This window comes from Burkholderia sp. 9120, assembly GCF_000745015.1.
Taxonomy (GTDB): domain Bacteria; phylum Pseudomonadota; class Gammaproteobacteria; order Burkholderiales; family Burkholderiaceae; genus Paraburkholderia.
Window position 1 is genome coordinate 5,282,178 of the sequence record NZ_JQNA01000002.1, and the last position, 115,343, is coordinate 5,397,520.

The 115,343-nt window shown below is 63.7% G+C and carries 103 protein-coding genes and 1 pseudogene (2 of these 104 cut by a window edge); 47 read left to right on the forward strand and 57 right to left on the reverse strand.

Features of this window, described 5'->3' with window-relative positions:
- Positions 1-382: the end of an FUSC family protein gene (locus tag FA94_RS31665; RefSeq protein WP_035558998.1), read on the forward strand. It extends 1,676 nt beyond the left edge of the window; 382 of the gene's 2,058 nt are visible here — the last part of the coding sequence; its start codon lies off the left edge, out of view; its stop codon occupies positions 380-382.
- Positions 369-1,970, forward strand: a complete 1,602-nt coding sequence (locus tag FA94_RS31670; protein WP_035559001.1) for a TolC family protein — start codon at positions 369-371, stop codon at positions 1,968-1,970. Before FA94_RS31665 ends, FA94_RS31670 begins: the two co-directional genes overlap by 14 nt.
- Positions 1,971-2,007: 37 nt before the next feature.
- Here the strand turns inward: FA94_RS31670 and FA94_RS31675 are convergent, their stop codons facing one another.
- Both FA94_RS31675 and FA94_RS31680 read right to left on the reverse strand, forming a co-directional pair.
- On the reverse strand, positions 2,008-2,877 hold the full coding sequence (locus FA94_RS31675; protein ID WP_051980973.1) for a DUF2182 domain-containing protein: 870 nt from the start codon (positions 2,875-2,877) through the stop codon (positions 2,008-2,010).
- Between the two features lie 8 nt (positions 2,878-2,885).
- The gene (locus FA94_RS31680) at positions 2,886-3,650 is read right to left on the reverse strand and encodes a DUF899 domain-containing protein (RefSeq protein WP_156126837.1); all 765 of its coding nucleotides are present in this window, start codon (positions 3,648-3,650) and stop codon (positions 2,886-2,888) included.
- Between the two features lie 142 nt (positions 3,651-3,792).
- Between FA94_RS31680 and FA94_RS31685 the strand changes: the two genes are divergently transcribed.
- Both FA94_RS31685 and FA94_RS31690 read left to right on the forward strand, forming a co-directional pair.
- The gene (locus FA94_RS31685) at positions 3,793-5,016 is read left to right on the forward strand and encodes a hypothetical protein (RefSeq protein ID WP_035559009.1); all 1,224 of its coding nucleotides are present in this window, start codon (positions 3,793-3,795) and stop codon (positions 5,014-5,016) included.
- 9 nt (positions 5,017-5,025) lie between these two features.
- A complete protein-coding gene (locus FA94_RS31690; protein ID WP_035559013.1) occupies positions 5,026-5,715 on the forward strand; it encodes a Vgb family protein in 690 nt (229 codons plus the stop codon).
- Positions 5,716-5,761: 46 nt separating this feature from the next.
- Here FA94_RS31690 and FA94_RS31695 read toward each other — a convergent pair whose 3' ends face one another.
- The 6 genes from FA94_RS31695 to FA94_RS31720 all read right to left on the reverse strand — a co-directional run bounded on the left by FA94_RS31695 (position 5,762) and on the right by FA94_RS31720 (position 11,984).
- Positions 5,762-7,126 carry a sensor histidine kinase gene (locus FA94_RS31695; protein WP_035559018.1) on the reverse strand — a complete coding sequence of 455 codons (1,365 nt, stop codon included), beginning with the start codon at positions 7,124-7,126 and terminating at the stop codon, positions 5,762-5,764.
- The gene (locus tag FA94_RS31700; protein WP_035559022.1) at positions 7,116-7,793 is read right to left on the reverse strand and encodes a response regulator transcription factor; all 678 of its coding nucleotides are present in this window, start codon (positions 7,791-7,793) and stop codon (positions 7,116-7,118) included. Before FA94_RS31700 ends, FA94_RS31695 begins: the two co-directional genes overlap by 11 nt.
- A 20-nt stretch (positions 7,794-7,813) precedes the next feature.
- Entirely contained in the window at positions 7,814-9,139 is a 1,326-nt protein-coding gene (locus tag FA94_RS31705) for an MFS transporter (RefSeq protein WP_051980975.1), read from the reverse strand.
- 126 nt (positions 9,140-9,265) lie between these two features.
- Complete coding sequence (locus FA94_RS31710; protein WP_035559025.1) at positions 9,266-10,255, reverse strand: quinone oxidoreductase family protein; 990 nt, start codon at positions 10,253-10,255, stop codon at positions 9,266-9,268.
- Positions 10,256-10,292: 37 nt separating this feature from the next.
- On the reverse strand, positions 10,293-11,312 hold the full coding sequence (locus FA94_RS31715) for an ABC transporter substrate-binding protein (RefSeq protein ID WP_035559029.1): 1,020 nt from the start codon (positions 11,310-11,312) through the stop codon (positions 10,293-10,295).
- 213 nt (positions 11,313-11,525) lie between these two features.
- Positions 11,526-11,984, reverse strand: a complete 459-nt coding sequence (locus FA94_RS31720) for an Rrf2 family transcriptional regulator (RefSeq protein ID WP_035559032.1) — start codon at positions 11,982-11,984, stop codon at positions 11,526-11,528.
- Between the two features lie 168 nt (positions 11,985-12,152).
- Between FA94_RS31720 and FA94_RS31725 the strand changes: the two genes are divergently transcribed.
- Complete coding sequence (locus FA94_RS31725; RefSeq protein ID WP_035559035.1) at positions 12,153-13,067, forward strand: NAD(P)/FAD-dependent oxidoreductase; 915 nt, start codon at positions 12,153-12,155, stop codon at positions 13,065-13,067.
- A 64-nt stretch (positions 13,068-13,131) separates the two neighbouring features.
- Here the strand turns inward: FA94_RS31725 and FA94_RS31730 are convergent, their stop codons facing one another.
- A complete protein-coding gene (locus FA94_RS31730; RefSeq protein ID WP_035559038.1) occupies positions 13,132-13,416 on the reverse strand; it encodes a hypothetical protein in 285 nt (94 codons plus the stop codon).
- Positions 13,417-13,467: 51 nt separating this feature from the next.
- Entirely contained in the window at positions 13,468-13,884 is a 417-nt protein-coding gene (locus FA94_RS31735) for a MarR family winged helix-turn-helix transcriptional regulator (protein WP_035563673.1), read from the reverse strand.
- A gap of 140 nt (positions 13,885-14,024) precedes the next feature.
- Between FA94_RS31735 and FA94_RS31740 the strand changes: the two genes are divergently transcribed.
- Positions 14,025-15,053 carry a MerR family transcriptional regulator gene (locus FA94_RS31740; RefSeq protein WP_035559040.1) on the forward strand — a complete coding sequence of 343 codons (1,029 nt, stop codon included), beginning with the start codon at positions 14,025-14,027 and terminating at the stop codon, positions 15,051-15,053.
- 192 nt (positions 15,054-15,245) lie between these two features.
- On the opposite strand, the gene FA94_RS31745 is transcribed toward FA94_RS31740, so the two are convergent.
- The 5 genes from FA94_RS31745 to FA94_RS31765 form a co-directional block, all read right to left on the reverse strand.
- A complete protein-coding gene (locus tag FA94_RS31745) occupies positions 15,246-17,171 on the reverse strand; it encodes a heavy metal translocating P-type ATPase (protein ID WP_231585077.1) in 1,926 nt (641 codons plus the stop codon).
- 209 nt (positions 17,172-17,380) lie between these two features.
- Entirely contained in the window at positions 17,381-18,559 is a 1,179-nt protein-coding gene (locus FA94_RS31750) for an SPFH domain-containing protein (protein WP_035559042.1), read from the reverse strand.
- Complete coding sequence (gene hflC, locus FA94_RS31755; RefSeq protein WP_035559045.1) at positions 18,556-19,599, reverse strand: protease modulator HflC; 1,044 nt, start codon at positions 19,597-19,599, stop codon at positions 18,556-18,558. Before hflC ends, FA94_RS31750 begins: the two co-directional genes overlap by 4 nt.
- Before the next feature lie 43 nt (positions 19,600-19,642).
- Positions 19,643-21,556 (reverse strand): protease modulator HflK, encoded by a 1,914-nt coding sequence (hflK, locus tag FA94_RS31760; protein WP_035559048.1) that lies wholly within the window; start codon positions 21,554-21,556, stop codon positions 19,643-19,645.
- 103 nt (positions 21,557-21,659) lie between these two features.
- The gene (locus tag FA94_RS31765) at positions 21,660-22,388 is read right to left on the reverse strand and encodes an ArsR/SmtB family transcription factor (RefSeq protein WP_035559051.1); all 729 of its coding nucleotides are present in this window, start codon (positions 22,386-22,388) and stop codon (positions 21,660-21,662) included.
- Positions 22,389-22,766: 378 nt separating this feature from the next.
- Between FA94_RS31765 and FA94_RS31770 the strand changes: the two genes are divergently transcribed.
- Together FA94_RS31770 and FA94_RS31775 are read left to right on the forward strand one after the other, a co-directional pair.
- Positions 22,767-23,927 carry a porin gene (locus tag FA94_RS31770; protein WP_035559054.1) on the forward strand — a complete coding sequence of 387 codons (1,161 nt, stop codon included), beginning with the start codon at positions 22,767-22,769 and terminating at the stop codon, positions 23,925-23,927.
- A 197-nt stretch (positions 23,928-24,124) separates the two neighbouring features.
- Positions 24,125-24,586, forward strand: a complete 462-nt coding sequence (locus FA94_RS31775) for a TerB family tellurite resistance protein (protein WP_035559057.1) — start codon at positions 24,125-24,127, stop codon at positions 24,584-24,586.
- Here the strand turns inward: FA94_RS31775 and FA94_RS31780 are convergent.
- A complete protein-coding gene (locus FA94_RS31780; RefSeq protein ID WP_035559060.1) occupies positions 24,559-25,440 on the reverse strand; it encodes a LysR family transcriptional regulator in 882 nt (293 codons plus the stop codon). The two genes, FA94_RS31775 and FA94_RS31780, sit on opposite strands and share 28 nt — an antisense overlap.
- A gap of 121 nt (positions 25,441-25,561) precedes the next feature.
- On the opposite strand from FA94_RS31780, the gene FA94_RS31785 reads away from it, so the two are divergent.
- Positions 25,562-26,314, forward strand: coding sequence for a TerC family protein (locus FA94_RS31785; RefSeq protein ID WP_035559063.1), 753 nt, complete (start codon positions 25,562-25,564; stop codon positions 26,312-26,314).
- A 54-nt stretch (positions 26,315-26,368) separates the two neighbouring features.
- Positions 26,369-26,668, forward strand: a complete 300-nt coding sequence (locus FA94_RS31790; protein ID WP_035559067.1) for a TFIIB-type zinc ribbon-containing protein — start codon at positions 26,369-26,371, stop codon at positions 26,666-26,668.
- A 77-nt stretch (positions 26,669-26,745) separates the two neighbouring features.
- Here FA94_RS31790 and FA94_RS31795 read toward each other — a convergent pair whose 3' ends face one another.
- From FA94_RS31795 to FA94_RS31815, 5 genes are all read right to left on the reverse strand, one after another.
- Positions 26,746-27,420: a DUF2894 domain-containing protein gene (locus tag FA94_RS31795; RefSeq protein ID WP_231585078.1), complete on the reverse strand. Its 675-nt coding sequence runs from the start codon at positions 27,418-27,420 to the stop codon at positions 26,746-26,748.
- The gene (locus FA94_RS31800; RefSeq protein ID WP_035559073.1) at positions 27,413-28,060 is read right to left on the reverse strand and encodes an OmpA family protein; all 648 of its coding nucleotides are present in this window, start codon (positions 28,058-28,060) and stop codon (positions 27,413-27,415) included. The genes FA94_RS31795 and FA94_RS31800 overlap by 8 nt, the downstream gene beginning before the upstream one ends.
- Positions 28,057-30,675: a DUF802 domain-containing protein gene (locus tag FA94_RS31805; protein WP_035559076.1), complete on the reverse strand. Its 2,619-nt coding sequence runs from the start codon at positions 30,673-30,675 to the stop codon at positions 28,057-28,059. Before FA94_RS31805 ends, FA94_RS31800 begins: the two co-directional genes overlap by 4 nt.
- Before the next feature lie 10 nt (positions 30,676-30,685).
- Positions 30,686-31,477 (reverse strand): DUF3348 domain-containing protein, encoded by a 792-nt coding sequence (locus FA94_RS31810; protein WP_035559078.1) that lies wholly within the window; start codon positions 31,475-31,477, stop codon positions 30,686-30,688.
- A 155-nt stretch (positions 31,478-31,632) separates the two neighbouring features.
- Complete coding sequence (locus FA94_RS31815) at positions 31,633-32,577, reverse strand: aromatic alcohol reductase (protein WP_035559081.1); 945 nt, start codon at positions 32,575-32,577, stop codon at positions 31,633-31,635.
- A gap of 325 nt (positions 32,578-32,902) precedes the next feature.
- Here FA94_RS31815 and FA94_RS31820 point away from each other — a divergent pair, with 325 nt between their 5' ends.
- The 6 genes from FA94_RS31820 to FA94_RS39290 all read left to right on the forward strand — a co-directional run bounded on the left by FA94_RS31820 (position 32,903) and on the right by FA94_RS39290 (position 39,734).
- Positions 32,903-33,814: a LysR family transcriptional regulator gene (locus tag FA94_RS31820; RefSeq protein WP_035559083.1), complete on the forward strand. Its 912-nt coding sequence runs from the start codon at positions 32,903-32,905 to the stop codon at positions 33,812-33,814.
- A gap of 5 nt (positions 33,815-33,819) precedes the next feature.
- Entirely contained in the window at positions 33,820-35,052 is a 1,233-nt protein-coding gene (locus FA94_RS31825) for an NAD(P)/FAD-dependent oxidoreductase (protein ID WP_035563679.1), read from the forward strand.
- A 304-nt stretch (positions 35,053-35,356) separates the two neighbouring features.
- Positions 35,357-37,606: a TonB-dependent receptor gene (locus tag FA94_RS31830; RefSeq protein ID WP_035559087.1), complete on the forward strand. Its 2,250-nt coding sequence runs from the start codon at positions 35,357-35,359 to the stop codon at positions 37,604-37,606.
- A gap of 11 nt (positions 37,607-37,617) precedes the next feature.
- Positions 37,618-38,418 (forward strand): tetratricopeptide repeat protein, encoded by an 801-nt coding sequence (locus tag FA94_RS31835; RefSeq protein WP_081936266.1) that lies wholly within the window; start codon positions 37,618-37,620, stop codon positions 38,416-38,418.
- Positions 38,415-39,098, forward strand: coding sequence for a Fe2+-dependent dioxygenase (locus tag FA94_RS31840; protein ID WP_035559090.1), 684 nt, complete (start codon positions 38,415-38,417; stop codon positions 39,096-39,098). The genes FA94_RS31835 and FA94_RS31840 overlap by 4 nt, the downstream gene beginning before the upstream one ends.
- 219 nt (positions 39,099-39,317) lie before the next feature.
- Positions 39,318-39,734, forward strand: coding sequence for a helix-turn-helix domain-containing protein (locus FA94_RS39290; protein WP_063771809.1), 417 nt, complete (start codon positions 39,318-39,320; stop codon positions 39,732-39,734).
- Between the two features lie 27 nt (positions 39,735-39,761).
- Here FA94_RS39290 and mctP read toward each other — a convergent pair whose 3' ends face one another.
- Both mctP and FA94_RS31855 read right to left on the reverse strand, forming a co-directional pair.
- A complete protein-coding gene (gene mctP, locus FA94_RS31850) occupies positions 39,762-41,243 on the reverse strand; it encodes a monocarboxylate uptake permease MctP (RefSeq protein WP_035559094.1) in 1,482 nt (493 codons plus the stop codon).
- Positions 41,240-41,437, reverse strand: coding sequence for a DUF3311 domain-containing protein (locus FA94_RS31855; protein WP_035559097.1), 198 nt, complete (start codon positions 41,435-41,437; stop codon positions 41,240-41,242). The genes mctP and FA94_RS31855 overlap by 4 nt, the downstream gene beginning before the upstream one ends.
- A 247-nt stretch (positions 41,438-41,684) precedes the next feature.
- On the opposite strand from FA94_RS31855, the gene FA94_RS31860 reads away from it, so the two are divergent.
- The 7 genes from FA94_RS31860 to FA94_RS31890 all read left to right on the forward strand — a co-directional run bounded on the left by FA94_RS31860 (position 41,685) and on the right by FA94_RS31890 (position 49,236).
- Complete coding sequence (locus FA94_RS31860) at positions 41,685-43,094, forward strand: cache domain-containing protein (RefSeq protein WP_035559099.1); 1,410 nt, start codon at positions 41,685-41,687, stop codon at positions 43,092-43,094.
- A gap of 7 nt (positions 43,095-43,101) precedes the next feature.
- Positions 43,102-43,749 carry a response regulator gene (locus FA94_RS31865; RefSeq protein WP_035559102.1) on the forward strand — a complete coding sequence of 216 codons (648 nt, stop codon included), beginning with the start codon at positions 43,102-43,104 and terminating at the stop codon, positions 43,747-43,749.
- 10 nt (positions 43,750-43,759) lie between these two features.
- On the forward strand, positions 43,760-44,302 hold the full coding sequence (locus FA94_RS31870) for a hypothetical protein (RefSeq protein ID WP_035559105.1): 543 nt from the start codon (positions 43,760-43,762) through the stop codon (positions 44,300-44,302).
- A 158-nt stretch (positions 44,303-44,460) separates the two neighbouring features.
- A complete protein-coding gene (locus tag FA94_RS31875; protein ID WP_197070264.1) occupies positions 44,461-46,407 on the forward strand; it encodes an arylsulfatase in 1,947 nt (648 codons plus the stop codon).
- Between the two features lie 14 nt (positions 46,408-46,421).
- Positions 46,422-47,504 (forward strand): formylglycine-generating enzyme family protein, encoded by a 1,083-nt coding sequence (locus FA94_RS31880; RefSeq protein WP_035559109.1) that lies wholly within the window; start codon positions 46,422-46,424, stop codon positions 47,502-47,504.
- Positions 47,501-48,295, forward strand: coding sequence for a MetQ/NlpA family lipoprotein (locus tag FA94_RS31885; protein WP_035559112.1), 795 nt, complete (start codon positions 47,501-47,503; stop codon positions 48,293-48,295). Before FA94_RS31880 ends, FA94_RS31885 begins: the two co-directional genes overlap by 4 nt.
- 56 nt (positions 48,296-48,351) lie before the next feature.
- Positions 48,352-49,236 (forward strand): hypothetical protein, encoded by an 885-nt coding sequence (locus tag FA94_RS31890; RefSeq protein WP_051980980.1) that lies wholly within the window; start codon positions 48,352-48,354, stop codon positions 49,234-49,236.
- Here the strand turns inward: FA94_RS31890 and FA94_RS31895 are convergent, their stop codons facing one another.
- The 11 genes and pseudogenes from FA94_RS31895 to FA94_RS31945 form a co-directional block, all read right to left on the reverse strand.
- The gene (locus FA94_RS31895; protein ID WP_494471395.1) at positions 49,237-50,409 is read right to left on the reverse strand and encodes an HlyD family secretion protein; all 1,173 of its coding nucleotides are present in this window, start codon (positions 50,407-50,409) and stop codon (positions 49,237-49,239) included.
- A 66-nt stretch (positions 50,410-50,475) separates the two neighbouring features.
- Positions 50,476-52,023, reverse strand: a complete 1,548-nt coding sequence (locus tag FA94_RS31900; protein WP_035563688.1) for an efflux transporter outer membrane subunit — start codon at positions 52,021-52,023, stop codon at positions 50,476-50,478.
- Positions 52,024-52,043: 20 nt separating this feature from the next.
- Positions 52,044-53,030, reverse strand: coding sequence for a glycosyltransferase family 2 protein (locus FA94_RS31905; RefSeq protein WP_051980982.1), 987 nt, complete (start codon positions 53,028-53,030; stop codon positions 52,044-52,046).
- A 10-nt stretch (positions 53,031-53,040) separates the two neighbouring features.
- On the reverse strand, positions 53,041-54,627 hold the full coding sequence (locus FA94_RS31910) for a DHA2 family efflux MFS transporter permease subunit (protein ID WP_035563694.1): 1,587 nt from the start codon (positions 54,625-54,627) through the stop codon (positions 53,041-53,043).
- 68 nt (positions 54,628-54,695) lie between these two features.
- Entirely contained in the window at positions 54,696-56,015 is a 1,320-nt protein-coding gene (locus FA94_RS31915; protein WP_035559118.1) for a glycosyltransferase, read from the reverse strand.
- Positions 56,016-56,024: 9 nt separating this feature from the next.
- On the reverse strand, positions 56,025-56,594 hold the full coding sequence (locus FA94_RS31920) for a methyltransferase family protein (protein WP_035559120.1): 570 nt from the start codon (positions 56,592-56,594) through the stop codon (positions 56,025-56,027).
- 86 nt (positions 56,595-56,680) lie between these two features.
- Positions 56,681-57,580: pseudogene (locus tag FA94_RS31925) on the reverse strand (alpha/beta fold hydrolase); the annotation flags it as partial.
- 387 nt (positions 57,581-57,967) lie between these two features.
- Entirely contained in the window at positions 57,968-59,230 is a 1,263-nt protein-coding gene (cls, locus tag FA94_RS31930; RefSeq protein WP_035559122.1) for a cardiolipin synthase, read from the reverse strand.
- A 149-nt stretch (positions 59,231-59,379) separates the two neighbouring features.
- Positions 59,380-59,865, reverse strand: a complete 486-nt coding sequence (locus tag FA94_RS31935; protein WP_035559125.1) for a hypothetical protein — start codon at positions 59,863-59,865, stop codon at positions 59,380-59,382.
- Positions 59,866-59,887: 22 nt separating this feature from the next.
- A complete protein-coding gene (locus tag FA94_RS31940) occupies positions 59,888-60,730 on the reverse strand; it encodes an H-NS family nucleoid-associated regulatory protein (RefSeq protein ID WP_035559128.1) in 843 nt (280 codons plus the stop codon).
- Positions 60,731-60,955: 225 nt separating this feature from the next.
- Positions 60,956-61,294, reverse strand: a complete 339-nt coding sequence (locus FA94_RS31945) for a hypothetical protein (RefSeq protein WP_035559131.1) — start codon at positions 61,292-61,294, stop codon at positions 60,956-60,958.
- 246 nt (positions 61,295-61,540) lie between these two features.
- Here FA94_RS31945 and FA94_RS31950 point away from each other — a divergent pair, with 246 nt between their 5' ends.
- Complete coding sequence (locus FA94_RS31950) at positions 61,541-61,777, forward strand: hypothetical protein (RefSeq protein ID WP_035559134.1); 237 nt, start codon at positions 61,541-61,543, stop codon at positions 61,775-61,777.
- 100 nt (positions 61,778-61,877) lie between these two features.
- Here the strand turns inward: FA94_RS31950 and FA94_RS31955 are convergent, their stop codons facing one another.
- The 3 genes from FA94_RS31955 to FA94_RS31965 all read right to left on the reverse strand — a co-directional run bounded on the left by FA94_RS31955 (position 61,878) and on the right by FA94_RS31965 (position 64,293).
- Entirely contained in the window at positions 61,878-62,951 is a 1,074-nt protein-coding gene (locus FA94_RS31955; RefSeq protein WP_035559137.1) for a DUF6765 family protein, read from the reverse strand.
- A 247-nt stretch (positions 62,952-63,198) separates the two neighbouring features.
- Positions 63,199-63,552, reverse strand: a complete 354-nt coding sequence (locus tag FA94_RS31960) for an FKBP-type peptidyl-prolyl cis-trans isomerase (RefSeq protein ID WP_176343126.1) — start codon at positions 63,550-63,552, stop codon at positions 63,199-63,201.
- Between the two features lie 204 nt (positions 63,553-63,756).
- Positions 63,757-64,293, reverse strand: coding sequence for a MarR family winged helix-turn-helix transcriptional regulator (locus FA94_RS31965; protein ID WP_231585079.1), 537 nt, complete (start codon positions 64,291-64,293; stop codon positions 63,757-63,759).
- Positions 64,294-64,493: 200 nt separating this feature from the next.
- On the opposite strand from FA94_RS31965, the gene FA94_RS31970 reads away from it, so the two are divergent.
- Together FA94_RS31970 and FA94_RS31975 are read left to right on the forward strand one after the other, a co-directional pair.
- A complete protein-coding gene (locus tag FA94_RS31970; RefSeq protein ID WP_035559150.1) occupies positions 64,494-66,065 on the forward strand; it encodes a sulfatase-like hydrolase/transferase in 1,572 nt (523 codons plus the stop codon).
- A gap of 103 nt (positions 66,066-66,168) precedes the next feature.
- Positions 66,169-67,503, forward strand: coding sequence for an MFS transporter (locus FA94_RS31975; protein WP_035559152.1), 1,335 nt, complete (start codon positions 66,169-66,171; stop codon positions 67,501-67,503).
- 47 nt (positions 67,504-67,550) lie between these two features.
- Here FA94_RS31975 and FA94_RS31980 read toward each other — a convergent pair whose 3' ends face one another.
- Positions 67,551-68,408 (reverse strand): carbon-nitrogen hydrolase family protein, encoded by an 858-nt coding sequence (locus FA94_RS31980; RefSeq protein WP_035559154.1) that lies wholly within the window; start codon positions 68,406-68,408, stop codon positions 67,551-67,553.
- 220 nt (positions 68,409-68,628) lie between these two features.
- On the opposite strand from FA94_RS31980, the gene FA94_RS31985 reads away from it, so the two are divergent.
- Positions 68,629-71,289, forward strand: a complete 2,661-nt coding sequence (locus FA94_RS31985; RefSeq protein ID WP_035559156.1) for a ligase-associated DNA damage response DEXH box helicase — start codon at positions 68,629-68,631, stop codon at positions 71,287-71,289.
- Positions 71,286-71,942, forward strand: a complete 657-nt coding sequence (gene pdeM / locus FA94_RS31990; RefSeq protein WP_035559159.1) for a ligase-associated DNA damage response endonuclease PdeM — start codon at positions 71,286-71,288, stop codon at positions 71,940-71,942. Before FA94_RS31985 ends, pdeM begins: the two co-directional genes overlap by 4 nt.
- Here the strand turns inward: pdeM and FA94_RS39825 are convergent.
- On the reverse strand, positions 71,939-73,516 hold the full coding sequence (locus FA94_RS39825) for a hypothetical protein (RefSeq protein WP_063771810.1): 1,578 nt from the start codon (positions 73,514-73,516) through the stop codon (positions 71,939-71,941). The genes pdeM and FA94_RS39825 overlap by 4 nt on opposite strands.
- A 967-nt stretch (positions 73,517-74,483) precedes the next feature.
- Here FA94_RS39825 and FA94_RS32005 point away from each other — a divergent pair.
- The 3 genes from FA94_RS32005 to FA94_RS32015 all read left to right on the forward strand — a co-directional run bounded on the left by FA94_RS32005 (position 74,484) and on the right by FA94_RS32015 (position 76,839).
- Positions 74,484-75,245 carry a 3-oxoacyl-ACP reductase gene (locus FA94_RS32005; protein ID WP_035559163.1) on the forward strand — a complete coding sequence of 254 codons (762 nt, stop codon included), beginning with the start codon at positions 74,484-74,486 and terminating at the stop codon, positions 75,243-75,245.
- 225 nt (positions 75,246-75,470) lie between these two features.
- Positions 75,471-76,061, forward strand: a complete 591-nt coding sequence (locus tag FA94_RS32010) for a BPSL1445 family SYLF domain-containing lipoprotein (protein WP_035559165.1) — start codon at positions 75,471-75,473, stop codon at positions 76,059-76,061.
- Between the two features lie 331 nt (positions 76,062-76,392).
- A complete protein-coding gene (locus FA94_RS32015; protein WP_035559167.1) occupies positions 76,393-76,839 on the forward strand; it encodes a response regulator in 447 nt (148 codons plus the stop codon).
- A gap of 37 nt (positions 76,840-76,876) precedes the next feature.
- On the opposite strand, the gene FA94_RS32020 is transcribed toward FA94_RS32015, so the two are convergent.
- Entirely contained in the window at positions 76,877-78,436 is a 1,560-nt protein-coding gene (locus FA94_RS32020; RefSeq protein WP_035559170.1) for a methyl-accepting chemotaxis protein, read from the reverse strand.
- Between the two features lie 223 nt (positions 78,437-78,659).
- On the reverse strand, positions 78,660-79,199 hold the full coding sequence (locus FA94_RS32025) for a YbaK/EbsC family protein (protein ID WP_035559176.1): 540 nt from the start codon (positions 79,197-79,199) through the stop codon (positions 78,660-78,662).
- A gap of 208 nt (positions 79,200-79,407) precedes the next feature.
- Between FA94_RS32025 and FA94_RS32030 the strand changes: the two genes are divergently transcribed.
- The gene (locus FA94_RS32030; RefSeq protein WP_035559178.1) at positions 79,408-80,772 is read left to right on the forward strand and encodes a YihY/virulence factor BrkB family protein; all 1,365 of its coding nucleotides are present in this window, start codon (positions 79,408-79,410) and stop codon (positions 80,770-80,772) included.
- 409 nt (positions 80,773-81,181) lie between these two features.
- Positions 81,182-82,357, forward strand: coding sequence for a porin (locus tag FA94_RS32035; protein ID WP_035559179.1), 1,176 nt, complete (start codon positions 81,182-81,184; stop codon positions 82,355-82,357).
- Positions 82,358-82,583: 226 nt separating this feature from the next.
- On the opposite strand, the gene FA94_RS32040 is transcribed toward FA94_RS32035, so the two are convergent.
- From FA94_RS32040 to FA94_RS38915, 10 genes are all read right to left on the reverse strand, one after another.
- Positions 82,584-83,456 (reverse strand): proteasome-type protease, encoded by an 873-nt coding sequence (locus tag FA94_RS32040; RefSeq protein WP_035559182.1) that lies wholly within the window; start codon positions 83,454-83,456, stop codon positions 82,584-82,586.
- A 188-nt stretch (positions 83,457-83,644) separates the two neighbouring features.
- Complete coding sequence (locus tag FA94_RS32045; protein ID WP_035559184.1) at positions 83,645-84,445, reverse strand: transglutaminase family protein; 801 nt, start codon at positions 84,443-84,445, stop codon at positions 83,645-83,647.
- Between the two features lie 12 nt (positions 84,446-84,457).
- On the reverse strand, positions 84,458-85,408 hold the full coding sequence (locus tag FA94_RS32050) for an alpha-E domain-containing protein (protein ID WP_035559186.1): 951 nt from the start codon (positions 85,406-85,408) through the stop codon (positions 84,458-84,460).
- Positions 85,409-85,622: 214 nt separating this feature from the next.
- A complete protein-coding gene (locus tag FA94_RS32055) occupies positions 85,623-87,032 on the reverse strand; it encodes a circularly permuted type 2 ATP-grasp protein (protein WP_035559187.1) in 1,410 nt (469 codons plus the stop codon).
- Positions 87,033-87,418: 386 nt separating this feature from the next.
- The gene (locus FA94_RS32060) at positions 87,419-87,871 is read right to left on the reverse strand and encodes an HU family DNA-binding protein (RefSeq protein ID WP_035559188.1); all 453 of its coding nucleotides are present in this window, start codon (positions 87,869-87,871) and stop codon (positions 87,419-87,421) included.
- A gap of 466 nt (positions 87,872-88,337) precedes the next feature.
- Positions 88,338-89,084: a tetratricopeptide repeat protein gene (locus FA94_RS32065; RefSeq protein WP_051980984.1), complete on the reverse strand. Its 747-nt coding sequence runs from the start codon at positions 89,082-89,084 to the stop codon at positions 88,338-88,340.
- Positions 89,081-91,117 carry a bifunctional 2',3'-cyclic-nucleotide 2'-phosphodiesterase/3'-nucleotidase gene (locus FA94_RS32070; protein WP_035563704.1) on the reverse strand — a complete coding sequence of 679 codons (2,037 nt, stop codon included), beginning with the start codon at positions 91,115-91,117 and terminating at the stop codon, positions 89,081-89,083. Before FA94_RS32070 ends, FA94_RS32065 begins: the two co-directional genes overlap by 4 nt.
- Positions 91,118-91,321: 204 nt before the next feature.
- Positions 91,322-92,800, reverse strand: coding sequence for a MocR-like pyridoxine biosynthesis transcription factor PdxR (pdxR, locus tag FA94_RS32075; RefSeq protein ID WP_035559189.1), 1,479 nt, complete (start codon positions 92,798-92,800; stop codon positions 91,322-91,324).
- Between the two features lie 235 nt (positions 92,801-93,035).
- Entirely contained in the window at positions 93,036-94,577 is a 1,542-nt protein-coding gene (locus FA94_RS32080) for a peptide MFS transporter (RefSeq protein ID WP_035559191.1), read from the reverse strand.
- A 133-nt stretch (positions 94,578-94,710) separates the two neighbouring features.
- A complete protein-coding gene (locus FA94_RS38915) occupies positions 94,711-94,935 on the reverse strand; it encodes a hypothetical protein (RefSeq protein ID WP_156126750.1) in 225 nt (74 codons plus the stop codon).
- A 433-nt stretch (positions 94,936-95,368) separates the two neighbouring features.
- Here FA94_RS38915 and FA94_RS32085 point away from each other — a divergent pair, with 433 nt between their 5' ends.
- From FA94_RS32085 to FA94_RS32115, 7 genes are all read left to right on the forward strand, one after another.
- Positions 95,369-95,941, forward strand: a complete 573-nt coding sequence (locus tag FA94_RS32085) for a cupin domain-containing protein (protein ID WP_035559194.1) — start codon at positions 95,369-95,371, stop codon at positions 95,939-95,941.
- Between the two features lie 173 nt (positions 95,942-96,114).
- Positions 96,115-97,731, forward strand: a complete 1,617-nt coding sequence (locus FA94_RS32090) for a peptide ABC transporter substrate-binding protein (protein WP_035559196.1) — start codon at positions 96,115-96,117, stop codon at positions 97,729-97,731.
- 16 nt (positions 97,732-97,747) lie between these two features.
- Positions 97,748-98,686 (forward strand): ABC transporter permease subunit, encoded by a 939-nt coding sequence (locus FA94_RS32095; protein ID WP_035559199.1) that lies wholly within the window; start codon positions 97,748-97,750, stop codon positions 98,684-98,686.
- Positions 98,687-98,689: 3 nt separating this feature from the next.
- Complete coding sequence (locus tag FA94_RS32100) at positions 98,690-99,604, forward strand: ABC transporter permease (RefSeq protein WP_051980987.1); 915 nt, start codon at positions 98,690-98,692, stop codon at positions 99,602-99,604.
- A gap of 1 nt (position 99,605) precedes the next feature.
- Positions 99,606-100,604, forward strand: coding sequence for an ABC transporter ATP-binding protein (locus FA94_RS32105; protein ID WP_035559204.1), 999 nt, complete (start codon positions 99,606-99,608; stop codon positions 100,602-100,604).
- On the forward strand, positions 100,601-101,626 hold the full coding sequence (locus tag FA94_RS32110; RefSeq protein ID WP_051980989.1) for an ABC transporter ATP-binding protein: 1,026 nt from the start codon (positions 100,601-100,603) through the stop codon (positions 101,624-101,626). Before FA94_RS32105 ends, FA94_RS32110 begins: the two co-directional genes overlap by 4 nt.
- Before the next feature lie 188 nt (positions 101,627-101,814).
- Positions 101,815-103,413 carry an OprD family outer membrane porin gene (locus FA94_RS32115; RefSeq protein ID WP_035559207.1) on the forward strand — a complete coding sequence of 533 codons (1,599 nt, stop codon included), beginning with the start codon at positions 101,815-101,817 and terminating at the stop codon, positions 103,411-103,413.
- Here FA94_RS32115 and FA94_RS32120 read toward each other — a convergent pair.
- Entirely contained in the window at positions 103,410-104,273 is an 864-nt protein-coding gene (locus FA94_RS32120) for an IclR family transcriptional regulator (protein ID WP_035559212.1), read from the reverse strand. The genes FA94_RS32115 and FA94_RS32120 overlap by 4 nt on opposite strands.
- Before the next feature lie 303 nt (positions 104,274-104,576).
- Here FA94_RS32120 and FA94_RS32125 point away from each other — a divergent pair, with 303 nt between their 5' ends.
- From FA94_RS32125 to FA94_RS32155, 7 genes are read left to right on the forward strand one after another with little or no spacing between them, the layout of a single operon-like run.
- The gene (locus FA94_RS32125) at positions 104,577-105,668 is read left to right on the forward strand and encodes an ABC transporter ATP-binding protein (RefSeq protein ID WP_035559216.1); all 1,092 of its coding nucleotides are present in this window, start codon (positions 104,577-104,579) and stop codon (positions 105,666-105,668) included.
- On the forward strand, positions 105,661-106,575 hold the full coding sequence (locus tag FA94_RS32130) for an ABC transporter permease (protein WP_035559219.1): 915 nt from the start codon (positions 105,661-105,663) through the stop codon (positions 106,573-106,575). The genes FA94_RS32125 and FA94_RS32130 overlap by 8 nt, the downstream gene beginning before the upstream one ends.
- Before the next feature lie 27 nt (positions 106,576-106,602).
- Entirely contained in the window at positions 106,603-107,397 is a 795-nt protein-coding gene (locus tag FA94_RS32135; RefSeq protein ID WP_035559222.1) for an ABC transporter permease, read from the forward strand.
- Positions 107,397-107,813 (forward strand): (2Fe-2S)-binding protein, encoded by a 417-nt coding sequence (locus FA94_RS32140; protein ID WP_051980991.1) that lies wholly within the window; start codon positions 107,397-107,399, stop codon positions 107,811-107,813. The genes FA94_RS32135 and FA94_RS32140 overlap by 1 nt, the downstream gene beginning before the upstream one ends.
- Positions 107,810-109,246: an FAD/NAD(P)-dependent oxidoreductase gene (locus FA94_RS32145; protein WP_035559229.1), complete on the forward strand. Its 1,437-nt coding sequence runs from the start codon at positions 107,810-107,812 to the stop codon at positions 109,244-109,246. Before FA94_RS32140 ends, FA94_RS32145 begins: the two co-directional genes overlap by 4 nt.
- Positions 109,239-110,402: an NAD(P)/FAD-dependent oxidoreductase gene (locus FA94_RS32150; RefSeq protein ID WP_035559232.1), complete on the forward strand. Its 1,164-nt coding sequence runs from the start codon at positions 109,239-109,241 to the stop codon at positions 110,400-110,402. Before FA94_RS32145 ends, FA94_RS32150 begins: the two co-directional genes overlap by 8 nt.
- 31 nt (positions 110,403-110,433) lie before the next feature.
- Complete coding sequence (locus FA94_RS32155; RefSeq protein ID WP_035559235.1) at positions 110,434-111,480, forward strand: ABC transporter substrate-binding protein; 1,047 nt, start codon at positions 110,434-110,436, stop codon at positions 111,478-111,480.
- Between the two features lie 46 nt (positions 111,481-111,526).
- Here the strand turns inward: FA94_RS32155 and FA94_RS32160 are convergent, their stop codons facing one another.
- The 5 genes from FA94_RS32160 to FA94_RS32180 form a co-directional block, all read right to left on the reverse strand.
- Positions 111,527-111,826 carry a hypothetical protein gene (locus FA94_RS32160; protein ID WP_035559239.1) on the reverse strand — a complete coding sequence of 100 codons (300 nt, stop codon included), beginning with the start codon at positions 111,824-111,826 and terminating at the stop codon, positions 111,527-111,529.
- Positions 111,827-111,897: 71 nt separating this feature from the next.
- Positions 111,898-112,833, reverse strand: a complete 936-nt coding sequence (gene panE, locus FA94_RS32165) for a 2-dehydropantoate 2-reductase (RefSeq protein WP_035559242.1) — start codon at positions 112,831-112,833, stop codon at positions 111,898-111,900.
- A 200-nt stretch (positions 112,834-113,033) separates the two neighbouring features.
- Positions 113,034-113,999, reverse strand: coding sequence for a nucleoside hydrolase (locus FA94_RS32170; protein WP_035559248.1), 966 nt, complete (start codon positions 113,997-113,999; stop codon positions 113,034-113,036).
- Complete coding sequence (locus tag FA94_RS32175) at positions 113,996-114,385, reverse strand: cytidine deaminase (protein WP_035559250.1); 390 nt, start codon at positions 114,383-114,385, stop codon at positions 113,996-113,998. The genes FA94_RS32170 and FA94_RS32175 overlap by 4 nt, the downstream gene beginning before the upstream one ends.
- A gap of 15 nt (positions 114,386-114,400) precedes the next feature.
- Positions 114,401-115,343: the 3' portion of a NupC/NupG family nucleoside CNT transporter gene (locus FA94_RS32180; RefSeq protein WP_035559252.1), read on the reverse strand. Its footprint extends 335 nt past the window's final position; only the last 943 of its 1,278 coding nucleotides appear in the window; its start codon lies off the right edge, out of view — the gene reads right to left on this strand; it ends in the stop codon at positions 114,401-114,403.

Sequence of the window (115,343 nt, forward strand, 5' to 3'; positions counted from 1 at the left end):
ATACGGCGCCTTGCAACAGGACCTCGCGCTGATGCATTACGAGCCGTCGTGGGTTCGGCCGGAACCCGAGTGGATCGCCGAACGGCGCGACGTGCTGGCCGGCTTCGGCGCGCTCGAAGGACCGATGTTCCTGCTCGCCGAACAGCGGCCGGGCGATGTCGCGATCGATAGCTGGCTTCGGCGGATCACGCGCGAAATGCCGCAGCGTCAGGCTGACGTTGCGAGCGGCGAAGCGAAGGCCGCTCACCCCACGCCGCCGGAACCCTCGCTCGACGACACGCGCACCGCGTTATTGAAACTCGGCGACGCACGTCTCACTCAACTCGAACACGCCGCGTCGGACGATGCAGCGAAAGGCCTTGCGACTCATGCGCCGGTTTAACGCACCATTCGCTCTGGCGATCCTGGCGACGGCGGGTCTGGCCGGCTGCGCGACGTCGTCGCTGGACATGGCGCCGGATAGTCCGGACCGTCCCTGGCAGCCACGCACGGACGCGTCCGGCGCGATCGTGCCGGGGCCGGCGGGCGCTTCAGGGACTTCAAGCGCTGCGGGTGCCTCGAATGCCTTAGGTGCTTCAGGCGTTTCAGCCACGTCTGCAGGCGGCTACACGTTGCCCGCGAATCCCGCGCTCGCCGCTGTACCGCCTCCGCCCGCGCTGGAGCAGGCGCACGACTACAACCTGCCGGAACTGATCGATCTCGCGGAATCGGCCAATCCGCTGACCCGCATCGCGTGGAACGACGCGCGCAACGCCGCGCTCGCGGCCGGCATCGCGAAGGCCGCCTACCTTCCGCAACTGTCGGCGGCAGCGATGGGCCTGTACGCCGACGCGCACGGCTCCTCCACATCGGCGCTCGGCGATTCGTCGGCGACCGCGTCGGGCCACGGCGAAACCTCGGTGCTCGCGTTGAACTGGCTGCTGTTCGATTTCGGCGGACGCGCTGCGCGCGTCGAAGCGGCATCGCAGGGCTCGGTGATCGCCAACATCGGTTTCACCGCCGTCCACCAGCAAGTGATCTTCGACGTCAGCGTCGCGTTCTACAGCTATCAGGCGGCACGTGCCCGCATCGACACGACGCGGCAAGGGCTCGACAACGCCGAGGCGATCCTCGCCGCCGCGCAGTCGCGCTACAAGCATGGCGTCGGCACCGTCATCGAAGTCGCGCAGGCCAATCAGAACCGCGCCCAGGCGAAGCTCGCGCTGGTCCAGGCCCAGGGCGCCGAAAGCAACAGCTATCTGATGCTGATCTCCGCGATGGGCATCTCGCCGCTGTCGAAACCACGAATCGCGACGCTGCCCACGCATGCGCTACCCGCCACGATGAACGACTCGATCGAACAGATCGTGTCGTCCGCGATTGCGCGACGCCCCGACGTGTTGAGCGCGTACGCGGCCGAGCGGGTCAATCTCGCGAGGGTGAAAGCCGCCGAATCGGAGTTCATGCCGAAAGTGTTCGTATCGGCGTCCGGCGCGTACCACACCGGCAGCTCGTCGATCTCGGCGGTGCCGGCCATCGGTCAGCAATTGCCAACCGTGAACCTGAGCGGCGGGCACTACGGCGGCAGTGTGATCGTCGGCGTGACGATTCCGATTTACGACGGCGGGTTGCGTTCGGCGGTGCTCGCGCAGGCGCGCAACGACGCGGACAGCGCGACCACCCGCCTCGCCCGCAGCCGCGAGGAAGCGGTCCGGCAGATCGTCGCCGCGCAGAACACGCTGCAGACGAGTTTGAGCGCGCAGGCTGCCGCGAAAGAATTGCTCGCCGCCGCGCAGACCACGTACGACGCCGCGTTCGACGCGTATCGCCACGGCGTCGGCTCGGTCACCGACGCGCTGCTCGCGCAGAATCAACTGCTGGCGGCGAAGAATGCCGATGCGGATAGTTATAGCGGCGCGTTGTCGGCGGCCGCGGCGCTTGCACTGGCGACGGGGTCGGTCGATTCGATTCCGTCGCAGGGAAGTTGGTGATCGAATACGCGCGCTAAGTGCGTTCAGATGTGACGTGTCATGCAAACCCAAGCGCTTGCGCGATCAGCAACATGCCGACACCAAGCACCACGACGCCGATGACGTGTGCAACGCGCACGCCATCAGGCGCGAGGCGTTCGGCGCTTGTGGCCGCCGTGACGGCCGCCATCACACGCAGGTCCATCACACCACTCACGAGCAGGATCGCCGTGAAGCCGGCGCAGCAATAGCTGCAATGCAGACCGATGCTCACGCCATGCCGCCACGCTGAACGGGCGTCGACCGGCCGAGTCTGTGCGCACGTCGGCGCTTTACGGCAACAGGCAAGACGACGTGCTTTCCATCGGCTGAACTGAAGCGCGCCGCCGCTCAGCACGATCAGGCCGATGGCGAGCGGAACGCCTCGCGCCAACATCGGCCAGCGCATTTCAAGCGCCGTCAGCGCAGCGCCGAGCGCAAAGGCCGCGCATCCGCAAACGGTCCACACGAAGAAGTAGCCGATGCCCATCAGCGCGCTCAATCCACCTGCCAGCATCTCGTCAGCGAGACCAGCGCGACCAGCACGACCCACGCCGCCGGCCTCGCCAGTACCACGCACGTTGCGCCAATAACGCCACAACACCGGCGCGAACGACGGCAGCATCATCGCCACCATCATCACGGCCCACATGCCGACAAACGACGCCGCGGCGCGCGCCCAGGTTTGTCCGCACATCGGCCGCCACGCCATCGACATCGTCCAGCCGCCGGGCATCGGCATCGCGCCCATCTTCGACATGGACGCGCACCAGACGATCGTCACAGCCACGCTAGCGGCAAATAGCGCGGCAATGACGACAACGAAGACCCGCTCGCCGACCCGGACTCGCGTCAAGTGCCCGCGGCCGGTTGCACTCGCATAAGCCATACCCCACCTCAGCGCGTAGCGTACTCGTCATGCCGCTTCCACCAGACGCCCGTTTCGTTGCGCCCCTTCGGCGCGCGATCGAGCCACTGGTACATCCCCCAGATGCCATCCACACCGCGCGCGTAGGTGGAATACGTGTGATACACGACGCCATCCTCCAGCACGAACGCGCTCAGCCCCGGCCGGTCCTGCGTATAGGTCGCCGGATCGGTCCCGCACGTGGCCGCGAATTGCGCGACCGGCGCGGGCACCTGAGCCGCGTCCATGGCGTGTCCGCCGCGCTGGTAGTTGTATTCGACGCGCCCTTCACGCTGCTCCGCGTCGGTGAACGCAATGTTGAAGTCGAAATTGAAATCGCTGCCGAACGACGAGGCCCACGGAAACGTCCAGCCCATTCGCTGCCGATACCCCAGCAGCTTCGCGAGTGGCGCCCGCGATATCGCGGACAAGGTCACGTCGTGGTTCGCGAGGTGGACCACGAGTCCATCGAACCCATCCGCGATCGACGAGCACGACGGGCATCCCGCCTTGTAGTCCGGTCCGAACATGAAGTGGTAAACGAGCAGTTGCGAGCGTCCGCGAAACAGCTCGGCGAGCGATACGCTGCCCTGCTCGGTGTCGAACCGGTACGCCTTGTCGATGCGGACCCACGGTAAGGCCTGGCGCTGCCGGACCAGTTCGTCGCCCTGCCGCGTGAAGGCCTTCTCGGCGTCGAGCAATTCGAGCCGCGCGGCCAGCCATTGTTCACGGGTTCCAGTCGGATGCGTCGTCATCATGTTTCACTCCGTTAGGTATCCTGCGCCGTGGGTTCGGTCGCTCGGCGGCCGGTACGGCGTAGGGGTTGTCGGTCGTGCTAGATTAGTCGCGAGCAATCGTTCGATGGGAGTGACAAGTGTGGCGTGATTCGGATCGGCAATGGACTCGCTAGTCACGGCTGCAGCGCGCGCGCTCGCGGCGGGCGATCCGCTCGGCGCGCTGAATCATGTTGCGTTGCGAGACGACGCGCCCGCGCTCGCGCTGCGCGGCATCGCGATGGCGCAACTCGGCGACTTGCCGCGCGCCAGGCTGCTGGTGCGCGGCGCGGCACGCGCGTTCGGCGCGAAGGCGCCGCTGGCCCGCGCGCGCTGTGTGGTCGCCGAGGCCGAAATCGCGCTGGCGTCGCGCGATCTGAACTGGCCCGTGAAAGCGCTCGACGCCGCGCGCGTTCTGCTCGACGCGCACGGCGACCGACTGAACGCCGCCCATGCGCGCTACCTGCAAGTGCGGCGCCTGCTGCTGATCGGTCAGCTCGACGAAGCCGAACGCGCGCTCGCCGGACTCGACCCCACGCCCTTCCCGCCTTCGACACGCGCCGCCCACGAACTGATGGTGGCCGGCATCGCGCTGCGCCGGGTGCGGACCGCAACGGCGCGCGCCGCCTTTGCGAGCGCCGAACGCGCCGCGCGTCAAGCCGGTATTCCCACGCTGATCGCGGAGGTCGACCACGCGGCCCTCGCACTGACCGCACCCGCGGCGCGTCTGATCGAACGCGGCGAAGAGCGGCTCCTTCTGCTCGACGAAGTCGAAGCGCTGCTGGCCGCGTCGAACGTGCTGGTGGTGGACGCTTGCCGTCACGTCATACAAAGCGCAAAGACGACGATCCCGCTCGCCAGCCGCCCGGTGCTGTTCACGCTAGTGCGCGTGCTGGCCGAAGCATGGCCCGCCGACGTGCCGCGCGACACGCTCGTCGCTCGCGCATTCCGGGCAAAGCACGCGGACGAATCGCACCGCGCGCGCCTGCGGGTCGAAGTCGGACGGCTTCGTGCATTGCTAGGCACGCTGGCCGACGTGAATGCGACCAAGCGTGGCTTCGCGTTGGCGCCGCGCGAAGCCGCCACGGCCGTGGTGCTCGCGCGACCCGTGGACGAAGCGCACGCGGCGCTGCTCGCGTGCCTCGCCGACGGCGAATCGTGGGCAAGCTCCGCGCTCGCATTGGCGCTCGGCGCCAGCCAGCGCACCGTGCAGCGCACGCTGGATTCACTGGCCGCGGCCGGCAAGGTGCAGTCGATCGGACTCGGCCGGGCCCGCCGCTGGATGATGCCGCCCATCCCGGGATTCGCGACGGCTTTGTTACTCCCCTCGCTTTTTTCCAACGATTAGGATGGAAGCATGAACCGATCAGCCGCCAGAATCCTGCGTGAATATGGACCCTTTCCGGGCGTCGAGAGTGTGGGCGGCGTCACGTACGACGGTCAGCACGTCTGGCTCGCCGCCGGCAGCAAACTGACTTCGCTCGACCCGTCGAGCGGCGACACGCTGCGCTCGATCGACGTTGCCGCGCACGCGGGCACCGCTTTCGACGGTCAGCATCTGTTCCAGATCGCCGCCGACCGCATCCAGAAGATCGATCCGCAAACCGGCCAGGTGCTCGGCACGATTCCCGCACCCGGCGGCGCCGGCGCCGATTCGGGACTGGCGTGGGCGGAAGGCTCGTTGTGGGTCGGCCAGTATCGGGACCGCAAGATCCATCAGATCGATCCGCAGACCGGCGCGATTCTGCGCACCATCGAATCGAATCGTTTCGTGACCGGCGTAACCTGGGTCGAGGGTGACCTGTGGCACGCCACGTGGGAAGACGACGCCAGCGAGTTGCGGCGTATCGATCCCAACACCGGAGAAGTACTGGAGAGTCTTGAGTTGCCGACGGGCGTCGGCGTGTCGGGGCTCGAATCCGACGGCGCCGATCGTTTCTTCTGCGGCGGCGGTAATAGCGGAAAAGTGCGAGCGGTGCAGCGGCCTGGACGAGCGTCCGAGGACGAGAGCGGTGCCGGGGTTCCCGTCGACTCGACGCGTGAGTGAGCGAAACGCGCGGCGCCTGAACGGTCGCGCGATCGCCCGCGTCACATCATGTCTGCACGGCGGGGAACATAACCGACACGCTCAACCCTCGTCCGTCGTGACCCGCTTCCAGCGTGACTTCGGCGAGATGCGCCCGCGCGATTTCGCGCACGATGGACAGTCCCAGCCCGCTGCCCTCCTCACTGGACGCACGAAAGAACGGCTCGAACACGCGCTCGCGCAGTTCGACGCTGATGCCCGGCCCTTCGTCGGTGATCGTGACGACCCAGCGCGCGTCTTTCGCGGCGAGATTGAGCGCGACATGACCGCCTGACGGCGTATAGCGAATCGCGTTGTCCAGCAGATTGAACAGCAGCACCGACAGCAACGGCTCGTTGCCCATCACCTCGGCAGCTTCGTCGAGTTGCGCCGACAATTCGACGCCGCGCCGCTGCGCGAGCAACGCCAATTGCTCGATCGTGCCGGTTGCCACCGCGCGCAGATCGACGGGCACGCCCTGAAAGTCGGCATAGTCCGCGGCTTCCGCTTGCGCGAGCAACAGCAACTGATTCGTGAGCGCCACCAGCGAGAGATTGCTGCGATGCATCGCCAGCAACGTCTCCTTGATTTGCGTGAGATCGTCCTGACGGCGCGCGTATTGCAACTGCGTACCGAGCAGCGTGAGCGGCGTGCGCAACTGGTGCGCCGCGTCCGCGATAAAACGCCGCTGCATCGCGGTCTTACGCTCGATGATATCGAGGCACTGATTGAACGCGCTGACGATAGGGCGCAGTTCGTTGCGCAGCGGATCGGCCCGCACCCGCACCGATGCATTCGGCGCGCGCGCGAGCATGTCGTTGGCGAGCCGCATCAGCGGACGCAGTTCGAACGTGAGACCGACGCACACCAGCACCACCGCAATCGCGACGATGCCGGCGAAATGCAGCATCTGCGGTTGCCATAGCGCAGCGGCGGTAGCGTCGCGCTGCAGCAGCGTGCGTCCGACCGACACCACCACGTGTTTGATAGTGCCCGCGTCGTACATCGGACGGATCAGCGACACCGCGCGGATCGGATGACCGCTCACCGTCGCGTCGTACCAGAGCGGCGATTCGTCCGGCACGCGCAGCGGGAAATCCGATGTGCCCGCAATCGTCGCGCCGCCCACTTCGCGAATGCTGAAATAGACATGGTCGCCGGCCGGCGAGCTCAGAATCTCGATCGCGCTGGGCGATATCTCCGCGTGCAAATAGCCGTTGGTCCACTCGATGTCGCCCGCCATCACGCGCGCGGACGACAGCAGCGCTTCGTCCTGCAACAGCCGCGCGGTGCGCGCGGCGTTGTCGTGGGCGATCAGGCCGGCGGCGATCACGTAGACGGTCATGGGCAGCAGCAGCCATAGCAGCAGCCTGAGCCGCAGGCTATTCGTCATCGGCGCCGTCTTCCAGCAGATAGCCGAGACCGCGCAACGTGATGATCGTCGCGGTGCTCTTTTCGAGCTTCTTGCGCAGCCGCGAAACGTAGATTTCGATCGCGTCTTCGCTGGTCATCGCGTCGCCTTTGCTGAGCGAATCCGCCAGCATGGTCTTCGCGACGGTCTTCTTGGCGCGCAGTATCAGCGCTTCGAGCACCGCGTGTTCGCGCGGCGTCAGCGCCAGCGGTTCACCTTCCACCGCGAACTGGCAGCGGTCCATGTCGTAGGTGAGATTGCCGCATTTGAGTTTGTTCGAGCGCGAAGGCGCCTGGCGACGCGCCAGCACCTTCACGCGCGCGACCAGTTCGCGCGCGTCGAACGGCTTGACGATGTAGTCGTCCGCGCCGGCGCCGAGCAGCACCACTTTTTCATCGACGGCGCCGGTGGCCGTGAGGATCAGCACCGGCGTCGTGTCCTCGCGCTCGCGCATGCGGCGCAATACGCTTTTGCCCGACAGGTGCGGCAGATTCAGATCGAGCAGCACCACGTCGTAGGGGACGGCGCGCAGCGCGCTTTCCGCTGCTTCGCCGTCGCTGACACGGTCGAGCATGAAGCCGTCGTCGAGCAGAATACGCGCGAGCCAGTGCGCGAGCTGGTCATTGTCTTCTACGAGCAGTAGCCTCATTCCTTCCATCCCCAAAGCGTTCATGCGGTCTTGTATTGCTCCCGCGCCGGCGCAGAACGGTACAGGATCAGCGTGGCGACCACGCCGCACACGGCGGCGAACGACATCCACGCGCCCGGCGAAGCCTTATCGCCGGTAGTATGAATCAGCCACGTCGAGATTGCCGGCGTGAATCCGCCGATCACCGTGGCAAGGCTGTACGCCATCGAAAAGCCGGTGGTACGCACATGAGCCGGCATCAATTCCGTCAGCGCGACGACCATCGCGCCGTTGTACCACGCGTACAGCACCGACAGCCAGAGTTCGACCATCAACAGACGCTCGAACGACGGTTGCACAACCAGCCATTGCATGACCGGATAGGCGGTCAGAATCGCCAGCACCGTGCAGGCCAGCAGCACCGGGCGACGGCCGATGCGATCCGACACGGCGCCCGCGATCGGCAGCCAGATGAAGTTCGACACGCCGACGCACACCGTCACCAGCAGCGCATCGAGCGAGGACAGCTTGAGCACGACCTTGCCGAAAGTCGGCGTGTACGCGGTGATCAGATAGAACGACGCGGTCGTCATGATCACGAGGCCCATGCCGGCGAGAATCAGACGCGAGTGCTGCACCATCGACTTCGCGATTTCGCCCATGCTCGGACGATGCCGGCGCGCGGCGAATTCCTCGGTTTCCTGCAGCGAACGGCGCACGTAGAACAGGAACGGCACGATCATGCAGCCGACAATGAACGGAATGCGCCAGCCCCATGCGTTCATTTCCGAAGCCGGAACCAGGCGGTTCAACAGCACGCCGAGCGACGCCGCGAACACCACGGCGACCTGCTGGCTTGCCGACTGCCACGAGCAATAGAAGCCGCGATTGCCCTTGGTCGCGATTTCGGACAGATAGACCGACACGCCACCCAGTTCGACGCCCGCGGAAAAGCCTTGCAGCAAGCGCCCGAACAGCACGATAGCCGGCGCCAGCAAACCGATCGCCGCGTAACTCGGCACGAACGCGACGCACGCGGTGCCGATCGCCATCAGCGTCAACGACAGAATCAAACCCTTGCGGCGGCCGTGATGATCGATGTACGCGCCGAGCACCAGCGCGCCGACCGGACGCATCAGGAAACCCGCGCCGAACACGGACAGCGCCAGCATCAGCGACGCGAATTCGTTGCCGGTCGGAAAGAACGTGGCGGCAATCGCGGCCGCGTAGTACCCGTACACGGTGAAGTCGTACATCTCGAGAAAATTGCCGCTGGTGACGCGGAACACCGCTTTGACGCGCGATTCCCTCGCCTTGGGCGGTGCGTCGGCGGACGCGGTGGCGTCGATCGTGGAGGGTGATGTCATAGTGACCTCGGTGGTTGAGCCCGGCGTCGATCGTCGGGTTGATCTCGGTAGTGAGGGACGAACACGTCCTCGGCGGTCAGCGTGGCCGCCGGGTCCGGCTTCATGATTCAGGGAAATGCGATGGGATCAGCCGATCGTCATCACGGCTTTGCCTAATTGACTGCGCGACTCGAGCGCTTCGTGCGCCGCTTCGACGTCGTCGAATGTGTAGCGGCCGCTGATCTCGACTTTCAGCGTGCCGTCCTGCAGCGCGGCGAATATTTCGTCCGCGCGGCGCTGTACGGTCGCGCCATCGGCGAGGTGATCGGCAAGACGCGGGCGAGTCAGGAACAGCGAGCCCGCTTCGCCCAGTTCGATCGGATCGAGATCGTTCAGCGAGCCGGAGACCGAGCCGTAATTCACCACGAGGCCACGCGTGCGGGTCGCGCGGAAACTGTCGCGCAGCGTCGCGCGTCCTACCGCATCGAACACCACGTCGACGCCGCGGCCCTGGGTTGCTTCGCGCACGCGGTCGGCGAAACCGCCGTCGTCGTACAGCATCACGTGGTCCGCGCCGTGTGCACGGGCCACCTCGGCTTTCGCTTCGCTGCTCGTCGTGGCGTACACCGTGACGCCGCGCCGCTTCGCGAGTTGCACCAGCAACTGGCCGATGCCGCCCGACGCCGCATGCACGAGACACGTGCTGCCCGCACCGAGTCGCGCGACGTCTTCGAGCAGATAGTGCGCGGTCGAACCCTGGAAGATCGCGGCAGCGGCCAGATCGAACGGGATCGCGTCAGGAATGCGCGCGACACGCGCCGCCGGCACGACCGCATAGTCGGCGTACGCGCCCCACGAAATACACCATGCAACGCGGTCGCCGCGCTCGCACGAGGTGACGTTCGAACCGGTCTGAACGACCTCGCCCGCGCCTTCCATGCCGAGCGTAATCGGCAAGCGGACCGGATAGGTGCGCGACTCGCGGTATTTGCCCTGCCGCGTATGGACGTCCATGAAATTGATGCCGGCGCAACCCACCCGGATCAGCACCTCGTCCGGTCCCGGCGACGGAATCCCGATATCGACGCGGCGCAGCACTTCGGGACCGCCGTATTGCTCGATGCGAATGGCCTTCATATCTCGTGTTCCGTGCTCTTGAAGAAGATGATGCGGCTCAATGCGCCGCGACGGCGTTGACTTCGTCGGCGAACCGGTTGGTATAGGTTCGGCTCAGTTCGACGTGACGCGGCACGATCTCCGGGTTCACCGCGGCGAGCGCGCCGAGCACGGTCTGCGGTGCGCCGTCGGGCATCCTGCCGTCACGCGAAAACGACGGCATCGTCGCGGCAAGCGCCTGCCGGTACAGCGATTCGTTCGCGCCGACGAAATCGCGCGGCAGCACCGCCATGATCTGATCGGCGCTGTGCGTGGCGATAAACGCGAGCGAGCGCACCATGGCGCGCACCAACCGGCGGCTTTCGTCCGGATGAGCGGCGACCCACTTGCGCTGCGCGTACAGACAGGAACTGGCGTAGGGGCCGCCCAGCGCGAGCCGCGTGCCTTCGATACTGCGCATGTCCACGAGCACCTGCGCCGTGCCGGCAGCGAGCAGTTTCGACGCGGTGGGTTCCTCGACCATGACGGCATCGATCGATCCGTTCTTCATGGCGTCGGCGAAACTGTTGTCGGAACCCAGCGGCACGACCGTATAGGCATTCGCGGGCAGACCCGCGCGTTGCGCCAGATAGCGGCTCAGGAAATCGGTGGAGGCGCCGAAACCGGTTACGCCGAGCCGCCGGCCGCGCGCGTCGGCCATGCTTTGCATCGGCTTCGCCACTTTCGTCGACGCGAGTTCGGCGAGTCCCGCGGAACGTGCGAGCACAACGATCGCTTCGACTTCGAGGCCGCGGCTTTGCAGGTCGATCGTATGGTCGTAGAAGCCCACCGCGCCTTGCACGGCGCCGGCAATCAGTTCGGTCGCGGTATCGACGCCGGCGGGTTCGGACAGAATGTCGACGTCGAGCCCTTCGTCGCGGAAGTAGCCCAGCCGCGAAGCCAGCGTAACCGGCAGGTAGACGATCTTGGTGGCACCGCCCGTCATCAGCGTCAGCTTTTCCGCCTGGGCATAGGGCGTCCAGAGCAGGATCGCGCAGGCGGTCGAGGCGAGCGCCGTGAAGCGGGCGAACGGTGGCATGTCAAACGGTCTCCATATGCGGGCACTTGTCCGATGTTGACGGATCGTCTCGTGCCGCGCTTGCCGTGGAGTATAAAAAACCAACGCCTTCTGGCTGCTTTCCGTCGCGGGGAAATGTTGTGGGTGTTTACCCTCTGCGGGCGGGCGCGAAGGCGTTTGCGTTGGGTTTGCGTTGGAACGGGACGACGCGGTGGCGGGTGGTTCGTCTACTGCTCAACCGCCCTGCTCGCCCTGCCCGCCTTGTTTGACGCGCGCGAAGCGTTCGTCGAAGTCACGCGCAAGCGCGCCCACCGTCAACTCGCCGAACCGTGCAAGCAGCGCGGTCTCGGCCTCCTGCATGGTCCTGGACAAGCCGGCGTTGACGGCCTGTTCGACCAGACATTGCGGGTCGTCGTCCGTCAGGAGTTCGGAGAAAAGCGGCGGTTCGCCCACCGCGCGATAGACGTCTAGCAACGTGAGTTTGTCGAGGTCTTCGGCCAGCACCCAGCCGCCTCCGTGGCCCTTTTCAGAGCGCACGTAACCCTGATCCCGCAGACCCGCCAGCATTCTGCGCACCACCACGGCGTGAGTGCGCAGCATCTGCGCGATCGTTTCGGACGTCAGCGGACCGTCGTGCCGATCCATGTGAATCAGCACGTGCAGCATCCGCGAGAGCCGGCTGTCGGTTCTCATTGCTCACCTCGTTATCGCACCGCATCGCGTGGCATCAACTCACGCAACATTAAAAGTTGCAAGAAGTATAGCATCGCCCTATCATGCAACTCGTGATGTTTCATGAGATGCGAACGGACGCTCGAACCGGCTGGCGGAGCGGCGCACGCGCAACACGGGAGAGAAAACATGCAGAGCGAGCACGATGTGATCGTTGTGGGAGGGAGTTTCGCGGGGTTGTCGGCAGCGATGCAGTTGGCGCGCGCCAGGCGCCGTGTGCTGGTGGTCGACGCCGGCTTGCCGCGCAACCGGTTTGCTGCGCACGCGCACGGCTTCCTTGGCCAGGACGGCAAACCGCCGGCCGAGATCATCCGCGAGGCCGCGGCGCAACTCGCGTTGTACCCGACGGTTCAGATAGTCAAAGGCGAAGCCGTTGCGGCTGAACGGGTCGCGGATGGGTTTGAGGTCACGCTCGCAGGTGGTCGTATCGAGGCGGCTTCACGCCTCATTCTCGCGACCGGCGTGAAAGACGAATTGCCCGCCGTTCCGGGACTTCAGGCACGTTGGGGAATGACGGTCGTCCATTGTCCGTACTGTCATGGCTATGAAGTGCGGGATCGGCGTCTCGGCGTGCTGGCTAGTCACGCGTTGTCGATTCATCAGGCGCTGCTCGTTCCGGAGTGGGGGCCGACGACCTATTTCACGCAAGGCCACTTCGAACCTGAAGCGGAACAGATCGCGCATCTGGCCGCGCGGGACGTTCGGATCGAACGCTCGCCGGTCGTCGAACTGCTCGGCGATGCGCCCCATCTCGACGCGCTGAGACTCGCCGACGGACGCGTGATCCCGATCGACACGCTATTCGTCGCGCCGAAAACGCACATGACGAGCCCGCTCGCCGAGCAACTCGGTTGTGCTTTCGACGACGCGCCGCTCGGCCGCATCATTCGAGTGGATGGATTCAAGCGAACCACCGTCGACGGCGTCTATGCCGCGGGCGACGCCACCAACGCGATGACCAACGCGACGTTCGCTTCGGCGGCGGGTGCGATGGCGGGTGTGAGTGCGCATCAGTCGCTGGCTATGCCGCAGCACGCTAGCTAGCAAATCAGGCCGCATGGCGACGGTTTTGAATCGCGCAGGCGGCGACTTCTGCAACGCTCAGCCTTCAGCGCGAGCAGATCGTCACGGCTTGCGCGAGCGCATCTTGCTGCGCCGGGTTCTGGAAGAAGGCTTCGAGACTCGTGTGTTCTTCGTTCGCGACCTGTTGCAGGCATAGCCGGGTATTGGCGCGCGTGCTGTCCGGCGCGTAAATGATCGCCACGACGACGAGGACCATGGCGACCAGCCAGATCGTCGCGCCCAAGGCCCAGCGCAAGCCGCTTTCCGTTATCCACGATGGCGACGGCGTGCGTGGGCGCGTCGTTGCACTATGTGCCGTGCTGGTTTTCATTCGGCCTTCCTTTTTGATTAGCAAGACAACTATCTGGAATAGAAAAACCCTTCAGGAGAGGGCTTTTCTCACGTCATGCATGCCTGACACGGTCGACTCGAACAATTCCCGCCCGATCTTCGAGCGCAAGGTCCTGGCAATCTGCGCACTGGCCTCGGTGATGGGTCGATCCAGCGCCTTCCCTGCCTGCGTCGGATAAACGCCCCACTCCCTGGCGTCGGCTTCGCCCTGGCGACGCTCGACGAGTTCCTTGTCGCACAGGTTGTCGATCAGCCTCGTTGCAGTAGGCCGCGCGATGCCCAACAGGCTCGCCACCTCGCTGCTGAGCGAACCTGGCGATGCCAACACCACGCGCAATACAAAACCCTGCGCCGGCGTCAATCCGAACGGCGCGTACGCAGTGGTCCACTCACGCTCGGTAAGCCGGGCGAGTGCCGAAGAGTTGAAGTAAAGGCAGTGATCGAACATGGCTACATTAAATCGCAAATTGGTTAGCAAGACAACCACAATTTGTTTTTTGCCTAAGCCTGAGTGCTCTGCTCATTCCTCTTGACCCTCACGTAGCGTAAGGTTCTAACCTCCATCGTGAACCCTGACCGGAGGCTCGAATGCTGTTGAAAGTGGGTGAACTTGCGAGACGCAGCGGACTGACCGTCCGCACGCTGCACCACTACGACGCAATCGGCCTGCTGACGCCGTCGGCGCGCGCCGACAACGGCTATCGGCTGTACGACCGTCACGACATTGCCCGGCTCCATCAGATCCAGGCCATGCGTCGTTTTGGACTCGCGCTCGCCGAGATTCAGACCTATCTGGCTCAGCCTGAAACCCCGCTCACCGTGATTGTCGAGCGTCAGATCGCAATGCTCGACGGCCAGATTCAACAGGCCGCGCGATTGCGCGAACGCCTCGCGAATCTGCACGGCATGCTGCTCGACGGCAAGGAACCTGAGCTGAGCGAATGGCTTACCACGTTGGAGATGATGACCATGTACGACAAGTATTTTTCCGCCGACGAACTCGCTCGCCTGCCGATGTATCGCAATACACAGGCGCCGGACCCGGAATGGACGGCGCTGATCGGCGAGATCCGCGCGTTGATGGACAGCGGCGTGCCGCCCGAAAGCGAAGCGGCGCGCGCGTTGTCGAATCGCTGGATGACGATGCTGGTGCGCGACACGGGCGGCGACCCGCGCCTCGTCGCGAAGCTGAATCTGATGCACGACAACGAACCGTCGATGCAGGCGCACATCGGCATTTCGACCCAGTTGCGCGACTACGTGCTGCGCGCGTTCAGCGAGACGAAGATGCTGATCTACGAAAAGTACCTGACGCCCGACGAGATTCGCTTCATGCGCGCAAACTACGGCAAGCGCGCAATGGAATGGCCGCAGTTAATGGCCGACGTGCGCGACGCGCTCGACGCCGGCGCGGCACCCGAATCGCCACCCGCGCGCGAACTCGCCCGACGTTGGCTCGATCTGTTCCGTAGCTATGCGGGCGACGATCCCGAGACGCATTCGAGGCTCCGTCACGCGCTGCAAACCGAGCCCGGGTTGATGCTGGGTTCATGGGCGAATGAATCGATGCTCACGTTCATGCGCGCGGCCATGAAATTCAGCATGCAGCCGCGGTAAAGGCTGTAACGAACGGTGCGCGCCGGCGGGTTAGCTGCCTCGCAGCCCACCTGCTGATGACCGCAAGGCTGCCATGCGGCCCTGGGAACCGCTGCGGCGATCTCCTCGCCGGCGGCAAGATCCCAGCGCGGGCCGCGGGCTTGCCCGATGTGCCACTTCATTTCAGGGCTGCATCGTTGAACCCGCCCGCACTCACGCGGAAACGCTTGTGCCGCCCGATTCTTGCGCGCCGCCGGAGCGTGCCACGCCGCTCGAATCGCTATCCTCATCCATGCGCAGCAGCCGCCCCGCATTTGCGATCACGATGAACGTGCCGAGGTTATGCAGCAGTGCGATCCACACGGCGCCCAACGTGCCGGTCGCCGCGAGCACGATTACCGCGACGGTCCACGCCAGACCGATCGCCGCGTTGATCGTCGCGGTATGCAAACAGCGCCGCCCGAGCCGCACGCAGGTCGCAATGCGACGCAGGTCGTCGGTCAACAGAACGACATCGGCCGAGGCGACCGCGATGTCGATTCCGCGCTCGCCCATCGCCACGCTCGTCGGCCCGGCCTTGATCGCGAGCACGTCGTTCAGGCCATCGCCAACCACGAGCGGGTGATAGCCCTGCGCCATTTCCTGCACCACGTAGTCGAGTTTGTCGTGCGGCAACGCCTCCGCGACGACAATCTCGATACCGGTCTGCGCCGCCACTTTACGAGCGACGGCCTCGCGGTCGCCGGTCAGCAGCGTCTGACGCGTGAGTCCGAGTGCGCGCAAATCGTCGAGCGCGTGCTTCGCCTCCGCACGCAGCGCGTCGGCGAAACCGAACCATGCAAGCAGTCGACCGTTCAATGCCAGGCCGACGCAAGGGCCGTCGATCTCGCGCGGCGGCTCCGGCAAATCCTGCACGTAATCGGAGAGCAAACCGTGGCGACCCAACACGGCGACGCCGTCGACCGTATCCGCCACCACGCCGAGCCCGCGCAATTCGCGTGTATGTTCCAGCGGCGTTTCTTCGACGCCGGCACCAACGCCGAAACCGACACCCACTCCCACGCCGCCCCGGCCGGCCTCCGTCGCATAGCGAACCAGCGCGCGGCTCACCGGATGCGCGCTGCTGCCCCCCAGGCGCGCCGCCAGTTCGTGCACCTGTGCCGTATCGACGCCCGCTTGCAGCAACACACGTTCAACGCGCAATTCACCGTAAGTCAGCGTGCCGGTCTTATCGATTACCAGCGAATCGATCTGCGCGAACTTGTCGAGAAACGCGGCGCTTCTGAACAGAATGCCGTGGCGTGCACCGACCGCGATGCCGGCGATCGCCGTCGACGGCGCGGCGAGCACCAGCGCGCACGGACACGCGGCGACGATCACGGCCAGCATCGCCGATGCATTCGCCGACGTGAACCACACGATCGCCGCGATCAGCAACACGAGGCACAGATAGCCGCCCATGTACCGTTCGAGCATCTGCGTGATCGGCGGCTTGGCCTGCTCGGCGCGCTGCATCAGTTCGATGATCTTGCCGAGCGTCGACTGTTTGCCCGCGTGCAGCACTTCGATTCGCAGCGGACCGTCGAGATTCATCGCGCCGCCGAACACCGCTGCACCCGTGTCGACATCGAGCGGCACCGACTCGCCGGTGATCGTCGCATTGTCGACGCTCGATTGCCCGTACAGCACCACGCCGTCGGCGGGGATACGCTCGCCGGCCGCGACTTCGATCCGGTCGCCGGCTTGCAACGCTTCATACGGCACTTCTTCGAGCGAGCCGTCCGCGCTAACGCGCCGCACCTTGCCCGACGTCAAGCGGCCGAGCGCGCGGATCGCTTCCTGCGAGCCGAGCACGCTGCGTTCTTCGAGCGCGTGGCCGAAGGTCATCACGATCGGCAGCAAAGCCGCGGTGGCCATGTCGCCGACTGCCCAGGCCGCCAGCATCGCGAGTGCGATCAGGCGGTCGGTCACGCCGTGCAGACTCGGCGACTTGAGGCTGTGCCACGCCCCCGCAAACACCGGACCGGCGACGATCAGCGACGCCAGTCCCGCGAGCACCTGGGACAGCGCTTCATCGGCGGGCGCGAACGCGTGCCAGGCGGTCGACAGTATCAGCAGGCCGCCGGCGAGAAGCGCCAAGGCGATTTGCCGCGTTACCGTGCGTTGCTCGGAGGCTGAGAGTGGAATGGACGGCGCGGAAGCTGGGCGATGTGGGGCGTGTGCCGCGTGCGAGTGCTCTGTGTGCGCGTGTTCTGTGTGCGAATGCTCTGTGTGCGAATGCTCCACGTCCGCATGTCCATCACGTCCGTCATGCCCCTCCCCGCCCCTCACAGGTCCAATACTCGCGCTCATTTCGCGTTCCCCGGCAGAATCAGGTTGGACGTGTTGTGCGGATCGACCGTCGTCACGCTGGCCGCTTTCGCGAGAATCGACTGCACGCGATCCCGATACACGCGCGCCAGCAGACCCGGATCGCTATTGCTGCGCACCGGCTCTTCCAGTTGCTGAATGGTCAAGGTTTTCGCCCGCGCCGTCGCCACCCGTTCGACCGCGCTCGCCTGCGCGTTCTGCACGATCCGGTCGGCGTCCTGCTCCGAATCCTGACGGATCTTCTCCGCGGCGGTGCGCGCTTCGGCCATGCTGCGCTCGGCCACCTGCAACGACGTCAGCACCGAATTGAACGCACCGACCGCTGCAGCGGGAAACGCCGCCTCGACGTCGACACGCGCCACTTCGACACCGAGCCCCGCATGCTGCGCATCGAGTTGCCGCAGACGCCGCTCCACCTCCTGCGCGAGATCGCCGCGCAAGCGTTCGCGCTTCACGGCGAGTTGCTGATCCGCCGACAACAACTCCGGCCGCGCGACCAGAATCGCATCCAGATTCCGCTTCGCCACGACGGCCGCAGCGGACGCCGACACGATCCGTTCGAGCGCGGCATCGAGCCGGTCTTTTTGCAGCACGTACGCGTACGCGTCGACGACGCGGTAGTAAAGCGTGGCGCGCAACTGCAAAACGCCGTTGTCGCCGGTGAGCAGATAACCCGAGCCGGCGAGCGCATCGGACAACAACGTGCCGGGCGCGGGCGCACCTTCCGGAGCGGCGTTCTCGTCCGACACAGCGGGTATGCCGCCGGGCGGCACATCCGTCGGGCCGGCCGCGCCGCTATCCGCATCGGGCAAACCTTGCGACAGGGACGACGCGTCCGGCAAGCGGGCATCCGCATCGCGCGCGCGCGGGTCGCGTTCGAGCGATTGAATGCGCTGCTCCAATACGCGCGCGCTGCCCGGCACCAGCAACGTGGTCTCGAACGGACGCGGCCACGCGATCAGCAAGCCCGCGTCCTGCGTGCGGACAAACGCGCCGAAGCGCAGCACAACCGCGCGGCTATCCGGCGGAATACGCTGGATGTTCGAGCTTGCCCACGCGCACGCGGCCAGCACCGCCACGGCCGCGACGAACCAGAACGACAGGCGGACCGCCTGTGCGCCGGGTCCGAGCGGCGGCAAGCCGGCGTCGGTGCTCATCGCGAGGCCCTGGTTTTTTTCGCCGACGGCGCGGCCGCCGCACCTGCGCCGCTCGAGTCCTGCGGCCCCTGCACCAACGCCTGGAACGGCGCGGCGTCGGTGCGCAAGATCAGGTTCGTGTTGGCGCTGACCACAGTGTCGAGCGTGTCGAGCGAGCGCAGCATCGTGTAAAGCCGGGGATTGCCCGCGTACGTGGCGCCATAGATCGCGGCGGCGTCCTGACGCGATTGCGCTTCGATCTGCGCGGCCTTCACGTTGGCATCGGCCACCGCGAGGCGGGCGTCGCGGTCGGCATCCGAACGGATTTGCGCGGCCTCGCGATTGCCGTCAGCGGTGCGCTGCGCGGCGACCGTCTCGCGCTCCGCGCTCATCCGGCTGACCGTGGCCGCGAGTGTCACGGCGGGCAACGTCAGCCGCTCAAGGCCCACTTGCACGACGTGTACGCCGTAGGCCGAGTAAAGCTGCGCGTCGATCTGCGTGCGCAACGCGTCTTCAAACGCGGCAACGCGAACCCGCGACGGATCGGTATTGACCAGCGACGCCAGGTCGAATCCCGCCGACGTGGTCTGCAACGACGAGCCGAGCAACGAGCGAATCTGTTGCGCGGCCTCGTCGGGCCGGTTGCCCACGGCGCGCACGAAACGGCGCACGTCGTTCGGATCGGCGGCGACGCGCCACGCCACGTAGGCCTGCACGATGATCCGCAAGCCGTCGCGCGTACCGACGTCCTGCAAACCGCTCGATGTCGTATGCAGGCGCAGGTCGACCGGCACGGCCGCTTCAATCGGCGCAGGCAGGCGCCACGCGAGTCCGGGTTCGAGCAGCACGCGCACCGGTTGCCCGAAACGCGTAATCACCGACGCCTCGCCCGCCCGCACGGAAATGAAGCTCGCCACCGCGATCGCAATCGCGACGCACAGCAACGCGAGCAGCACGCGCAGATAGAACGGGCCACCCCGTTTGCTTTGCGCGTCACCGTGATCGCCATGGTGGTGATGGTGATGCCCGTGACCATCCGCATGCGAATGCAACAAACTCATGAATTCACCTTGAAAACAGCCTCGCCGGCATGGGGCGCGTGCCTCAGTTGCCGCGAGGGAGGCCGGCGAGATCGCCGGCCGTGAAAGTGCGCAGATCGAGCGTCGCGCGATGATCGGCGACGAGCCGGTCGTCGATCACGGTAATGCGCGCGTTCTGCAAGCCCTGTTGCAATTTGGCCAGGTAGTACTCGAACGTGAAAGCCGGACCACCCAGGCGATACGCCACGGCTTCCGCCGAGAAATCGGTTTGTTGCACCCGCGCCGACGCCAGCGTGTCGCCTGCCCGCGCGCTCGCTTTCGCGACCTGGATCAGCGCCTGCTGCTGCGCGGTGCCGAGCACCTGCGCGGCAAATCCGTGTGCCTGCGCGACGCTGGCCTGCGCGCGGATCTGCGCGGCCTGCACGTCGTGATAGGCCGCAGCCGCGCCTGCCGGCGGATGGACACTTTCGATCACGACCGCGACCACATCGATGCCGCTGCCGAGCCGGTCGAGTTGCGACTGAACGGCGTTGCGCACCGTTTCCGCCATTACGGTCTGGCTGGTTTCGAGCAGCGACGCCAGCGTATGCGACGCGAGGTAATGCATCACCTCGCGATTGGCGATCGACCGTACGGTGCTCTCCGGATCGACCGAGCGATACAGCGCGGCGCGCGCGGCCGCGTCGCTCAAACCGATGCGGTAATCGAGCCGCACGTCGGCGTTGACGATCTGGAAGCTCTGCTGATCGCCGCTCGCGCCGGCGATCACCTGACTCGTTTCCCACGGGTGCTGCGCGTCCCAGAGACGATTCAATTGCTCGGGCGTAGGACCGTCAGCCGCGGCAGCGGGCGCCGCGACGCTGCTGTCGTCCGCGCCGCCGGACACGATCAGTTGATGCACGGCGCCGTTGTCGACCACGCGCGTCTTGCCGAACGGCCAGGGCAAGCCGGCATGCAAGCCCGGCGACCAGACCTCGACCGGTGCGCCGAATCGTTCATACACCGCGCGCTGAGCCGGGTTCAACACGACGACCGACGTCAGCAACCAGGCGCAAACCGCCATAGCCGCGATCGTGGCGGGCAGCAGGCGCACGAAACTGCGCAGTACCCAGTTCTGCCGCAGATCGATGCCGTAGCGGTCGTGCAATTCGGCGCCGAACGACGCCAGCGGCGAGCGGCCAAAACGCAATAGCCCGGCTAGCAGGCTGGCTGGCACATGCGTCGCGCGGTCGACCGCACGCGGCATGAAAAGCCACAGCAACAGCATGCGCAACGCCATCTCGACGGCAATCGCCGCGCACAGCACGGCGGCAGCCCGCACGACCAGATCGAGCGCCCTGTGCGCGTAAATAAACCATGCCGCCGACAACGCCGCCGCGAGCGCGCACAGCAGCAACACGCGCAACATGCCGGCCAGCGACACCGCGCGCGACGCGCCCGGCCGCTCGGCGGCATGCGCGTAAAAACGTTCGGCGACGAGGGTGAGAAACGCGAGCGCCAGCGCCGCCGCGCCGCTGACGATCACGAGCGACGGCGAGACCATCGCGTGAATCAGTATCGCGGGGGCGACGGGCTTCAACGCCGTCAGCGCGAGCGCCACGGCCAGACAGCAAGCGGCAAGAACGCACCACGGTTGCCAGCGAAGCTGACGCAGCATGCCGGTGAAAGAAGGCGTGTCGGCGTCGTGCCAGACGAATTGCCGGAGGTACCTGACGCCGCGCTTCCAGGCCGGTCCTTCGACGGGCGCCGCCGCTCGGCGTGGTGGCAGCAGCCGCCAGATCGCGACGACGACTACGTTGACAAAGGCGCTCGCCAGCACGGCACACCAGCGAGGATCGACCGGCAAGCGTTTCGTCAGGCTCAACGCACCGAGCACGGCAGCGAATGCCGCCGCGACCCAGCCGAGCAGCGCGACGTCGTTACGTTCGGCCAGCCGCGCACGCATGTCGCTGTCTTCGCGTCCAGCCTGATCCGACATCTGCAATCCTTACCAATGAGTTACAAACCGGATGACGTACTGCCTCTCCGAACCAGACCGCTCTGCACCGCGAGCCGCAATTTAACGTGCCGGTAGAGGAAACTCAAGGACGGTCCTCTACGGGCACGCAACGTTCGATCGACTCCGGCGTCAGCCCCAGATGGTCCCGCAACCCCACCCAGCCTTCCTGCGTGATCTGCACGGCCCGCGAGGTATTGGCACGCCGCAACCAGCCCTTCGCGCACAACAGATCGAGAAACCCCACGCCGAGCGGACCGGCCAAATGATGCTGGCGCTCCGACCAGTCGAGACATTGACGCGCAATGCCGTGCCGGCCCGGCTTCACTGTGGCGATATCGAGTCCCAGCTTGCCAAACCATGCCGCGCCGGCCGGCGTGACCTCGAACCGTTTGTCGTCCGCGGCGGAAAGAAAACCGCGCTGCATCAGATGCTGCGTAATCGCCACACCGGCCTGGCCCGCCAGATGGTCGTAGCAGCAGCGCGCAAAACGCAACTTGCCCGCTTCGCGGCCGAGCGATTTGCGACGTACAACCCGTTGCGTGCCGATCGACGCGAGACTTTCAAGCGCCACGGCGACATGCGGATTCGCGAGCCGGTAGTAACGGTGACGCCCTTGCTTTTCCACGGCGAGCAGGCCGCCGTCGAGCAGCTTCGCCAGATGGCTGCTGGCCGTCTGCGCCGTGACGCCGGCCGCATAAGCAAGTTCGCCGGCGGGAAGCGCGCGGCCGTCGACCAATGCCATCAGCATCGTGGCGCGCGCGGCGTCGGCGATCAGAAAAGCGGTGGCGGACAGATTGGGCTGGGCATGCATGACGGTCTCCGGTTGTCGGATCAAGCATAGCGCGACGACATAGTCGCACGTTTCGATGCGTATCGAAGCATCCGGCCAACAATAGCGGGGATATTAATAGAAGACGCCTGCGGCCGCGCTTTCGCTCGCCAATTAGAAAGTTATCCCTTCTCCGTTATGCCGTGCCGGGAATGATGGGTCGAATGCTATTGAGTACAAGCGAGTACGAGCAAGTACATGCGGCATTACATCGAGCTTTCTTCTGCGCCTTTCGCCAATGTTCTGAATCAGCCAATACGCTTCTTTCCCGCGCCGGAACCCGTTAAGCTTCACACCTCATTGCTTTTTGACGCCACACCGCCTTCTTTTCGACCCATCATTTATTTTCATTCCAACCGTATGAAAAAGTCTTTACTCGCCGTCGCACTGTCCAGCGTCTTCACGATGTCCGCGCATGCGCAAAGCAGCGTCACGCTATACGGGCTCATCGATACGGGCCTCGTCTATACGAACAATCAACTCGGTCATAGCAACTGGCAGCAAGTGACCGGTTCGACGCAGAACACGGTGTTCGGCCTCAAGGGCTCGGAAGATCTCGGCGGCGGCTTGCATGCGATCTTCAAACTGGAGCAAGGCTTCCTGCTGAACAACGGCGCCCAGGCTTTCTCCGGCGACGGCTTCGGCTCCCAGGCATGGGTTGGTCTGCAAAGCGATCCGTACGGCACGCTGACATTCGGCCGCCAGTTCGACGTGATGAACGACCTGGTGGGACCGCTCACGGCGGAGTTCAATACGTGGGGCGGCAGCATGGCCGGGCATCCGTTCGAGAACGACAACCTCGCGGCAAACTCGGTCGTCATCAACAATTCGGTCAAATACGCGAGCCCGACTTATCGCGGCGTCACGTTCGAAACCATGTACTCGTTCAGCAACAAGGCCGGCGACTTCGCGAACAACCGTTCGTACGGATTCGGCCTCTCGTATGCGATGGGTCCCGTGAATCTGGCCGCCGGCTACCTGCAATTCAATAATGCCGGCAACGGCAGCGGCGCGACGACCGCGAGCGATACGAGCGCGAACTTCCTCGCGCAACGGCAGCGCATCTGGTCGCTCGGCGGTAACTACACGTTCGGGCCGGCCACCGTCGGGCTGGTCTGGAGCCATACGCAGATCGACAACGCGTCGGGCGTGTTCTCGTTCGGCACCGGCAGCTATCTGGGCGCGAACGACGCCTCCGCCGGCAGCCTCGCCGGGTCGCTGCGCATGGACAACTATGAAGTGAACGCGAAATACGCGCTCACACCGGCGTTGACTGTGTCCGGCGAATACACCTACACGCGCGGCGCGTATAACGGCTCGTCGCCGGGCTGGAACACCGCCATGCTGCAGACCGATTACGCGCTCAGCAAGCGCACGGACTTCTATCTGGAGGGCGTCTACCAGAACGTGCATGGTGCGCCGGCCGACTCCGTGCTCTCGCACGCAATGATCAACACGCTGTCGCCGTCGTCGACGAACTCGCAGGTGGCGGTCACGGTCGGGATGCGTCACGCGTTCTAAGCGGCTGTTCACGCGCAGGCGGTAAAGCGGTTGCCGGGTTTCGGCCTGGCAGCCGTTTTCACTGCATCACACTGACTGAAATTGCTTCGGTATTTCCGAACTGTCACTTCGCAATTAGCAGGTTTATCCGATTCGTCGCATCACGCAGACTGAGGTTCATCACCACAGCGGACACCGTCCGCGAAAGGAACCCGATCATGCGAACCTATCCCCGTAACAGCCCTCAAGCCGCAGCCCGTATCGTCGCGCTCGCCCTCACCGCCGACGGCCACGTCTGCAGTTCGGAGGAGCGCGCCCTCGACAGGCTCGATATAGCCGGTCAACTCGGCCTCGCCCCGGCGCAATTCGCGCAGATCGTTCAGGCGATGTGTGAAGACCACTCCGGCGCACAGACGTCGCTCGCGCCCACGGTCGGCCCGCTCGACGAACCCATGCTCACCGAGCTGATCGCCGAAATCGACGACCCCAAGCTGCGTGCCAAGGTGATCCGCCTGTGTATTGCCGTCACGATCGCGGACAACCACCTGGCGGATGGCGAAATCGCCTTGCTCGCCGCCATTCTCAACGCGTGGGGGCCGCAACCCAACCCGCTGCTGAGCCGGCACGGCGCGCTGCTGCGCGCGCCGCGCGCTTACGAACGCACGGCGGCCAGCACCTGAGAGGCGAGCGCATGATGTTGCCCGCGCCGCGACCGGATCGCGTGGATCTCTTCGACCACGCCTTCCGCGCGGCCGAGCCAGCGCACGCCGCGCAGCAGCGTCAGGTCTTCAGCGCCCAGTTCCGCGAGTGGGAACACGCCGAGCCCGCGCGCCGCGAACACCGCCATCAACGCGCTGTCCTCGAATTCGCCGACGACGCGCGGCCGGATGCCGGCCGCCTCAAACCAGCGGTCGAGCCGCGCGCGCAACGCCGCGTGCCGCGTGGGCAGCAGCACGGGGATCTCCGCGAGACACTGCGGAAAGCCCGCGCGCGTGGCTTTGCGCACGATTTCCGCGGGACCATACCAATCGACCGGCGAGCCGACGAGACGCTGACTGAACACCCGCAGGTCGGTGTCATGCGGCGCGGGCTGGCACGCGAGCACGAGATCGAGCCGATGCAGCGCGAGCTCCGACAGCAGTTGCGAATGCTCGCCCTCGTGACAGAGCAGCCTGAGCGACGGCGTGCCCAGCACCGGCGCGAGGAGCGCGTGCGCCGCGAGCTTGGAAATGCCGTCGGAGAGGCCGACCGCCAGCCGCGCCACGCCTTCGCCGCCGGGCTCGCGCATTTCGTCGAGTAAAGCTTCGCCGATCTGGAAGATCTGCTCGGCGCGATTGAAGGCCGTTTCGCCGGCCTCGGTCATCGTGACGCCGCGCCCGGCCGGTTTCAGCAACTGGCGGCCGATCGATTTTTCCAGTTCGCGCACCTGCGCGCTGATGGTCTGGACGGCCATGTCGAGGTGCTCGGCCGCGCGCGCAAAGCCGCCCTCCTTCACGACGATCCAGAAATAGTAGAGGTGACGGTAGTTGAGCATGTCGGAAACACTTCGTAAAAACCGATGTATCGATCAGTTTATCACTGATTTATCCGAACCTCGATAACGGCGAAGATAGCTCTACCGCAACGTTTGACGCCTCCATTTTCTGACGACTCCCATGGACACTTTGCTCGTACTCTTCGCCGATCCCGCCGCATGGGCCGCGCTCCTCACGCTGGTGGTGATGGAAATCGTGCTCGGCATCGACAATCTGATCTTCATCTCGATCCTTAGCAACAAGCTGCCCGAAGCGCAACGCGCCCGCACCCAGCGGATCGGCATCATGCTCGCGCTCGTGTTGCGACTCGCTTTGCTCGGCACGGTGGCGTGGATCGCGCAATTGACCGCACCCGCGTTTGCGCTGTTCGGCCATGCGTTCTCATGGCGCGATCTGATTCTGCTCGCCGGCGGCCTGTTCCTCGTCTGGAAGGCGACCGGCGAAATCCGGCACCACGTCACTCACGAGGACGACGTCAGCGGCAAAGCGAGTTCGACGATCCAGTTGACCGCGGCGGCTGCGATCGGCCAGATCCTCGTGCTCGACATCGTGTTCTCGGTGGACAGCATCATCACCGCGGTCGGCATGACCGAACACATGCCGATCATGTTTATCGCGGTGATTGCCGCCGTCATGGTGATGTTGTTCGCTGCACAGCCGCTGTCGCGCTTTATCGAGCGTAATCCGACCATCGTGATGCTGGCGCTCAGCTTCCTGCTCGTGATCGGTATGACGCTGATCGCCGAAGGTTTCGGCTCCCACGTGCCGAAGGCTTATATCTACGTGGCGATGGCGTTCTCCGCGTTCGTCGAAGGGATGAACATGATGGTGCGCCGGGCGAAATCGAAGCAGATCGCCAGCAGCAGCGAATGATCGACCGCGTGAACCTGAGCGTTCTATGTTTTTGTACTCTTGAGGAGCGACACCATGAAATGCCCCGTCTGCAAAACCACCGACCTGCTGATGACCGAGCGCCGCTCGATCGAAATCGACTACTGCCCGGACTGCCGGGGCGTCTGGCTCGACCGCGGTGAACTCGACAAACTGATTGCGCAGGACGACGCGAATCTCGATGCGCCCGCAACGGTACGCGCGGGCCGGGACGACTATCGCGAGCGCGACAGGGATCACGCGTACGACAGCCATCGCGGGCGCGACGAGCATCGTACGGGGTATCGGGGATACAAGAAAAAGCGCTCGATCTTCGACGTGTTCGATTTCGATTGAGCGTGGGGTTCGGGGTTGCGCGTTACACGGCACGGTTGCGACGCAGCGGGCGGTGCGATGCAACGCCGCAAGCGCAATCAGCGTGCTTTACCGCGAGCGCTCTTACCGGCGCTCGCTGCGCGAGGCGCGTCTTTACCCGCGGGCAGGCCACCGTTCATCTGCTCCATCCACGACAACGCGTCGACGTAAGCGAGAAACTGCTTGAGATAGCCCGGCGACAACTCGCGCATCAGCGAAAGCGAACGATGCACCAGGCTGCTCGAATTGAGCGGTCCGGCGTTACCAGGCACTTGCTCCAACGACTGGCGTAGCTGTTTCTCGGTCCGAACCTTCGACCAGATTTCCCTGAAGTGATCGAGCGCCGCCAGTTCCGGATACGACGCGGCGGTAGGCAGACCGTGGGCGACGACGCGTTGCTCGCCTTCCGTTGGCGCCTGACTGACGATGTGCCCGGTCAATTCGGCGAGCGCGCTTCGAGCGGGACGGTCAGCGGCCGCAGTGCCGCTTTCGGCTGATGAAGTTTCGGCCCGCTGTAAATCCGCGGCATAGGCTTCGATCAACATCGCCAGCTTCGCGTCCAGGATACGCCGCGCCGCGCCATTATGATTAGCCGCGCGACGTGCCAGCGCGTCGATGAAATGGAAGCGGATCGGGTCGAAGCGACCGGCGTGGCACGCGCGCCATGCGTCGAGCGCGGCGCTTGCCTCGCTCACCGCGTTCACCACGCCGCTCCCCCCTTCTCGCTCACTCACGCGCCTTCCCCGCCGCATTCGCCGGCCCCGGCACCGGCGCGATTTCCACCCGCCGGTTCTTCGCCCGCCCCTGATCGTCCGCGTTCGAACCCACCGGCTGCTGCGAACCGAACGCCGCCGCGAAGACCGAAGCCGCCGGCACGCCGTCATCGATCAGTGCCCGCGTCACTGTCAGCGCGCGCTGCGCCGACAGTTCCCAGTTGTCCGCAAAGCGACGGTTCGCCTCGCGCACCTGCCGGTCGTCGGTAAAACCGCTCACCATCAGAATTTCGTCGCGGGCATGCAGATACGCCGTGAGCGGCCCGGCCAGGCTCTTCAACAACTCGCGGCCTTCGGGCTGCAACTGGTCGGAGTTCAGCGCGAACAACACATTGCCGCTAATGCCGATACGTCCGTTGACCAGTGTCACGCGGCCCGCCGCCAGCGGACCCGCGAGCGCCTGCTCGAGCGTCTTGCGGCGCTGCGTTTCCACCTGACGCTGCTTGACCTCCTGCTCCAGCTTGGTCGACAGTTCGAGTTGCACGCCGATGACGCCCACCAGGATCAGCACGAACGCGCCCAGCAGCACCGACATCAAATCGCCGAAAACCGGCCAGATCGGCGCGGTGGTCTCTACGCCGCCGTCGATTTCCTCGCTCATGCGGCGTCAGCTCCGGCCGAAGCGCGCTGCCCGGCGAGGTGCTGCAGATCCTCGACGATCTGCTTCTGCGACATCACGCTCAGGTCGACAACTTCCCGCGCCTGCGCCACGTAATACGCCAACTGTTCGTCACTGCGTGCGAGCGACTTGTCGAGCGCGGCTTCGATCCGCTCCAGATGCGTGACCAGCTTGTCGTTCGATTCGCCGAACACCTGCACGGCGCTGCCGAACGCTTCGCCGAGGCTCGCCACTTCGACGGCGCTGCCGGTCACCTGCGCGGCGATCTCGCCGAGCTTGCCGGTTTCGAGTTCGACCTTGTCGGTGAAGCGCGTGCCCACCCGCTCCAGCAGATCCGCCGACGTCGCGACCAGCGCGTCGACGGCCGTACGCTGTTCGGTGGACGCGTGATTCACGGCATCGAGCAGCGTCTCCAGCGTTTCGAGCAAGCGCGCGCGCTCCTGCAACATCGCGGTATCGCGGACCATGCTGTCGGACAGTTTCTGCCGCAATTCGGCGACGACTTCAGCCGCGGCCTTCGGCGCTTCCGACGCAGCCTGCACCAGTTGCCCGATCTCGGCGATCGTCTCGCTCGCGTACGCCTGCGTCTGAGCCGACATGTCGCGCGCGGTTTGCTCCAGCGTCGCACAGATTTCCTGCTGACGGGTCGCGGTACGCTCGCCGGCTTGCTCCCACTTCTCGCTCAATGCGACGGCCATCGAATCGAGTTTTCCGGTCCATGCGGCCAGCCGTTGTTCATCTTGCGCCGCCAGTTCTGTGCGCAGATTCGCGGCGGCTTTGGGGGCTTCCGCAGCGGCGTCCACGAGACGGCCGATTTCGGCGATCGTTGCGCTCGCATGCGTTTGCGTTTGCGCCGCGATATCGCGCGCGGTTTGTTCCAGCGTCGCGCAGATTTCCTGCTGACGGCTCGCGGTGCGTTCGCCGGTTTGCTCCCACTTCTCATTCAACGCAGTCGCCATCGAACCGAGTTGTTCAGTCCATGCGGCCAGCCGCTGTTCATCTTGTGCCGCCAGTTCCGCGCGCAGATTCGCAGCGGCTTTGGGAGCTTCCGCGGCGGCATCCACGAGACGGCCGATCTCGGCGATCGTTGCGCTCGCATGCGTTTGCGTTTGCGCCGCGATATCGCGCGCGGTTTGTTCCAGCGTCGTGCAGATTTGCTGCTGACGGCTCGCCGTGCGTTCGCCCGTCTGCTCCCACGTCTCGTTCAACGCAACGGCCATCGAGCCGAGTTGTTCGGTCCAGGCCGCCAGCCGCTGTTCGTCCCGCGCGCCCAGCGCCGTCTGCAGATTCGCGTGCGACTCGCCGACATTGGCGAGCAACGACACCGAATGCTGCTCGAAACTCGCCGCAGCGGCCGCCAACGCTTGCCGATTGTTGTCCGCGAGCGTCTCGCCGACACGCTCCTGCCGCGACAACGCGTCGTTCCACGCCTGCGACACGCCCTGCGCGGTGGCATCCAGCCGCGCGGACACGCCGTCGAGCAGACCGGCCGAGCGTTGCTCGAACGTTTCCGTGAAGCGATCTAGCGTTGCTCGCAGATGTTCCGTCTGTTCCTCGCTCGAACGCTGATGGCCAGCCAGCGCCTTGTTCCAGATATCGGCCACGTTCACGGCCGTCGTTTCAAAACCGCTCGACAACCCGTCCAGTTGCCGCTGCACGGCGTGCGAAACGCTATCGTGCAACGCGGTGGTTTCGCGCGCGAGACCGGCCATGGTTGCTTCCATCACCGGCTGCAACGCCGCGCCGGCCGCGCGCGTGCTGTCGGCAACACTCTCCTTCAACGATTGCTCGACAGACGCGGCCAGCCGCGTATAAGCAGCCTCGGCTTTGCCATGAAACGCCTCCTGACTGGCCACCTGGCGCTCGTTCAACGCGAGGCTCTGCTGTTCGATGGCCGACATCATCGACTGCAAGCGGTCGACCAGTGCGGGCATTACATCGGCTTGCCGTTGCAGCAGCCGGAAACTCTCGTCGCGCTGATGAGCCTGCGAATAGACGCGCAAGCTGGTCGCGATCTTCAGGTCGAGCGCTTGCGCCGCCTGCAACCGCTCGCGACGGCACAGCGCGGCCAGCAGCCCGAGCATCGCGGAGGTGGACACGCCCGCGATCGACGTGCCGAATGCGAATCCCAGACCCTTGACCGGCGCGGCCAGCGAAGCGCGGATCGCTTGCAGATCGGTCGAGCTTTCCAGCGCCATGCCGGTGCCGCGCAAGGTCGCGACCATGCCGAGCAGCGTGCCGAGCATGCCCAGCAACACCAGCAGGCCGACCAGATACGGTGCGAGCGCGGGGCCGGGCAAGGCGACTCGCTCACCTTCGACACGCAAACGCGCCGCGTTGCGCAAGCTCGGATGCAACGCGTCGAGCCAGCCGCCCAGACTCGACGGCGGTCCGGACAAGTCCGCGACGGCGCGCGTCAACGTGCCGGTCGCCTGGTTGTAACGATGCAGTTCGAGCGAGCCCGCCAGATAGCACACGCCAATCAACAAGGTGACGGCCAGCGCCAGCGGGTTCGAGCCGAGGTAACCCACGGCGATCCAGCACACGGCGGCCAGACCGGCCAGAAACACAACGAGGTCAATACGATATCTGGACATAGTGTCCCAGTTAGCTGGTGCGAAGAGCCGCGAGCAACCCTTCGACCGGTTGAAAACGAACGTCCAGTTCAGCAAGCAACACGCTCTGCATGTCCTTGCGGAACACGTCCAGCCATGCGCCGGGCGTTACCGCCGCGGCGTCGTCCGAGGCAACGGCGGCGGCCAGCGTCGCCTGCTCCGCCGCGCGCAGGCGCTCGAAGTGCCCGGCCAGCAGACCCGGCACGCTGCCCAGCAGATTCCGTTCGCGCTCGCTGAGCGCACGCTCCATGACGGCGTCCAGCACCGCGAGCCGCGCCATTGCGGGCGTTTTCGCGGCCAGCAGGCTGCGCAAGCGCACGCGTAACGGGCCGACTGCGGTTTCCATCGACTGCTGCAACGCCTGGTAGCGCTGCCGGAACACCGCGTAATCGGGCGCCGCGTCGGCCGGCGCGGGCTGTGACGACATGTGGGCGTGCGGGTTTGCGTGCGAGTTTGCGTACGGAAAGGCCTGCGTGTTGCCAAATCCGCGCCGCTTGCTCGCCACGAGCACGCTGTCGCCCGCCACGGACTTCATCAGCGAAACGCGCACGCGCGCGCATTCGTCCTCTTCGGCGCGGCCGAACACCCGTGCACCGGCCGGCACGGCCGGCGGCGCGCCGTTCAGCGCCGACGACAGCGCAATAGCGTCGGTCCAGCCGAGCCATTGGCTAAGCCGGTCCGAGAGCGATTGCCGGGATTCGGGGACATCGACATCCGCCAGACGAGCCAACAGGCGAATGAGCGCCGGGCCGCTGAGAGCTGTGCGCTGGGGGGCTTGCAACATACCACCGGAGTCAAAAAAGTCAGCAGTTTACACGCTGCCGGGGTGGAAGCTGCCGCCGCGCGATTTAGCGGGCCCACGGGAGAGGGTTTTCGAAGGACGCGGCGCGGCCGTGAAGCGGGCTTCAACGTGCCGCGCCGGTGGGTGACAACGCGGCTTTACTGGGGCGAAACGCTCGCGTCGAAGCGCAGGTTTTCACACATCCATTGCTCCATCGAGCAGACGTCGAGCTGCTGTTGCGCGTTGAAGGTGCGCTCCTTGTGCCACGACACGCCCGCCCCTTCGGCGAACACCACGCGGTATTTGCGCAGCGAGTCGTCCGGCTGCGTCGCGAGTTCGCTCTTCAATTGCGGCACGCTCCATGCCACGCGGCGCGATTTCGCGCCGCGCATTGCGTCGATGGCGTCAGCGAGTTGGCCGTAGGTGACGGTATCGCCCGCCACGTAGACGATTTCGTCCGCAATACGCGGTTCGGTGAAGACGATCTCGGCGGTCAGCCTGCCGATGTCGTCGGCGGTGGTGACCGTCACCGCGTTGTCCCAACTGCCGAGCGCATGAACCGTATTGCGTTCGAAGTCCACCACGCCGAACGAAGGTTCGAACAGGAAACTCGTGAACATGCCCGTCGACACGATCACCCATTCCGTGTTCTGTTGCGCGCGCAACAGATCGCGCACGTCGAGTTGTTCGTCGAACAGATCCTGCGCGCTGCCCCGGCCGATCACGTCGTAGTCGACGCCGAACTGCCACGGGAAATAGCGTTTGATGCCGGCTTCAAGCGCAGCGCGCGCGAGCTTGAGCTGCACGCCTTTGCCGCCGACGAACCCGGTGCACGAAATCACCGTATCGAAGCGCCGGAACAGATCGGCAAGCGACGCCTCGGACAGCGCGTTGAGGTCGCCCGGCACGAGTTCGATAGACAGCGCGCGCAGTTCGGCGACGTCTTTCTGCCTGGCCGGATCGTTCGAATCGAGCGCCGATGGGCGCAGCAGCGCGGCGACCGACACGCCCGGTTTCACTGCGGCACGGCGCGCGAGACTGCGCAGGACGGCCATGCCGAGCTCACCGGCGCCGAGGACGAGAATGGATTGAGGATGCGACATGGTGGTGACCTTTTCTGACAGGCGATAACGTTGAAAAGCGAGGTTTGAAAACCGTGCGGGCGCAAACGTGATTCGCCGTTACCCGCGCGGTATTTCGAAGTGGCTTCAGGCAGGAGTCGGCCTGACGATCTGGAGTCTAGTGGCGGGGAGCATCGGCATTGTTCGCCGCTACGGAATTGACAACGCGAGTGTCCCGAACGCCGGGTTTGGGCGCGTGTGAACATCGCGCCGGCCACGCGCAACGCGCGGGGGTATCCCTGTAAGATGAACCCCGCTTCAACGCGCTCACGGACAGCGCGACACGAACCGCACAGGTGCCCGGCCCATGGACAAACTTCAAGCGATGACCACGTTTGTGCGCATCGTCGAAGCTCAAAGCTTCAGCAAGGCCGCCGAAACGCTCGCGCTGCCGCGTTCGTCGGTCACGACAATCATCAAGCAGCTGGAACGTGAACTAGGCGCCGCGCTGCTTCGCCGCAGTACCCGCACGCTCAGTCTGACCGACGCGGGCGAGCGCTACTACGCGTCATGCCGCGCGATCCTCGCGGAGATCGTGCGCGCGGAAAGCGAGCTGTCGACCGACGCCAGCGCGCCGCGCGGACGCGTGCGAGCGGACATGCCAGGGGTGATCGGCCGCGGCCTGGTGTTGCCGCGGCTCAGGGATTTCGAGCAGCGCTTTCCCGGCATCGAACTCGTGCTCGGTCTGAGCGACCGCCCCGCCGACCTGATCTACGACGGCATCGATTGCGTGATTCGCACCGGCGCGCTGGCGGATTCGACACTGACCGGCCGTCGCGTCGGGCAGTTGAACTGGATTACCTGCGCGTCGCCGCGCTATCTGAAGGAGCACGGCGAACCCGCTACCGTCGCCTCGCTGGCCGCTCACCGTGCGGTCAACTACATCTCGAACGCGACCGGCCGGCCGCTCGACTGGCGTTTTCATGTGCAGGGCGAGCTGCTCACGCTGAGCATGCCGAGCCGCTTCGCCGTCAACGAAACCGAGGCCTATCTGCAATGCGGTCTCGAAGGATTGGGGTTGATCCAACTGTCGGAGTTCGTCGCGTTGCCGTATCTTCAATCGGGCCGCCTGAAGGAAGTGCTGGCCGACGCGAGAAGCTCGCCGGTGCCGGTCTCGATCGTCTATCCGGATGGCCGCAACGCGAGCGGCGCGACCCGGGCGTTCGTGGAGTGGGTCGTGGAATTATTCGAACACAGCGACTTCGGGCGAGGCCAATGAGCCGCATTCCATTCGACACCGTGGTACTCGGCGCGGGCATTGTCGGCGTGTGCGTCGCCGTGCATCTGCAGAAGCGCGGTCGCCAGGTCGCATTGGTCGATCGCAAGCTGCCGGGCAATGAGACGTCGTTCGGCAACGCCGGCTTGATCCAGCGCGAAGGCGTCTATCCGTACGCGTTTCCGCGCGACCTGGACACCTTGCTTCGCTACGCGCGCAACCAGTCGCCGGACGTTCGTTACCATGCCGCCGCCCTGTCCAAGGTCGCGCCGTTCCTGTGGCAATACTGGCGCAATTCGCATCCCGCCACGCACGCGGCGATCGCGAAGTCGTATTCGACGCTGATCGAGCGCAGCGTGAGCGAGCACCGCGCGCTGGCCGCCGCGGCCGACGCGAGCGCGTTGTTGCGCCCGATCGGCTGGATGAAGGTGTTTCGCAGCGCAGCGGCTCACGACAAGGAAATCCATGTCGCCGAACGCTGGCACGCCGAGTACGGCGTCGAGTTCGACGCGCTCGACGCCGTTCGTCTGCAGCAGACGGAGCCCGATCTCGACAAGACCCTGCTCGGCGCGGTGCGTTATCCCGAGTCCGATTCAGTGAGCGATCCGCATGCGCTCGTCACCGCCTACACGAAGTATTTCGAAGCGCTGGGTGGCCGCTTTTTTATCGGCGATGCGGACACGCTTCGCGAGGGTTGGGAGGTCGATACGCAAGCGGGAACGATCGCGGCGCAATCGGCGGTCGTCGCGTTGGGACCGTGGTCGGATCTGCTGACCACACGGCTGGGTTACCGCCTGCCGCTCGCCGTCAAACGCGGATATCACATGCACTACGCGCCGCACGGAGCGGCCCGTTTGAATCATCCGGTGCTGGATGCCGAAACCGGCTACGTGCTCGCGCCGATGGCGCGAGGCATCCGCCTGACCACCGGCGCGGAAATCGCCTTGTACGATGCGCCCAAAACGCCGACGCAACTCGCCGCGGTCGAACCGTTTGCACGCAAACTGTTCCCGCTCGGCGAGCGACTGGACGACGAACCGTGGATGGGACGCCGTCCCTGCACGCCCGACATGATGCCGATCATCGGACCCGCGAGAAAGCATCGGGACTTGTGGCTCGCGTTCGGTCACGCGCATCACGGATTGACGCTGGGTCCGATCACGGGCCGCCTGATCGCCGAAATGATGACGGGCGAGGAGACGGTGGTCGATCCCCGGCCGTTCAGGGTGGAGCGGTTCTAGATTGCCGGCAGGACGGGTGGCAAAAAACCACACCAGACATTTAAACGATCAGACGCCGTCGCGCGCCTTACCGACAGCCGTATATCCCGCCCTTCCTGGCTCAAACTCGGCCATCTTCGAGCAAGTACGCCGACGCCAATCCCCCCTTCCCCGTCCTGCCCGCACATTTTCCGTTGAGAACGCTTCTCAATTACAACCGCATTGCATAGAATGCACGCCGCAAACACTTTGTAATAAACATGGAATGACCGGGTAAGGTTCGTGAAACGGCCTCCCGGGTCGCCAGCACTCGACGGGGAAAAAAATGAAGTTGCGGTCCGACGAACCGAAGCTCGGGAAAATCAGCACGACACTGTGCGGCATGCTGGCCGCCGGCCCTGCTCTGGCGCAGGGCACCGCCGGCACGGCGCCGCCCGACAAGGAGAGTCAGCTTGCGCCGATCGCCGTGCAGGGTCAGACGGACCACGGCTTCAAGACCGATCGCTCAGCGTCGGACAAATTCACCGCACCGCTCGTCGACACGCCGAAGTCCGTGACCGTGATTCCGCAGGAGTTGATCAAGAGCACCGGCGCCGCGACGCTGACCGAAGCGCTGCGCACCGTGCCGGGCATCACCTTCGGCGCTGGCGAAGGCGGCAACCCGCTCGGCGACCGGCCGTTCATTCGCGGCTACGACGCCCAGGGCAGCACGTTCATCGACGGCATGCGCGATGTCGGCGCGACCACCCACGAAGTGTTCAACATCGAAAGTGTCGAAGTCACCAAGGGTTCGGACGGCGCCTACGGCGGCCGTGGCGGCGCGGGCGGCAGCATCAACCTGATCACCAAGGCCCCGCACCTGGGCAATTCCGCCGACGGCAGTGCGGGTCTCGGCACCGACCGTTACCGCCGCTTCACCGCCGACGGCAACTGGCAAATGGCCGATCACGCGGCGTTCCGCCTGAACGTGATGAGCCACAACAACGACGTGCCAGGCCGCGACGCCGTCAACAACGAGCGCTGGGGCATCGCGCCGTCGTTCACCTACGGGCTCGGCACGCCGACCCGCGTCACCGCGAGCTACTACCACCTCGCCACCGACGACCTGCCGGACAGCGGCATTCCGTATTTCTACACGACCACCAACAAGCCGGCCAACGTCGGCACGATCTATCCGGCCAACGTGGACCGTCACAACTTCTACGGCCTGATCGACCGCGATTTCCGCAAGACGACTTCGGACATCGGCACGGTGCGTATTGAGCACGACATCAACAGCAATCTGACGATCCGCAACACCACGCGCTATACGAAGGCGACCCAGGACTACATCTGGACGCAGCCCGACGATAGCCAGGGCAACGTGCTGAACGGCATGGTGTGGCGCCGCGCGAACACGCGGGCGAGCGACGTCTACAGTCTCGCGAATCAGACCGAATTGTTCGGCGAGTTCAAGACGGGCTTCCTCAAGCACAGCTTCACCACCGGCCTCGAAGTGTCGCGCGAAACCAGCGTGAACGATTCGTACATGGTGGCCGCGGCGACCGGCGCGATCTGCAAGACCAGGGGCATTGGCGCGGCGGCGGGCTATAACTGCACGAGCCTGTGGTCGCCGAATCCGAACGACCCGTGGGCCGGTTCCGTGCGTCAGACCAACGACCCGAGCGAACAGCGCACTGTCACCAAATCGGTGTACGCGTTCGACACGATCGAATTGACGAAGCGCTGGCAGGCGAACGTCGGCCTGCGCGTCGACGATTACTCGACCGATCTGCGTAACACGGTGGCCAACGGCGGCAATCGCGTTTCGCGCGACGACACGCTGTTCAACTACCAGTTCGGTCTCGTCTTCAAACCGGCCTCGAACGGCAGCGTCTACGCGTCGATCGCGACGTCGTCGACACCCGCCGGCGCCCTGCTCGGCCAGGGCAGCGAAACGCAGTCGTTGACGCCGGGCCGCGGCGGCGTAGGCGCAAACGCCGCCCAACTCGCGCCGGAAAAGAACCGCAGCATCGAACTCGGCACCAAGTGGAATGTGCTGGACAACAAGCTCTCGCTGACCGGCGCGCTGTTCCAGATCGACACGACCAATGCGCGCGTCACGCTGCCGAACAACGAATACGCGATGGTGGGCAACAAGCGCGTGCAAGGTGTCGAATTCGGCGTGGCGGGTCAACTGACGAACAAGTGGCAAGTGTTCGGCGGCTACACGTACATGAAGAGCGAGTTGCGCGACAACGGCAAGACCACGTCGGACAACGGCCATCAGTTCCCCAATACGCCGAAGAACAGCATCAGTTTGTGGACCACCTACGACGTCTTGCCGAAGTTCACGATCGGCGGCGGCGCATTCTATATGTCGCAGGTTTACGGCGACACGGCGAACCTGCGCGCGGTGCCGTCTTACTGGCGCTTCGACGGCGTGGCGACGTACCGGATCAACAAGAAGGTCGATCTGCAACTGAACGTGCAGAACATCTTCAACCGGACGTATTACGACCAGGCGTATCCGGCGCATTACGCGTCGATCGCCGCCGGGCGTTCGGCGTTCCTGACGCTCAACGCGCATTACTAGGCAGCGGCGCGATGGAACGGGTGAGCGTGAAGGCGTTGGCGAGCGTGTCGCATGACGAACTCGCCGCGATTCTCGCCGGGCCGCCTGTGCAGGCCGCCGCGTGGGTCGCGGCGGCCGCGCAAAACGGCATTGTCGAAGCGCAGGCCGTCTACGGTCAGTATCTGCTCGACGGACATGGCGTAGAGCACGATGCCGGCGAAGCCTTCACGTGGTTCACCCACGCGGCGCGCCGGGATCATCCGATGGCGATGAACATGCTCGGCCGCTGCTACGAGCACGGCTGGGGCACCGCTGCCTGCGCGTCGGTCGCGGTGTATTGGTACCGGCTCGCGGCGCGGGCCGGACTCGATTGGGGCATGTACAACTATGCGTCGACGTTGGCGCTCGGCAACGGCGTCGAAGCCGATCGGGCGCAAGCGTTGCAGTGGTTTCAGCATGCCGCCGAACTCGGCCATGTGAAGTCGCTCAACTTCGTCGGCAGCTTTTACGAGGACGGCTGGGAAGTCGATGCGGACGCAAGCATCGCGTTCGACTACTACCGCCGCGCGGCGGAAGGCGGCGATTTTCGCGGACAGTTCAATTACGCACGGCTGCTGGCCGCGCGCGGCGAGATCGAGAGCGCGTTGCACTGGCTGCGGCGCGTGCCGCAAACGGGCACCGTGGCGTTCGTCGCGAAGATGCGAACGTGGTTGGCCGCTTCGCCGGTGAAAGCATTTCGCGCTCTGGCGGAAGATTTCAATACCGAGAGCCCCGCGAGCAAGCTAGCAACGTTCGGCGCCACGATGAACCCGACACGGGAGTTGCGCGCATGATGCTGCATCTTCCCGGCGTGCTCAGCAAAGAGCAGGTCGCGCAATGCCGCGACGCTCTCGACGCGGCGCAATGGATCGACGGTAACGCGACTTCCGGCGCGCAGTCGGCGCAAGCCAAACGCAACCAGCAGTTACCGGAAGGCTCGCCCGCCGCACGCGCGGTGGGCGACGCGATTCAGGACGCGCTCGGGCGCCATGCGCGTTTCTTTTCCGCCGCGTTGCCGCTCAAGGTATTTCCGCCGCTCTTCAACCGCTACGCCGGCGGCGACGGCTTCGGCACGCACGTGGACAACGCGATCCGCCAATTGCGCGGCACCGACTTCCGGATTCGCAGCGATCTGTCGGCCACGCTTTTTCTCGCCGAGCCGGAGTCGTACGACGGCGGTGAACTCTGCATTGAAGATACGTACGGCGTGCATCGCGCCAAACTGCCGGCCGGCGACATGGTGCTCTACCCCGCTTCGAGCCTGCATCACGTCAGCGCCGTCACGCGCGGCGTGCGGGTCGCGTCGTTCTTCTGGATTCAAAGCATGGTGCGCGACGACGGCGAGCGCACGCTGTTGTTCCAGCTCGACAACGACGTGCAGCGTCTCACGGCCGAGAAGGGGGCGAACGATGCGACGGTGATTAGTCTGACCGGCGTTTATCACAATCTGCTGCGGCGTTGGGCGGATGCGTGAGGGGGTGGGAAGCGGAAGCGCCGGCCTCATCTCCCAGTCTCTTTTCTTCACCATTAAAGTTTCCCATATGGGAAATAATTCGTCGGCATAAAGGGTTTCTGCCATTGTTTCCCAAATTGGAAACATGCACAGGGCCCACCCGCGAATCTTCGATTATTTCCAATATTGGAAACTATGGCTCGTTCTCTCGAAACCCCAGGCTCTCAACGCGGCCCACAGGTGCTAGACCTCGACACCTTGGGCGAACTTGTCCGTAACCGTCGCTTATCATTGGCGCTGCGCATCGACGACGCCGCACACGCCTGCGGCGTGGCGGTGAATGTCCTCTCACGGTTGGAAAACGGCAATTCCGTGGGTGTCGACCGCCTTCTTCTGGTGCTCTCTGGCCTTGGGCTCGGCATGCTCATCACCGGCAAGGAAGAGGCGATGCGGTACATGCCGGAGCAATCCGGCGGCGATAGCTCGCTGATGTCAGCTGGGTTCCACAAGGACGAACGGCACGCACAACGAGCGAAAGTTTCGTGGACCCGAATCTTCTCTGATTCGTCACCATCGCTGTCTCCGCAAACATCCCGGCAAAAGAAAATCCCCCGCAACGAAACGTCTACGGGGGATTTTAGGGAATCGGCCTCTTAGCCTGCCAACGCCTTTAACAACGACCAATCAGACAGCCGCCACCACCCTGCGCGGCGACACGACCGACACCACAAAGCTCACGACGATATTCGCCGTCAGCGCGATCAGACCGATATACACCGGATAGACCGCATCGCCCAGATGCAGCGCGTACACCGGCTTGAGCCCTTGAATGATCGCAAGGCTCGTCCCGATCACAATGCCCACCAGCCAGCCGAGGAACAGACCCGGCGTATTCAACCGGCGCGTGTACAGCGAGAACACGATAGCCGGGAAAATCTGCAGAATCCACACGCCGCCCAGCAGTTGCAGATCGATCGCGTACTGCGTCGGCAGGAACACGATGAACAGCAGCGCGCCGAACTTCACGACCAGCGACACGATCTTCGCCGTGGACGCCTCGCCCTCAGGCGAGATATTCGGCGACACCAGCGGACGCCACAAATTGCGCGTGAACAGATTGGCCGCGCCGATCGACATGATCGCAGCCGGCACCAGCGCGCTGATCGCAATCGCCGCCGCCGCGAAGCCCACGAACCACGACGGGAAGATCGAGTTGAACAACGCCGGCACCATGTCCGACGCCGACTTCACATGCACGCCTGCCGCAATCGCCATATAGCCGAGCAGCGCGATCAAGCCGAGCAACAGCGTGTACGCCGGCAGGAAAATCGCGTTCTTGCGCACCGTCTTCGCCGACGCGGACGACAGCACCGCCGTCATCGTATGCGGATACATGAACGCCGCCAGCGCCGAGCCCAACGCGAGCGAAGCATAAGCGGTGAACTGCGTCGGCTTCAGGATAATGCCGGTCGCGCCGCCCTTGGCCTTGAAGTAGGTATCGGCCGCGTCGAACACATGCGCATAGCCGCCGAGCTTCGCCGGAATCAGCCACACCGCCGCGATCACGACGATATAGATCATGATGTCCTTGACAAACGCGATCATGGCCGGCGCCCGTAGGCCGCTTGCATACGTGTAGAGCGCCAGAATCACGAAGGCGACGATCAACGGCATTTCGCCGGTCACGCCGAGCCCCTTGATCACGACCTGCATGCCCACCAGTTGCAGTGCGATATACGGCATGGTCGCGACGATACCGGTGATCGCAATTGCAGCCGGAAACCACTTGCCGCCGTATTCGCCCTGCACGTAATCCGCCGCCGTGATGTGGTTCTTCGCATGCGCGATTTTCCACAGCTTCGGCATCACCGCGAACACGAACGGATAAACGATGATGGTGTATGGCAACGCAAAGAAGCCATATGCGCCCACCGAATAAACCAGCGCGGGCACCGCGATCACCGTATAGGCGGTATAGAAGTCGCCGCCCACGAGGAACCACGAAATCACCGTGCCGAACTGGCGGCCGCCGAGACCCCATTCGTGCAATTGGGTCAGGTCGCCACGCTTCCAGCGCGCGGCGAAAAAGCCGATCACGGTGACGAGCACGAAGAATGCGATAAAGACGGTCATCGCAACCGGATTCACGGGGTTCACATCGCTCATTTGACACCTCGATACACGACGTAAATCAGGAGCGAGGTCAACGGCACCCACAAGAACTGATACCAGTAGAAGAACGGAAAGCCCGCGAACGACGGACGTGTGTCGTTATAGAACGGCAGCCATAACAACGCGATATACGGGATCAGCAGAATGAGCCAGAGCCATGAACGGCCGGCGGTTGGGGAGGTCTCCACACACTTCTCCTAAGTCTATTATTGAAACCGCGCGCCACGACTCGTGGCCCGGCACGCGGAAACCGGTTACCTGATATTAGACGGCAAACCCGGAGTTTGCAGCCGGCGCGGCAGCCCGCGAGCCGCCGCTCGCCGCGGGGATGTAGTATTCGCCTTCGTCAGCGTCCTCACAAGCGCGCGACTACGTACGCCGGCTACGTAATACTACGTAGCCGGACTCGCACAGTGCGTTGCGGTCTTTTCAACAATGAAACTCAAAGCGAAGCTTGTTCTGCTGGCCATCGTGCCCTTTCTGGCCGCTATCGCCAGCATCGAAATCGGCGTGCGCCAGGAAGCCATGGCGCTTGCCGAGTCGCAGCACGCGACCACGCAGGCCGCCTATCTGGCCAGCAAGCAACTCGAACTCAAGCACTATGTCGAGCTCGCCTCCACGGCGATTGCGCCGCTGTATAACGCCGGCCAGGAAAATGCGCGCGACGACGCGATGCTGCGCACCCGCGCGCTCGACGTGCTGCGAAAAATGGACTACGGCAAGGACGGCTACTTCTTCGTCTACGACACGCACGGCCGCTCGTTGATGCATCCGCGCGAACCCGATCTCGTTGGGCGTGATCTGTGGGAACTGCGCGATCCGCAGGGCATTCTGACCATCCAGCAACTGCTCGCGGCGTCCGCGCGAGGCGGCGGCTATGTGCGCTACGTGTGGCATCGGCCGTCCACCGGCAAGCTCGCATCGAAACTCGGCTACGTGGTGCCGCTCGAACGCTGGGGATGGATGATCGGCACCGGCATCTACCTCGACGACGTGGATGCGGCGCTCGCCGACATCGACGCGCGCGCGGCGGCGAATATCGATCGTACGATGAAATGGATCGATGCGATCGCGATGGCCGGACTCGCGGTGATCGCACTATGCGCGCTCGTGCTCAACGTCACCGAATACCGCAGCGCCGACGCGAAACTGAAGCGGCTCGCGCAACAGGTGGTCGAGTCGCAGGAAAACGAACGGGCGCGCCTGTCGCGTGAATTGCACGACGGCATTAGTCAGATGATGGTGTCCGTGAAGCTGCTGCTCGAATCCGCGCTGGCGCGCTTCGAACGCAGCGAAGTGCGGGTGCCCGCCGCGGAGGCCGCGCTCACCACCAGCTTGACGCGACTCGGCGATACCTTGCGCGAAGTGCGGCGCATTTCGCATGCGCTGCGTCCGTCGATGCTCGACGACCTCGGCGTCGCCGCCGCGTTGGAGCAACTCACGCGCGAGCTCGGCGAGCAGTCGGCGGTCGAGATCGGCTTCACGCAGATCATGCACACCCACGCCGCAGTGTTGCCGGACGCGGTCAACACCGTGCTGTTCCGGATCGCCCAGGAAGCGCTGACGAATATCGTGCGCCACGCGCAAGCGTCGAGCGCGGCGCTCACGCTGGAAGTCTCGCACGACGCCGTCACGCTGACGATCGCCGACAATGGACGCGGTTTCGACACCGCCTATGCCTTCGTCGGCCGACGCTCGGGCGTGGGTTTGCGTAATATGCGCGAACGGCTGGAAGCGTTGGGCGGCAAGCTGTCGCTCAGTTCGCAAACCGGCCATACGCTCGTGACCGCGCGCGTGCCGCTCGACACACCGGTGCGTCACGCGCCCGACTTGCAGGAAAGTTAATCACGTCATGAACGACTCCACACCCGCTATCGCCCGCTTATTGCTCGTCGACGATCATCCGCTGGTGCGCGACGGTTTGCGCGCCCGGCTCGAAGCGGGCGGCAATTTCGAAGTGGTCGGCGAAGCCGGCAACGCGCAGGAAGCACTCGCACTCGCCGCCGACGCAACGCCTCATCTCGTGCTGATGGACGTGGGCATGAACGGCATGAACGGCATCGCGCTGGCGGGCATGTTTCATGAGCGCTTTCCGGCGATTCGCGTGCTGATGCTGTCCATGCACGACAACCTCGAATACGTGACGCAAGCCGTGCGCGCGGGCGCCAGCGGCTACGTGCTCAAGGATTCACCGGCCACCGAGATCATTCAGGCGATCGGCGTGGTGCTCGACGGCAAGCAGTTTTTCAGCGCGGGGCTCGGTGCGCGTTTGATTCAGGCGTCGGCCAACCAGTCGCCGGTTGAACGGCTCACGCCGCGCGAGCGCGATATTCTCGACGCGCTCGCGGAAGGCCTGTCGAGCAAACAGATTGCGCAGCGCAACGATCTATCCGTGCGAACGGTGGAGACGCATCGGCTGAATCTGAAGCGCAAGCTCGATATCGAAGGACAGGCGGAGTTGATCAAGTTCGCGGTCGAGAACCGGCGCACGAAGAGGTGAACGTATGAGAATGACACGTCGAATCGCAGTGCGGCTCGCCAGTGTGATGTTCTTTGCCGCAACCATGCACGCCCATGCGGAACCCGTTCGCATCAATCGCGGACACGATCCGTACTTTCAGATTTCCAAAGCCATCGATCATTGCCCGGCGCCGTTAGGTCCGCTCGAAACCGAGCAGGAATGGCTCGACGACAGTCATTACCGGATCGAGCGCGGCAATAGTTGCTGGATCGAGGGACGCTGCCGTTTATCGAACGGTTACCTCTACGACACGGAAATTGCCGACGCCGTGCAGCGGCGCCTCAGCAATATCAACTACGCGACCCACTGGCGCGAACAGTCGACGTTGTGGCTCACGCTGCAACGCCGCTTCATCTACGTGCAAGGTTGCGTCGCACCCGGCTTCGACAAGCAGGCCTTTCTCACCGAACTCGGCAAAACCGCGGACGTCGAGCGCGTGATCGACGACACGACTAGCAACCCGAATGCTGCGCAACTGCCGTATAAAACGCTCGCGGATCCGGACAAGCCCGTGCTCGATCCCGGTAACTAACAAAAGTTAATACACGCGAAAACACCGTACGCGCCATACCCATTATTTCGCTGCAACACCTATATCGGCAATCGAACATAGCAACGCAGAAATCGATCTTTGGCCGTCCTGACGTCATTGCTAACATCGGCGACCCGACATATCCGGTCACCACAACAATGACAACACATCGATCGCAACGCCCTGTTCTGCGTCTCGGCATCATCGGCGCAGCCGTCGCCAGCCTCGTCGTCCTTGCTTCATGCGGCGACAACAACCTGCCCGGCGGCGCGACTCCCCCCGTCGTCGCGCAGAAGCGCCCGAACATTCTGTACATCATGGCCGACGATCTCGGCTACTCCGATATCCACGCATTCGGCGGCGAAATCAACACGCCGAACCTCGATGCACTGGTGCAATCGGGCCGCATTCTGACCAATCATCACACCGGCACGGTCTGCGCGATCACGCGCTCCATGCTGATCTCCGGCACCGATCACCATCTGGTCGGCGAAGGCACCATGGGCGTGCCAACCGATGAACGCAAAGGGCTGCCCGGCTACGAGGGTTATCTGAACGACCGCGCGTTGTCGGTTGCACAACTGCTGAAGGACGGCGGCTATCACACGTATATGGCCGGTAAATGGCACATCGGTTCCGGCATTGTCGGCAGCGCGACGGGCGGCGGCCAGACGCCGGATCAATGGGGCTTCGAGCACAGCTATGCGCTGCTCGGCGGCGCCGCGACCAATCACTTCGCGCACGAACTGGCGAACTCGCAGAACTACACAGAAGACGGCAAGTACGTGCAGCCCGGCCAACCCGGACAACCGGGCGGTGCGGGCGGCAGCCCCGCCGTGTTCTACTCGACCGACTTCTACACGCAACGCCTGATCTCGTACATCGATTCAAACAAGGGCGACGGTAAGCCGTTCTTCGCCTACGCGGCTTATACGTCGCCGCATTGGCCGTTGCAGGTGCCCGACCCCTATCTGCACAACTACGTCGGCCAATACGACGCGGGCTACGACGTGATCCGCAACGCGCGCATTGCGCGGCAAAAAGCGCTTGGCATCATTCCGAACGACTTCGTGCCGTACGGCGGCGCGTCGGAAACGCTCGTGGCGAGCGCGGCCACGCCGAACAACGGCACGGTCAACGCGAAGTACGTGAGCGCGGTGCATAGCGCGGTGCAAGGCTATACCGACTACGGCCCGGGCACGGTGAACAAAACGTGGGCGAGCCTCTCGCCGGCCGAGAAGAAAGCGCAGGCGCGCTACATGGAAATCTACGCGGGCATGGTCGAGAACCTCGATCACAACATCGGCCTGCTGATCCAGCATCTGAAGGACATTGGCGAGTACGACAACACCTTCATCATGTTCCAGTCGGACAATGGCGCCGAAGGCTGGCCGATCGACTCCGGCGCCGACCCGACCGCCACCGACACCGCCAATGCCGCCGACCCGATCTACTCGCAACTCGGCACCGACAACGGCCAGCAGAACGCGCAACGTCTGCAATACGGTTTGCGTTGGGCCGAAGTGAGCGCGACACCGTTCCGGCTGACCAAGGGCTATTCGGGCGAAGGCGGCGTGTCCACGCCGTTGGTCGTGCATCTGCCAGGCCAGACCACGCAGAAACCGACGCTGCGCGATTTCACGCACGTGACCGATAACACCGCCACGTTCCTCGCCGTCGCGCAGATTTCGCCGCCCACGCAAGCCGCGCCGCCGCTGATCAACACGCTCACCGGCGTCGATCAGAACAAGGGCAAGGTGGTCTACAACAATCGCTATGTGTATCCGATCACCGGGCAGTCGCTGCTGCCGCTGCTGAACGATCAGACCACGGCGGCGGTACACAGCGCGTCGTTCGGCGACGAAGCGTACGGGCGCGGCTATCTGCGCAGCGCCGACGGCCGCTGGAAAGCACTCTGGACGGAGCCGCCGCTCGGTCCCGTGGACGGTCACTGGCAACTGTTTGACATGAGCGCCGACCGCGGCGAAACGCAGGACGTGTCGACGCAGAATCCGTCGGTAATCGATGGTCTCATCCAGCAATGGAACAGCTATATGAGCAGCGTCGGCGGAGTCGAGCCGTTGCGCCCGCGTGGCTACTATTGAGTAACGAGCGCGCCATGACAGTACGTTTCAGGTTGAAGCGCGCCACGGCGCTTTACGGCACATACGCCGCGATTGCCGTGGCCGCGTTCGCCGCCGCTTTTACCGCTGCCATGGCCGCTTCGGCGGCATTCGGCAGCGGCACGGCGAGCGCGTTCGACGACCTCAATCGCTCGCGCCCGCTGGTCTCACTCGGCTCCGAATCGCAATGCGAGCGCTACGGCGGATTGCCCGCGCGCTGGCGCGACGATCCGCGAGCCGGCATGGTGCATCTGCATGGCGGCGATTTCGTGTTCGGCAGCAAACTCGGCTACGAAGACGAGCGCCCTGCCGGCGACGGCAAAACACACGTTGCCGGTTTCTGGATCGATCAGACCGACGTGACGAATGCGCAGTTCGCCGCCTTCGTCAACGCAACGGGCTATGTCAGCGATTCGGAACGCCAGGGCGGCGCCGTGGTGTTTCACACGCCGACGCGCGACGAGATGAATGCGCGCGATCTGGCGTGGTGGACGTGGGTGAAGGGCGCGGCGTGGAATCATCCGAGCGGGCCCGGCAGCACGCTCGACGGCCGCCTGAACCAGCCCGTCACGATGGTCACGCAAGCCGACGCGCTCGCCTACGCACGTTGGCTCGGCCGCGATCTGCCGACCGAAGCCGAATGGGAATTCGCGGGCAAAGCCGGACACGAAGGCGCGGATCTCGACACCGCGCCGCGCGACGAACACGGCAAGCCGAGCGCGAACTACTGGCAAGGCGTGTTTCCCGTATTGAACACGAATGAAGACGGCCACGTCGGACTTGCGCCAGTCGGCTGCTATGCCGCTAACGATTTCAGGCTCTACGACATGATCGGCAACGCATGGGAATGGACCCGTGACGTCTACACGGGTTCGCACCAATCTCACACCAACGGCGACACGGCCGCGGTCGCGCCGCTGGGTCGCAAGCACGATACGCCGATGGTGATCAAAGGCGGCTCGTTCCTGTGCTCGCGCGACTATTGCGTGCGCTATCGGGCGGCATCGCGTGAACAGCAGGAGGCGGATTTGCCGGCCTCGCATATCGGCTTTCGCACTGTGTCGAGGGACGCGTCATGAAGCTCCTTAAATTTACAACCGCGCTGCTGCTGGGCGCGGCATTTTTGCTTCCGCGTGCGGAAGCCGCAGAATCGCAGGTCGTCAGGATCGGCGTGATTCCCGGTGCACAGGCACAAATCATGGATGAAGTACGCCATGTTGCAGCCAGCCAGGGACTGACGCTCGACGTCGTTGTATTCGATCGACCCGAGCGCATCGACGCGGCGCTCGCCGCGAAACAGATCGATGCGGCGAGTTTCGAAAGCGGTCCGAGTCTCGACGCGCAACGCAAACAGCACGACTATCCGCTGACCCGCGTCACGACGACCGTGACGTTTCCGATCGCGCTGTATTCGCGTACGCTGACCAACCTCGGGCAGTTGCAACGCGGCGCGACGATCGCCATTCCCGACGACGCCGACGGCACCTCGCGCGCCCTGATCCTGCTGCAGAACTTCACGCTGCTGACCTTCAGGGACAGCGCCGGCCTGCATGCCAGGCTCAGCGATATCACCAGCAACCGGCTGAATCTGAAGATTCGTCGCGTGCCGCGAGCGCACCTGTTCGATACGTTGAATAGCGTGGCCTTCGCCGTGATCGATAGCGACGACGCCGCGCGCGCGGGTCTCTATCCGGCACGCGACGGTCTCGGCATCGAAGACGCGCGCTCGCCGTACGCGAACGTGCTAACCGTGCGCGACGCCGACCGCGCGCAGCCGTGGGTTTCGCAACTGGTCGCCGCGTATCACTCGACCGACGTCGCGCATTTCATCCTGACGCGCTATCAGGACTCGGTGCGCCGGCCGTGGTAAACACCTTCTCCTTCGCGTGCTCGGCGTGCGGCAAATGCTGCAATACGCCACCGGCGATGACATTGCCCGAGTTGTTCCGGCATCGCGATCTGTTCATTGGTTGTCTGGCGATTGGCCGCGTACCGCGCAAGCGGCCCGGCGAACGGCTGCGTGCGGGTCGGCACGAAAGCGTACTCGACGAAGCGGATGCCGCCGCGTTTGCTTCGCTAGCGGATACGTTGCTGCATGGTGCCGGCGATACCTTCAGCATCGTCACGCAGGGCTACGACTACCCGTCTCTCGCACGCTGCCCCGCGCTCGAAGACGACGGACGCTGCGGCATCCATCTGAAGGGCAAACCCGTCACGTGCGAAGTGGTCCCGCTCGATCCGCTCGTGCCGGACACGCTGCAGCATCTGGTGCTGGCTGGGCGCAATCAAAGCGCGCTCTATCTCGGCGCCGATTGCATTCAGGAAGGACCCCGCGCCGACGCGACGCTGCTGGTTGCCGAGGGCCGAATCGAAGACGCGAGCGCTCAAAACGCGTTGGCGCGTCGCCGCCACGCGCTCGAACAGGAAAAGACGATGTGGGGTCGCGCCGTATTCGAATCGCTGCGTCAAGATCTGTTCGAATCGCCCACCGCGTTGGCTCGCATTCCCGTCGGGGTCTCTCTGACGATTTCGATCGTGCCGGCGCTGTTGGCCGTAGCCGGCGCGTCAGTGCGCTGCCGTGAGTGGTGTCTTGACTATATCGACAGTCAACTCGCGTTGATCGAATGCCGCATCGCGCAAGCGTTGCTGCGCCGTCGGCTCGACGATCGTCCGGTCACGCAGGAACTGCGCGGCTTCGCCAACGCGTTTCAGCGCGCCAGAACGCTGCTGACTGCGCCGACACAGAGCCGCAACGAAAACACGACCTTCGGTGCGAGCGTCGAAGCCTACTTATCCGGCGCGGACCGCTAACTAATCGGCTGCGCCGCCTCGGTCGCTGTTCTCCCTGACGATTCGCGCAATCAATGCGTCGGCATCACGCGACACGTTGTCGTGCACGCGGGTCGTCTGTGTCGCCGCCGGTGTGTCGTTGCCGATCAGATGACCGCCGCGCTGGTGCGTATCCACCGACACCTGCATCGACAAACCCAGCCGCAACGGATGCGCGGCCAGTTCCGCCGCATCCAGCGAAATCACAATCGGCACGCGCTGCACGACCTTGATCCAGTTGCCGGCCGCGTTCTGCGACGGCAACATCGAAAACGCGCTACCCGTACCCGCCGAAAAACCTTCCACATGCCCGCGATACACCACTTGCGAGCCATACACATCCGACACGATACGCACCGGCTGCCCCACCCGCATGCTGCGAATCTGCCCTTCCTTGAAGTTGGCCTCGACCCACAAACGTTCGAGCGGAATGATCGACATCAACGCGAGCCCCGGCCCAACCTGCTGCCCGATCTGCACCGAACGCTGGCCGACCGTGCCGTCCACCGGCGACACCACCGTCGTGCGCTGAAAATTGCGGTACGCGAGCCGCAATTGCGCTGCGGCCTGCAACACCGTCGGACTCGATTCGATCGGGAATTTGCCGCTTAACGCGCGCGCGGCGTCGAGTTGAACCTGCGCCGACGCGAGATTCGCCTGCGCGACCGCCACCGTCTCTTTGGCGCGCGCCAGTTCTTCCGGCGACACGACTTCCACCGACGCATGGTCGCGCGCCGCCAGCGCGCGTTGCGCCAAAGCGAGTTCGGCGCGGCGCGCGTCGATGGATTGCACGTACAGCTTGCGCGAGATCGTGGCGTTCGCCACCTGGCGCACGGCCAGCGTCAGTTGTGCGCGAGCCTGCGCGAACGCGGCGGCGGCCTCGGTGTCGTCGAGCTTGACGAGCGGCTGACCGGCACGCACCTGGCGCGTGTTGTCCACCAGAATATCCGTGACGGTACCCGGTATTTGCGCCGCGATCTGCACGATGTTGCCGGCCACGTAGGCGTCATCGGTCTCCTCGTAGAAGCGCGCGCTCAATCCCCAGTACGTGAGCCATGCCGCGCCGACAAGCGCCACCACGCCGAAGAAAATGGCGAAACGGCGCCGCCGTGCCGCACGTTTGCGGTCGTGCAGCGTATCCGCAGGGTCCGCCATGCTGGCCGCGTCGGGCTGTTCCTGGGTCCAGCCGGCGGCATGCTGTGCCTGTTTATCGTTGTGCATTCAATCGAAGTGCGTGTCCATGATGCGTGCGTGGGAGAAAAAGGCCGGCTGCGAGTGCGCGATCGGTGCGCCGGCCACGTTGCGTTCGTCAAAACCGCCGCCGAGCGCGCCGACCAGCGCCACTTGCAGCAAGCGGCGGCGGCCTTGCAGATCGACCTGCTGCGCGCGCTCGTCGAGCAGCGACAGATCCGCGAGCGTCACGTCCTTCTGCATGCCGATACCGCGCCGGTGTCGCTCCTCGGCAATCGCGACGATGCGCGAGGCCGCGTCCACCGCGCGCGCCTGTTCGAGCGCGAGCGTGTCAATGGTGCGCAGCGAGGTGAGCTGCTGGGCGACCTCGCCGAGCGCCTGGTCGATGGTCTTGTTGTAGAGGCCAACGGCCGCGTCCACATTGGCGTAGTCACCGCCTAGTTGCGCGCGCAACCGCGTTCTGTCGAAGATGGGCAGCGAAATGGCCGGCCCCACCGAACCGGTCAGCGCGGCGCGCGAGAACAGCGCGGCCGGCGTCAACGCAGTGAGCCCGGCAAACGCCACCAGATTCACATCGGGATAAAACTGCGCGCGTGTTGCGTCGGTATTGGCGAGCGCCGCTTCGGCCCGCAACCGTGCCGCGACAATGTCGGGACGACGGCCTAGCAGATCGACCGGCAGTTGCGCGGGCAACGGACTGTCAGCCGTCGCGGCAAGTCGCGGACGATGCAACGACAAGCCGCGCTCCGGACCGCGCCCCGTCAACACGCCGATCTGCAATTCGGTCAACTGGATACGCTCGTCGTTGAGCGCCTGCTGCGACGCGAGGCGGCTACGTTTGAGCGAGGCATCGGCTGCGTCGTACGCGTTGTCGATCCCGCGCGCGCCGCGCTCGCGCAGCACGGCGTCGACGTGGTCCGCGGCCTGTTGCTTTTGCAACAGGATTTCCTGCATCGCGAATGCGCGGTCGAGGTCGCAGTAGAGCGTCACCAAGGCGACCGTCAGCGTGAGACGCGCCTGTTCCGCGTCGATGCGAGCGGCGTCGCGCGTGGATAGCAGGCTGCGTGTCAGCGCGGCATTCTTGCCCCACAGATCGAGTTGATAACTCAAACCGGCGATCACCGCGGACGGCGACACCGTCGAATTGTTGAACAACTGCACCGGAATCTGCTGGCCGCCGACCGACACGTCGGCCACATTGTCCGGCTGCGGCAAACGGGTTTTGCTGACCGATGCGACCGCCGTGCCGGTCAAGCCAGTCAGCGACGCGAACTGTTCCAGTTGCGCCTGCGCCCCGCCGACTCGCGCCTTGGCGATCTGCAGATCGGGATTGTTCTGCAACGCTTCGGCGGCGAGTTCATTCAGTTGCGGATCGTTGTAGCGTTTGACCCAATCGGGCGCGGGCCATGCGCCGTTCGCGCCTGGGCCGACGATGCGCGCAAGCGAATCGGCGGAAGGTTTGAGCGGCTCGACGTTCGTGTGCAGACCGGCATCGCTCACGCAGCCGTTGAGCGATGCGGCAAGAAGAAGCGGCAACGCAGTTCGCGTGAATGAGAGGTTTTTAAGGCGTTGGCTCATGTCGTGCGTCTCGCGCCGCATCAGGAATGGCGCGGCTGATGCAACGCACCTTCGCCGCCGGCGGGTGTGATCGCAGTGCGCGCCCGAGCCGCCTTGGCCGCGAGGCGTGGACGCGTTTGTTCGAGCGGCCCCATGTGCCCGAACAGGCCGTCCCACAGACCTAGCGCGATCGCTTCGAGCTTCGCCAGCTTGTCCTGCTCGGCCAGCACGATCTGCACGATCTGCCACAACGTCAGCAGGTTCGGCACGACGGCAACCGGCAAGCGCAGTCCATATTGCAGCGCCAGTTGCATCGCATTGCGCGCGCTGTAGTAGCGGCGAAAGCCGGGATGATTCATCGTGGTCATTTCGAACGCGCCCAGTTTGTGGCGACGCCGCGCGCCGATCCGATGCGACAGCACCAGTTGCGGCACCACGTACAAAGGCACATTACGTAACAACGCGCGCAGACAGTATTCGGTATCGACGTGATCGATAAACAGCGCCTCGTCGAAACGGCCGAGGCGCGCGAACCCCTCGCGGGAAATCACGCAGCCCGACGAGATCAGAAACGCGCAACGCTGCAACGCGGCGTCGGCACGCACCGACAGCCGTTCAACCGCGAGGCCGCTGGTGGCGAGTTCGGGCAGAAAGCGCTGATCGTTTTCGTCGAAGATACGCGGCCCCAGCAGATACGCGTGACCGCCGAGCGACGCGCAACGCTCGCGCATCACTGTGAAATAGTCAGCGGGGGTCTCCGAATCCTGGTCGAACAGTGCGACCGCCTCCACGCCCTGCTCGAACAACGCCTGCAGGCCGCCATTGAAAGCACCCGCAATGCCGTGCCGGTTGCCGTGATGCAACAACGCGACGCCCGCCTCTCTCAACAGCGACGCCGCGCGCGGGTCGGGCTGCGGCGAGTTGTCGACCACCAGCAAGCGATCGCACAGGTGGCGCATGGCCACCGCACGCGCGAGTTGCTCGTCGCTCGGATGAAACAGCACGATCAGTGCGCCCAGCGTCGTCATCGTGATCTCCCTAGTGCCCCATGGTCATGGCCGCGCCCCGTCTCGGGCGCGTGAGCCACATCATTGCGGCGAGCACGAGACACGTGACGCTCGCCATCTGGAACATATCGCCGGTCGCCATCATGTAGGCCTGTTGCTGCACCACGTGATGCAAGGTGGCGAGTTCGCGCGCACCGTCGATACCCATGCCGTGCAGGCTCTGCACGAAACGCTGCGTATTGCCCGACGCTTTCGTCACGGACTGCGCGACGACGTCGTAGTGATACAGCGCGCGGTTGTCCCATAGCGTGACGCTCATCGCGGTGCCGAACGCCGCCGACAACGTCCGCAAAAAATTCGACAGGCTGGAGGCGGCGGCGAGTTTGTCGTCGGAGACACGCGAAAGCGTCGCGGCCGTGAGCGGAATGAAGAAGCACGGCAACCCGATGCCCTGGATCAAGCCCGGTGTGATGATCTGCGTGAACGTCATGGTCAGCGTGAAATGCGCGTCCCACCACAGCACGGCCGCGAACACGAGAAAACCGAATGTGGCGAGCACGCGAGCATCGAAACGCGCCGCGTAAATGCCGACCAGAACCGAGAACACCAACGCCAGCACGCCGAGCGGCGCGGTGGCGAGCCCGGCCTGATACGCGGTGTAGCCCATCACCGCCTGCAGCCACAGCGGAAAGATCACGCCGACCACGGAGAAGCTCATCATGCCGAGCGAGATGATCAACACGCAGAACGAAAACGTGCGATCCCGAAACAGGCTCAGATCGATCACCGGGTGCCGTTCGCCCGCCTCCCAGATCAGCAGCGACACGATCGCCAGCGCGGCGACGATCGCCAGCGTCAGGATCAACGGCGAGTCGAACCAGCCACGGTCGTGGCCGAGGTCGAGCACCACTTGCAGCGATCCGACGCCGACGATCAGCAGCACGATCCCCGGCAGATCGATCGGCGCGGCACGGGCGGCGCCGGGGTTACGCGCGTCGGCGCGTAGTAACGTCATGCACACCGCGAACGAAAAGATGCCGATCGGCAGATTGATCAGAAAGATCCACGGCCATGAAAAGTTATCGATGATCCAGCCGCCGACCACCGGACCGAAGATCGGCGCGAGCAGCACCGTCATCGCCCACAGTGCGAGCGCCACGATTCGTTTGTCGGGTGGAAAGGTGCGCAACAGAATGGTTTGCGACAACGGCACCATCGGCCCGGAAAAAAGCCCTTGCAACGCGCGACACACCACCAGCAGGTGAAAGTCGCCGGCCACGCCGCAGAGCAGCGAGGTCAGCGTGAAAAGAATCACGGCCCCGAGGAACAACCGCGTTTCGCCGAGTCGGCGCGAAAGCCAACCTGTCAATGGCACCGCAATCGCGGCGGCCACCGAGTACGAACTGATCACCCAGGTGCCCTGGCTGTTGGACACGCCCAGACCGCCGGAAATGGCGGGCACCGCGACGTTGGTGACGGTTGAATCCAGCACTTCGATAAAGGTCGCCAGCGAGAGCGCGAAGGTCAGCAACGCGAGCCGCGCGCCGCGCAAGCGTGGCGTGCCTGGTGTGCTACCTACGTTGCTTACGCTATCCACGCTGCCCGAACCCGGATGCATGCTGTCCGGCCCCCGCTCGCGCTCCGCGTCAGGCCAGCGTGCGCCTTCCGGCCGTGACGTGGCCGCGCTCATACGCCGTGTCCGCTCGCCGCCATGGCGAAACCAGGCACACGCTCGCGACTCGACACACGCGCACCGCCGCGCATGAAACCTTCGATAAAGCGCGCGGCCGCCTCGCAGCCATTCGGCGACGCGGCCAGTTGGTCCTGCATGCGCCCGCACTGCGTCGCGATCGACGGATCGCCGAGCACCTGCTTCAATGCGCGCGCAAGCGCTTGTGCGTGCAACGGTCCGTCGAGTCGCACGCCGCAACCGCTCGCCACCACCCGCTGCGCGTTATCGAACTGATCGTGCGCAAACGGCGTGACGACCTGCGCGATACCGGCGGCATACGCCAGCGCCGCCGTGCCGATGCCACCGTGATGCACCAATGCCCGGCAGCGCGGCAGAAGCGTCTGCAAGGGCACGTAACGCCGCTTCAGCAGCACGCTCGGCGCAGACGATCCCGCGCCCGGCTCCGGCGCTTGCGGCGTCAGCAGCAGGCCCCGCAGCCCGCTTTCACGCAATGCGCCGCGCACGGCCTCTTCATGGCGCTCGTGGTCGATCAGTGTCGAACCGGCCGTGAACACCACGGGTCGCTCCCCCGCCGCGAGAAATTCGTCCAGTTGCGGATCGGGCGCGGGCTCGCCCATATCGTTGAACAGCGGAAAACCGCTCAGCCGATGCGGCGTGGGCCAGTCCGGCTGCGGCCGCGCGAACCACTCGGGAAAGAGGCACAGCACGCCGTCGGTCGAGTGAAGCCATTGGCCGAAAATGCGCGTGGCCGGTTCCAGCCTCAGTTGCGCGCGCAACGTATTCAGCGCAGGACCGCAGACCTTGTCGAGCACCTGCAGCTCGATCACACGCAGCAGCGCCGACTTCACGACGAGCGGCAAGCCGCGCGGAATCGTCAGACGCGGATGCGTCGGCGGCGCATGCGCCGATAGCAACGTGGACGGCGACACCTGCACCGACACCAGCGGCACGCGATACAACTCCTGCATCAGCCGCGCGGAAAACGCCCACAGCGTGCCGACGAGGATCGTGTCGTCGTCGGTCAAGGACATGAGCGTCTGGAAATGCGGCTGCAAGGTCGGTGCGATCACCGCCCACAACGTGCGAAACGAGGTGCGCGGATTCCATAGCGCCGGGTTCGCCATGGCCGCCGCGTATTCATCCGCCGTACCGATCGACCTGAACGCGAAACCTTGCCGACGCGCCGCCGCCTCGAACGGCGGATGGCTGCAAAATACGATCGCGTGCCCGCGCGCCGCCAGGGCCGCGCCGATACCGAGCAGCGGATGAACGTCGCCCGCCGAGCCGATCGCGGTGATGATGACTCTGGTCATACCGGCGACTCAGAAGAGACCGGGAATCAGCGCGGCCACGTCGCGGCGATACTGTGCGTACGCTCCGCCGAAGTGGCCGGTCAACCAGCTCTCCTCGACACGCACCTTGTACGCCAGCGACGCGAAGATCAGCAGCAGCCCGGCCGCGCCGCGCCATTGCAAGCCAATGATCGCAGCGCCGACCAGCGCCAGCAGACACCCTGTATAGATGGGATGGCGGACCAACGCATAAGGTCCGCTGCGCACCAGTTCGTGCCCTTCCTTCAGCGTGACCGACACGCTCCAGTTGGTGCCGAGATGCAGCCGTGCCCACACGGAAAATGCCAGACCGGCCAACAGCACCGCGAGACCCGCGAGTTGCACCACGCCAAAAGACTGCGGATCGAACGACCACGCCGCGCGATTGAAGTCCGGCAGCACGATCAACGCGCCGCCCGCAATCAGCGGAATCGACTGCAAGGTGCGCGATCGCGAGGCCTCCTTGCGCGCGGTCGCCTTGACCCGGTTCGACGTCGCGATCCAATACGCGACCCACGCCGTCCACGGCATGACGATGGCAATGCTCTGAGCGAGATTCATGGCAGTTCGGCCTGTTGGAACGAGTGATCGGCGGTTGTCTCAAACGCCACGTTGCCAACGGTGGCCATGCCGGCCACGTTAGCGACAGGCGCTTGCGACGCCGGCAAAAGGGACGATCGTGCGGCAAGCGTCTCGAAGCAATCGAGCGCGCGCTGCACCGGCGGCGGCCCGAAGTAGTCGAGAATCGCGGTGCGCACCTGGCGCAACGCCGGCTTGCCTTCGAGGTCGAGGAAATGACCGGCCTGTCCGATCGTCGCGAACTCGGCACGCTTCAGATGCACGCTCAACGACCGGACGTCCTCCGGCGTGGTGTACTCATCGAGATCGCCGTTGATGAACTTCAGCCCGCAATCGATATTGCGGAATTCATGCAGGTACTGCTCGGGACGAATCGCCAGGATCTGCTCGACGTGAAACGCCACCTGCTCCTGCTCTTCGCGCGGCAGCGTGGTCAGATAGCGATAGTTGTAGAGCTTCATGATGCGCGACAGATGCTTGCCCACCGTGTCGTTGAGCAGTTGCGCGGCCTTCAGGTTTTCACCGGCTGCTATATGGTCACGCGCGGCGGTAACGTAGGCGGTCATCGCCTCGTTCAGGCGCGGCGAGAACGACGCGATCACCGCGCGCCTCACACTGGTGCGCTCCCGCGACAGCGCCAGCAACGAGGCCACGCCGCCCCAGGAAACCGATAACAGGAAACTCGGTTCGAATAAGCGTATTAGATAAAGCAGAATGTCGACTTCGTCGTCTTTAGACAGAACGAAGCTGCATTTATTATGCGTTTTCGATTGCCCGGCATAAGGCAAATCAAAACAGATAGGGTTATAGCGTTCGCCGAGATATTTGATTGTCTGACCGAACGAGGCTGTGGTAGCCAGCGCGCCGTTGATCAGAATGACACTCTCGAAGGCCGGATCGAATACGTGACGTTCAACGTAGACTTTCAGGCCCGCCGGCAGCGGAACAAGGAGTTTTTCGATGGGCATGGCGTATTCGCATGCACTTGCGTGGAAGCAAATGCGTACCGATACCGCGCCCGCACTCGCGGACGCCTTGCGGCCGTGCCACCGCGGATCAGGCCCATGCGACCTGCCTTTACGCCGGCAAGTCTGATCCGCGACGACCGCTCCTGCACCGAAGCCTTAGCTTCCGGTGCCTCGTGAACTATCTTATATGCACTAATTGAATGCACGCTAGAAACGCCCAACCGTGCTATTCATTGAATACCAGTCTGTCACTTCTGCGTTAAGACTAGATGTCAATATACGATAGCAAACCAGTTTTTAAAACAATTTCAAAACTATTTTTTCAGAAAATATTATTCATGCAGACGGCATGAGAAATGCGATGTTTAGGCGAATGTAGTCTATTTGTCAGAGTTGCGACTCCAGTAACGGGATACATTTCTCGATCAGCTTCTCGGTGAACGGCCGGTGCAACCAGGCTTCGAGCGTGACCTGTTGCGACTGCTTGAGGTCGTCGGCGAAAACCGCTGTTTGCTGCTTCGCGAAGTCGCGGTCGTAGATGTTCAGATTCGCTTCGTCGTTGAGCTTGAACGAACGACTGTCGAAATTGGTCGAGCCGACCGACACCAGGTACTCGTCCACCACCAGCAATTTGCAATGGAACATGGTGGGTTGATACTCGAAGATCTCCACACCCGCTTTAAGCAGATCGCCCCAACATGCACGCGATGCCTCGCGAACCGTGTGCGTGTCGATGCGCTTGCCCGGTGTGATGATTTGCACTTTCACACCGCGCTTCGCGGCCTCGACGATCGCGTTGATCGTCAGCTTGTCGGGCACGAAGTAGGCGCTCGCCAGATGAATGCTGTGAGTGGCCGCCGTGATCGCCATCAGATACATCAGCTGCATGTCGTCGCTGCCGCCCGATGGCGAGCTGCTGAACATGTGCGCGAGGCCTTCACCGGCGGCTTCCACTTTCGGAAAGTAGTCCGCGCCATGCAGTACATTGCCCGACGCTTTGACCCAGTTGTCCATGAACACGGCTTGCATGTGACCGACCACGGGTCCGGCCACGCGGAAATGCGTGTCACGCCAATGCTTTTCATCCTGCGCGTGGCCGGTCCATTCCGGTGCTATACCCACGCCGCCGGTGAACCCGATCCGTCCGTCGATCACCAGCAGCTTGCGGTGCGTGCGGTCGTTCATTCGACCGAGACCGGTCCAATGCGGCTTGTGATACTGAATGACTTCGGCGCCGCCGTCGCGCAGCAGCTTCAGATAGTGCTTGTCCATTTTCGACGAGCCGACCCAATCGAGCAGCACATGCACCGCGACGCCTTCGCGTGCTTTATCCGCCAGCGCCTGGGCGATCTGCTCGCCTATTTCACCGGACCAGTAAATGAACGTCTCGAAGGTGATGGTGTGGCGCGCGGATCGAATGCCTTCGAGCATCGAAGGAAAGATGCGGTCGCCGTTAAGCAGCATCTCGAAGCGGTTGCCGGCAATAACCGGCGGCCCCAGCAACAGTCCCATGGAACGCAGGAATTGCGGATCGTCGCTGGCATAACGACGCTCTATTTTGTGTTCGATCTTCTTCTCGCCACTCGACAGATTGGCAATCAGCAGAACGATAATGAGCGTAACGAACGCGGTAATAGGTATTGTCAGCATGCGTGGCCTCGATGCTAACCGGCGAGGCGCGCCGAATGCGCGCCCTGCGGTTCGATGAACAGATGCGGGCCCAAAGCCCGGCTTTTATCACGAACGCAGGACGCATTGCGCGTGCCCGTTGCAGGCCCGCGCCTTGCTACTCGACTACTTTATCTGACGAGGGAGAAGGCTTCACGGCTGGCAATTTCACCGGCGCCATAAACGCCGACCACCGTATAGTCCGACGCCACGCACTCGAAGGTGGATTCGCTGAACGTGATGACGAAATGCCGCTGTGCAGGGATGGGCGACGCGACTGCCGAAATCTCGGCCGCCAGCGACGAATTCATGACTTCGTGAACCGACAAACCGGTTAATCCTTGCGAGGCGAGCGGATGAATGTCCAGATCGACATCGCCGGGCGGTCCCAGCCGATGAAATACCGCGTCGGGAAACAGCACCGTGCAGTAAGGATCGTCGTCGGGATCGAATGGCCCGAAGCGTTCAAAGTCGGCTTCCGCGATCGGATAAGCCAGAATCACCCGGCCGGCGCTCGCGACGATGAAGGGTTCGGCGGCGTCTGCCGCGGGCTGAGGAACTGAGTCCAGCAGGACGACCTGGTCCTCCTGCTGGGATGATGCAAGCGTGCTGGTCATCTACTTCGCGACTCCGTGGCGCTTATGCGCCGGCTTGCACGGTTGAGGCTTGCGGCGCGGCTGCGGCGGCCGAAGCGGCTGCCTTTGCGGCGGGTTTGCGGCCCGGCGCTTTTCTCGCTACGCGGGTTGCAGCGGCTTTCTTCGCTGCGGGTTTCGCTGCCGCTGTTTTTCTGCTCGCTGCGCTGACCTTCTTTGCGGCGGTCTTTTTGGTGGCCGTCGCTTTCCTGGCCACGACTTTCTTTGCCGCTGCCTTCTTGCTCACCGCGCCGCTGGTGGCCGTCGCTTTTACTTTACCGGCCGTTTTGGCCACGGCTTTGCCCGCTTCTTTCGCTCCGGCTGCCGCGCTGTCGATCAGGAATTTGCTACGGTCTTTGACCGTTGCCAGCCATGCCGGCGCCGGACCGCGTCCACTCCAGGTCGCGCCGGTTTTCGGGTTGTAGTACTTGGGTGGCTGCGCGCCTTTAGGCTGACCTTTACCGCCTTTCGCGTGCGTGAGCGCCGCTTTCGCAACGGACTTCAATTCGCTCGCGCCTTCAACCAGGTATTGAGTGCGGTCTTTGACACCGGCAATCCAACCCGGCGCGCGGCCGTGACCGGTCCAGGTCGCACCGGTTTTATGATCGCGGTACTTGGCCGGCTTACCGCCCGTTACCGCTTTTACCTTAACGTTTCCGCCGTGGCCATTCAGGCCTTGTGCCGCGCGCCGCGCTTTTGCTTTGGCTTCGATATCCGTAGTAGTCAGGCCATGCTTGAGCATCAGACCGCGAATCTGGTCGACTGCGTCTTGTGCTTTCCTGGCAATAAGAACGTCCGCTTGCGCCTGGAGCTTCTTAAGCTTTGCTTGGATTTGCTCTAACGAAGGCATTTGATTGCTCCTTATATGTTGATCGATCGAACTATGCCACGAATGACACGAGAAAGGCAGATCTATGTGGCTATAAAGCAGCAGCCTTACCCGATCATGCATGCCGTGGAGTCCGAACCTTTCGGGTTCTCTACTCGTCACTACTCGAAAGCCATCCTTTTACTTCCCTTCCCCTTACCTCGCCGGTTGCCTTTCTTTTACTTCCGATCATTTTTTCCGAACCACTCACGCAGGCGTAAACACTACCGCCTGGCGATCGGCGATGTACCTCACGCTGCGTATGAAGCGGTATTGCTGATCGTCGGCGGTAATCTGGTTGAGTCCCAGGCGGGTGAGCGCCAGCATGTCGTCCGCCTGAGTCGCGGCTACTACGCCGTGATCCGTCAATTGCTCCAGCGCGCCGGATGGATTGCCGATATAAACACTGCGCACTTGCGTGCCGATCCGCATCAGGACCACGCTTTCTCCCTCATCGAGCGCCAGTTCGAGATAGCCGGCAAGCGTTCGCAACGACTCCGGCGTGCAAGTCTGAGACTGATAGATTGCAGCGTTCGATAACATCATTTGCGTTTCCCCGTGTCACGCGTCAAGCGAAGGCCGCCGCCGCGTGCGGCGGCAATAGTCGCTTCTACTATAGGCAAGCATTCGGAGATTCAAAGGAGAGCGGTCGTTTTTTTATCGTTTGAGTGGGTTTGCACGCTGAACGGCTTTAAAAAATCCCATTGTGGGCAAGCCGAGTTGCTGAACGGGCTATTGAAATAGCACCGGTTAGCGCCACCTTGGGACAACTCAACAGAACGGTACTTTCAGATGAAAGCTGGTTACATCAAAACGGCCCTCGCGTCGCTGGCACTCACTTCGGCAGCGATCGGCACGGCGAATGCCGCCGGTTGTATCAAGGGGGCTGTCGTAGGCGGGGTGGCGGGGCACTACGCCGGGCATCATGCGGTAGTGGGCGCGGTGGGCGGCTGTATCGTGGGACACCATCTGGCCAAAAAACACGCGCAGGAACAGGCCGCGCAGCGCCAACAGGTGCGAGCGGAATAGCCGGAAAGTACTAAAAAGGCGGAGAGGCGGCGGCAGTTTTCACGGCCGCCGCCTACCAGGCAAACGCGCAAACGCGTCACCGATCAACCAACCGGCGCAATTACGCTATGCGCACACCATGAGCCGGCAGAATCTCCTGCGTCGTCACGAAGCGGTGCTCTTTGACCGAGTCATGAAATAGACGGTAATCGCTCTTCTCAAACGCATCCGTCCATTGGGGCTTATCGCCCGTATCGTCATCCAACTGCAATCCGGTGGCGTTGCACTTCCAGGAACCGGGGCCTTTGGCCACATACTGTGGAATCGACTCCCGCAAACCCGGAATGCCGCCCGTACTCACCACGTCGCAAATCGTCTTCAGGCGCTGGTTATCGTCCAGATTCCGATTGGTATCGAGAAGCTCGGTGAGCGCCTCTTTCACGTTCGGCGGCAAACCGGGTTGCGTTTCAAAGTCTTCCCGATTGGCGACATAGGCGCGCACCGCGCGGCAAGCCATCTCGGCCGCTTGCACGAACTCCGGCAAATTATGTCTTTCGATGAACTCGTTTCGACCGTCGATGTAGTGCCATTTGGCCCATGGCTGGTCGGGATAGTGCAACGCGGCGCCGTGACCGACCGGCAGCGCCACCGTCAGCACGTCCTCTTCGATGTGTTCGATCAGATGCTGGGTGACCAGTTTCAATCTGGCAAACCAGCCTTTGCGCGTGCAATCCTGCGACTCCAGTAAATGAACCCGGTTCGCCGGACTCTCGATACCGGAGAATCCCTGGTGTGCCCAGGTATCGACGTAGGTGTGAAGCGTCACGCCGAGACGGTGCAATGCCGTTTCCGCGCCCCGCTGCCGGATCGCCCGGCGCACCATTTCGCGCGCCACCTCGCTATCCGGACGGCACACGGCTTTTTCCTGAAGCGTGTCGCCCTCGCCTGCCGGCAGAAAATGAAAAGGCGCCCAGACGAGACGGTTCTGGTCATTCTCCGTGTTCGCATAGTCGAACATCTTGTGCGCGGTGGCGAAGCGCTCGAACGTCTCGCCCCCTTCAAAGCGCAGTATTCCGGCCGTCGTCGCATCGTCGACATACTGGCAGGCATGCGCGACGGTGAGCGCGTCGCTTGTCGCCATGCCGCCAATGCGCGCGGCGATATAGACCACACCATAGTGAAAGTCGATATTCATGGCAGGCGCTCCAGACGCGCGGCGAATGACGGTGGGATCGTTCAGGTTGGTGCGGCCAGGCAGAATCCGCGTCGGCGCACGGCTAGAGAGTAAACGAAGAACGCCGGCCGGACTTTAAATAAAGCGCGCTCGCGTCGACTCGCTTCTGACACTCTTCCGACACCCTTCTGACACGCACAGTACGCGGAATGAAAAAAGCCCCGCTGCGATTTCCGCAGCGGGGCTTTCTCTTTGCGCAGATCGCGCTTTATTGCTTGACGATGTCGACCAGTTCGACTTCAAACGTCAGGTCGCTATTCGGCGGAATCACGCCGACGCCACGATCGCCATAAGCGGTCGCCGCCGGGCAGGTCAGCTTCGCCTTACCGCCCACTTTCATCTTCTGCACGCCTTGCGTCCAGCACGGAATCACGCGGTTCAGCGGGAACGTAGCCGGGCCACCGTGGCTCGCGGAACTATCGAACTCGGTCCCGTTGGCCAGCGTGCCACGGTAGTTGACCTTGACGACGTCGGTAGCGGCCGGTTGGGCGCCGGTGCCCTGCTTCAGTTGTTCGACGATCACGCCGGAAGGCAGTTTTTCGGTGGTGGGCGCGGCGGCCATTGCCGCCGAAGACAACACGGCTGCGGCGACCAAAGCAACGATAGATTTCAAAGCAAGTCTCCAGGTGAAGGGTGCGCGTCATTGTAACGGATCACCTGGCGTGCACCCCGGGCCCGGGTAGTCCATGGATTGGCACGTTGCCAATCGGCTCCGCGAAAGACTTAATGAGAACAGCGTTCTGGCAGCGCTTTCACCGGCGCGGATCTATTCGGCGTCGGTGTCTTCGTTTTCGTTGTTGTCCATCAGCGGACCGCTTTTCGCCATTTCACGCTGATTCAATGACACCGCCCGTTGCTCCATCCGTTTAAGTAGTCCGTCGAGAAGAACGGCTTCTTCATCGCTCAGACAGGCGGCGAACTCAGTGTTATAGCGTTGCCCGCTCTTTCGTGCGTGCTCGTAGACCTGACGGCCGGCTTCGGTCAGCGCGAGTACGGTCAGTCTCTTGTTCTCCGGCAAGCGCGTTTTCGCAATCAGGCCTTTGTTGACCATATTCGCGACGCAGCGGCTTGCGACCACCATATCGAGCGCGGCCTGTTCGGCGAGTTGCGTCAGACTCGCATCCGGGTATTTACCGACGAACGCGAGAATGCGCCAGTCACGCCGGGTGATGCCGAGTTCTCGCCGGAACATCAGGCCGACACCCTGAACCGCCACTCGCGCCAGGTTATGCAACCGGTACAGCAGGAATTCGTCGATGTGCTCGGGATGCTTCAACACAGGCGGCAATGAAGGATCGGACACGGTGAGTGTAGGGAATTTGTTGGCTCGCCGGCCATTATGACGCGCTTTTCCCGCAACGGCGCCGCCCTATTGTGCATTCGCACATATATTTGATTAGGTCAATCGTGGCGTTCGTTTCTAGCATCGAACATGTTTCCGGTTCGTTACCGCTTCTTCTCTCTATTCTATTCAGGCCGCAAGGCCGCAGACGGTGCTTACAGATGGCGGACACCCGCAACGTTCTCTTTATCATGTGCGACCAGCTACGCCGCGATCATCTGGGCTGCTACGGACACCCTTACCTGCGAACCCGGCATATCGACGCACTCGCTTCGCGCGGCGTACGCTTCGACAATGCCTTTGTCAGTTCCGGCGTTTGCGGTCCGTCGCGCATGTCGTATTACACCGGCCGCACAATGAGCAGTCACGGCGCAAACTGGAACCGCGTGCCGCTCTCGATCGGCGAAATGACGCTCGGCGAGTACCTGCGACTCAATGGCCGCTCACTCGCGCTGGCCGGCAAAACCCACGTCATGGCCGACGCCCATGGTATGGAGCGGCTCGACATCGCCCGGCAAAGTCCGCTCGGCCGCCGCCTGTCGACAGGATCGTTCGACGAACTCGATCGTTACGACGGTCATCACGAACCGGGCAAGGAAAGCGGCTATCCGGCCTTTCTGCGCGAACATGGTTACGCTAGCGACAAACCGTGGAGCGATTTCGCCATTAGCGTGGAAGACGATAGCGGCGCGGTCCACTCGGGCTGGAAAATGCGCAACGTTCGCTGGCCGGCACGCGTGGCCGAACCGCATTCCGAAACCGCGTACATGACCAGTCAGGCGATCCGCTATATCGAGCAACAAGGCGACGAGCCGTGGGCCTTGCATTTGTCGTACGTAAAGCCGCATTGGCCGTATGTCGCCCCGCGCCCGTATCACAACCTGTATTCGCTCGACCAATGTCTGCCGCTCGAACGCCGGGCCGCCGAACTCGACAACGCGCATCCGGTCGTCGCCGCGTATCGCACTCAGGAAGAGTGCGTCAATTTCGCGCGCGAAGAAGTCTCGAACACGGTGAGACCGGTCTACCAGGGTTTGATCCAGCAGATCGACGACCATCTCGGCCAATTGTGGGAAACACTAGAACGCCTCGGCCGCTGGGAAGATACGTTGATCGTGTTTACCGCCGACCACGGCGATTTTCTCGGCGACCATTGGCTCGGCGAAAAAGAACTGTTCTACGACACCGTGCAGCGCGTGCCGATGATCGTCTACGATCCGTCGACCCAGGCCGACGCAACACGTGGTAGCGTCGAACCGCGCTTTATGTCCGGTATCGACGTAGTGCCGACGGTACTCGACGCGCTCGGTCTGCCGGCTTATGAAGAGCGTATCGAAGGACGTTCGGTATTACCGCTCACACGCAATGAAGCGGATGGCGCGCAGGGCTGGCGCGATTACGTGGTCGCCGAACTCGACTACAGTTTCCGCGGCGCGCGGCTCGCGCTCGGACGTCAACCCGACGAATGCCGCGGCTGGATGGTGCGCGACTCGCGTTGGAAGTACATTCACTGGCTAGGCTACCGGCCGCAACTGTTCGATCTGGCGAACGATCCGCACGAATACGCCGACCTCGGCGCCGACGCCAGTCATGCCGCGATCCGCGAGCGGATGCACGCAAAACTCGCGGACTGGTACGGCTCGCTGAAGCAGCGCGTCACGATCGACAATCCGACCGTGGAAAGCAAGACCAACACGCACAAGGATTGGGGCGTGTTCTTCGGCGAATGGTAAAAAGTAATGCGACGTAGGCGGCTATAACAACGAATCCAGTCCGCCGATAAGATCACACCACAGGCGTGCCGACCGATCCGGCCAGCACGTCAGGAGACACAGGATGCAGCGTTCGTCAGACCTCGCGCCCGAAGACGCGATTTATCGCAAGATCGCGCGGCGCATCGTGCCGTTTCTGTTCATGTGCTACGTGGTCAATTTCATCGACCGCGTCAACATCGGCTTCGCGAAGCTGCAGTTCCTGCAAGACCTCAAACTCGACGACGCCGTCTTCGGACTCGCGGCGGGCATGTTCTTCGTCGGCTATCTGGTGTTCGAGTTACCGAGCAATCTGCTGCTGGAGAAGGTCGGCGTACGTAAAACGCTGCTGCGCATCATGGTGTTGTGGGGCAGCCTGACGGTACTGCTGATGTTCGTGAAGAGCGCGCACATGCTGTATCTGCTGCGCTTTCTGCTGGGCGCCGCCGAAGCCGGCTTCTTTCCCGGCATCATTCTGTACCTCACCTACTGGTTTCCCGACCGCCAACGCGGGCGTATTACGAGCCTGTTCATCATGGCGGTGCCGCTCGCGGGGATTATCGGCGGCCCGTTGTCGGGCTGGATCATGGTGCATTTCCACGACACGCTCGGCTTGCGCGGCTGGCAGTGGCTGTTCCTGATTGAAGGCATACCGGCTATCGCGCTCGGCATTATGGCCCTGCTCTACCTCGACGATCGCCCCGCGAACGCCAGATGGCTGAGCGACGCCGAAAAGGCCCACGTGAGCGCCGCGCTGGAAGCGGACCGCAAACAACGTGGCGTGCATCACGCGCCGCCGGCACGGCTCGCGGATGTACTACGCAATCCCCGCATCTATCTGCTGTCGGCGATTTATTTCTGTGTGTTCATGGGACTCAATGCGATCGGCTTCTGGATTCCGACGCTGCTACGGCACGTCGGCGTGCAGCAACTCGGCCATATCGGCTGGCTGAGCGGTGGCATTTCGGTGTGTACGGCGATCGGCATTGTCGCGATCGGCCATAGTTTGGATCGACGCGCGGAACGGCGTTGGCATGTCGCGGGTTGCGGCTTCGCGGTGGCAATCAGTTTTCTGTTGCTGCCGCTCGCCGCGCATAGCGTGCCGTTCACGGTCGCTTTGCTGGTGGTCGCGTCGATCTGCATCTATGCGACGCTCAGCATCTTCTGGACGATCCCGACCGCGTATCTGGATGGCGGCGCCGCGGCAGCCGGAATTGCGACGATTACCGCGATCGGCGCAATCGGCGGCGCCGTGAGTCCTTCGCTGATCGGCATGCTGAAGACGCAAACCGGCAGTGTCTATGCCGGTTTTGCGGTGGTCGCCGCGCTGCTGATCGCGGGCATGATTGCGTTGCTGTGGGCCGTGCCGGCGCCGCAATCGAAACCGCTTGGTGCGGTGCGGGCGGCCGTTTCGAAGTAGCTTTCGATGTAGCTTTCGACGTAACCACAGCGGGCCGCCGCCGTGCGTCAGTCCAACGGGTGCACTGTATAGCTGCCGGTCGGCGCTTCGTCGCGCGCGTTGAAATCCGCAAGCACGGTTTCGCGTTCGCGGACATCGGCCAGCACCGCCGGGTCGAGTAGCGCGGTAATCACGTCGTCGCGATCGCGGCTCGCCTCCGCCACGACGTCGCCATACGGGCTCCAGATTGCGCTCGCGCCACACGTCGACCAGCCGCCGGTGGTGCCGACGTGATTCGACAGCAGCACGTACATCGTATTGTCGAAAGCGCGCGCCGGGAACCAGATGCGCGACTGGTGGTAGCCGCTCTTCACACTGAAGAGCGCGCTCACCAGATAAGCATGCGCACCGTTGACTGCCGCGAGCCTTGCGTGCTCCGGAAAACCCGAGTCGTAGCACACGCCGAGTGCAAGCCGCCAGCCGTCGAGTTCCAGCATGCAGCCTTGCGCGCCGGGCTGATAAATGCTCGTCTCGCTGCTATACAGGTACTGCTTGTGATACGGCTCGATCTGCTCGCCGGACCGGTTGAATATCAGCGACGAAATATGCAGGGCACTCGCATGCCGCGTCGCCGCGCCGACAATCACCGCGATCTCGCGCCGGCGGCACACTTCGCGGATCGGTTCGAGGCACGCGTCGTGGGCTTCGAAAGCGTACTTCGCGGGGTCGCCGGCAATCAGGTCCGGTTCGTAGCCGCTCAGGAATTTCTCGGGAAAAACCACCAGTTTCGCGCCACGGTCGGCGGCGAGACCGGTCAGTTCGACCGTTCTGGCGATATTGGCGGCGACGTCGCCGGATACCGGTTGCGCTTGCGCGGCGGCGATCCGCAGGGACGTTTGCGGCAGCGAGGCCTGATTACGATTCAACGCGAACTCCGTTTTGAATGGACGGTTGGCTGCAGGTTGCCCGCCCGCCTTCTATCGTCAAGATCGAGCGCGCGAAGCCCTGGCATTTAAACACGGCGGTACGTCCGGCGTCAGTGCGAGGGTGTGATGATGAACTTGCGGCGCGTTCCCTGTGTCCACAGAGAACATGCACCGCGAGGCCTTCGTCACGCCGCGAATCCCATGCTAAAGAGCGCTTTCGATGATCGAGCCGGTTGATCCCGACGAGCCTGAGGCTTCCGGACCCGACGTGCTGCCCGAAAGGCGGCGCGCGCCCAGGGCTCGCCGGATTCCACGCAGCCGCGAACAGCAGGCACGGCTCGATGCGCGCGAGCCGGCTTTCGAGCCGATTCCCTTTGCACTCGACGAGGCCGCCGCGCGTCGCCCATTCGCCGACAAACTCGATGCATGGTTCGAGGCGCGCCGCTGGCAGCCGTTCGAGTTTCAACGCGAGGTCTGGCGCGAGATGGGTCGCGGCGCGAGCGGGTTACTGCACGCGACTACGGGTGCCGGTAAAACCTGGGCGGTGTGGTTCGGTGCGCTTGCAACTTTCGCGGGTGCGGGTGAATCTGCTGTCAGATCCGCCGCCCAGCGCAGCCCGCCACGCACGCAACCGGCCCCGCTCACCGTGCTGTGGATCACGCCGATGCGCGCGCTCGCCGCCGACACCGCCCGTGCCTTGCAAAGCTCGGCGCTCGAACTGGCCGTCCCGTGGAGCGTCGGCTTGCGAACCGGCGACACATCGTCGGCCGAGCGCGCGCGGCAGAACCGGCGCATGCCGTCGGCGCTGGTCACCACGCCCGAAAGCCTGACGCTTATCCTCACGCGGCCCGACGCGCGTGGCGTGCTCGCGCAGGTGCGGCTGGTGGTGGTCGATGAATGGCATGAGCTGCTCGGCAACAAGCGCGGCACGCAAACGCAACTCGCACTCGCGCGTCTCGCGCATTGGCGCCCTGAAGTGCAGGTGTGGGGCCTGTCGGCCACGCTCGGCAACCTGCCCTTCGCTGCCGATGTCTTACTCGCGCCCGTCAAAACGCCGCGCGTCGACGTGCACGGCGCGCTGCCCAAAGCACTGATTGTCGATACGGTCATTCCCGACACGATCGAGCGGTTTCCGTGGGGCGGCCACGTCGGCATGCGCCAGGTCGGCGCGGTCGCCGAGGCGATCGGCGACGCGCAGACATCGCTCGTTTTCACCAACACCCGCTCGCAATGCGAAGTCTGGTATCAGGCGTTGCTCGAAGCGCGGCCCGAATGGGCCGGCCTGATTGCGTTGCATCACGGTTCGCTCGATCAGGAAGTGCGCGAATGGGTCGAGCGTGGCCTGAAGACCGGCTTGCTGAAGGTGGTTGTGTGTACATCGAGCCTCGATCTCGGAGTCGATTTCTTGCCGGTGGAGCGCGTGTTTCAGATCGGCTCGCCCAAAGGCGTCGCGCGGCTGATGCAGCGCGCGGGACGCTCGGGGCATGCACCCGGCCGACCGTCGCGCGTGACGATCGTGCCGACGCATGCGCTCGAACTGGTCGAAGCCGCCGCCGCCCGCGAGGCCGTCGCGAAGCGTCAGATAGAAGGCCGCGACACGCCCGATAAACCGTTCGACGTGCTGGTGCAGCATCTGGTGACCGTGGCGATCGGCGGCGGTTTCGACGCGCGCGAACTGATCGGCGAGATTCGCAGCACGTACGCGTACCGGCATTTGACGCAGGCCGAGTTCGACTGGGCGCTCGGCTTCGTGGAAGGCGGAGGCACCGCGTTGCGTGCCTATCCCGACTACCATCGCGTGCTGCGCGACGGCGACGGTGTGTACCGTGTGCCGCGCGACGATCTGGTGCGCCGGCATCGCAACAACATCGGGACGATCGTCGCGAACGGCACCTTGCATGTCGCTTATCTGTCAGGCGGGAGAATCGGCGCGATTGAAGAGTCGTTCATTTCGCGGCTGAAACCAGGCGATATTTTTACCTTCGGCGGACGCGCGCTCGAATTGATTCGCGTGCAGGACATGACCGCGTGGGTGCGTCGCGCGACCTCGTCTCGCGGGGCGATGCCGCAATGGGCCGGCAGCCGCATGCCGTTGTCGTCCGAACTCGCCGATGCAACGCTGACGATGCTGGCGCGCGCCGCCGCCGGCGTCTACGACGAACCGGAAATGCGCGCCGTGCGGCCTCTGCTCGACTTGCAGCAGAAATGGTCGGCGTTGCCCGAGCCGGGTGTGCTGGTGGTGGAGTTGCTGAAATCGCGCGAGGGCCACCATTTCTTTTGCTATCCCTTTGCGGGGCGCACCGCGCATATCGGTCTCGGTGCATTGTTGGCGTGGCGAGTCGCGCGTGAACAGCCTGGTACTTTTTCGATTTCAATGAACGACTATGGTTTCGAGCTGTTGTCCGCGCAACCATTCGATTGGGCCGCGCAACTCGAAAGCGGATTGCTTTCTTCCGACGCGCTCGAGCATGACATTCTCGCGAGCCTGAATTCGTCGGAACTCTCGATGCGGCGTTTTCGTGAGATTGCACGCGTGTCGGGGCTGGTCTTTCAAGGGCACCCAGGGCAGCAAAAAAGCGCGCGGCAGTTGCAGGCGTCGAGTGGTCTGTTCTATGAGATCTTCCGCAATCACGATAGCGACAATCTGCTGCTCGATCAGGCCGATGCCGAAGTGCTGTTGCAGGAGCTCGACGCCCAGCGCATTCGCGTTGCGCTCGAACGGATGAATGCCAGCCGCGTGGTGGTGATGCGGCCGAAAAAACCGACGCCATTTGCGTTTCCGTTGATCGTCGGACGCTTGCGTGAGAAGGTCAGTACCGAGAAGCTCGCGGATCGCGTCGAGCGGATGTTGGCGGAGCTTGAGAAGGCGGCTCGTGTATGAAGACTACGTCGTTGAGGGTGGGGATTGCCGGACATGCTCTCGTGCTGTCGAGCTTGCGCGCGATTTTCGATCCGGCATTGCGGTGTTTGTTCGTCGCCGATGCGCATTTTGGCAAAGATGCAGTGTTTCGTGCGCGTGGCATTCCCGTGCCGGTTGGCTCGACTGCGGACAATTTGCTGCGGCTCGATCTTTTGATTAGCGAGTTCGAGCCGACGATGCTCGTGTTTCTTGGCGATCTGCTGCACGCGCGCGAGGCGCATTCCGTTGAGACGTTGGACGCGTTGCATGGCTGGCGTGCGCGGCATGCTGGATTGCGCGTGGTGCTGGTTGAAGGGAATCATGATCGGCATGCCGGTGCATTGCCGGATTCGATGGACGTTCAATGTGTGCAGGAGCCCTGGCGGATTGGGCCTTGGGCGGCGTGCCATTTTCCGCAGACGGTGGACGGCGCGTATGCGCTCGCGGGACATGTGCATCCGGTTTATCGGGTGACGACGCGGGTCGATTCGGTGCGCGTGCCGTGTTTTCGATTTGGCGCGGTGTGTGGAGTGCTGCCGGCGTTTGGGAGCTTTACCGGTGGAGCGCGGGCGCATGAGCCGGTGGCGGGGGAGAAGGTTTTTCTGGTGGTGGAGGAAAGGGTGATTGCTGTTTAGTGGGCGAGTGGAGAGTGTGGGGTTTTCGTCGGAGAAGAGCGGACGGTGAACTGTCCGCTCTTTTTTTGCCTGGACGGCCGGTTGATGCCGGCCGTCGCGCGCTGAAGGCGTGCAGTTGAGTTAGTGACCGCGGCCGTGGCCACCGGAGCCGGAGCCGGAGCCGCCGTGGCCGCTGTTGCCACCGCCGTCGCCATGGCCGCCATCGCCGTGACCGCTATTGCCGTGGCCTCCGTCGCCATGACCGCTGTCGCCGTGGCTACCGTCTCCATGACCGCCGTCTCCATGACCACCATCACCATGACCGCCGTCGCCGTGCCCACCGTCTCCATGACCGCTGTCGCCATGGCCACCGTCTCCATGGCCGCCATCTCCATGACCGCCATCTCCATGACCGCCATCTCCATGACCGCCATCTCCATGACCGCCATCTCCATGACCGCCGTCGCCATGACCGCCGTCTCCATGACCGCCATCGCCGTGACCGCTATTGCCGTGGCCTCCATCGCCATGACCGCCGTCTCCATGGCCACCATCGCCGTGACCGCCGTCGCCATGACCGCCATCGCCATGACCGCCATCGCCATGACCGCCATCGCCGTGACCGCTATTGCCGTGGCCTCCGTCGCCATGACCGCTGTCGCCGTGGCCACCGTCACCATGACCGCCGTCGCCATGGCCACCGTCACCATGACCGCCGTCGCCATGGCCACCATCGCCATGACCGCCGTCTCCATGACCGCCATCGCCATGGCCGCCGTCTCCATGACCGCCATCGCCATGACCGCCGTCGCCGTGCCCACCGTCTCCATGACCGCTGTCGCCATGACCGCCATCGCCATGGCCGCCGTCTCCATGACCGCCATCGCCATGACCGCCGTCTCCATGGCCTCCATGATGACCACCACCGGAGCCGCTTCCACCACCAGTCCCACCGCTTCCTGTTCCACCGCCTCCTGTCCCACCACTTCCCGTACCACCGCTTCCCGTCCCGCCACTGCCTGTCCCGCCACCTCCCGTCCCACCACTTCCTGTCCCACCACTGCCCGCACCACCACTGCCTGTTCCACCACTTCCTGTTCCGCCACTTCCCGTTCCGCCGCTTCCGGTCCCACCGCTTCCCGTTCCACCGCTACCTGTTCCGCCACTTCCCGTTCCGCCGCTTCCGGTCCCACCGCTTCCCGTTCCACCACTTCCGGTTCCACCGCTTCCAGTCCCGCCGCTACCTGTTCCGCCACTGCCCGTTCCGCCGCTTCCGGTTCCACCACTGCCCGTCCCGCCGCCACCTGTTCCACCGCTTCCAGTCCCACCACTTCCGGTTCCACCACTTCCGGTTCCACCACTGCCCGTCCCACCACTTCCCGTCCCACCCTTCCCGCCACTTCCACTTCCACTTCCACTTCCACTTCCACTTCCACTTCCACTTCCACTTCCACTTCCACTTCCACTTCCACTTCCACTTCCACTACCACTACCACTACCACTACCATTCCCGCTACCGCCCCCCGCCGCAGCCCCAAGTCCCGCAGCGCCAAGTCCCACAGCCCCACCATTCCCCGAACCACCACCACTACCATTCGCACCGCTTCCGCCCGCGCCTCCCGACGCGGCCCCGTTACCATTGCCGCTACCGTTCTGCGCCCCCGTCGCCGACGTCGCCCCCAAACCCGCCGCGGCTGCGACGCCAACCCCACCGGTCGTCAGCAAACCGCTGCTCTCCCGCTTGCAGCCCAGCGTGTCGAACGTCGGACAGTCGATCGGCAACGTCTGCGCCACCACCAGCTTCGGCGCACCGCCCGAGGGCGTGCCCGGCGCCGGCGCGTTCGTTTGCGCACCCGCCATCGCCGCATACAGACTCACCGCCACCGCCAATACCGCCCGGCGCGTCCCAAGAATGCGCGTGTCCCCATTGTGCTTTTTCATTTCAGCCTCCTAACTAAACGCCTCGAACGACCGGCCCGAATAACAGATGAATCTGCGTTCCCTGTTAAAAGTGAAACTTCAAAGCCCAGTCGGTATTGCAAGGCGTCACGCTAAAACAGCGTCACGTCAGGTATCTCTCACGGAAAATCCCGGTCCGATTCGACGTGATCCGAGAGAAACGACAGGCTGCGCCAAAAGAAAATTTGAAAGAGCACAGCAGGGCCTGATGGAGGTTGAAGTTATGCGCAGCATCACGCAGCGACCGTGCGCTAGCCCACGCAATGCGGAATCGATGGAGGTTTTTCGATTAAATGCACGATTGAATTGTTAAGGATCGTCAATTACCGTTTTTAAAGAAGCGTCGGAAATTTTCGCCTTTTATCTATACAGTCCTAACTATTATTTTTACTTCATCAGATGAATCAGATCAGCGAATTACCTAAGTGTTAGTCCGGAGATAAAAGAGCACCCGCCGCAGCCACTGTGAGAGTAGTCACACAGACACAACAAACCAGCCGGGCTCCGCACTCCCGCACCTTCATCGCGGCATTGAAACTCGGCATCGGCTCTGAATCAGGCGACAATAGGAACATCGCCACTTCATCGACAACAGGGAAACAGATGCTTCTATCCGAACAATGGGTACTGGTAACGGGCGGCGCCCGCGGACTCGGTGCGGCGATCACGCGCGCGCTGGTACGCGAAGGCGCGAGCGTGGTCGTGAATTACCACAAGAGCGAAACGTTGGCGCTCGCATTGAAGGAAGAACTCGGCGACCACGTGTTGCCGCTGCAGGCCGACATCACCGATAAGGCAGCGGTCGCGCGCCTCTTCGACATGGCGCAGGCGCAGACCGGGCAGCCTATCGTATCGGTGGTGAACAACGCACTCGCCGACTTCCGCTTCGACGGCGACGCGCGCCCGACTATCGACTCCATCGACTGGGCACGCTTGCAGCAGCAACTCGACGGCTCGCTCAAGGGGGCGCTCAATACGATTCAGGCGGCAGTAGCGGGCATGCGTTCGCGAGGCTTCGGACGCATCGTCAACGTGGGCACCAATCTGTTTCAGAACCCGGTGGTCCCCTATCACGACTACACGGCGGCCAAAGCCGCGCTGCTGTCGCTGACGCGCACGGCCGCTCACGATCTCGGCCCCGACGGCATTACGGTGAACATGGTATCGGGCGGCCTGCTGCGCACGACAGATGCCAGCGCGGCCACGCCGGAATTCGTCTTCGACCTGATTGCGAATTCAACGCCGGTCCGGCGCGTCACCACGCCGGAAGAATTCGCCGACGCCGTGTTGTTCTTCCTGTCGCCGTGGTCACGCGCCGTGACCGGCCAGAATCTGATCGTCGACGGTGGCCTCGTGAAAGGCTAGACAAACGCCGCGCGCCACGGAACACAAGAGCACGACAGCTCGACCCGACCATTCCAGCCGCTCAACACGCAAAGCCCATTCATGCGCCGAGGTCAGGCACGCGAAATGCTGGTTAGCAAGCGACGTAGGCTAGGGTTGACGTCACGGCACGACCGCTCTCTCGCAGGGCGGCAACAACGACAGCACATAAGCAAACACAATTTCAATAACGCAAAGGAAACCATCATGCGCAGACGACAATTCATCCTCACCGGCAGCGCCGCTCTCGCCACCGCCGGCCTCAGCCTCGCCGGCTGTACGACGACGTCGCCGTCCTCGAGCGCGTCGCCGTCCGCGAACGCGGGCAAGCGCGACACGATCAACGCAGGCATCGACTCGACAATGTCGCGGCTGTTTGCCAACGTCGCCGGTTCACGTGAACTGGTGGGCAAAGCACGTGGCGTGCTGGTGTTCCCGTCGGTGATTTCAGCGGGCTTCTGGGTCGGCGGCCAGTATGGCGAAGGCGCACTGCGCGTGGGCGGCCGCACGACGGGCTACTACAGCACCGTCGCGGGTTCGTTCGGTTTGCAGATCGGCGCGCAGTCCAAGGCGCTCGTGTTTCTGTTCATGACGCAAGACGCGCTCGACAAATTCCTCGGCAGCCAGGGTTGGGCAGCCGGTGCGGACGCAACCGTCGCCGTGCTGAAAGTCGGCGCGAACGGTGCGGTCGATACGTCGACCGCCACGAACCCTGTCGAAGCTTTCGTGTTGACGAATGGTGGTCTGATGGCGGGCGTGTCGCTGGAAGGCACCAAAGTTTCGCGCTTGATGATCTGAGTTTGACCATCGTGCCACGCAATCGCCGGGCGGTTGCGTGGCCGCTCCTCGGCTCGCTCAGGCCGCGCGCCAAAACCGCACAAAAACCGCAGTAAGCCCGCGTTAACCCTTGCGCGCGGCGCGAATGCTTTGCCCCATTCCCCGAGCACTCCGCTCACTCAACAGACGAATTCCCCGAGTCATAGCGAAACGCATTTGACGTGCGTCGCGTTTTTATTTGCGTCTCGTCAAGTAATAAGCGTCATGCAACCATTGATCGAAGGTAAATTCTCCCGGAGTCTTTTCTTTTTTACTACATTAGACGTTCGGCCGCCGTCTTCCGGAGTCCACTGTGACAAGACGTGTTTCGCTCGATGATGAAACCGAGTTCGCGATCTGGAAACGCCGGCACGCAGCGGCCGTGAAAGTATCGCGCCGCGTTCTGATCGGACATCGCGACAAGGCGATCGGCGAGTCGCTGGTGCTACTGCTTTCGCTCAAGGGCTACGACGCAATCTACGTCGTCGATCTGCACAAACTGCAGTCGTTTCTGAAGTGGTGGCGACCGCACGCCATTCTGCTGGACACCCGGCTCGACTCGGTTTCGGATTACGGATTCACCCGCACCTTGCGCGCCGAACCCGCGAATGCCGACATCCTCATGCTGGCCATGAGCAACATCTGGCCGCTCGATCCGATCGGGCCGCTGAAAGAAGCCGGTTTCGACGGCCACTGCCGGCGGCCCTGCTCGCTATGGCGCGTGGCGGACATCCTCGAAGAATATTTCGTTCGCGCGTAAAGGCGCGTTCGTCACAAACGCGCCCCTGGCACCCCGCTCAACGCACTGGCGGCAACGAGAACACCGCGATCGCTTCGGCCAGTTGGCCCGTCTGCGTTTTCAACACCTCGGCGGAAGCGCTCGCTTCCTCGACCAGCGCGGCGTTCTGCTGGGTCGTCTGATCCATGCTCGCCACCGCGATGTTGACCTGCTCGATGCCCGAGCTTTGCTCGACCGACGCCGCGCTGATCTCGCCCATGATGTCGGTCACGCGGCGCACCGCATGCACCACTTCCTGCATGGTTTCGCCGGCACGTCCCACATATTGCGAGCCGCCGGCGATCTGTGCCGCGGACTCCTCGATCAACGCCTTGATCTCCTTGGCGGCCGCCGCGCTGCGCTGCGCGAGGGTCCGCACTTCGCCGGCCACCACCGCAAAACCGCGGCCTTCTTCGCCGGCGCGCGCTGCCTCGACCGCGGCGTTCAACGCCAGAATATTAGTCTGAAACGCGATCCCCTCGATCACACCGATGATGTCGCCGATCCGATGCGACGACTGCGAAATCCCGCGCATCGTCTCGACCACCTGACCGACCACTTCGCCGCCGCGCGCCGCCGTCTCGGACGCGTTGTGCGCGAGCTGGCTGGCCTGCTTCGCGTTGTCGGCATTCTGTTTGACGGTCGCGGTGATCTGTTCCATGCTCGACGCCGTTTCGCCCAGCGCGCTAGCCTGCTGTTCGGTACGACGCGACAGATCGGCGTTGCCCGCCGCGATCTCGTGCGACACCGACGAAATCAGCGTCGCGCCGCTGCGAATCTGCGTGATCGCGTGCGCGAGACGATGCTGCATGCGCTGCATCGCGGCGAGCAGGCTGGTTTCGTCGCCGGGTTTCGTGTCCACCACAAGATCGAGTTCGCCGTCGGCGATTCGCGCGGCAATCTGCGCCGCGTACGCGGGTTCGCCGCCGAGTTGCCGCAAGATGCTACGCAGGATCACACCGATCACCACGGACACCAGCAGACACAAAATCAGCGCGGCGCCCACGTATTGCAGCAGCGTCGAATAAAACGCGGCGTCGATATCGTCGGTGAAAACACCGGTCACGATCGTCCAGTCCCACGGTTTATAGAGCCGCACGTAGTTGATTTTTGGCGCCATCTGATTGGAGCCCGGCTTGAGAAACTCCAGATGGATGAATCCTTCGCCGTCGCGTTCGGCGAGATCCGAACCGTCCTTGAACACGTGACGCCCCTGCGGATCGGTGAAGCCGCTCATGTCCTTGCCTTCGAGGTCGGCACGCACGCCGTGCATCAGGACCCGGGCGTGCGCGTCTTCGATCACGAGGTAGCCGCCGGCGCCGTCGTAGCGCATGGCGCGCAGGTCGGCCATCGCCGTGCGTTGCGCGTCGGCGAGCGGCATCGTGCCGGCCGCGACGAGGCCGTTATAGCGGTCGAGCACGCTGTACGCAACGCTGACCACGCTCTTCAATTCAGCCTGGCGGTCGGCGATCATCGTGTCGCGCGTTTTGAAAGCACCCCATAGGCCAATCGCCAGAATGCCCATGCACATTACCGCTAGCGCAAGCCAAAGCCGCACTTTCAGGCGAAACCGTTCCATCTCCGTGTCCCTTGTCCTTATGATCGCCGCGCGAGGCGGACGCCCCGGCGGTGCATGTCACTCTCTGGATTAACGGCGGAACGGGGGAAAACTTCAGGCTGGGTTGACGGACGCGCTGGTCGTCGCCTTCAGGCGACGGCGTTCCACTGAGAAATAAAGGCGCGATTCGCCCGCCGGCGCGGCATCGTCCATTTTGATTGCGCGCGCAACGATCTGCGAGGCGTCACTCCGCCGGCAGCGTGAGCGCGGCCACTTCGCAACGCGGCCATTGCCGTAAGACGTCCGGCGCCAGCAGCAGCTTGGCGGCTCGTACGCCCGCCCCCATGACGATCTGCGAGCGCGCCATCACCTCGGCGTCGACCAGCACGCGCCAATCGTCAGGCAAGCCGAACGCTGTGATGCCGCCGAATTCCATGCCGCTGTGCTCGACCGCGGCCTCGCGTTTGGCGAACGAAAGCCGTTGCGCGCCGAGCGCGGCCTTCACCGCGCCGTTGATATCGAGCCGCAGCGACCCGAGCGAGACCAGCGCCGCGTAATGCTCGCCGCCGTCTTTCTTATAGCGGACCACGATCGTGTTCGCGCAGTCTTCGAGGCCAAAGCCGTAGCGGGCGCTGAATGCGGCGGTGTCCGACGCGTCGTCGCTGACAGCGAAAACCGTCACCCCTTCAGCGGGCAACTGCTCGACGACGTGCGCGGGCAAATGTGCGCTTAATTGCGCGGAGGAAATGACGTCGAGCCGCGGGTCGAGTTCGTGCGAGTGCATAGTGATCTACGTGAGTGAGGGTGCCCCGGCATTCTAACCAAGGGTGCGTTTCCGGTGCATCGCAGCGGCGGCGCACGCCTGCCGCGCTTGTTATAGTGACAGGCACAAGGTTTGCGAAAGACTTCGAGGCGAACCCCGCGTCGAGGCGACCTCAACGGCTCTCGCAACCGCCCGTCGCGGCGCCGGAACCCCATTGAGAAACACGATCATGGACATCGACACGCTCTCCGCCGAGAACCTTCAACACGTGGCCCGCAAGCAGGCGAACTGGGCCATCGGCGCGTTCAAACAGTTTTCCGACGACCGCTGCGCGGCCATGGCCGCCAGCATCGCGTTCTATGCGGCGTTTTCGCTCGCGCCCACGCTGGTCATGGTGATCGCGGTGGCGGGCTGGTTCTTCGGCGCCGAAGCCGCGCGCGGCGAACTGTTCAATCATATTCACGGCCTGCTCGGCGACCAGGCCGCCGCGGGCGTGCAGACCATCGTCGAGAACGCGCATCACAGCGGCAGCGCCGGCGGCGTCGCGGCAATCATTTCGTTCACCATGCTGGCGATCGGCGCGTCGGCCACCTTCTCTTCGCTCAATAGCGCACTCAATATAGTGTGGCCCTACAGCGGACCCCGTTCGTCGAGCGTGATCGCGATGGTGCGGGTACGCCTGATCTCGTTCGGGCTGGTGCTCGGCGTCGCGTTTCTGCTGATCGTCTCGCTGGTGCTCGATACGGTCATCACGTTCATCGGCAAGTGGTTGTGGGGCAATTCGCCGTATGTGGTGATCGGCAACCTGATGCAACTCGCCGTCGGTCTGCTGGTGCTCGCGTTCGCGTTCGCCGGCCTGCTCAAGTTCTTGCCGGACGACAAGGTGCGCTGGCGCGATGCGTTGGTCGGCGGAATCGTCGCGGCTGTGTTGTTTTCGGCGGGCAAGAAGCTCTTCGCGCTCTACATCGCACACGCCGGCATGGCCAGTTCGTTCGGCGCGGCCGGCTCGCTCGCCGTGCTGCTGATGTGGCTGTACTTTTCGGCGGCCGTGCTGCTGCTCGGCGCGGAATTCTCGGCGGCGCGCGGGCGCATGCACGATCCGCGCGGCGGCTGGGGCATGCAGGACAACATGCCGCCGGGCAGCCGCGCGAAACTGGCTTCGGTGCTGGCGGCGTCGACCGTTTCCGCGAATGCGGTGCCGCACATGGATGAACCCGTAACCGATAACGCCGTGGCTGGAAACGCTGCGCGCGCGGCAACGGCAAGCGCTGCCGGATCGTTGCCCGGTGCAACACCGGCATCGACGTCCACTTCCGCGTCGGTATTCCGGGTGAAGCCGCGCACCAGGGCTTCCGCACGCGCAGCCGCGCTCAAGATGGGACGCACCGTGGTACAGGCCGAAGCGCAGGCCACGCGCATTGCCGCCGTCACGCTCATCGAGGCAAGCCGCACAGCCGTAGCGGCCGACCGATATGTCAGACGGCACCCGTGGACCTCGGTGTTATTCGCTGCTGTTGCGGGACTCGCGGCCGCCACCATGGCGCGCCGAAACGACAACACCGACAACGCCGACGACCCCACGCGCACCCCGTAAACCGCAAGGGAGTGCAACCGCGAAGGTTGCACTCAGTTGGTCCTTCGAGTTGCTCCTGCTCACACCCCACAAGGTCTGTCTAGCGTCCGGTCAAGGGCGCATATTTCGTTTTTATACGACCGCTACAAAGCGCTCGGGACAACTAGACGACTAACTTACAAATACCCTCCAAACAAGTACCAAAAGTGCTAGTACCGAGGCACTCACTGTCTACAAAACAACAATAATGCTTGCTCGATGAATAAATATTGCAAAAATAGAAATAATCGTTAACAGGCTTTAAATACAAGGCTTTGCGTGTTTTGTCAGTTTTTGGAGACAGTCTTTTTTTTCCAGTTCTTGTGGGTAGAGCGCCTGCGCTATTCTGCGTTTCGCAACAACGAAACTAATCATCTGCGTGGAGAAATGGATGAAACGAATCGCACTGTCTACCCTCTCGCTGGCGCTCCTCGGCGCCACCGGCGTGGCACATGCTCAAAGCAGCGTTACCCTGTACGGCGTGCTGGATGACTCGATCCAATACGTGTCCAATGTTGGCGGCCATAGCCTGTACAACATGGCTGCAGGCAACCTTCAAGGCAACCGTTGGGGCATGAAGGGCACGGAAGACCTGGGCGGTGGCCTGAAGGCGATCTTCCAGTTGGAAAGCGGCTTCAACCCGAATAACGGCAAGATGGGCAACTACAACGGCACGTCGTCGCTGTTTGGCCGTCAAGCTTACGTCGGCCTGACGGGCGACGCATGGGGCACGGTCACGATCGGCCGCCAATACGACCCGCTGGTCGACCTGGTTCAGCCGCTGACGGCTGACAACTACTGGGGCAGCACGTTCACGACCGCAGGCGACGTCGACAACAACGACAACAGCTCGCGCACGAACAACGCAGTGAAGTACACGTCGCCGGTATGGGGCGGCTTCCAGTTCGAAGGCATGTACGCGCTGGGCGGCGTTGCAGGTCAAACGGGCTCGGGTCAATCGTGGGCAGGCGCAGCAACGTACGCAACGGGTCCGTTCAGCGTTGCAGCCGGCTACTTCCGCATGGACAACGCTTCGTCGGCTGTCCTGCGCAAGGGCTGGGGCGGCACGTCGGACGGCACGTTCGACGGCGGCCTGGAAAACGCAGCTTACTCGACGGCCAAGTCGATCGGCATCGCTTCGTTGGCAGCGCAATACGTAGTCGGTCCGATCACGACCGGCCTGCGTTACAGCAATGTTCAGTACAAGCCGGACGCAGCATCGGGCTTCGGTTCGACGCAGAAGTACAACGTCGGTGCAGGTTTCGTGAACTATCAAGTGACGCCGGCAGCTTTGCTGGGCCTTGGTTACACGTACACGCACAGCAACGGCGAAGCGACGGCAACGTACCACCAGATCTCGCTGGGCGGCGACTATAACCTGTCGAAGCGCACGGACGTCTACCTGGTCGGCGCGTATCAGCACGTGAACGGCAACGAACGCAGCGTCAACGCCAATGGTTCGGCAGGCGCGCTCGTGTCGGCAACGGCATCGGTCGCCGATTATGGCTTCCAGTCGAGCAGCATCAACCAGGCTATCGTCAGCCTGGGTATCCGCCACAAGTTCTAATTGAACTTGACGGACTGCTGAAGCACCACGCAGTTCAAAACCAGCCACGGGCGCAAGCCGGTGGCTGGTTTTTTTTCGTCCCGAGGTTTTGCACTTACGCGAGCTGCCGCGGCAAAAGAAAAAGGCCGTCAGTCAGCGCTTATCGCGCTTCGTGACGACCTTCCTTGATATGGATCGCGTTGCAGTGTTGCGCGCGCCTGGACCTTGATCTTGACGCGCCGCGGATCTACCGCCGCTGTGACTTGCCCTTTTCCGCCTGCGCCAACGTCTGCGCGGGTTTCGCGTCGAGTTCATGCTCGACGCCGTCGGCGCCGACCGGCGCGCGATGCAGCACCAGCGCACGCTCGCGCTGCAACAGCGGCACGTTCGGCGAATCCTGCCAGTCCGGATCGGGAATCTCGCCGAATACCTGACGCAAGCGCTCGCCCCAGGTACGGTGAATCATCTCGAAGTACGTATTGTCGTGGTCGATCGAGACAAAGCGCGTGACGTGCAGCGAATCTTTCTCATACACCAGCAGATCGAGCGGCAGCCCGACCGACAGGTTCGAGCGCAGCGTCGAATCCATCGAGATCAGCGCGCACTTGGCCGCTTCGTCGAGCGGTGTGGACGGTGTCAGCACGCGGTCGATGATCGGCTTGCCGTATTTGGCCTCGCCAATCTGGAAATACGGATTCACCGCCGACGCTTCGATGAAATTGCCCGCCGCGTAGATCATGAACAGGCGCGGCCGGTTGCCGGCAATCTGCCCGCCCAGAATAAAGCTGCAATTGAAGTCGACGCCGAATTCCTGCAACGCCTCGGCTTCGCGCTGATGCACACTGCGCACCGCGCGGCCGATCACGCGGGCGGCGTCGGCCATGGTCGGCGCATTCCAGAGCGTGGGCAGCGTGGGATCGACCGGCTCGGACAGCTCGTGCAGCACCGCCTGCGTGAGCGACAGATTGCCCGCGCCCAGCAGCACGAGCATGCGCTCGCCGGCTTGCTCGAACACCGACATCTTGCGCGCGGTGCTGATGTGATCGACGCCCGCATTGGTGCGCGTGTCCGACAGGAACACGAGCCCGTCGTCGACGGACATCGCTACACAGTAAGTCATAGGGAAAGGTACCTGCTAAAAAGCCAACTGAACGGCGCTATTGTAATGCGGCGCGCATGCGCCTCTCGTCCGTATTACGGCTTCGGCGGGTTCAAACTGAATGGATAGGTGGGCCGGCGCTCGCTGAAGGCAGCGGCGGGCCGCTCAAGAGGTTCGCTCACAGAGCCCCTCAGCGGCCCCTGAGCGCCCTATTGCGCCAACTGCCCACTCACCGTCACCGACACCTTCAACTGCTCCTCCAGCCCGCCGATCCGGCGTCCACGCACCGGCGCGGCGGCTTCGTAATCGCGCGCAACCGCGAGCCGGCAGTAAATTTCGCTGGCAAACGCCGCGTGCGTGACGTCGACGGAAATCCAGCCCTTGCCGTCGAGCCACACATCGACCCACGCATGGCTCGCCCCGTGCTCGACGTCGCCGGGTTCGATGTAGCCGCTCACATAGCGCGCCGGAATGCCACGCGCCCGGCAGCACGCCAGCATCAGATGCGCATGGTCCTGGCACACGCCGTTACCGAGCGCGAGCGCCTGCGCGGCCGTGCTGGTGACTTCGGTCACGCCCGGGTTGTATTTCACGCGCTGCACGATCTGTTCGGACAGTTCGATCACGTTGGCCGCGCTAGCCAGCGCCGGCACCGTGTTGGCCAGTTCGCGGATCGCCGCGTCTGCTTCGGTCAAGCGCGTCGAGCAGGTGAAATGTTCGAGCGGAATCGGCCCCACGCCGTCGGGTAACCGTCCGTCGACCAGCGGAATCGTGTCGACTTCACCCGCCACATGCAGACGGATCTCGTTGTGCGGTTTGTTGATGACCAGCGTATGCAGCACGTTGCCGTAGGCGTCGAAGGTCGCGTCGAGCTTGCCCGGCGCGTCGATGCTCCAGCGCCGCACCACCTGCGACGCACCGCTTGCCGGCGTCAGACGCAATTGCTGGATCGAATAATGGACCGTCGCTTCGTAGCGATAGGACGTGTCGTGGCGGATCGTCAGGTACATGGGAAAACTCCGTCAGGCGACTGGCAGCATCAGATAGGTACGCGCAACCAGATTGCCGAGCTCGAACACGCGAGCAAGGAACTGCGTCAGATAGGCGTGCAGGCCGGCTTCGAAAATCTGCCGGATGTCGGAGTACACCAGTTCGGCGCGCAGCTTGCCGGCGAACCGTTCGCACTGGTTCGAGCCCGAGGTGCGCAGCATCGCCAGATTCGCGCAGACGCCTTCGAGCGACGCGAGCAGCGACCTCGGCATCTGCTGGTTCAGGATCATCAGCTCGACCACGCGCGCCGGTGTGACGACGTCGCGATAGACCTTGCGATAGATCTCCAGCGCCGACACCGAACTCAGAATCGAGGTCCAGTAATAGAAGTCTTCGAGCTGGCGCGCGGCGTCGCGTGAATTCGGTTCGACGTCCGCGAAACGCACGTCGAGAATCCGCGCGGTGTTGTCGGCCCGTTCGAGAAACGTGCCGAGTTGCGTGAAGAAAAACGCGTCGTCCTGCAACGCGGTGCCGATTGTCACGCCGCGCGACAGGTGCGAGCGAAACTTCACCCACTCGAACAGCGCGCCCGGATTACTGGCCGCCTGCCCCGACGCAATGCGCTCGTTGAATTCGAGCCACGTGTCGTTGATGGTTTCCCACCATTCGGTTGTCAACGTGCCGCGCACGGCACGGGCGTTTTCGCGCGCGGCCTGCAGACACGAGTGAATACTCGACGGATTGTTGGCATCCGCCACCATGAAATCGAGCACGTGTTCGCGGGTCGGCTCGTCGTAGCGCTGCGCGAACGCGGTCTCGAGTTCGGAAATGCGCAGCACCGAACGTTGCGTGCGCGCCTCCTGTTCGGTCGTCTGCGGCAGAAGCAGCGCTTTCAGGTTGATGTCGAGCATGCGGGCGGTGTTCTCCGCGCGCTCCATGTAGCGGGCCATCCAGAAAAGGTGATCGGCGGTGCGGCTTAGCATGACGGCGTTCCGTATCTGATGACGCGAGGCCTGCGTCGAAGTAAAAGGCCCGCGCTGGTTATCCGTATGCGCCGATGGCGAGCATGCTGCCTGTTGCGTGCTGCCCGGCGCGCTGGGTTGCAATCGCGCTTGCCTGCCTGGCGAATCATGATTCGCTGGCTGCGCGCATGCGTGAATCGCATGCGCCACCTCGGCAAGCGTGTCGACAACCGCGTCAGTCGACCATCCACGTATCTTTGGTGCCGCCTCCCTGCGACGAATTGACGACGAGCGAGCCCTCCTGCAACGCGACCCGCGTGAGGCCGCCGGCCACCATGTTGACAGTTTTGCCGGACAGCACGAACGGCCGCAAGTCGATATGGCGCGGCGCGATGCCGGCTTCGACAAAGGTCGGACACGCGGACAGCGCAAGCGTGGGCTGCGCGATATAACCCGCCGGCCGCGCGATCAGCCGCTCGCGGAACGACTCGATTTCGGCCTTCGTCGACGCCGGTCCCACCAGCATCCCGTAGCCGCCCGCGCCGTGCACTTCTTTAACCACCAGCTCGGACAGATGCGCGAGCGTGTAGGCGAGATCGTCGGGCTTGCGGCACTGAAACGTGGGGACGTTGTTGAGAATCGGTTTTTCGCCGAGATAAAACTCGATCATTTCCGGCACGTACGGATAGATCGATTTGTCGTCGGCGATGCCGGTGCCCATCGCATTCGCGAGCGCGACGCGGCCCGCGCGGTACGCGGTAAGCAAACCCGGCACGCCCAGCGCCGAATCGTTGCGGAACGCGAGCGGATCGAGAAAGTCGTCGTCCACACGGCGATAGATCACGTCGACGCGTTTCGGCCCCTGCGTGGTGCGCATGAACACGTAGTTGTCGTCGACGAAGAGGTCTTTGCCTTCCACCAGTTCCACGCCCATTTGCTGCGCGAGGAAGGTGTGCTCGAAATACGCCGAGTTGTACATGCCCGGCGTGAGCACCACCACGACCGGATCGTCGACGCCTTCCGGCGCCACCGAGCGCAATGTATCGAGCAACAGATCCGGGTAATGCGCGACCGGCGCAATGCGGTTCTGCACGAACAGCTCGGGGAACAGCCGCATCATCATCTTGCGGTTTTCGAGCATGTAGGAGACGCCCGACGGCACGCGCAGATTATCTTCGAGCACGTAGAACTCGCCCTCGTCGCCCGCGCGCACCACGTCGACCCCGGCGATATGCGCGTAAACACCGAGCGGCACATTCACGCCCTGCATCTCGGGACGATATTGCGCGTTGGTATAGACCTGCTCGGCCGGCACGATGCCGGCACGCACGATGTTGCGATCGTGATAGACGTCGTGGATAAACAGATTGAGCGCCTGCACGCGCTGGCGCAAACCGGCCTCAAGCGTTTGCCATTCGCCGCGCGGAATGATGCGCGGAATCAGGTCGAAAGGGATCAGCCGCTCGGTGCCGGACAGGTCGCCGTTCACCGCAAAGGTGATGCCGACCCGGCGAAACAGCAGGTCGGCTTCCGCACGCTTGCGTGCGATCGCCTCGTTGCCCTGCTTCACCAGCCACCGCTCAAAGCGCGCGTAGTGTGGCCGCACGGCATCGTCATGATGACGCATCTCGTCATAGCATCGCATGTCACGCCCCGCTCTTGTTGTCGGATAGAAGGCGAATGCGCTGCGCATTCGGTGTTCGACAATCGATCAAGCAAGCGCTATGCCATTGAGCTTTTTGCGTGCGAAACGACGACACGTGCACGCTAACAGCGCATCCCGGCCGGCATGGCGTCGCTGCCATCGTACTGCGGTGGCCCATGATGCGCTAGTACGGTGCACCCGCAGCAACGCGGTGCGTGGCCGGCGCGATTGGCGAACCGTAACGGACGCCCATGAAAAAATCCCCGTGGGTTCGCACCCACGGGGATTCGGACAACTTGCACTGCGGAACGGCTCAAGCGTTAGCGATTGTTAAACCCGTTTGGGTAAGCCACCGAAGGCTCAACTCGCCAACGCATGAAACACGCTCAGCCTGCAGCAGCGTCTTTCAGCTTCTTCAGCGGACGTGCCTTGATGCGCACGCTAGCCGGCTTGGCCGGGAACCAGCGCTCTTCGCCCGAGAACGGGTCTTTGCCGAAGCGCTTCTTCTTCGCCGGCACAGCTTGCACGACGATCTTCAGAAGACCCGACAGCGTGAATTCACCAGCGCCCTTCTTGTGCACTGCGCCGAGGATCGTGTCTTCGAGCGCGGCCAGAACAGCCTTGGCAGTCTTCGGTTCCACAGCGGCGCGTTCAGCGACGTGTGCAGCCAGCGAGGCCTTCGTGAAGGTGTCCTTGATCGGCGACGGAGCGCTGGACGCCTTCACGGCGACCTTCTTAGCTGCGACGGCTTTCTTCGCAGGAACTTTCTTTGCAGCAACCTTCTTGGCGGGTACCGGGGCAGCAGCCTTCTTGGCCACCTTTTTTGCGGAAGTCGGCATGTTTCTCCTACCTGTTGTGGTCAGTGAATAGCACGAAGCGCACACGGTATGTGCACGCTTCAACGCCGGATTCTACAAGCGCTAATACGATTTGCGCGACTCTTTTGTGTATAACGCCCAAGGTTTGTTGCGCGGCGCAGACTGCGAAACACGTTTTGATGCTTGTTTTAGCGGGTAAACGTGCGTCGGCGGGGTCGACAACACCAACTCGTAACGCACGTTACAAGCCGTTTCGACACATGCATAACGGCCTATTTCGTGTCGGCCGGGTTGCGCCCACGCGTCGATCCGGCGCGGCAAAACGGCAAAAGATAGCTAACAGAAGCGCGCGTTACGCCTACGCGTTATCCCTCCGCGTACACCTCGTCACGCAGCGGAAAAAACACGCCCCCTGCAGCGAAATACGCTGCAGGGGGCGGCTAAGTTTGATCTGCGACAGAAAATCGCAGACGGTTTCAACGCGCGATTACTGCCGGCTGACGTGTTTCAGATCGTGCTCGCTTTCCTTTACGTGCGCCCAGTATTCGTCGTCGTTGCGCGCCATGCCGAGTTCGCCGTTGCGATACGCGATCGCCAGCGCGAGGTTGGCTTCGGGTAACTCCGCATTGGCGGCGCGCGTGAGCCATTGCAGCGCTGACGCGTCGTCGTGCGGCAGCGTCGTGCCGAAGCGATACTCGTTGGCGAACTGGAATTGCGCGAGCGGCAGACCGGCTTGCGCCGCCCGCGTCAGCCAATGAATCGCCAGCGCGTTGTCACGCGCGACGCCGTAGCCGTTGCGATAAAGCGTCGCGAGATCGTAGGCGGCCTGGGCGTCGACCGGTTCACGCAGCGCCGCCGGCGCGAGCCAGCGGCGGCTTTCCGCATAGTCCGGCGCGATGCCGGGCAAGCCGCGCAGCAGCAAGTGACCGAGCGTGGCTTGCGCGTCAGGCGCGCCGTCGAGCGCAAGTTGCCGATACAACTCGACGCCTTCGCGGCGCTCGTCGAGTTGCGCCGAACTCACCAGCACGTCGGCCAGCGCCTCGCGCGCCGCCGCGTTGCCGAACGCCGCCGTCAGCCGCAACCGCCACACCGGCGAAGCGGCATGCGTGGACGTGCCCTGCATCTGCCAGTCGTCGATCTGCGCGTTGGACACGTGAGTGGCCGCCACCGTCGCGAGCGTGCCGGCGCAAATCGCGACGGCCGCCGCCAGCGTCAAGGAGAAGCGCGCTTTCATTGGTTGAGGTTCACCGAGTAGACCGCGAGCCCCTTGCCGGTGCCGTCGTCGGCCTGGATCTGCGCGACGTTGGCAATGCCGTTGGTTTGGGCGAGCGTCACCAGATTCGGCGCCGCCTTGAACGTCACCGGGCCGGCGGTCGCGACCTTCGTGAAGCGCCAGCTTCGATCGCTGCCGTTACTCGCCGCCTTGATCGCCTGCACCTTCTTGATGTACGCGATCAGCACGTCGCGGCTCGCATCCGGCGACGCGTAAATCGTCTTGCTGCCGTCGAGGCCCGGGAAATTGCCGCCGCCGCTCGCGCGATAGTTGTTGGTCGCGACGATAAACGACTGCGTGTCCGAGATCGCGGCACCCTGATATTTCAGGTTGCGGATCCGGCTGCCCACCGCTTGCGTGACGTCGATCTCGTAGCTGAAATCCTTCGACGTGATCATGTCGAAGTTGTAGCCCGGATAGTTGCTGACCAGCGCCTGCGCCGCCGTGTTGGCCGGATCGATCTTGTTGAAGCGCTGGGCGGCGGTTTCGAGCCACGCCTTCAGACCGGCGCCCGTCACCTTCACCGCGTAGATCGTGTTCGGGTACAGGTAGAGGTCGGCGGCGTTGTTGATCGCCACGTTGCCTTGCGCGACGTCGGTGAAATCGTTGCCGCCGCCAAAGCCGCTCTTGAACGGCGCGCTCACCGACAGCACCGGAATGCCCGCATATTGCGGCAGATTCGCGCTGATGTAGTCCTGCGTGTACGCCGCCTGCGCCTGGTTGACGATCTCGATGGCCGACACGTCGCCCACGTCGGCGAAGTAGGTGGTCATGCGGAAATCGGTCGCGCCGATCGGCGTTTTCACATAGTTGATGGTCGCCGCATGTTCCGCCGCGATCGCCTGCGAGATCGACGGATCGACCGCGACGTAGCTGTTATCCGCGTTCTGGATCGGGCGCGCTTCCGCGGTACTCGCATTGCGGTCCACGGTCCACGTGCCGTTCGTATAGTTCAGCGCGAGCTTGATGACGCCGAGATGCTTGCCCCAGAAATTCGCCATCACGGTCGGCACGCCGTTGACGGTGCCCTTCACCTTGTCGACACCCGGCAGATTGAACTGCGAGACCGTGCTGTTCTTGTCGGGGAACACCTGGTGCGAATGGCCGATCAGCATCGCGTCGATGCCCGGCACCTTCGACAGATAGTAGCTGCCGTTTTCCATCGACGGCGAATAGGTCGAGTTGTCGAGCCCGCCGTGCGACATCGCGACAATGATCTGCGCGCCTTTCGCCTTCATTTCCGGCACGTACTTCGATGCGCTTTCCACGAGGCCCTGCGTGTAAACGTTGCCATCGAGCCAGCGCTTATCCCACGCCATGATCGCGGGCGGCGTGAAGCCGATCACGCCGATCTTCACCGGCGCGCTGACGGTCTTGCCGTCGGGCGTTTTCGCGGTCAGCGTGCGCTCGAGAATCGTGTACGGCTTGAAGATCGGCTGCTGCGATTTCGCGCCGAGCACGTTGGAGAGCACCAGCGGGAATTGCGGTCCCGCGCAGGTCGGCTGCGACGCCACCGGGCTCATGTTCGGCACGTCGAAGGTATTGCCGGTGACCTGCGCGAGGAACGGCAGGCCGTAGTTGAATTCGTGATTGCCGATCGTGCCCGCGTCGTACTTCAGCAGGTTCATCACCTTGTAGACACCGAGCGTGGTCTTGCAATCGACCGGCGCCACCTGCGCCTGATAATCCGCGAGCGCGGTGCCCTGGATCGTGTCGCCGTCGTCGAGCAACATCGTGTTCGGGAATTCCTTGCGCGCCGCCGCGATCAGCGTCGCCGTGCGCTCGAGACCGAGCGACTTGTCCTCGGCCAGCTTGTAGTAGTCGTAGCTGAGCAGATTGGTGTGGATGTCGGTCGTTTCGAGCAACGCGAGCGTCGCGGTCGTGCCGTTCGCCACCGCCGCTTGCGGCGGCGCGGCGTCGAGATTGCTGCCGCACGCGCTCAAACCGATCGCGCTCAATGCGCTTACGGCGCCCCATGCACCCCACGCGCCCACCGTGCCGCGCGTACGCAGCCCTTGTCCTGCCGTCGACTTCACTCGCATCCTTACTGCCCTCCGGTTTGTTGTGTTGTTGTGCCGGGTTGTGAGACCGGCTTTCATTACAAACAATTACAGAGGCGCCAGCGTAAGGCCGCTTTGTGACACTGATTTGTAGGGAATTAGATAGGCTTAAGTAATGTTCAAGTTAGCGCGATCGTGTTATCGCGCGAGACGCGGCAGCACAGCGGCGAGCTTCGTAAGCGCGGCGTCGATGTGCTCGACCGCGATGCTGCCGTAGCCGAAGATCAGCCCCGCCTGCGGCTTCACGCGCAGATGGAATGGCGCGAGCCCGTACACGCCGACCGAGACGTCACGCGCCGCGCTAATCACAGCGTCTTCCGTCAGCGGTGCTTTCAGGCGCGCCGCCATGTGAATGCCGGCGGTCGGCACGATCGGCTCGAACCAGCGCGAAAGGTCGCAATGCAAGTGTTCGAGCAACATCGCGCGACGCGCGGCGTAGGCCTTGTGCGTGCGCCGCAGATGCTTGGCGAAATCGCCGTTGAGCATGAACGTCGCGAGCGCGGTTTGCGTGAGCGTGCAACCGTGTCCGTCGACGATCTGACGTGCCTTGAGCAGCGCGCCGTAGAGCGACGCGGGCGGCACCACGTAACCCACGCGCAGTTCCGGAAAGATCGTCTTCGAAAACGTCCCCACATAGGCGACCAGTCCCGCGCGATCGAGGCTTTTCAGCGGCTCCATCGGCCGGCCTTCGAAACGGTACTCGCAGTCGTAGTCGTCTTCGATAATCACCGCGCCGCGCTTTTGCGCCCATTCGAGCAACTCGACGCGGCGCTCCAGACTCATCGGCATACCGAGCGGAAACTGGTGCGAGGGCGTCACGTAGACGAGCTTCGCCTTATCCGGCAGCTTGCTGACGATCAGGCCTTCGCGGTCCACCGGCACCGGCACGACGCGCGCGCCGGTCGCCTTGAAGCAGGCATGCGCCGGCGGATAAGCGGGGTCTTCGAGCGCCACGATTTCGCCCGGGCCCAGCATGATGCGCGCGATCAGATCGAGCGCGTGTTGCGCGCCCTGCGTGACGATCACGTCTTCCCAATTGCTCGACACCGCGCGGTTGAACGCGAGGTAGCGCGAGATCGCGAGCCGCAGCGCCTGCTCCCCGGCGGGCTCGCGATAGGTGCCGGGACTGCGCGCCTGCGACCGCAGCGCGTGGTTCACGCAGCGGCGCCAGACGTCGAACGGGAATAGCGTCTTGTCGGTCGCGCCGCCGATGAAATCGTGCGCCGACGGCACCGTAGGCCGCGGCAAGGGCAAGCTCTGCGGCAGCTCGTCCCACAGCGGCCGGGCGCGCGCGGCGGTCCTGGCGCCGGCTTTCGTGCGCTCGCGGGCCGCTTCCACATCGCGTGCCTGCGCGGAGCGCGCCACCGGCAAACGCTCGAGGCCGTCGGCAACGAAGGTGCCCGAACCGGCGCGGGCGCTCAGATAACCTTCGGCAAGTAGCCGCTCGAACACGTCGAGCGTGGTTTTGCGCGACACACCCAGTTGCGTGGCGAGATCGCGCGTGGAGGGCAAGCGCGTGCCGCCGCCGAGACGGCCTTCGAGAATACCCGCGCGCAACTGGCGATAGATCTGTCCGGACAGGTCGTGATGTCCCTCGACGACGATATGAATGTCCATCCGATTGGTTACCTTGAAGATCCGGCAAAGGGTGATGTCGAGTGACCATTGACGGCCGTAAGCTTACCTCCGCCGTCGCCTGCGAAGCGCGGACATTACCGATAACGACCATTTCATCTGGGCGCGGCCTGAAAAGCAAAATGGCACACCTTGCAAGGCAAGGCGTGCCATTTCTTTATCGTGCTTTTACGTCGGTACTAAAGCGCTTTCGCGCCATGCGCCACGCTCGTGCGGATTACTCCGCCACCGCGCCGCTCATCGCTGCATTCTGACGAGCGTCCGCACGCGCTTCGTCGGTGCAACGCTGATGTTCGCGCGACAGCTTGCGCATCAGCGGCAACAGCAGCACGGCCACCAGCGCGCCCACCGCCGCGAGCCAGCCGAGGCCGGTAAACAGCTTGGTGTAGAGCGGCAACGATTCGAGCGGGTCCAGATTGCCGGCCGGCATCTGCGCAAAATTCGCCACCACGCTACCCAGATACTGCGATACGCCGGTCGCGACGAAGTAAGCGCCCATCATGAAACCGCTCATGCGTGCCGGCACGTAGCGGGCGATCATCGCGAGGCCGAGGCCGCTCACCAGCAGTTCGCCGAGCGAATACAAACCGTAGCCGCCCACCATGAACCACGACGACACGCGGCCGTTCACCGCGTAGTTACCGCTCGCCGCATAGACGAAGAAACCGGCTGCCACCACGGCGAAACCGACTGCGTACTTCACCGCGACCGGCACGTCCTTGCCGTTCTTTGCGAGCTTCGTATAGAGCAGCGCGAGCAGCGGGCTCAGCAGCATGATCCAGATGGGATTGAGCGCCTGGAACTGCGCGGCGCTCCACGTGAACCACGTCTGGCCGAACAGAATGAAGCGCGGATCGACGTTGCGCAGCGCGAACAGCGTGAGCGAGGTCGACATCTGCACGTAGAACACGAAGAACAGAATCACCTGGGCCGTGAGAATCAGCGCGGCCAGCAGACCCGAGCGCTCCGAGCGTTCGCACTTCAGCAGCATGTAGCCGAAGATCGCCAGAATCGCGATGCCCGCCGTGTACACGCACGCCACCGCGATCGCCTTGTGCTGCAGCACGAACATCGTCACCGTGCCGAGCACGATGCCGCCCAGCGCCACCGCGGCGACGCGCTTCCAGCGCACCGGCTCGGCGTCCGGCGCCGAACCGATGTGCGCGAGCGTGCGGAACATGATGAAGTAGTTGAGCATCGACAGCAGCATGCCGGCGCAGCAGACCGCGAACGCCGTGTGCCAGCCCCAATGGTCCTTGATCCACGGCGTGGCGAGCATCGACACCGTCGAGCCGATGTTGACCGCCATGTAGTAAATCGTGAACGCGCTGTCGATACGCGCGTCGTCGCCTTCGTAAATGCGGCGCACGAGGTTCGCGGCGTTCGCCTTGAAGAGCCCGTTGCCCACCACGATCACGCCGAGCGACGCAAACATGTACGACAGTTGCTCGTTCGGCATCGCCAGCATGAAATAGCCGGCCGACAGCACACCGGCGCCGAAGATCATCGTGCGGCGCGCGCCGAGAATCTTGTCGCCGATCCAGCCGCCGATCGACGGCGCCGCGTACACCAGCGCTGTAAACGCGCCCCACGTGAGCGTGGCGTGGCTGTCGGTGAAGCCCAGCTTGTCGATCATGAACAGCACCAGCAGTGCGGCCATGCCGTAGTAGCCGAAGCGCTCCCACAGTTCGATCAGAAAGACCGTCGAAAACGAACGGGTCTGCGAGACGCGTGCGCCGGGCGGATTGGATGAAATCATCGTGTACCTCTTGTTCAAACGGTTGCAGCGTCGCGCGAACTAGCCGCGCAACGCGAAAAACTGGATCTGGAAAAACGGTCGGCGAAACACGCGGCTTGCGCGCTCGCGGATTGTTCGGCGCGTGCGGGAACGCTCATGCGCCGATACCAGCAGAAAAACCAGGGAATGGGATGGAGGCACGCCACGCGGAACAAAGCGGTTCCGTCGGGCGGCGGCAGGCTGCGCGCCTGCGGCGGAAAAAATCGGTGGTGATGGTCATGTCCTCAAGCCGGCCGCCGTTCGGATGGAACGCACCGGACAATGCTCCACCCTGCAGGATCGCTGCGGGCGGATTGTTAAACAGCGGCAGGCTTCGCATGGGATGGTCATGCGCACGCCGTTCGCCGGGCGGGGCAGATTCTCCGAATAGAAGCATCTCGCGTCACTCAGGGAATTCACCTAATCGGAGTCAATTACTTGCCCTTACACGCCAACTATCTTCACCATAAAGACCGACGCCGACCAAAATAGTCTTTGATGTCATAGGTTTACTCCTCCTGATACTCGCACTGCATAAATGCCTGAATCGCCATCTAAAACCGCAACTTTTACCGGCTTCATAGCTTCTTTTTCACAATAATCCGGTCGATTTGGCTCGCGGGTTTTCGGTTCTGGCAACATAGAGTGTTGTCTCCAAAATGCGGGCTCTTGCGTCCCGGAGGGCTAAACCGGCCCACTGCCCTAGCCGGGACCGCAATCAAACCATATTTACTTATATCAAACAAATTTTGACGGGCTAATTTCCTCCTGCTATGGTCACGACAATTCAAAAGAGCAATCCGGCACTCGAAATCGGCAGCAAGATCCGCGCACTTCGGCATCGACTCAAGCGCACGTTGGACGACACGGCAACCGCCGCGGGAATTTCCAAGCCGTTTCTGTCGCAAGTCGAGCGCGGCCTGGCGTCGCCGTCCATCACGTCGCTGGCCGGTATTGCTCACGCACTTGGGGTCACGGTGCAGTATTTCGTCGACACGCCTAGCGAAGAACGCTCGGTGTGCCGCGGCGAGCAGTTGAAGTTTTTCGGTTTTGCGGACTCGGCCAATCTGTTCGCTCGATTGACCAATCTGACGGGCGGCCGTCAGCTCGAAGCGATCCTCGTGAGGATGCCGCCCGGGCAAAAGCGCTCCGAAGTAACCACGCATGCCGGCGAAGAGTTTGTGTATGTGATCGACGGCGAGGTGTCGTTGACGCTGGAAGGCAAGACGTTCGTGTTGCACGCAGGAGACAGCGCGCATTACGAATCGACGGTGCCGCACAGCTGGGTGAACACGGCTCGGGTCGAGTCGGTCGTCGTCTGGGTGGGCACGCCAAGACTGTTTTAAGGGGCAGGCGCCTTTTCCGGTTGATCCGGCCAGGGTTTGCCTGCATTACAACATGTAAGGAATCCTGTATGTCGGACAAGCAACAAGGGCCGCCCTGGCCCGAGCACCGCGGATAAACCGGGCGCCCCGGCGCCAGCGCGTTCTTCTCTCGACCTTTCCTGCGATCTCATCCGATGAAAACCCCGTTCGTCCTCGCGACGGCGCTGTCCGCGCTCGTCCTGTCGTTTCAGCCCTCCGCCTTCGCCGTCACGGTGCCCGCCGGCGTCACCCTCGCTGCCAGCCAGGAGATGACCCGCCAGGTGCCGACCGAAACCGAATCGCTCGACCCCGCGCATATCGAATCGTGGACCGGCAATACGATCGGACTCGACCTGTTCGAAGGTTTGACGCGGATGGACGCGAGCGGCGCGATCGTGCCGGGCGTAGCGGAGTCGTGGACGCGCACCGGGCCGACCACGTGGATCTTCAAGCTGCGCCACGATGCGCGCTGGAGCAACGGTCAGCCGGTCACGGCGGCGGACTTCGTCTACTCGTGGCAACGCGTGCTCGATCCGAAGACCGGTTCGAAGTACACGGTGCTGGTCGAATTCGTGAAGAACGCCAAGGCGATTCTCGCCGGCAAGGCGCCGTTGACGAGCCTAGGTGTGCGCGCCGTCGATCCGTACACGCTCGAAGTCACGACCGAAGTGCCCGCCGCCTTCTTCTCGCAACTGGTCGCCATGGCGCCGATGACCCCGGTCAATCGCGCGGTGGTGACGAAGTTCGGCGGCGAGTGGACGCGCCCGGGCAACTTCGTGGGCAACGGCGCGTACGCGCTGACGGACTGGCAGCCGAGCAACCGTCTGGTGGCCACCAAAAGCCCGACGTACTGGAACGCCGGCAAGGTCGTGATCGCGAAAGTGACCTACCTGCCGATCGAAAACGACGAAACGGCCATGCGCATGTTCCAGGCCGGCCAGTTCGACTACACGTACGCGATTCCGTCGGGCATCTATGCGCAGGTGAGCAAGAGCCAAGGCGATGAGCTGAAAACCGGCCTGCAGATCGCCACGTACTTCTACAGCCTGAATAACGACGACCCCGCCTTCAAGGACAAACGCGTACGCCAGGCCCTGGCGATGGTGCTGGACCGCGACCTGCTGACCAAGCGTCTGACCGCCGACGGCGAAGTGCCCATGTACGGCCTGATCGCCAAGGGCACCCAGGGCGCGGGCGTGTTCACGCCGGACTGGGCGAGCTGGCCAATGGCCAAGCGCGTCGACTACGCGCGCAACCTGCTGAAGGCCGCCGGTTATTCGGACGCGAAGCCGCTCACCTTCACGCTCACCTACAACACCAACGACCTGCACAAGAAGGTCGCGCTGTTCGCCACCTCGGAATGGCGCACCAAGCTCGGCGTGACCGCCAAGCTCGAAAACGTCGAATTCAAGGTGCTGCTCAAGCAACGCCACGACGGCAAGGTGCAGGCTTCGCGCGACGGCTGGTTCGTCGACTATAACGACGCCAACTCGTTCCTCGATCTGATCCGTTGCAACAGCGTGCAGAACGATCAACACTACTGCAACCCGCAGGTCGACAAGCTGATCGACGAAGGCAACCAGCAGCTCGACGACGCGAAACGCACCGCGCTGCTCACGCAGGCGCACGATCTGGCCATGAACGACTACCCGCTGGTCGCGCTCTTCCAGTACTCGGCGGACCGCCTCGTGAAGTCGTACGTGGGCGGCTACAAGTCGACCAACTACCTCGACATGCGCGCCACGCAAGACATGTATCTGATCAAGCACTAAGCGCGGGAGCACCGTCATGCTGGCTTACACGCTGCGCCGCACGCTCTGGGCGATCCCGACGATTCTCGCCGTGATCACCGCGTGCTATCTGCTGCTGCATCTCACCCCCGGCGGCCCGTTCGACACGGAGAAACACCTGTCGGCGGCCGTGATGGCGAACCTCAACGCCAAGTATCACCTCGACGAACCGTTGTGGCTGCAGTACCTCCACTACCTCGGTGCGTTGCTGCACGGCGACCTCGGCCCGTCGTTCCGCTACGCCGACTGGAGCGTCAACGATCTGGTCTGGAAGGCGCTGCCGGTCAGTCTCGGCGTGGGCGGCGTGTCGGTGCCGATCGCGCTGGTGATCGGCGTCACGCTCGGCACGCTGGCCGCGGTGCGGCGCGATCGCTTCATCGATCACTTCGTGATGGTGCTCGGCAACCTCGGCAACGTGGTGCCGCCGTTCGTGCTGGGCCCGGTGCTGGTGTGGATCTTCGCGATCCTGCTGAAGACTTCCGAAGGCCAGGGCTGGCTGCCGGCCGGCGGCTGGGGCGACGGCGAGTGGCGTTATCGCGTGCTGCCGATCGTACTGCTCGTCATCATCAACGTCGCCGGGATCGCGCGTGTCATGCGCGGCAGCATGATCGAAGTGCTGTCGGGCAACTTCATCCGCACCGCACGCGCCAAAGGCCTGCCGGGCCGCACGATCGTGTTGCGCCACGCGATGAAGCCGGCGCTGATGCCGGTCGTTTCGCTGCTCGGCTCGATCTGCATCTCGTCGATCACGGCGGCCGTGGTCACCGAGTCGGTGTTCGCGCTGCCGGGTCTCGGCCAACTGGTCGTCAACGGCGCGATCAACCGCGACTACACCCTCGTGCTCGGTCTCGTCGTACTGACGACCGCCGTCGCCGTGCTGTTCAACCTGCTGGTCGACCTCGCGTATGCGTGGCTCGATCCGCGCATCCGGTACTGATCCATGGCCCGCTCTCTTCAAACGGCTGCCGCGGCGCTCGATCCGCTCGCGGCCATTGCCAACGCACCGCGTTCGCGCGGACCGCTCGCCACCGCGGCCGCGCGCTTCGTGCGCAACCGCGCGGCGTTCACCGGGTTCATCGTGCTGCTGCTGGTCGTGATCGCCTGCGTGGTGGGTCCGTGGCTGCTGCCGAACAATCCGATCGACAGCGACTGGAGCGCGATCAGCCTGCCGCCCACGTGGCAGAACATGCACTGGTTCGGCACCGACGAACTCGGCCGCGATCTGCTCGCGCGGGCGCTGCAAGGCGGGCGCGTGTCGCTCGAAGTCGGCCTGCTCGGCACGCTGGTGTCGGGACTGATCGGCGTCGCGTACGGCGCGACCGCCGGCTACCTGGGCGGCCGCGTCGACGCGGTGATGATGCGGATCGTCGACATGATGTACGCGATCCCCTACATGCTGATCGCGATCCTGATGATGACGCTGTTCGGCCGCGCGTTCTATCTGGTCGTGCTCACCATCAGCGCGTTCTCGTGGCTCGACATGGCGCGCGTGGTGCGCGGCCAGACGCTGTCGCTGCGCTCGCGCGAATTCATCGACGCCGCCCGCGCGATCGGCGTGAGTTCGCGCTCGATCATCTCGCGCCACATCGTGCCGAATCTGTTCGGCGTGGTGGTGGTGTACGCGAGCGTGACCGTGCCCAATATCGTGCTGACCGAATCGGTGCTGTCGTTCCTCGGCCTCGGTGTGCAGGAGCCGATGACGAGCTGGGGCGTGCTGATTCAGGACGGCGCGCAGAAACTCGATTCGATGCCCTGGCTGCTGCTGTGCCCGGCCGTGATGCTGTGCATTACGCTGTATTCCGTGAATTTCGTCGGCGACGGTTTGCGCGACGCGTTCGACCCGAAGGACCGCTGACATGTCCCTACTCGAAGTCAAAGACCTCAGCGTGCGCTTTACGCGCCGCGAAGGCGCACCGGTCGACGCAGTGCAACGCGTGTCGTTCTCGCTCGAAGCCGGCCGCACGCTCGGCATTGTCGGCGAATCGGGTTCCGGCAAGAGCCAGACCGTGATGGCCTTGCTCGGCCTGCTGGCCGGCAACGGCAAGGTGTCGGGCAGCGCCACCTATCGCGGCGAAAACCTGCTGACCATGAACGAAGCGGCGCTGAACAAGATTCGCGGCGACCGCATCGGCATGATCTTTCAGGACCCGATGACCTCACTCAATCCGTTCCTGACGATCGAACGGCAAATGACCGAGACGCTGCAACTGCATCGCAAGATGTCGCGCCGCGAAGCGCGCCGCCGCGCGATCGAAACGCTGGAGTCGGTGCGCATTCCCGACGCCGCGCGCCGCATCGCCATGTATCCGCACGAGTTCTCCGGCGGCATGCGGCAACGCGTGATGATCGCGATGGCGCTGCTCTCCGAGCCCGAAATCCTGATCGCCGACGAACCCACCACCGCGCTCGACGTGACCGTGCAGGCGCAGATCATCGAACTGCTGCGCGAGCTGAACCGCGAGCGCGGCACGGCGATCATTCTGATCACGCACGACATGGGCGTCGTAGCCGGCCTGTGCGATGACGTGATGGTGATGTACGCCGGCCAGACCGTCGAGCAGGCGAGCGCCGCCGCGCTGTTCGCCGCGCCGACGCATCCGTACACGCTCGGTCTGCTGAACGCGCTGCCGCGTCTGACCGACGACGATGACGACCAGCCGTTGCAAACCATTCCCGGCAATCCGCCGCTGCCCGGTGAAGTCGGCCAGGGCTGCGCGTTCGCGCCGCGCTGCGCGTACTGCACCGAGCACTGCCTCGAAGCACGCCCGCCGCTCGCGGCCGTGGAGGGCTATCCGGACGCGCTGCGTGCGTGCTTCAAACCGGTCGGCGAAATCCTGGAGGCACAACACGTATGAACGCCACGCCTATCGCAAACCAGGACGCGGCAACGCTGCTGTCCGTGGACAATCTCAAGGTGCAATTCGGCGTGCCGCGCGGCGGCTATCCGTGGTCCGGCAAAGCGACGCTGCGCGCGGTGGACGGCGTGTCGTTCAGTGTCAAGCGCGGCGAAACCGTGGGGCTCGTCGGCGAGTCGGGTTGCGGCAAGTCCACGCTCGCCCGCGCGATCATCGGTCTCACGCCGGTAGCGAGCGGCAGCGTGCGCTGGCTCGGCGAAGAAACCGTGCAGCCGAACGCGCGCCGCGATACCTCGCGATTGCGCCAGGATGTGCAGATGATTTTCCAGGACCCGCTCGCATCGCTCGATCCGCGCATGACGATCGAACAGATCGTCGCCGAACCGCTGCTCACGCACGGCCAGAATGTGGCCCGCGCCGACGTGCAGCGGCGCGTGCTGACCATGCTCGAACGCGTCGGCCTCAATGCGCAGCATCTGCGCCGTTATCCGCATGAGTTTTCCGGCGGCCAGTGTCAGCGCGTCGGCATTGCGCGCGCGCTGATCGGCGAGCCGCAACTGGTGATCTGCGACGAGCCGGTGTCCGCGCTCGACGTGTCGATCCAGGCGCAGATCGTCAATCTGCTGCGTGACCTGCAAAGGGAGTTGTCGCTGTCGCTGCTGTTCGTCGCGCACGATCTCGCGGTCGTCAAAGCGATCAGCCACCGCGTGCTGGTGATGTATCTCGGCCGCGTGATGGAGTTCGGCGACAAGCGCGACGTCTACAGTGCGCCGCGTCATCCGTACACGCGCGCGTTGCTGTCTGCGGTGCCCGTTCCCGATCCTGCCGTTGAACGCGCGCGGCGTCATCTGCTGTTGCGCGGCGAGATCGCCTCGCCGCTCAGCCCGCCTTCCGGTTGCGCGTTCCGCACGCGCTGTCCGGAAGCGATCGAAGCCTGCGCCTCGGAGATTCCGCAGGCCATCACGCATGGCGCGAGCGCAACGCGCGTCGCCTGTATTCGCGTGGGGGACCTCGCGAAGTAAGTGTCTTTGAAGTCCTCGCGCTCAGGCAGCGCAAACGTACCCAGCTTCTACCGATAAAACCGTATTCCCGGCGCGACGGGCCGTCGCGCCGCTGGATTCGCTCGCCCTGTTATCAGCAAGGCGAGCGATAAGCGTGGACTGGCTAACCGCCAGCCAAAGTAGCACCACAATAATCAGAGACGTACTCAATGAAAGATAGCCGAACAAAAATCCGGACAAAAAAAACCGGAGCTGCCACCTTTTTTTATTGCGCATTCACGCTTCCCGCACTGACTCTCGCTGCCAGTGCTTATGCCGACGACGGCGTGACGGAGCCCACCTCCGGAACGTCGCGAACCCAGACGCTCGCGCAAGCGTCGCCCTCGCCTACGCCCTCAGCCTCGCACGCGCCGGAGTCTTCGGTGCAGTCCAATGGGTCCGCCAGATCCTCCGGCAAACGCCGCGCGGATCAGGGCGGTCAGGTGCGTAACGATCAACCCGACACAACCAACGCGATCGTCAATGCCGAAGCCAGCCAGACCGTCGAGCCACCGAGCCCGCCGTCGAGCCAGGCTGCCAGCAAGGGCTTTATCGCCGATAGTCATCTGAACCTGCAGTTCCGCAATTACTCCGACTACTTCCAGGCGCCCAACACGATCTACCGACACGCGTGGATCCAGGGCGCGCAAGCCAACTATGAATCCGGCTTTACGCAGGGTCTGGTCGGTTTCGGCGTGGATGCGTCGCTGTTCGCCGCGTTGAAGCTCGACGGCGGCAACGGCGCCAGCAACATGGTGCACGTCGGCAAGGACGGCGGCGGTTCACAGCAGCTCGCGTGGGCCTATCCCGGCATGGTTGACATCAAGGGACGCATTTCGGAAACGGTCGTGAAGTACGGTTTGCAGACCGTCACGAACCCGTTCCTCGAACCGCACGACAACCGCGCGCTGCCGCCCACTTTCCTCGGCGTCTCGATGGTCAGCAACGACCTCGTGCACACCACGCTCGAAGCCGGTAGCTTCACCAAGGTCGACGCTCGCGGCCACACCAACCTGAGCAACCTGACCACCTCGTACGGCGGCACGCGCATCGACCGGCTGACTTATGTGGGCGGCACGTGGCACTACGCGAAGAACGGCGAGATGGCGTTGTACGTCGATCAGGCCGACGACGTCTGGCGTCAGTACTACGGTTCGGTGGCGCAGTCGTTCGGCGATCCGACCACGATCAAGTGGAGCGGCCTCGCCAACATCTATTCGACCCACGACACCGGCGCGTCGAAGCAAGGGCACATCAACAGCAATGCCTATAGCGTGTCGGTCTCCGCCCAGCACGGCCCGCATGCGCTGCTGCTCGGCTACCAGCAGGTGCTCGGCGATCAGTTCTTCGACTACGTCAACGAAACCAACGGTATCTACCTGACCAACTCGATGGACGTGGACTACAACGCGCCGCACGAGCAGTCGCTGCAATTGCGCTATACGTTCGACGGTAAGTACGCGGGTCTGCCGGGCCTGAAGGCGATGTTCTGGGGGCAATACGGCTGGAACGCGGATGGGTCGGCGGGCGCGGCGGAAAACGCGTCGCCTTCGGCGTCGTTGCACAATCTGTACTGGAAGAACGGCGAACCGGTGCATGGCCACCATCACGAGTTCGGCTTCATTCCTAGCTATACGCTGCAAAGCGGACGCTTCAAGGATACGAAGATCACGTTCATCGCGATGTGGCACAACGCGCAGTCGCACTACTCGGACGGCAACAACATGGAATACCGTCTGGTGGTGAATGTGCCGGTGAAGGTGTTCTAAGTGGTCATGGCCCGCGACAAACCGTGCATCGGCCGGCGCAACGCCACGTCGAACGGATTGGTTTGCGGGCCGATCGCATCGGCCTGACGCCGCAGCAGTTCAACCACCATCGGCAGGCGATCGTCGCCCAGACGCGAAGCCAGCGTGCCCACGCTCAATGCCGCCACCGCGAGGCCCGTGCGGTCCAGAACCGGCACCGCGACGCCCGCCATGCCGTCGAGCACACCCGTGTTGTTCGCCGCGTAGCCCAGTCGCCGCACGCGTTCGATCTCGGTGCGCAAATACACTTCGTCGAGCACGCCGTAGCCGCGAATTCGCGGCACGTTGAAGCGGATGATCTCCTCGCGCTCCGCCTCGGGCAGAAACGCGAGAATCGCCAGACTCCCCTGACCGACTCCTAATGCGACGCGCCCGCCGATATCGCCGGTGAACGAACGGATCGGAAACGGCCCCTCGCAGATGTCGAGACACACCGCGTCGAAACTGCTTTTGACCAGCAGAAAAATCGTGTCGCCGAGACTCGCGCACAGCCGCAACAACGCCGGGCGACACAGCGTGCGCATGCCGCTCGGGTTCCCCGCTTGCGCGGCCAGCGCGAAGAAGTCGACGCTCAGGCGGTACAGCTTGGAATTGTCGTCCTGCTCGACGATGCCCTCGGCGATCAGCGCATGCAGGATGCGGTGCACGGTGCCCTGCGTCAGCCCCACGGCTTTCGCGAGTCGCGTGACGCGGCCGCCGTCGGGTTGCGCCTCGGACAACGCGCGAATCACCGCGAACGCGCGTTCCAGCATGCCGGGGCCCGGCGCGCCGCCGGTTTCCGCCGGCGCGCTGTCGGTATCTCGTTGGGCGGCAGCTTTCATCCAGGTTGCTCTCATTTATTTCATTGACCGGAACACTATAAAGCGTTTTATCCGGTAGCGGAATAGTGAACCGATTCCGGCCTATCGCGTCACGAACCCTGATTCATAGGGATTTTCCGTACGCCACGCAGCGGAACGATTCTTAACGATTCCGCAAACAAATTCCGTGTGACGGAATTTTTTCAAATCTTATACCGTTGATCGGAATTCGAAATTGACGCCTCGTAATTTGGCTAGCTAGAGTCGGCTTCATCGAGGCAATCTCCGCTCGACCCGGTGTCGACTCATCCAAAGGCGAGAATCATGTCGTTCCTCACACTCACGGACGTAACGAAATCGTTCGGCGATCTGCACGCTGTCGCCGACGTGAACCTGTCGGTGGAAAAAGGCGAGTTCGTTTCGTTGCTCGGGCCGTCCGGCTGCGGCAAGACCACCACCTTGCAGATGATCGCGGGTTTCGTGGAGACCACGCGCGGGCGTATCACGCTCGACGGCCGCGACATCACGCATATGAAGCCGAATAAGCGCGGCCTCGGCATCGTGTTCCAGAGTTACGCGCTGTTTCCGCACATGAGCGTGGCGGAGAACGTCGGCTTCGGGCTGGAAATGCGCAACGTCGACAAAGCCGAGCGCAAGGAGCGCGTGCGCGAAGCACTGGCGCTGGTGCGGCTCGACACGCTCGCGCACCGCTTTCCGCGCGAACTGTCCGGCGGTCAGCGGCAACGCGTGGCGATTGCCCGCGCGATCGTGATCGCGCCGCCGGTGCTGCTGCTCGACGAACCGATGTCGAATCTCGACGCCAAGCTGCGCGAAGACATGCAGTTCGAGTTGCGCAGCATTCAACGCAAGATCGGCACGACCACTATCATGGTCACGCACGACCAGTCGGAAGCACTGTCGATCAGCGATCGCGTGGTGGTGATGGAAGCCGGCCGCATCACGCAGATCGACACGCCGTACGAAGCGTACGAGCGCCCGGAAAACCGCTTCGTCTCGCAGTTCATCGGCAAGGCCAACATGCTGGCGGGCACCGTGGTGGCCTGCGACGGCGAGTCGATCTGTATCGACCTCGGTCACGATATCGAAGAAACCGGCCGCACCGCGCAATTGCCGGCGCGCGAGCGCGCGGTCGGCGTGGGTGACGCGGTGACCTTGTGCATTCGTCCGGAAAAACTGCGCCTGTGCGCGCCGGACGCCGGACGCGTGCCGGCCACCGTCACGAGCCGTTTCTTCCTTGGCAGCCAATGGCTGTATCGCCTCGACAGCCGGCTCGGCGAAGTGCTGGTGTGCTGTCAGAACGAAGGCACCGAGCCGCTGCCCGAAGGCGCGGCGGTCGGCGTGGACTGGAACAGCGAAGCGATCCGCTTCATTCAACGGGACGCGCAACATGTCTAGCACGCTCCCCGCGACCGACAAGAACAACACGCGAACCCGCGACGCGCGGCGCGCGCCCTGGCATGCATTCCTGCCGCTGTGGCTGATGTGTGCGCCGGCCTTTCTGCTGTTCGCGACGCTGGTGCTGGTGCCGCTCGTGATGACGCTGGTCCTGACCTTCTATCGCTTCGACCCGGCAAGCGGGCCGCTGGCCGCGTTCCAGTTCGGCAATTACGCGGAAGTGCTGGGCTCCTCGTATTTCCACACGATCTTTCTGCGTACCTTCGGGATTGCGTTTCTGGTCACGCTGCTATGCATCGTGATCGGCACGCCGGAAGCGTACGTGCTGTCACGCATGCGCGACCCGTACCGCTCGCTGTTCCTGCTGGTGATTCTCGCGCCGCTGCTGGTCTCCGTGGTGGTGCGCGCGTTCGGCTGGAGCATGCTGCTCAACAGCAACGGTCTCGTGAATCAGGCGTTCGGTCTGATCGGCCTCGGACCCTACAAGCTCGAATACACGACCTTCGCGATCGTGATTGCGCTCGTCCACGTGATGCTGCCGTTCATGGTGATTCCGGTGTGGACCGCGCTGCAAAAAATCGACCCGCAGACGGAAAACGCCGCGCTGTCGCTGATGGCGTCGCCCGCCACCGCGCTGCGCCGGATCGTGTTGCCGCAACTCACGCCGGGCATTCTGTCCGGCAGCCTGATGGTGTTCGGCCTGTCGGCGAGCGCCTTCGCGATTCCGGGCCTGCTCGGCGGACGACGTCTGAAAGTCGCCGCCACCGCCGTCTACGACGAATTCCTCGGCTCGCTCAACTGGCCGCTCGGCGCGACCATCGCGCTCCTGCTGCTGGTCGCGAATCTGATCGTGATGCTCACTTACTACCGGGTTCTGGAGCGTAAGTACGCCAGAAGCCTTGGTTAATTCATTGGCCCTTTGAGTGACATCATCATGAGAAAGAACGGCCCTATTGCACTGGTTTTCCACACGCTCGTGATTGCGTTCGTGCTCGCGCCGCTCGTGATCGTCGTGCTGGTCGCGTTCACGCCCGACGAGACGCTCACGCTACCCACGCATGGCGTCTCGCTGCGCTGGTTCCGCGCGATCCTCGACTACCCCGATTTCATTTCCGCGTTCTTCAACAGTCTGAAGCTGGCGTTTGCGTCGGCCACGCTGTCGCTGATCGTCGCACTGCCCGCTGCATTGGCGATCGGCCGCGCGCGTTTTCCGGGCCGCGGCTTTCTCAACGGACTGTTGTTGTCGCCGCTGGTGATTCCCGGCCTCGTGCTCGGCATCGCGCTGCTGCGTTTCTTCGCGCTGATCGGCGCGACCGGTTCGTTCGCGTGGCTCGTGCTCGCGCACATGATCATCATCACGCCGTTCGTGATGCGGCTCGTGCTGGCGTCGGTCAGCGGCCTGGATCGCAGCGTCGAACATGCGGCGCATTCGCTCGGCGCGGATGCGTGGACCACGTTTCGCCGTATCACCTTCCCGATGATTCTGCCGGGCATTACCGGCGGCTGGCTGCTGGCCTTCATCAATAGCTTCGACGAATTGACCATGTCGATCTTCGTCACGTCGCCGCAAACCGTCACGCTGCCGGTGCGCATGTACATGTACGCGACCGAATCGATCGATCCGATGATGGCCTCCGTTTCGGCGCTGGTGATCTTCATCACGGCCGGCGCGATGCTGCTGCTCGATCGTGTGTACGGGCTCAACCGCATTCTGATCGGCCAGCATTGATGTCTTCTTCCGCTTACGTTCCCATGCCGTCCGAGTCACAGTCCAATCTACCGTCCAATTTGGCGACCGCTCATGCCGAGCCGCAATTCGTTCGCGTTGCCGAAATGCAGCGTGAACCGCTGCGTTTCTTTTTAGATGGCCATGAAGTCGTCGCGCTGCAAGGCGATACGCTGCTGACCGCCGTGTTGATGCAGCAACGGCGCGTGCGCGACAGCGAATTCAGCGGCGCGCCGCGCGCCGGCTTCTGTTTGATCGGCGCATGCCAGGACTGCTGGATGCGCAGCGAAGACGGCAAGCGCCTGCGCGCGTGTTCGACGCTGGTGACCGAGGGCATGCGCGTGGTGTCGCGATTCGGCGTTGTCGCTGATAACGCGGCGGCTTCAGCATCGGCACCCGGCAACGGAGACGCCACATGACCGACGAACGCCGCATCGTGATCGTCGGCGCGGGACCGGCCGGCGTGCGCGCCGCCGAGACGCTGGTCGCGGCCGGCCTGCGCCCGGTCGTGCTCGATGAAAACGCGCGCTGGGGCGGCCAGATTTATCGGCAACCGCCCGCGACCGGCGGCTTTCAACGCTCGAAGAAAACGCTCTACGGTTTCGAAGCGCACAAGGCCGACGCGTTGCACAAAACAATGGCCGCGCTGCTGCCGCAACTTGACTATCGGCCTGACACACTGGCCTGGGCCTGCGAACCGGGGCGACTCGATACGCTGCATGCGGGGCGCGAGATTCGCGTGCCGTTCTCGCATCTGATCATCGCGAGCGGCGCGACCGATCGCGTGTTACCGGTGCCGGGCTGGACCTTGCCCGGCGTCTATACGCTCGGCGCGGCGCAGGTCGCGCTGAAGTCGCAAGGTTGCGCGATCGGACAGCGTGTCGTGCTGGCGGGTACGGGGCCGTTGTTGTACCTGGTCGCGTATCAATACGTGAAAGCGGGTGCGCAAGTGCTCGCCGTGCTGGATACGAGCCCGCTCTCGCGGCAGATCGCGGCCGCGCCGAAACTCGCGCGTCAACCGTCGACGTTGGCCAAAGGGCTCTACTACGTCGGCTGGTTGAAAACGCGCGGCGTGCGGATCGAACGTAACGTGACGCTGGTCGGTATTCACGGCGAACAAGGTGTGCGCGCAATCGAATTTCGCCCGTCGACGACCGGCTCGTTGAGCGAAACCCTCGCTTGCGACGCGGTCGGCATCAGCTTCGGTCTGAAGCCCGAAACGCAACTCGCCGATCTGGCGGGCTGCCGCTTCCGCTTCGACGCCACCAACCGCTGCTGGCTGCCCGAGCTCGACGCCGCCGGACGCAGTTCCGTGCGCGGCCTCTATCTCGCCGGCGACGGTGCGGGCATTGCCGGCGCCGACGCCGCCGAACTCGCCGGCCGCCGCGTCGCGCTGGCGCTGCTCGACGATCTCGGCATCGCGCATCCACGAGGCGCGGGCATGCGCGACGCGGCGTCGCTCGAACGCGGTCTCAAACGTATCGCCGTATTCCGCCAGGGTATCGAAACGGCCTTCGCGCCGCCCGCGCATTGCGCCGCGCAATGGCCCGACGACATGACCGTGTGCCGCTGCGAGGAAATCGACGCGGGCACGTTGCGGCGCTGCATTCGCGGCGGCGAAGCGAGCGAGATCAACCGTCTGAAAGCGCTCACGCGCGTCGGCATGGGCCGCTGCCAGGGACGCATGTGCGGCGAAGCCGCGCTCTCGCTGCTGGCCGAGGAAACCGGCAAACCGCTCGCTGAAATGGGCCGCTTGCGCGGTCAGGCGCCGATCAAACCGATTCCCCTTTCACCGGAGATGGTGGCCGACGACGACCTCGCCGAGATCCCCGAGGAGGCACGCGATGAGTGACACGCAACATTACGACGTCGCGATTGCGGGCGGCGGCCTGGTCGGTTCATCCGCGGCGTTGGCGTTGGCGCGGCGCGGCTTGCGCGTCGGCCTGTTCGAGCGGCGCTATTGCGGCGCGCAGGCGAGCGGCGTGAACTACGGCGGCGTGCGCTGCCAGGGGCGCTCCGTCGAACAGATGCCGCTCGCCATGCGCGCGCGGCGCATCTGGGACCGCTTGCCGGAATTGATCGGCATCGACGGCGAATTCACGATGTCGGGTCACTTGCGGCTCGCGCGCAGCGAAGCCGATCTCGCCGCGCTGCAAGCGTGGGCCGACATGGCGCGCGATCACGGACTGCACGCGCAACTGGTCAGCGGCAACGCGTTCCGCGAGCGCTATCCGTGGCTCGGGCCGGCAGCGATCGGCGGCTCGCTGTGCGCGACCGACGGGCATGCGAATCCGCGTCTGGTCTCCCCCGCATTCGCTCGTGCCGCGCGCGCGGCCGGGGCGGAGGTGCGCGAGCAAACCGAACTCAGCGAGATTCATCACGACGGCAAGCGCTTTCAACTGCGCGCCGGCGACGCACGCATCAGCGCCGACTGGTTGATCAACTCCGCCGGCGCGTGGGCGAATACCGTGGCGGGGTACTTCGGCGAGACAGTGCCGATGAAACCGATCTACCCGAACATGTGGGTCACCGAGCCGTTGCCGCTCTTCATCGCGCACAACCTCGGCGTGTACGGCGGCGGCATCTACGCGCGGCAAGTGGCGCGCGGCAATTGCGTGATCGGTGGCGGACGCGGACATGGCGACGGCGAATACGGCCACCCCTCCACCGACACCACGCGCGCCGTGATGCGCGACGCCTGCGCGTTGCTGCCCGCGTTGCGCGAGGCGCTGCTGATCCGCACATGGAGCGGCGTGGAAGGCGAGATCGTGGACAACAATCCGATCATCGGCGCGAGCCGTACGGTGCCGCGTCTGCTGCATGCGTTCGGTTTTTCGGGCGGCGGTTTTCTGCTCGCGCCCGGCGTGGGCGAAGTGCTGGCCGATCTCGTGATCGACGGTGACACCGCCACGCCGCTGCACGCCTTTTCGATTGGCCGCTTTGCCGGCGTTGGCGCCTTATCTGCCAACTCGGCCGCCGATTCGGCCGCCACCTCTTCCGCTGCTTAAGTCCCGTTTAGTGAAACCCAGGAGCCCCACCATGAAACTGTTCAAGACGATCGCGGCGCTCGCCGCCCTGTGTGCGTTCAGCGCGGCCGCGCCGGCGTGGTCGGAGACCAAAACCATCTATATCGGCATGAACGGCGGGCCGATGGAAAAGGCCTATACGAGCCAGGTGCTGCCCGACTTCGAGAAAGCCAACAATGTGAAGGTGGTGGTGGTGCCGGGCACGTCGTCGGATATTCTCGCCAAGCTGCTCGCCAACAAGGCCAATCCGCAGATCCACGTGGTGTTTCTCGACGATGGCGTGATGGCGCGCGCGGTCAGCATGGGTGTCTGCAAGAAGCTCGACGACGCGCCGGTCCTGAAAGAGCTCTACCCGTTCGCGCGCATGAAGGACGACATGGGCGCAGGCGTGCAACTCGGCATGACCGGCATTGCGTACAACAAGAAACTGTTCGCTGAGAAAGGCTGGGCGCCGCCGACTTCGTGGATGGATTTCGCCGATCCGAAATACAAGGGCAAGGTGGTGTTCCAGTCGGCCTCGAGCAGCACGTTCGGCCTGCACGGCTTTCTCGCGATCAACCGTCTGATGGGCGGCAGCGAGCAGAACGTCGAGCCGGGCTTCACGAAATGGGCGACCACGGTCGGACCGAACGTGGTCGAGTACGTGCCGAACTCCGCGAAGATTTCCGAAATGGTCCAGACCGGCGAAGCGGGTCTGTTCCCGCTGACGCCGACCGGCGTGAGCGATCTGCAGGACAAGGGGATTCCGGTCGCGTATGTGAACCCGAAGGAAGGCCCGGTGTTGCTGCTGGTCGATCTGTGCGTGGTCAACAACAACCCCGATCCGCAACTCGCGCAGAAGCTCGCGCAATTCCTGCTGTCCGCGCCCGCGCAGACCAAGGCCGCCGAAGCGGGCAAGCAGATTCCGACCAACCGCCTCGCGAAGATGACGCCGCCGATGCAGCAAAGCCTCGGCAGTATCGACGACCTGGTGCGCAAGGTGACGGTGGTGGATTGGGACACGATCAACGCACACCGCGCGCAGTGGGATACGCGCTGGAACCGGCAGATCGAGCGCTGAGTTGGACGCTAGTTAGAGGCTAATTTCAACACTCAGCAACGCCCACTCAGAAAACCAGCGACACCGCCACGGCCAGCCAGATCGAGCCGACGCCGGCAAGAAACAGATGCCGGGCGATACGCATGTGGGTGTCGTTGGTTTCCGATTGGGCCGGGTTCGTTGCCAGCCACGGCACGAGCCCGAGGCAGCCGAACCCGATCAGCGCGATCACGACGACCATCACGTCGCCGACATGCCACTTGGTGGGCTCGTACATGCCCCAGTAGCCGAGAAAGACAATGCCGATCGAAAAGATCGTGGCCGACGCGCTGCTGAGCGCGGCCACGGATCCGGTTGGACTCGGCATGCTTCACCTCCGATCGTTGGATGTTACAGCCTGCCTTGTCCGTCCCGGTTCCTGCTAGCTAGTGCGATCCATCAGGACGTGCGGGCCTGCCTCGCTTCATACGTCTTCAGATGACTATAGGCGATCCGCAGCAACGACAGGCCGTGTTCGCCCTTCTGCGCGTCGCCGCCGCGCGAGATCAGGTCGCCGAGAATATGATCCGCCTCGGTATGCGAGTGGTTTTCCACGTCGCGCAGCATCGACGCGGTGAGCGGCGACGGCGTGAACAGCGTCTGCGTGGCGCGGGCGTCGAAGTCCGGGCCCATCGTGAAGCCTTTGCTCTCGGCCACCGCCCGGCACTCGCCGAGCAGATTCTCGATCACGCGTTTGCCGTCCGGCGCAGCCAGAATATCGCCGACGGAACCCCGCATCAAGCACGTACTGGCCGCCAATGTGGCCAGGAACACCCACTTCTCCCACATGCGCAGCAGAATGTTGTCGCTGACAGTGACGTCGAAATTCGCGCCGGCCATGGCGTCCGCGATGGCCTGGACCCGCTCCGACTTGCCGCCCGCCAGTTCGCCGAATGTGATGGCATGCATTTCGTTCAGATGCACGATGTGCTGCTCGGCGTTCAGCGTCGCGGCGATTACGCATTGGCCGCCCAACACGCGCTCCGCGCCGAACTTTTCAGTCAGCACGTCGATATGGCGCATGCCGTTGAGCATCGGCAGAATCAGCGTCGATTCGCCGACGAACGGCGCGAACGAGTCGATCGCGTCGTCGAGGCTGTAGGCCTTGCAACTGAGCAGCACCAGATCGAACGGTTCGGCGCCGACACCGGCGAGGATCGTCTTGACGTTGGGCAGCGTGAGATCGCCGCGCGCGCTGCTGATCACGAGCCCGTCGCGCTGAAGCTTTTCCGCGCGCCCCGCACGAACGAGAAAGGTCACGTCCTGGCCTGCCGCGGCGAGACGCCCACCGAAGTAACCGCCCACCGCGCCCGCCCCTACTACTAGAATTCGCATCTTTGGCCTCTTGATAGATTTCGGTCGCGCGGCGTTGGGCTTCCGGGTAGTAGACCTCGGAGCCGCTGACGCAGTGCGTGGGGAGAATGTAGCAAAGATTGACCGTCGGCATCGGCCACGATTGCTGGGGCGGCGTGCTGCGATGCACCGATTGTTCTGGTCAGATCAATCGGTGCGTCCGGCTGGTCGCACCATCACGCTCAGAGCGTGCCGAGAATCGTCTTCTCGTAGAGCGCCAGCATGCCGCCGACGTCCACGCCCACGCACACTTCGCAGGGCGGGCGGCTATCCCAGTCCGGCGCGGGCACCGGCATCGTCACCGGCTTCTGGATCGTCTGACCGACTGCGATGCCTTCGGTCAGCACGCGCACCGGGCCACTGCGCGTCGTATAGAGATGCGGCGCCAGCACATAAGCCACCGCCGACGAGTCATGCACGTAAATGCCCGCGAGTTGCGCGCTCTCTTCGTGAAACGCCTCGTAATGCCGCGACACGTCCCACACGAACTGCCCCGCCGCGCCGCCGCGTTCACGCAGCGACGCCAGATAGTCGTGGCTCATGATGGTGCGCTGCGTAACGTCGAGGCCGACGATTGTCACCGGCCACGCCGAGCCGAACACGAGATCGGCCGCATCCGGATCGCCGAGAATGTTGGCTTCCGCCGCGGGCGTCACGTTGCCGAGCACGCCGTCCGTGCCGAACGCGCCGCCCATGATCACCACCTGTTTGACGAGTGTGGCGATGTGCGGATCGTCGGCGAGCGCCAGCGCGAGATTCGTGAGCGGACCCACGGCGACCAGCGTGACTTCGCCAGGATGCGCGCGCACCGTGTCGATGATGAAGCGGTGTGCCGGACGCTCGTCGAGCGCGGCGGCGTTGCTCATGTCGAGCGCGATGTTGCCGAGGCCGTTGTCGCCATGAATCCACGCCAGCGGGTCCGGCGCGATGCGTTTGAGCGGCGCGGCCGCGCCCTGCGCGACCGGCACGCCCGGCGCGAAGCGACCGGCAAGGAAACGCGCGTTACGCGTGGTCGTCTGAATCGTCGCGTTGCCGAACACGCTCGTCAGACCAAGCAGTTCGATCTCCGGATGCCGCGCCTGAAACACCAGCGCCATTGCGTCGTCCACACCGGGATCGGTGTCGTAAATAATCTTGTGCTGACTCATAAGTAAAACGCGTCCGGCAGTTGTTCGCGCGCGGTGGTGTCGCGTGTCGCGCCGTGCAGATTGCCGAGACGAATCGGCAGGTCCGGCCCGCCGAGTTCGATGATCACCTGGCGGCACGCGCCGCACGGCGCGATCGGGCCTTCGGTGTCGCCGATCACGGCGAGCGCGGCGAACTGGTCACGCTGATAACCCGCGGCAATCGCGCTGAAAAATGCGGTGCGTTCCGCGCAATTGCACAAACCATACGACGCGTTCTCGACGTTGCAGCCGTCGAATACCTGGCCGTCTTTAGTCAGCAACGCAGCGCCGACCTTGAATTTCGAATACGGCGCATAGGCCTTTTCTCGCGCGACGCCCGCGCGTTCCAGCAGTTGTTCCATCTTCATACCGCGATCCTCGATTCAATGCAGCGTAATGAACATGCCGGCAATCGTGGCGCTCAGCAGATTCGAGAGCGTCCCGGCCAGCACGACACGCAAGCCGTAGCGCGCGACTTCGGCGCGGCGTTCCGGCGCGACGGCGCTAAAGCCGCCCGTCAGCACCGCGATCGACGAAAAGTTCGCGAAGCCGCACAACGCAAACGACAGGATTGCAATGGTACGCGGATCGAGTGCCTGCAGGCCAGCCGCGCTCACGCTGGCGGCGTCTTTCAGATACGGCGACAGCGACGCGTAAGCGACGAACTCGTTGAGAATCACCTTCTGCCCGAGGAAGTTACCGGCGATCGTCGCCTCGCTCCACGGCACGCCGATCAGATACGCGAGCGGCGCGAACAGCATGCCGAGCACCGATTGCATCGACAGGTCCGGATGGCCGAACCAACCGCCAATGCCGCCCACGATCCCGTTGAGCAACGCGATCAGACTGACGAACGCGATCAGCATGGCGCCGACCATCACCGCGATTTTCAGGCCCACGGTCGCGCCGGAACTGACGGCTTCGATCACATTGGTGGGCCGCTTTTCGTCGAAGTTGAGATGCTGCAATTGCACGCGGCTCGGCTCGGTGCTCGGGCAGATGATCTTCGCGAACAGCAGGCCGCCGGGCACCGCCATGAACGACGCCGCGAGCAGATAGTCGACCCGCACGCCGAGCCCTGCGTAGCCCGCCAGCACCGAGCCCGCCACGGCCGCCATGCCGCTCGACATCACCGCGAACAGTTCGGCGCCGGTCATGTCACGCGCGAACGGTTTGACGACCGCGGGCATTTCGCTTTGACCGAGAAAGATCGTGGTGACAGCCGAAAACGATTCGAGCTTCGACACGCCCAGCAGTTTCTGGAACACCGTGCCGAGCACGATCACGATCCAGCGCATCACGCCGAGGTAGTACAGCACGGAGATC

What these genes read in the sequence shown, in the direction of transcription:
- FA94_RS31670 (WP_035559001.1), top strand. Translation starts at nt 369, where the DNA reads ATGCGCCGGTTTAACGCACCATTCGCTCTGGCGATCCTGGCGACGGCG.
- FA94_RS31675 (WP_051980973.1), bottom strand. Translation starts at nt 2,877, where the DNA reads ATGGCTTATGCGAGTGCAACCGGCCGCGGGCACTTGACGCGAGTCCGG.
- FA94_RS31680 (WP_156126837.1), bottom strand. Translation starts at nt 3,650, where the DNA reads ATGACGACGCATCCGACTGGAACCCGTGAACAATGGCTGGCCGCGCGG.
- FA94_RS31685 (WP_035559009.1), top strand. Translation starts at nt 3,793, where the DNA reads ATGGACTCGCTAGTCACGGCTGCAGCGCGCGCGCTCGCGGCGGGCGAT.
- FA94_RS31690 (WP_035559013.1), top strand. Translation starts at nt 5,026, where the DNA reads ATGAACCGATCAGCCGCCAGAATCCTGCGTGAATATGGACCCTTTCCG.
- FA94_RS31695 (WP_035559018.1), bottom strand. Translation starts at nt 7,126, where the DNA reads ATGACGAATAGCCTGCGGCTCAGGCTGCTGCTATGGCTGCTGCTGCCC.
- FA94_RS31700 (WP_035559022.1), bottom strand. Translation starts at nt 7,793, where the DNA reads ATGAGGCTACTGCTCGTAGAAGACAATGACCAGCTCGCGCACTGGCTC.
- FA94_RS31705 (WP_051980975.1), bottom strand. Translation starts at nt 9,139, where the DNA reads ATGACATCACCCTCCACGATCGACGCCACCGCGTCCGCCGACGCACCG.
- FA94_RS31710 (WP_035559025.1), bottom strand. Translation starts at nt 10,255, where the DNA reads ATGAAGGCCATTCGCATCGAGCAATACGGCGGTCCCGAAGTGCTGCGC.
- FA94_RS31715 (WP_035559029.1), bottom strand. Translation starts at nt 11,312, where the DNA reads ATGCCACCGTTCGCCCGCTTCACGGCGCTCGCCTCGACCGCCTGCGCG.
- FA94_RS31720 (WP_035559032.1), bottom strand. Translation starts at nt 11,984, where the DNA reads ATGAGAACCGACAGCCGGCTCTCGCGGATGCTGCACGTGCTGATTCAC.
- FA94_RS31725 (WP_035559035.1), top strand. Translation starts at nt 12,153, where the DNA reads ATGCAGAGCGAGCACGATGTGATCGTTGTGGGAGGGAGTTTCGCGGGG.
- FA94_RS31730 (WP_035559038.1), bottom strand. Translation starts at nt 13,416, where the DNA reads ATGAAAACCAGCACGGCACATAGTGCAACGACGCGCCCACGCACGCCG.
- FA94_RS31735 (WP_035563673.1), bottom strand. Translation starts at nt 13,884, where the DNA reads ATGTTCGATCACTGCCTTTACTTCAACTCTTCGGCACTCGCCCGGCTT.
- FA94_RS31740 (WP_035559040.1), top strand. Translation starts at nt 14,025, where the DNA reads ATGCTGTTGAAAGTGGGTGAACTTGCGAGACGCAGCGGACTGACCGTC.
- FA94_RS31750 (WP_035559042.1), bottom strand. Translation starts at nt 18,559, where the DNA reads ATGAGCACCGACGCCGGCTTGCCGCCGCTCGGACCCGGCGCACAGGCG.
- hflC (WP_035559045.1), bottom strand. Translation starts at nt 19,599, where the DNA reads ATGAGTTTGTTGCATTCGCATGCGGATGGTCACGGGCATCACCATCAC.
- hflK (WP_035559048.1), bottom strand. Translation starts at nt 21,556, where the DNA reads ATGTCGGATCAGGCTGGACGCGAAGACAGCGACATGCGTGCGCGGCTG.
- FA94_RS31765 (WP_035559051.1), bottom strand. Translation starts at nt 22,388, where the DNA reads ATGCATGCCCAGCCCAATCTGTCCGCCACCGCTTTTCTGATCGCCGAC.
- FA94_RS31770 (WP_035559054.1), top strand. Translation starts at nt 22,767, where the DNA reads ATGAAAAAGTCTTTACTCGCCGTCGCACTGTCCAGCGTCTTCACGATG.
- FA94_RS31775 (WP_035559057.1), top strand. Translation starts at nt 24,125, where the DNA reads ATGCGAACCTATCCCCGTAACAGCCCTCAAGCCGCAGCCCGTATCGTC.
- FA94_RS31780 (WP_035559060.1), bottom strand. Translation starts at nt 25,440, where the DNA reads ATGCTCAACTACCGTCACCTCTACTATTTCTGGATCGTCGTGAAGGAG.
- FA94_RS31785 (WP_035559063.1), top strand. Translation starts at nt 25,562, where the DNA reads ATGGACACTTTGCTCGTACTCTTCGCCGATCCCGCCGCATGGGCCGCG.
- FA94_RS31790 (WP_035559067.1), top strand. Translation starts at nt 26,369, where the DNA reads ATGAAATGCCCCGTCTGCAAAACCACCGACCTGCTGATGACCGAGCGC.
- FA94_RS31800 (WP_035559073.1), bottom strand. Translation starts at nt 28,060, where the DNA reads ATGAGCGAGGAAATCGACGGCGGCGTAGAGACCACCGCGCCGATCTGG.
- FA94_RS31805 (WP_035559076.1), bottom strand. Translation starts at nt 30,675, where the DNA reads ATGTCCAGATATCGTATTGACCTCGTTGTGTTTCTGGCCGGTCTGGCC.
- FA94_RS31810 (WP_035559078.1), bottom strand. Translation starts at nt 31,477, where the DNA reads ATGTTGCAAGCCCCCCAGCGCACAGCTCTCAGCGGCCCGGCGCTCATT.
- FA94_RS31815 (WP_035559081.1), bottom strand. Translation starts at nt 32,577, where the DNA reads ATGTCGCATCCTCAATCCATTCTCGTCCTCGGCGCCGGTGAGCTCGGC.
- FA94_RS31820 (WP_035559083.1), top strand. Translation starts at nt 32,903, where the DNA reads ATGGACAAACTTCAAGCGATGACCACGTTTGTGCGCATCGTCGAAGCT.
- FA94_RS31830 (WP_035559087.1), top strand. Translation starts at nt 35,357, where the DNA reads ATGAAGTTGCGGTCCGACGAACCGAAGCTCGGGAAAATCAGCACGACA.
- FA94_RS31835 (WP_081936266.1), top strand. Translation starts at nt 37,618, where the DNA reads ATGGAACGGGTGAGCGTGAAGGCGTTGGCGAGCGTGTCGCATGACGAA.
- FA94_RS31840 (WP_035559090.1), top strand. Translation starts at nt 38,415, where the DNA reads ATGATGCTGCATCTTCCCGGCGTGCTCAGCAAAGAGCAGGTCGCGCAA.
- mctP (WP_035559094.1), bottom strand. Translation starts at nt 41,243, where the DNA reads ATGAGCGATGTGAACCCCGTGAATCCGGTTGCGATGACCGTCTTTATC.
- FA94_RS31860 (WP_035559099.1), top strand. Translation starts at nt 41,685, where the DNA reads ATGAAACTCAAAGCGAAGCTTGTTCTGCTGGCCATCGTGCCCTTTCTG.
- FA94_RS31865 (WP_035559102.1), top strand. Translation starts at nt 43,102, where the DNA reads ATGAACGACTCCACACCCGCTATCGCCCGCTTATTGCTCGTCGACGAT.
- FA94_RS31870 (WP_035559105.1), top strand. Translation starts at nt 43,760, where the DNA reads ATGACACGTCGAATCGCAGTGCGGCTCGCCAGTGTGATGTTCTTTGCC.
- FA94_RS31875 (WP_197070264.1), top strand. Translation starts at nt 44,461, where the DNA reads ATGACAACACATCGATCGCAACGCCCTGTTCTGCGTCTCGGCATCATC.
- FA94_RS31880 (WP_035559109.1), top strand. Translation starts at nt 46,422, where the DNA reads ATGACAGTACGTTTCAGGTTGAAGCGCGCCACGGCGCTTTACGGCACA.
- FA94_RS31885 (WP_035559112.1), top strand. Translation starts at nt 47,501, where the DNA reads ATGAAGCTCCTTAAATTTACAACCGCGCTGCTGCTGGGCGCGGCATTT.
- FA94_RS31890 (WP_051980980.1), top strand. Translation starts at nt 48,352, where the DNA reads ATGACATTGCCCGAGTTGTTCCGGCATCGCGATCTGTTCATTGGTTGT.
- FA94_RS31895 (WP_494471395.1), bottom strand. Translation starts at nt 50,409, where the DNA reads ATGGCGGACCCTGCGGATACGCTGCACGACCGCAAACGTGCGGCACGG.
- FA94_RS31900 (WP_035563688.1), bottom strand. Translation starts at nt 52,023, where the DNA reads ATGAGCCAACGCCTTAAAAACCTCTCATTCACGCGAACTGCGTTGCCG.
- FA94_RS31905 (WP_051980982.1), bottom strand. Translation starts at nt 53,030, where the DNA reads ATGACGACGCTGGGCGCACTGATCGTGCTGTTTCATCCGAGCGACGAG.
- FA94_RS31910 (WP_035563694.1), bottom strand. Translation starts at nt 54,627, where the DNA reads ATGCATCCGGGTTCGGGCAGCGTGGATAGCGTAAGCAACGTAGGTAGC.
- FA94_RS31915 (WP_035559118.1), bottom strand. Translation starts at nt 56,015, where the DNA reads ATGACCAGAGTCATCATCACCGCGATCGGCTCGGCGGGCGACGTTCAT.
- FA94_RS31920 (WP_035559120.1), bottom strand. Translation starts at nt 56,594, where the DNA reads ATGAATCTCGCTCAGAGCATTGCCATCGTCATGCCGTGGACGGCGTGG.
- cls (WP_035559122.1), bottom strand. Translation starts at nt 59,230, where the DNA reads ATGCTGACAATACCTATTACCGCGTTCGTTACGCTCATTATCGTTCTG.
- FA94_RS31935 (WP_035559125.1), bottom strand. Translation starts at nt 59,865, where the DNA reads ATGACCAGCACGCTTGCATCATCCCAGCAGGAGGACCAGGTCGTCCTG.
- FA94_RS31940 (WP_035559128.1), bottom strand. Translation starts at nt 60,730, where the DNA reads ATGCCTTCGTTAGAGCAAATCCAAGCAAAGCTTAAGAAGCTCCAGGCG.
- FA94_RS31945 (WP_035559131.1), bottom strand. Translation starts at nt 61,294, where the DNA reads ATGATGTTATCGAACGCTGCAATCTATCAGTCTCAGACTTGCACGCCG.
- FA94_RS31950 (WP_035559134.1), top strand. Translation starts at nt 61,541, where the DNA reads ATGAAAGCTGGTTACATCAAAACGGCCCTCGCGTCGCTGGCACTCACT.
- FA94_RS31955 (WP_035559137.1), bottom strand. Translation starts at nt 62,951, where the DNA reads ATGAATATCGACTTTCACTATGGTGTGGTCTATATCGCCGCGCGCATT.
- FA94_RS31960 (WP_176343126.1), bottom strand. Translation starts at nt 63,552, where the DNA reads ATGGCCGCCGCGCCCACCACCGAAAAACTGCCTTCCGGCGTGATCGTC.
- FA94_RS31970 (WP_035559150.1), top strand. Translation starts at nt 64,494, where the DNA reads ATGGCGGACACCCGCAACGTTCTCTTTATCATGTGCGACCAGCTACGC.
- FA94_RS31975 (WP_035559152.1), top strand. Translation starts at nt 66,169, where the DNA reads ATGCAGCGTTCGTCAGACCTCGCGCCCGAAGACGCGATTTATCGCAAG.
- FA94_RS31985 (WP_035559156.1), top strand. Translation starts at nt 68,629, where the DNA reads ATGATCGAGCCGGTTGATCCCGACGAGCCTGAGGCTTCCGGACCCGAC.
- pdeM (WP_035559159.1), top strand. Translation starts at nt 71,286, where the DNA reads ATGAAGACTACGTCGTTGAGGGTGGGGATTGCCGGACATGCTCTCGTG.
- FA94_RS39825 (WP_063771810.1), bottom strand. Translation starts at nt 73,516, where the DNA reads ATGGTAGTGGTGGTGGTTCGGGGAATGGTGGGGCTGTGGGACTTGGCG.
- FA94_RS32005 (WP_035559163.1), top strand. Translation starts at nt 74,484, where the DNA reads ATGCTTCTATCCGAACAATGGGTACTGGTAACGGGCGGCGCCCGCGGA.
- FA94_RS32010 (WP_035559165.1), top strand. Translation starts at nt 75,471, where the DNA reads ATGCGCAGACGACAATTCATCCTCACCGGCAGCGCCGCTCTCGCCACC.
- FA94_RS32020 (WP_035559170.1), bottom strand. Translation starts at nt 78,436, where the DNA reads ATGGAACGGTTTCGCCTGAAAGTGCGGCTTTGGCTTGCGCTAGCGGTA.
- FA94_RS32025 (WP_035559176.1), bottom strand. Translation starts at nt 79,199, where the DNA reads ATGCACTCGCACGAACTCGACCCGCGGCTCGACGTCATTTCCTCCGCG.
- FA94_RS32030 (WP_035559178.1), top strand. Translation starts at nt 79,408, where the DNA reads ATGGACATCGACACGCTCTCCGCCGAGAACCTTCAACACGTGGCCCGC.
- FA94_RS32035 (WP_035559179.1), top strand. Translation starts at nt 81,182, where the DNA reads ATGAAACGAATCGCACTGTCTACCCTCTCGCTGGCGCTCCTCGGCGCC.
- FA94_RS32040 (WP_035559182.1), bottom strand. Translation starts at nt 83,456, where the DNA reads ATGACTTACTGTGTAGCGATGTCCGTCGACGACGGGCTCGTGTTCCTG.
- FA94_RS32045 (WP_035559184.1), bottom strand. Translation starts at nt 84,445, where the DNA reads ATGTACCTGACGATCCGCCACGACACGTCCTATCGCTACGAAGCGACG.
- FA94_RS32050 (WP_035559186.1), bottom strand. Translation starts at nt 85,408, where the DNA reads ATGCTAAGCCGCACCGCCGATCACCTTTTCTGGATGGCCCGCTACATG.
- FA94_RS32055 (WP_035559187.1), bottom strand. Translation starts at nt 87,032, where the DNA reads ATGCGATGCTATGACGAGATGCGTCATCATGACGATGCCGTGCGGCCA.
- FA94_RS32060 (WP_035559188.1), bottom strand. Translation starts at nt 87,871, where the DNA reads ATGCCGACTTCCGCAAAAAAGGTGGCCAAGAAGGCTGCTGCCCCGGTA.
- FA94_RS32065 (WP_051980984.1), bottom strand. Translation starts at nt 89,084, where the DNA reads ATGAAAGCGCGCTTCTCCTTGACGCTGGCGGCGGCCGTCGCGATTTGC.
- pdxR (WP_035559189.1), bottom strand. Translation starts at nt 92,800, where the DNA reads ATGGACATTCATATCGTCGTCGAGGGACATCACGACCTGTCCGGACAG.
- FA94_RS32080 (WP_035559191.1), bottom strand. Translation starts at nt 94,577, where the DNA reads ATGATTTCATCCAATCCGCCCGGCGCACGCGTCTCGCAGACCCGTTCG.
- FA94_RS38915 (WP_156126750.1), bottom strand. Translation starts at nt 94,935, where the DNA reads ATGCGAAGCCTGCCGCTGTTTAACAATCCGCCCGCAGCGATCCTGCAG.
- FA94_RS32085 (WP_035559194.1), top strand. Translation starts at nt 95,369, where the DNA reads ATGGTCACGACAATTCAAAAGAGCAATCCGGCACTCGAAATCGGCAGC.
- FA94_RS32090 (WP_035559196.1), top strand. Translation starts at nt 96,115, where the DNA reads ATGAAAACCCCGTTCGTCCTCGCGACGGCGCTGTCCGCGCTCGTCCTG.
- FA94_RS32095 (WP_035559199.1), top strand. Translation starts at nt 97,748, where the DNA reads ATGCTGGCTTACACGCTGCGCCGCACGCTCTGGGCGATCCCGACGATT.
- FA94_RS32100 (WP_051980987.1), top strand. Translation starts at nt 98,690, where the DNA reads ATGGCCCGCTCTCTTCAAACGGCTGCCGCGGCGCTCGATCCGCTCGCG.
- FA94_RS32105 (WP_035559204.1), top strand. Translation starts at nt 99,606, where the DNA reads ATGTCCCTACTCGAAGTCAAAGACCTCAGCGTGCGCTTTACGCGCCGC.
- FA94_RS32110 (WP_051980989.1), top strand. Translation starts at nt 100,601, where the DNA reads ATGAACGCCACGCCTATCGCAAACCAGGACGCGGCAACGCTGCTGTCC.
- FA94_RS32115 (WP_035559207.1), top strand. Translation starts at nt 101,815, where the DNA reads ATGAAAGATAGCCGAACAAAAATCCGGACAAAAAAAACCGGAGCTGCC.
- FA94_RS32120 (WP_035559212.1), bottom strand. Translation starts at nt 104,273, where the DNA reads ATGAAAGCTGCCGCCCAACGAGATACCGACAGCGCGCCGGCGGAAACC.
- FA94_RS32125 (WP_035559216.1), top strand. Translation starts at nt 104,577, where the DNA reads ATGTCGTTCCTCACACTCACGGACGTAACGAAATCGTTCGGCGATCTG.
- FA94_RS32130 (WP_035559219.1), top strand. Translation starts at nt 105,661, where the DNA reads ATGTCTAGCACGCTCCCCGCGACCGACAAGAACAACACGCGAACCCGC.
- FA94_RS32135 (WP_035559222.1), top strand. Translation starts at nt 106,603, where the DNA reads ATGAGAAAGAACGGCCCTATTGCACTGGTTTTCCACACGCTCGTGATT.
- FA94_RS32140 (WP_051980991.1), top strand. Translation starts at nt 107,397, where the DNA reads ATGTCTTCTTCCGCTTACGTTCCCATGCCGTCCGAGTCACAGTCCAAT.
- FA94_RS32145 (WP_035559229.1), top strand. Translation starts at nt 107,810, where the DNA reads ATGACCGACGAACGCCGCATCGTGATCGTCGGCGCGGGACCGGCCGGC.
- FA94_RS32150 (WP_035559232.1), top strand. Translation starts at nt 109,239, where the DNA reads ATGAGTGACACGCAACATTACGACGTCGCGATTGCGGGCGGCGGCCTG.
- FA94_RS32155 (WP_035559235.1), top strand. Translation starts at nt 110,434, where the DNA reads ATGAAACTGTTCAAGACGATCGCGGCGCTCGCCGCCCTGTGTGCGTTC.
- FA94_RS32160 (WP_035559239.1), bottom strand. Translation starts at nt 111,826, where the DNA reads ATGCCGAGTCCAACCGGATCCGTGGCCGCGCTCAGCAGCGCGTCGGCC.
- panE (WP_035559242.1), bottom strand. Translation starts at nt 112,833, where the DNA reads ATGCGAATTCTAGTAGTAGGGGCGGGCGCGGTGGGCGGTTACTTCGGT.
- FA94_RS32170 (WP_035559248.1), bottom strand. Translation starts at nt 113,999, where the DNA reads ATGAGTCAGCACAAGATTATTTACGACACCGATCCCGGTGTGGACGAC.
- FA94_RS32175 (WP_035559250.1), bottom strand. Translation starts at nt 114,385, where the DNA reads ATGAAGATGGAACAACTGCTGGAACGCGCGGGCGTCGCGCGAGAAAAG.